Below are 111465 nucleotides of genomic sequence, written 5' to 3' on the forward strand. Positions count from 1 at the left end.
GGGGTCCTCCGCGGACCGGACCCCGTGGCCCAGCCGGTCGGGGGTCAGGTGGTCGAGCGCGTCACGCACGTGCGAGGGTCCCAGGAGCTCACCGGCGTGCGGGACGCTGGCCAGGCCGGCCTTGGCCGCGATGTGGAAGGCCTTGCCGAATTCGGCGGTGTCGCCGCGCCGCTCGTCGTTGGAGAGCCCGAAGCCCACGACGGTGCCGGCGCCATCGCCGGCATACTGCCCGGCCAGGCGCGCCAGGGTCCGGGCGTCGAGCGGGTGGCGGATGCGGCTGGCCGCCACGATCACCCCGACCTGGGCACCCGTGTCTCGGCTGGCCGACTGGGCCTCGTCCAGGACGATCTCGATGGCGGGGGTGATGCCGCCGACGAACGGGGCGTAGGAGGTCGGGTCGACCTGGATCTCCAGCCAGCGCGAGCCCTCGGCGGCGTCGTCCTCCGCGGCCTCCCGCACGATCCGGCGCATGTCCGCCTCGTCCCGCACGCAGGCCCGCGCGGCGTCATAGAGCCGCTGGAAGCGGAACCAGCCCCGCTCGTCGGTCGCCCGCAGCCGTGGTGGCCAGTCCTCGAGCAGGGCGTGCGGCAGCCGGAGCCCGTGCTTGTCGGCCAGCTCTCGGAGCGTCGTGATCCGCATCGACCCGGTGAAGTGCAGGTGCAGGTGCGCCTTGGGCAGCGCCCGGAGGGAGCGGGACATGCAGGACTGTCTATCAGTATGTCGGGGCGCGCCGGTGCAGGAACGTGCCGGTCTGTGCTCCAGACTGGGAGCATGTTCGCCAGGCATCCCGGCCGCAGCGCCGCCCCCGAACCGGAGAGGGCCGAGGTCACCCCGGTCCTGGGGCTGGCGCTGGGTGGCGGTGGCGCCCGTGGGCTGTGCCACATCGGGGTCGTGCGGGTGCTGGAGGAGCTGGGGGTCACTCCTGACGTCGTGAGTGGGACCAGCATGGGAGGTCTGATCGGGGCGTTCATCGCCGCGGGCTACTCCGCGGAGCAGATGGCCGAGATCGCCACGGACCTGCGGTGGAGCAGGCTGATCGACTGGAGCCCACTCTCCGGCCGCCTGGTCAACACCAAGGGTCTGGAGCGGTGGATGGCCGAGCTCCTGCCTCCGACCTTCGAGGAGCTCGAGCTCCCGCTGGTGCTGACCGCCACGGACCTGAACGAGGGCCGCATCTACTACAGCCAGCACGGCGACCTGATCCGGGCGCTGCGCGCGACGACCGCCTACCCCGGCGCGCTCGAGCCGGTGCGGGCGGGCAGCGCGCGCCTGGTGGACGGCGGCCTGCTCAACCAGACCCCGGTGGACGGCGCACTCTTCCTGGGCGCCCATCGGGTGCTGGCCGTCAACGCCACGCCGCTCTCCCGGCTCGACCAGCCGGAGGACGATGCGCGTGCCCCGCGCAAGAGGGTCCGCATCGGGGCCGTCGGCGAGCTGCTGCGGGCGGTCGACGTCATGCAGTCCCAGCTGACCATGGCGCGGCTCTCGTTCTACAAGCCCGACGTGCTGCTCGACCCGCTCATCGCCGGCGTCGAGATCGCGGACTTCCACAAGGCCAAGCTCGCGATCCAGGCCGGTGAGGACGAGGCGCGCAACCACGTCGACGAGCTCAGGACGCTCCTGGGTCCGCGGCGGGCGGCCGAGCCGGAGGAGCGCAGATCAGCTCCCGGTGAGTAGCGCCCGGCGCGAGAGGTCAGGAGCTGCCCGGTCACCCGGTCGTCGCGGAGGGTCGGATCCACACCCACGCCCACGCCCGGGCCGCGCTCGAGGCGGGCGCGCACGCCGTGTGCGTGAGCACCGCGATCACCCATCCCACCTCGCTGACCCGGTGGTTCGTGGAGGCGATGCACTGATGGAGGTCGTGATCCTCGACGACGAGGAGCAGGTCGGCCGCCCAGGAGCGGACGCGGTCGCCGAGCACGTGGCGCGGGACCCTCGGGCGGTCCTCGGCCTGGCCACCGGGTCCAGCCCGCTCCGGGTCTACCGTGAGCTGGCAGCCCGGGTGGGCAGGGGAGAGCTGAGCCTGGCCGGGTGCCGGGCGTTCCTGCTGGATGAGTATGTCGGTCTGCCGGTCGAGCATCCCGAGTCCTACCGGTCGGTCATCCGGCGGGACCTCATCGACCACGTCGACCTCGACCCGGCGAGGGTGCTCGGCCCGGACGGGGGCGCGGACGACCTGGCCGCGGCGGGCGCCGACTTCGAGCGGACGATCGCCGCCGCCGGCGGGGTCGACGTGCAGCTGCTGGGCGTTGGCAGCGACGGTCACATCGCCTTCAACGAGCCGGGCTCGTCACTGGCCTCGCGCACCCGGATCAAGACCCTCACCACGCAGACCCGCCGCGACAACGCCCGCTTCTTCGGCGGGGACGTCGACGCGGTCCCGCGGCACTGCCTCACCCAGGGCATCGGCACCATCCTGCAGGCCGGGCACCTCGTCCTCGTCGCGCTCGGGACCGGCAAGGCCGAGGCCGTCCACCAGCTCGTGGAGGGACCGGTCACCGCACTCTGGCCGGCCTCGGCGCTCCAGCTGCACCCGCACGCCACCGTGCTGGTCGACGAGGCGGCAGCCACCCGACTCCTGCTGCGCGACTACTACCGCGAGACCTACCTCGGCAAGCCCGCCTGGCAGGGGTTTCTGAGGCCCCGCCCCCGCCCCGCCACCTGACCGGACCACGGGGCGACCGGACCACCAGCTGACCGGACCGCCGGGTGACCGGTCGGCGGGCCGCTTCGCTGAGCGATCGGCATACTGACCGAGTGCCCAACCCGGGGCCGGCGCCTGGCCGGTGCACGGGTTCTACCCACGATTCACACGGCCGATGAGTAGTTCCCGGACACGTGCCGGTTTCGTTGGGCTGATGCCGGTGGTTCGGCCCGCCATGGGCCTTGACGTCGGGACATCCCAGCTCTGTACGCCGAGGCCGCGCAGGAGCACCGGTCGGATGGGCTGCCCATGGTGCCGTCAACAGTGGGTCCGTTGAAGCAGTTGATGGGTAGCTGCAAAGCCGAGCCGTTCGTACATCGCTACCCGCTGCTCGGCCGGAGTGGACTGTCACCCGGACAGCCCCGGCGTGTTCCGCCTGGGCGTCGGATCCGCACAGCACGAGTCTCGCAGCCGGACGGCGTCGTGCACCTGGGCCCCGCCGTCTGGTCCCGCGCAGCGAGTCTGCGAACCTTCGCTGCATCTCGACAACCGGTGGCGGTAGGTTGTGTCCCGTGGGGATTATCGAGACACAGGGTCTCACCAAGCGCTACGGGCAGGTGACGGCCCTGGAGGGCCTGGACCTGGTCCTCGACGACGGCGTGACCGGCCTGGTCGGCGCCAACGGTGCCGGCAAGTCCACGCTCATCAAGATCCTGCTCGGACTCCTCGGCGCCACCCAGGGAACGGCACAGGTGCTCGGTCACGACATCCGTGCCGAGGGCGCCAAGATCCGGTCCCTGGTCGGCTACATGCCCGAGCACGACTGCCTCCCACCGGACGTGCGGGCCATCGACTTCGTGGTGCACATGGCCCGGATGTCCGGGCTCCCGCCGACCGCGGCCCGGGAGCGCGCCGCGGACGTCCTGCGCCACGTCGGCCTCGCCGAGGAGCGCTACCGGCTGATGGGCGGCTACTCCACCGGCATGAAGCAGCGGGCCAAGCTGGCGCAGGCCCTGGCCCACGACCCCCGGCTCGTCTTCCTGGACGAGCCAACCAACGGGCTGGATCCCGCGGCGCGCGACGACATGCTCGCGCTGGTCAGCAAGATCGGCCGCGAGTTCGGCATCTCGGTGCTGGTCACCTCCCACCTGCTGGGTGAGCTCGAGCGGGTCAGCGACCACGTCGTCGTGCTGGACGGCGGGCGGCTGCTGCGGTCCTCGGCCACCACCGAGTTCACCTCCGACACCGGGCTGCTGCTCGTCGAGGTGCTGGGCGAGGGGGACGCGCAGACCGCGATGGGGGAGCGGCTCGCCGCCCAGGGCATCGCCTGCCGGCCCCGTGGTCAGCTCATCGAGATCAACGCCCCCGGCCGGGCCGACCTGCACGACCTGGTGCGGGACACCGCCGTCGAGGTCGGGGTGGGCCTGGTCCGGCTCGCGGCCGACCACCGGCGCATCGAGGACGTCTTCCGGGAGGAGGCAGGCCATGGCCCAACCGTCTGAGGGGCGGCCGGGCGGTGTCATCCACGACATCGGTTACCGGCCCTACACCGGCCCCCGGCAGGGCACCGACGCCGCGGCCCGCTCGCTGTTCGTCGCCGGGCTGCTCAACGCCTACGGCATCGGGCGGTCCGGCAAGGCCAAGGGGCTGCCGATGACGCTGCTGGCGATGATGGTCGTCCCCGCCGCGATCATGGTGGCCGTCATGGTCACCCTGGGGCTGACCGAGGGCTTCCTGAACTACGGCACCTATCCGGTCAGCCTCATGCTGGTCATCGTCATCTTCGTCGCGGCCCAGGCGCCCGTGCTCTTCTCCCGCGACCTGCGGTCGGGGGCGATCTCCCTCTACCTCGCGCGCCCGCTCAGCGCCACGGCATACGCCCTGGTGCGGTGGGCCTCGCTGTTCGTGGCGATCCTGGTCTTCATCGGCCTGCCGGTCCTGGTGCTGTATGTCGGGGCGCTCACCGCCGAGGCCGACGTCTCCGAGCACACGGCGGACTTCCTGGCCGCGATGGTCGGCATCGTGCTGCTGTCAGCGGTCCTGGCCACCCTCTCCGGCCTCGTCGCCGCGCACACCCGGCGGCGGGGGCTGGCCGTCGGGGTCACCATCATCGCCCTGCTGGTGAGCACCGGCGTCGTGACGGCCGTGCAGGCCATCACCTCCGAGCAGGGCAACGAGACCGCCGGACGCGTCGTGGGGCTCTTCTCGCCGTTCTCGCTCGTCGACGGTGTGCAGGCCGAGCTCCTGGGCGGGCAGAGCTCCTTCCAGGTCCCGCCCGACACCGTCGGCTGGGGGCTGCTCTACTTGGTGGTCTGCCTGGCGGTCATCGGGGCCGGGCTGTGGCTGCTGGTCCGCTACTACCGGAAGCAGGCGGGCCGATGAGCGTCCTGGAGCTGGCCAACACCTCCCGCTGGTACGGCAACGTCGTCGCGGTCAACGACGTGTCCATGCGCATCGGGCCCGGCGTCACCGGACTCCTGGGCCCCAACGGCGCCGGCAAGACCACGCTCATCGCGATGATGGCCGGGTTCCTGGCCCCCTCGGCCGGGTCGGTGACCCTCGACGGCGACACGGTCTGGGCCAACGTGTCGATCTACCGCTCCATCGGCCTGGTGCCGGAGCGGGAGGCCAGCTTCGGCTACCTCTCCGGCCGTCAGTTCGTCCGGGCCAACGCCGAGCTGCACAAGCTGTCCGCGCCGGGGGAGGCCACGGAGCGCGCGCTGGGCATCGTCGAGATGGCCGAGCCCGCCGGACGGCTGATCAGCACCTACTCCAAGGGCATGCGGCAGCGCATCAAGCTGGCCGCCGCCCTCGTGCACGACCCGTCCGTGCTCCTGCTCGACGAGCCCTTCAACGGGGTCGACCCCCGCCAGCGGATGCACCTGATGGAGCTGCTGACGCGGATGGGGGCGGAGGGCCGCACGGTGCTGTTCAGCTCGCACATCCTGGAGGAGGTCGAGCAGATCGCCCGGCACATCGAGGTCGTCGTGTCCGGCCGGCACGCCGCCTCCGGCGACTTCGGCGCGATCCGGCGGCTGATGACCGACCGGCCCAACGTCTACCTGGTGCGCAGCAGCGACGACCGTCGCCTGGCGACCGTCCTCATGGCGGCCGACAGCGTCTCCGGGGTCCAGCTCGAGCCACGGGGAGGGGTGCAGGTGCAGGTGACCGACTTCGGGGAGTTCGCCGTCGCGCTGCCGCGCCTGGCCAAGGACCACCGGATCAGCCTCCGCGAGGTCACGCCCACCGACGAGTCGCTGGAGTCGGTCTTCGCCTACCTGGTGTCCGCATGAACGGCACGGTCTCCCGGTTGGCCCTCCAGTCCCTGTTCGGCCAGAAGCGGTGGTGGGTGCTGATCGCCCTGCCCCTGCTGCTGATCGGGCTGGCCGTCCTGGTGCGGGTGCTCAGCGGGGGCGAGACCGGGGGCGCCTTCGAGCCCGTCCTGGTCGTGTTCGGTCTGGGCCTAGTGCTCCCCCTGGTGTCCCTGCTGGTCACCACCGGTGTGCTGGGGCCGGAGATCGACGACGGCTCGATCGTCTACCTGCTCTCCAAGCCGATTTCGCGGTATGTCGTGGCGCTGAGCAAGCTGCTCGTCGCCGTCGCGGTGACCGTGCTCCTCGGCGCCGGCTCCATGGTCGTCGCGGGGCTGATCCTCGAACCCTCCGCACCCGGCCAGGCGCTCGCGGTGGGCGTCGGCGCGGCCGTGGCGGGCACGGCATACTGCGGTGCCTTCGTGATGCTCTCGGCGATCAGTCGCCACGCGATGGTCGTCGGACTGATCTACGTCCTGGTCTTCGAGGGGCTGCTCGCCTCGTGGCTCGCGGGGCTGCGCTACGTCAGCGTCTCGGCGTTCGGTCGCCGGATCGCAGGCGCACTGGACGACGCCCTCGAGCCGATCGCCGGCAACCTGCCGCTGGCCTACGCGTGGATCGCGAGCCTCGTGGTGCTCGTGGCGGGGTGCTACGTCGCCGGGCGCAGGCTCTCGCACTTCCAGCTCCGCGGCGAGGAGTGACCCCCCAATTTTCTCAGGGGTTTTGCTGCCCGATCCCGCATTTTCTCAGGGGTTTCGCTGATCCCGGCCACCAGCCGAGCGCGGAGCAGTGGCCGGGACCAGCAGCTCTGGGGTCACTCACCGCGCGGTGTAGCCACCGTCCACGACGAACTCCGCCCCGGTGATGAACCCGGCCTCGTCACCGGCGAGGAAGGCGATCAGGGACGCCACCTCGTCGGGGGTGCCGAGCCGGCCCATCGGCGTGGCCTCGGCCAGCATCGCGCGGTCCGTCTCGCCGAGGATCGGGGTCTCGATGAACCCCGGGTGCACGGAGTTGACCCGCACGCCCTCGGTCGCCCAGCCCAGGGCCGCGCTCTTGGACAGCAGCCGCACCGCGCCCTTGGCCGAGTGGTAGGCCGGGCCGGTGCCGAAGCCGCCGACGATGCCGAACATCGAGGAGACGTTGATCACCGAGCCGCGCCCCGAGGCCTTCAGTGCCTCCGCCGCGGCCCGCATCCCGAGGAAGACGCTGGTCTGGGTGACCGCGACGACCTTGTCCCAGGTCTGCGTCGTGGTGGCCTCGATGGGCTGGTCGTCGCCGATGCCTGCGTTGTTGACCAGGATGTCGAGCCCGCCGTGGTCGGCCAGGGTCTGCTCGACGACGGCGGTCCAGTTCGCCTCGTCGGCCACATCGAGGTGGGAGTATGTCGCCCGCCCACCGGCGGCGGTCACCTCACGGACGACCTCGGTCCCGAGCTCGTCCTGGACGTCGGCCACCACGACTGTGCACCCCTCGCGGGCGAGCTGCAGGACGGTGGCCCTCCCGATCCCGCTGGAGCCCCCCGAGACGATCGCGACCCTGCCCTCGAACCGTGCCATGACTGCCTCCCGTCCTCGTGCCGGACATGCACCGGCTCCGCAGGTGCGGACGTTGACGCCCGCACCACCTCCAGTATCTACTACAAGACGTAGGAGTGGCGAGTTCTCGGGGTATGCCGTTGGTCACGTGGAGCGTGCCGTTGGTCCCGTGGAGCGTGCGGCTGCTCACGTGGAGCGTGCCGTAGCTCACGTGGAGAGGGACTGCGTGGGGTTCAGTCCCTCTGGTGGACACAACCCCACGCAGTTGGTCACGTGCAGCGGGACTGCGTGGGGTTCAGTCCCTCTGGTGGACACAACCCCACGCACAGAGGCACCCTCCCGGCGGGTCCTGGCCCCGACCGTGACGGTCTGATCCCGCCCCCTACCGGGACGGTCTGGTCCTGGCCCGACCGTGACGGGTCGAGCAAGCCCCTATGACCATGCGGGGCAGTTCCGAAACCCCTCTGAAGACGGGGGCCTCAGGCCAGGAGGTCCTGGATCCGCCCGACGCCCTCGGCGAGGTCGTTGTCGCCCAGGGCGTAGGACAGGCGCAGGTAGCCCGACGGCCCGAACGCCTCGCCGGGCACGACCGCCACCTCGACCTCGTCGAGGATCAGCTCGGCCAGCTCGGCGGAGGTCTGCGGGGTGCGGCCCCGGATGGTGCGGCCGAGCACCCCGGCGACGCTCGGGTAGGCGTAGAAGGCGCCCTGCGGCGTCGGGCAGGTCACGCCGTCGATCTCGTTGAGCATCGAGACCATCGTCTGCCGGCGCCGGTCGAAGGCGGTGCGCATCTCGTCGACCGCCTCCAGCGACCCCTGCAGCGCCGCGATCGCGGCCCGCTGGGAGACGTTGGCGACATTCGAGGTCGCGTGCGACTGCAGGTTGGTCGCGGCCTTGACCACGTCCTTCGGGCCGATCATCCAGCCCACGCGCCACCCGGTCATCGCATAGGTCTTGGCGACCCCGTTGAGGACGACGCAGGTCTCGGCCAGCTCGGGGACCGCGACGGGCATCGAGGGCGCGGTGGCGCCGTCATAGAGCAGGTGCTCGTAGATCTCGTCGGTCACCACCCAGAGGCCGTGCTCGAGGGCCCACCGCCCGATGGCCTCGACCTGCTCGGGGGAGTAGACGGCGCCCGTCGGGTTGGAGGGCGAGCAGAACAACAGCACCTTGGTGCGGTCGGTGCGCGCGGCCTCGAGCTGGTCCACGGTCACCAGGTAGCCCTGGTCGTCACCGGCGAAGACGTCGACCGGCACGCCGCCGGCCAGCCGGATCGCCTCCGGGTAGGTCGTCCAGTACGGCGTCGGCAGCAGCACCTCGTCGCCCGGGTCGAGCAGCGTGGCGAAGGTGTTGTAGACCGCCTGCTTGCCGCCGTTGGTGACCAGGACGTTGGCCGGCTCCACGGCATACTGGCTGTCACGCTGCGTCTTGGCGACGATCGCGGCCTTGAGGTCGGGCAACCCGCCGGCCGGGGAGTAGCGGTGGTTGGCCGGGTCCTGCGCCGCGGCCACCGCGGCGGCGACGATGTAGTCGGGCGTGGGGAAGTCCGGCTCCCCGGCGCCGAAGCCGATCACCGGGCGTCCCTGCGCCTTGAGCGCCTTGGCCTTGGCGTCGACGGCCAGGGTGGCGGACTCGGCGATGGAGCCGATGCGGGCGGAGATGCGGGGCGTCTGGGTGCTCTCGGTCACCGTGCCATTGAACCACCGCTGGAGATCCGTCGGATGGCTGGTTAGCACCGGCCCGTCTGATCGCGTAGACTTGCTCCTCGGATGTTGACGCATCCCATGCTGGAGCCTGCCCACCGGGCCCCGGCGCCATCTAGGGCACTAGCTCAATTGGTAGAGCACTGGTCTCCAAAACCAGGGGTTGGGGGTTCGAGTCCCTCGTGCCCTGCGCGACGCGACCGCGCTGGTCGCTGCCGACAACGAAGTGTGAGAAAGGTAGTCCGTGTCTGAGACAAGCGCCCGTGACACCAAGGGTGTCGACCGTGGCCACAGCCAGGCCGGAGCGCCGCCCCGTCCCAGCACCTACGTGGCCCAGGTCATGGCCGAGCTGCGCAAGGTGCACCGGCCGACGCAGCGTGAGCTGATCGTCTACACGATCGTCGTGCTCGTCTTCGTGCTGATCGTGATGGGCTACGTCGTGGGTCTGGACCAGATCTTCACGAGAGTGGTCGACTTCGTCTTCGGCGGCTGACCCACCCGGTCCAGCCCCGTGGTCGCCCGAGACCACCGGCCGCCAGCGCGGCCACCCGCCCGACAGTAGTGAGGAAGTAGTCATGTCCGAGCAGTGGACGAACGCCGAGGACCCCGAGGTCGACGAGACCGCCACGACCCTCGGTGCGCAGGACGGTGCCCAGGAGTATGCCGAGGAGCCGGTCCAGGACGACGCCGCCGGTGAGGCGCCGGTCGAGTCCCAGGAGACCGACGAGGCAGAGGCGCAGGCTCCTGCTGAGGACGCCGCTCCCGACGCGGATGACGCGCCCGCCGACGAAGCCACTGCCGCCGACGACGGGCCCGCCGCCGATGACGCTCCCGCCGAGGACCCGATGGTGGAGTTCCGGAACACGCTGCAGTCCCAGTTCGGTGACTGGTACGTCATCCACTCCTACGCCGGCTACGAGAACCGCGTGAAGGTCAACCTCGAGACCCGCGCCACGAGCCTCAACATGGAGGACTACATCTTCCAGGTCGAGGTCCCGATGGAGGAGGTCACCGAGATCAAGTCCGGTGTCCGCAAGCAGGTCCGCCGCGTGCGGATGCCCGGCTACGTGCTGGTCCGGATGGATCTCACCGACGAGTCGTGGGGCGCCGTCCGGCACACCCCGGGCGTGACCGGCTTCGTCGGCAACGCCCACCAGCCGGTGCCGCTGAGCATCGACGAGGTCATCACCATGCTCGCCCCCGTCTTCGACACCCCCGAGACCGGCGAGGCCGCCGGTGAGGGCACCACCAAGGGTGCCGCTGCCCCGGCCGCGAGGACCTCGCCCGCCGAGGTCGACTTCGAGGTCGGCGAGTCCGTCACCGTCATGGAGGGCCCGTTCGAGACCCTGCCGGCCACGATCTCGGAGATCATCCCCGAGAGCCAGAAGCTCAAGGTGCTGGTCTCCATCTTCGGCCGGGAGACCCCGGTCGAGCTCTCGTTCAACCAGGTCGCCAAGATCTGAACGGACGAGATCTGCACGGACAGGAGCGGACGTCGTCCGCACACTGAACCCGCCGAGGACGCCCGTCCTCGGCACTGCAACCGGGTCATCGCCCGTAGGCGTGGGCCCACAACACGAAAAGGAACAGCATGCCCCCCAAGAAGAAGGTCTCCGGCTTCATCAAGCTGCAGATCCAGGCCGGTGCGGCCACCCCGGCTCCGCCGGTCGGTCCCGCGCTGGGTCAGCACGGCGTCAACATCATGGAGTTCGTCAAGGCCTACAACGCCGCGACGGAGTCCCAGCGTGGCAACGTCATCCCGGTCGAGATCACGGTCTACGAGGACCGCTCGTTCACCTTCATCACCAAGACCCCGCCGGCTGCCGAGCTGATCAAGAAGGCCGCGGGTGTCGCCAAGGGTTCCGGTGAGCCGCACAAGACCAAGGTCGCCAAGCTGACCAAGGACCAGGTGCGCGAGATCGCCGAGACCAAGATGGCCGACCTCAACGCCAACGACATCGACCAGGCCGCCAAGATCATCGCCGGCACCGCCCGGTCCATGGGCATCACCGTCGAGGCCTGAGCCCCGACCCTCACGTGGCAGGACCAGCGCTGGTCCGCAACACCACAACTCCACCCCTTTCCAAGGAGCAGACATGAAGCGCAGCAAGGCCTACACCGCCGCCGCTGAGAAGATCGCGGACGGCAAGTTCTACACCCCCGTCGAGGCCATCGCCCTGGCCAAGGAGACCTCGACCACGAAGTACGACGCGACCGTCGAGGTCGCCCTGCGGCTGGGCGTCGACCCGCGCAAGGCCGACCAGCTGGTCCGCGGCACCGTCAACCTGCCAAACGGCACCGGCAAGACCGCGCGTGTCCTGGTCTTCGCCAACGGTGACAAGGCCGAGGCCGCCCGCGAGGCCGGCGCGGACTACGTCGGCTCGGACGAGCTGCTGGAGAAGGTTGCCGGCGGCTGGCTCGACTTCGACGCGGTCGTCGCCACCCCGGACCTGATGGGCAAGGTCGGTCGACTGGGCAAGGTGCTCGGCCCCCGCGGCCTGATGCCGAACCCGAAGACCGGCACCGTCACCATGGACACCGCCAAGGCCGTGAACGACATCAAGGGCGGCAAGATCGAGTTCCGCGTCGACAAGCACGCCAACCTGCACTTCATCATCGGCAAGACCTCGTTCGACGCCGACAAGCTGGTGCAGAACTACAGCGCCGCCATCGACGAGGTGCTGCGCCTGAAGCCGGCCTCCTCCAAGGGCCGCTACGTCACCAAGGCGACCGTGAGCACCACGATGGGCCCGGGCATCCCGGTCGACCCCGCGCGCGTCGGCAGCGTGGTCGCTGCCACCGAGTGATCTGAGCAGTATGCCGAGGGCCCGGTGAGCGATTCGCTCGCCGGGCCCTCGGTCTGTTTGGTGGTGGGCCCCAGGTAGCGGGCCTCGTGAGGCGGGTGGGTGGTCCGCAGTGGCAGGCCTCGTGTGGTGCGCGGCGTGTTTCCGTCCGCGGGCGCTCTTCCTCCGCAGCTCGTCCGCCGCGCCGCGTGTTTCCGTCCGCGGCCGCTCTTCCTCCGCAGCTCGTCCGCCGCGCCGCGCGCGTCACAACGCTCCGAGCGCACGTGGTGTGTGGACTTTGTGCTGCTGTGTGGGAAAAAGTCCCCTAGGGGGGTCAAAAGCCACACGCAGGCACAAAGTCCACACGCGGGAGGCATTGGCTGGCCACGCGCCCGCGGCGACGACAGGGGGTGTCCCGACTCATCCGGCAGGATGGGGGACATGACGACAGTGGACCACCAGGAGGCCGACCGGGTGCGCGATGCGGTCCAGCAGTATGTCGAGCGCCAACCCGCGCTGGTCCGGGCCACGGAGGGGTTCATCGCGCTGGTCACCTCGGCGCTGGACGACGCGGGCATCAACTATCTGACGGTGACCGGCCGCACCAAGTCGGTGGAGAGCTTCGCCGGCAAGGCCGCCCGCAGGGTCGACGGCCGGCTGCAGTATCCCGACCCGCTCGAGCAGATCACCGACCAGATCGGGTTGCGGGTCATCACCTACGTCCGCGACGACGTCGCCGCCGTCGCCCAGCTGCTGGCGGGCGAGCTGACCGTGCTCGATGACCGCGACATGGGCCAGGAGACCGCTGACCAGGGACGCTGGGGCTATGCCAGCCGGCATCTCGTGGTGGCCGTCGACGCCAGCCGCACGCTGACCCCGGCGCAGGAGGCCCTGCGCACCTTCACGGCCTCGGTGCAGATCCGCACCGTGCTGCAGCACGCGTGGGCGGAGTTCGAGCACGACATCCGCTACAAGGGGACCATCCCGCAAGCCCACGCCCCCGATCTCAACCGACGCTTCACACTGGCGGCGGGGCTGCTGGAGCTGGCTGACCAGGAGTTCTCCGCCATCCGGGACCGGCTGCAGGCAGCCCTGCCCGAGCAGCCCCCCGAGGAGCCGGACGAGGACGACCCGCGGCTCAGCGCCCAGGAGCTCGCCAAGTTCCTGGCCGGGCAGTATCCCGATGCCGGCTGGTCGCGCACGGAGCACTACGCCTGGATCTCCGGGCTGCTGCTGGAGCTCGGCGTCACCTCGCTGGAGGAGCTCAGCCACGTGCTGGGCGGCGTGGACGGCGAGGCCATCACGGCACGGATGGGCTACCGCTACCCGCCCGCGGCGGTGCGCCGCCTCGACGACGCGCTCCTGGCCGTCTTCGGTCCGCAGTACGTGCAGCTCCACGGCAACAGCCATCGCGTGGACCAGCTGGCGGAGCGGCTGAAGAAGCTCGGATGAGGCCGGGTGTGCCGGCCCGGCCTCACCGCAGTGGCACGCTGTCCAACAGGGACCGGTCAGGGCCGATGTAGCGCAGCACCGGCACCTGGTTGGACATCCCACTGACGAGTCGGGCGGCCTCGTCGAACCACCTGAGGTATGTCGTGTGGTCACCCTCGAGGCCCTCCCAGGCCAGTTGCAGGGCATAGGACATCACGCCCCGATCGGTGCCACCGTGCGGCACCCGGACGGGATACGCGTCCTGTCCCTGGCGTGCGGCGGCCAGGCTCAGCCGGAACGGTCCCTCGCGGTTGACGAGGATGTGTCGCTCCGGCTGGGACTGCCCCGCGATAGCGATGCTGTCGGAGCTGCAGGTGTCGGCGAGGGCGACGACCCGAGCATGGGGCGGTAGGCCGGCCCAGATCGCCGCGAACTCGTCGTCGAGGACCGGGCCGTCCGTGGCCGCGAAGACCTCGTCCATCCCGTCCGGCTCGTCGTCGTCCTGGTCCGGGACCTGGAGTCCGTGGCCGACGAGGACCAGCAGGATGTCGGTGCACCCGCCCGCTCGAACCGCCTCCGCGGCGCGGCCTACTGCACGCAGGATCCCGGTCCGAGTGGTCCGCTCGGGGGAGTCGAGCACGGTGAGAACGACCCCGGCGGTGGCCTCGGCCAGGAGCCACTGCTCGTACCACGCGAGGTCCTCGAGCACCCCCGGAGCGGACGCGAAGCGATAGGACCGTCCATGCAGGGTGAACGGTGCAGGGTCGGGCACGCCCACCAGGACCGCCTGGAGGGGCCCCATCTCACCGACCCGTCTCGGTGGCGGTGTCCGGCTCGGCAGGGGTCTGCGTCGGGACGCCGGTCTCCTGCGAGGGTCCGGTCGGTGTCTCGGTGGCCTGGTCGGTGTCCGCGGTTCCCGAGCCCGCCCCGCTGACGAGAGTGGAGGCGAGCAGCAGCGAACCTCCCAGGATCAGTCCACCCACCACCAGGGTCGCCATCATGCCGCGCATCGACTGCATCGCCTTCAGCACCGGCTCGAGCGTGTCCTTGAGCAGGTCGGAGACAGTGCCGCGCACGCCGTCGACCCGGACCGCTGGAGCCTGGCCGGGGAGCCTGAGCCGCCCGCGCGTCTCCAGCGCCGCCAGATAGGCGCCGACGAGGAGCAGGATGATGCCAGTCGTCGCCCCGATGAGCACAACCCTGCTCACCATCCGCTCCGCGAAGGTGCCCATGACCTGCTGGTCGTCCGTCAGGGTGGCGGTGGTGTCCGGGACCGTCACCTCGGAGATCCAGATCAACTGAAACACCGCGACGGTCACGACGGCGATGACCAGCGCGATGAAGCCCCGCTTCGCGAACGCGCTGTCGTACTCGCCCACGGCGATCTCTGCGACGGACTCCGTCGCCTTGTCGGGAGCGGCGGCCTTGGCGCGCTCGCGGACCTCCAGGGTGTTGCTCTGCGCCGTCTCGGTGCCCACGGTCGCCGTCGCCTGATAGGTCGAGAAGACTTCGCCCTCCGCCGTGAGCGTGACGCGATGCTCGCCGTCCTCGACGACCACGGCGTCGTCCGGCGGTTGCCACGTCTCGCCGCCCCGGGTCCACTGCAGGTCCGCGAGCCCTGTGCCGTCCTCGTCCCCGGCCGGAGCAGCCGCGGCGAGCACCAGCGTGATCTGCGTGCCCGGCAGGACTTCAAGCAGGGCGCCGCCCTCCTCCGGCACGTCCTGGGGGCGCAGGTTGCCCGCCTCTGCCGTCAGTGTCAGCGCACCCGCCATGGCTACTCCCTCAGTCGCGCACCGCAGTTGGCTAACGCTAGCGCCCGCCGGACCCCGCGTCCAGAGTCGCTACCCGCATCGCCAACTGTCGGCATACTGGCAGGTCAGCGACGTGCCGCGCGAGGAGCGGTCAGCCGAGCAGCTCGCGGAGGTACTGCGGCAGCATCGCCCACCACGTCGGCCACTCGTGCTCGTACCCCGGGCCCCAGTCGTCGACCCGGTTGGGCACGCCCTTCTCGCCGAGCACCTTGGCCATCGCCCAGGACTCGTCGATGTTCTCCCAGGCACCGGTGCCCGAGGCCAGGATCACGAACCGTTGCCGGAGCAGGTCCAGGCTCGGCCCGTCGAGTCCCGGCAGGAAACGCCGGGGCGTGGCGAAGTAGAGGTCGTCGGTGACGCCGCCGACGAAGCGCTCCACGTCATACGTCCCGGACATGCCGATCGCGGCGCCGAACAGCTGGGGGAAGCGGCAGATCAGCGCCACCGAGTTGAACGCGCCGATCGAGGCGCCCGCGACGACGGCGAGCCGCTGGCCGCTGTCGGTGTGCATCGCCGGGACGATCTCGTGGGCGACGGCCCCGTGGAACTGGTTGAGCAACCAGGTGCGGTACTCCACAGTGCCCGTCGAGCGGGTCATCGCCCGGCCGGCCACGCTGTCGCAGGAGTAGACGGTGATCGCGCCGCTCTCGATCAGGTCGCCCAGCTTGGTGATCAGGTGGTGGCGCTCCACCTCCTCGGCGTCGCCGCCCGCCGTCGGCAGCACCAGGACCGGAGTCCCGGAGTGCCCCCAGCGGACCAGGGTGAACTCTTGCTCCATGCGCGGGGAGACCCACCGCTCGACAGCCTTCATGTCCTAGTGCTACTAGACCGCGCGGCTCCGCGCCACCGCGCCGCGCCCGGGCGTGTGCCCTAGGTTGGTCCCGACGGGAAGGAGTGCGATGCGAGCGCAGATCGATCACGTCATCCTCGCGGGTCCCGACCTCGCCGAGCTGGAGGAGTATGCCGAGGCGCAGCTCGGCGTGCGCGCGCAGCCGGGTGGGGCGCACCCGGGACTGGGCACGCGCAACGCACTGATCGGGCTGGGCGGCCAGTGCTACCTGGAGCTGGTGGCGCCCGACCCGGATCAGCCCGACCCTGCCGGGGGACGGCCGTTCCGGGTCGACGGGCTGAGCGGCCCGACCGTGACGGGCTGGGCGCTGCGCGTCACCGACATCGCCGAGTGGGTGGCGCAGGCGCGCGAGAGCGGGACCGACCCGGGTGACCCGCGGCCGATGAGCCGGGCGCGCCCGGACGGCACCGAGCTGGCCTGGCAGCTGACCCCGCCGGACACCGACCTGGACGGGACGGTCCCGTTCCTCATCGACTGGGGGAGCGCCCCGCACCCGAGCACGGGCCTGCCGGCCGTGAAGCTGGTGTCCATGCGCGCCCGCCACCCGGACGCTGCCCGGCTGAGGAGTGCGCTCGAGTCGCTCCGGGCGCCGCGCGGTCCGATCCAGGTCCGGGTGGGCGACCCGGTGCGTCTGTCGGTGGTGATCGCCACCGACGACGGCGAGATCACGCTGGGCTGAAACGCACTCGCGCTCCGCGGTTCGCGCTGCCTACGCTGGCGTGGTGGAGCTGGCTGCGGCACGTGTCCTCCTCGCCCTCGTGGTGCTGCTCCTCGGTGCGTGCGCGGGGACCGACGCGGAGGTCGTGGCGACAGGTGACGTCGTGCCGGTCGATGACGCCGTGCCCGTTGATGACGCCGTGTCGACCACGGGGGCGGTGCCGGTCGAAGGGCTGACGGCGACCCTCGACCAAGGCCGGATGGACGTGGTGGCGGGCCAGGTGCTGGTGCGGCTCACGAACGGGTCGGCCGCCGCGGTCACCGTCCAGGGCCTGAGCCTGGAGTCCACGGGCTTTGCGCAACCGATGACCTACGACCGGAGCGGCATCGTGGTCGAGCCCGGGCGGGCCGTCGACCTGCGCGTCGCGCTGAGCGAGGTCGTGTGCAGCGGTCTGCCGCTCGAGCACGAGGCGCACCTCGACCTCAAGTTCGGCGACGGCAGGGCCGGGGACGTCGTGCTCCCGGTCGTCGACGAGACCGGGCGGGTCGCCGACCTGCATGCGGCGGAGTGTTTCGCGGCCGAGGCGGGAGAGGTGGCCTCGCTGTCGATCGTCGGGGGGCCGCAGGAGCGCGACCTGGGCGGTGCCCCGGTCGCGGAGCTCACGGTCCGGGTGACGCCGCAGGGTGGGCCGGGCAGTCTCGAGCTCGTCCTGGTGCGCAACACCACCCTCCTGCAGCTCGTCGACCCGGGCACGGGGGAGCGTCAGCCCGACGGATACCCGGTCGGCGTGACGGTCTCGGGCAGCGACCGGGCCAGGGACGTCGTCCTCACCGTGGTGCCGGCCCGGTGCGACGCCCACGCGGTGGCCGAGGACAAGCAGGGCACGCGGTTCCGTTTCGACGTGGTGCTCGACGGCCGGGAGGACACGGTCGGGGTCGCCGCACCGGCCGAGGTCACGGTAGCGGTCTACGACTTCGTCCAGCGAGCGTGCGAGGAGTCGTAGCTCGGTCGGCGGCGGTCGGTCGGCGGCGCGGATTTGTCCGGCCGGGCGCAGGGCCGGTACAGTTGGCCCATACCCAATGACCGCCGGTTGTCGGCGTGCCCGCGAGGGCACTCGACCGAAGGTTCCGCACGATGCGGGCGACCTGCGCAGGTGAACTGAGCTGGACGGCATACTCATGCTGTCACTTCGAGCCCCGGTGCGCCTGCGCCGGGGCTCTTGTCGTCGGACCGGGAGGGTGCCGGCACCACGATGAAGGAGGCCCCATGGCGACTGCTGCGAAGGCTGCTGCCATTGCCGAGTTGACGGATCACTTCCGCAACTCGGGTGCGGCCGTGCTCACCGAGTACCGCGGTCTGACCGTGGCTCAGCTGACCGAGCTGCGCAACTCGATCCGTGAGCACGCGACCTATGCCGTGGTGAAGAACACGCTCACCAAGCTTGCTGCCACCGAGGCCGGAGTCACCGACCTCGAGGAGCACCTGCAGGGCCCCACCGCGATCGCCTTCGTCACCGGTGACCCGGTCGAGGCCGCCAAGGGCCTGCGTGACTTCGCCAAGGCCAACCCTGCCCTGGTGATCAAGGCCGGTGTGCTCGACGGCAAGCCGTTGAGCTCGGAGGAGATCACCAAGCTCGCCGACCTGGAGTCGCGCGAGGTCCTGCTGGCCAAGTTGGCCGGGGCGATGAACGCCTCGCTGACCAACGCCGTCTACCTGTTCGCCGCGCCGCTGTCCCAGACCGCGCGCGTGGTCGAGGCGCTGCGCGCCAAGGTGGAGCAGGAGGGCCCCCAGACTGGCGTCACGGCGGATGCCGACGCCCCGGCTGAGACCGCGGAGGCCGAGCCGGCCGCTGCGGAGGAGGCACCGGTCGAGAGCGCGGAGGCCACGGCCGCTGCGGAGGAGACCACCACCGACGTCGCCGAGGGTGGCGACGACAGCTGAGACCAGCCCCCGGGCTGATTGACGCAATCACTACACACCGCCACTCACGGCACCACTAGGAAGGAACGCCACCATGGCGAAGCTGAGCACCGAGGAGCTCCTGGAGAGCTTCAAGGAGATGACCCTGATCGAGCTCTCCGAGTTCGTGAAGCAGTTCGAGGAGACCTTCAACGTCACCGCTGCGGCCCCCGTTGCCGTTGCCGGTGCTGCGCCGGCCGCTGGCGGCGGCGACGCCGCTGCTGCCGCCGAGGAGCAGAGCGAGTTCGACGTCGTTCTCGAGGCTGCTGGTGACAAGAAGATCCAGGTCATCAAGGAGGTCCGTTCGCTGACCTCCCTGGGCCTGAAGGAGGCCAAGGACCTCGTCGATGGCGCTCCCAAGCCGATCCTGGAGAAGGTCGACAAGGACGCCGCCGAGAAGGCCAAGGAGGCCCTCGAGGGCGCTGGCGCCACCGTCACCCTCAAGTGACACCAGCCGGGTCGATGACCCGGTGACTGCCTGACGGACCGGGCGGGACGACCACTGGTCGTCCCGCCCGTTCTGTTCTCTCCGGTGACCGGGGCGCGCGGGGTGGTGCCTGCGGGGGGTCACGGGGGCGCGCGGGGTGGTGCCTGCGGGGGGTCACCGGCGCGCGCGGGGTGGTGCTGTGGGGGGTCACCGGGCGCGCGGGGTGGTGCTGTGGGGGTCACCGGGCGCGCGGGGTGGTGCCTGCGGGGGGTCACCGGGGCGCGCGGGGTGGTGCTGTGGGGGTCACCGGGGCGCGCGGGGTGGTGCCTGCGGGGGGTCACCGGCGCGCGCGGGGTGGTGCTGTGGGGGTCACCGGGCGCGTGGGGTTGGCGCTCAGCGGAAAAGGTCATGCGGATCTGGTCGCATGCGCCACTTATTGCGTGACCAAAAGTGCAGGTCCATCGGGCGCGCCGCCCAGATCGTCCCCGCGGACGCGGTACTGCGCGCGTGATTGTAGTGGAGGGACGATCTCGCAACACCGTGCGCTCGGTGGTTGGGGGAAGGCCAAGGGTGGGGGAAGGGCCAATTTGGCTGGACACGCCGGTGGTGGGCTTGACGGATCGGCCTCCGCGGGGGCATCCTCTTGGCGATCGTCACGCACCGGCGTGGCCACCGCGAGGGGGCGGTTGGCTCGAGCCGGCCTTTCGTGTATGCTATCTCTTTGCGCTGCCCTGTCCCGTGCCGCACCCACCAACCGAGGTTCCAGAACCGCACTGTTGCGTCTGGTCCAACGTCAGTGTGGTCGTGGGTCCGTGCAGCTGACCCGCTGATCATGTAAGGCCTGTGGAAGGACCCATCCTTGGCTGCCTCGCGCACTGCGAAGACGACTGTGTCCACCGCTCGGACGGCCTCTGGCCGCCTGAGCTTCGCCAAGATCCGGGAGCCGCTGGAGGTCCCCGATCTGTTGGCGCTTCAGACGGAGAGTTTCGACTGGTTGCTCGGAAACGAGGACTGGCAGGCTCGCGTCGCCGAGAGCGGCAAGGACGAAGTGCCCGACCGTTCCGGCCTCGAGGAGATCTTCGAGGAGATCTCGCCCATCGAGGACTTCTCCGGCTCCATGTCCCTCTCGTTCCGGGACCACCGCTTCGAGGAGCAGAAGTACTCCATCGAGGAGTGCAAGGAGCGGGACATGACCTACTCCGCCCCGCTGTTCGTCACCGCGGAGTTCATCAACAACACCACCGGTGAGATCAAGAGCCAGACGGTCTTCATGGGTGACTTCCCGCTGATGACCGACCGGGGCACGTTCATCATCAACGGCACCGAGCGTGTCGTCGTGTCCCAGCTGGTCCGCAGCCCGGGTGTCTACTTCGAGCGCTCGCTCGACAAGACCGCCGACAAGGACATCTTCTCCACCAAGATCATCCCGAGCCGGGGTGCGTGGCTGGAGTTCGAGATCGACAAGCGCGACATGGTCGGCGTCCGCGTCGACCGCAAGCGCAAGCAGTCGGTGACGGTGCTGCTCAAGGCCCTGGGTTGGACCGACGCGCAGATCCGCGAGGAGTTCGGCGCCTACGAGTCCATGATCGCCACCCTGGACAAGGACCACACGGTCGACCAGGACGACGCGCTGCTGGACATCTACCGCAAGCTGCGTCCGGGCGAGCCGCCGACCAAGGAGGCCGCCCAGACCCTGCTGGACAACCTCTACTTCAACCCCAAGCGCTACGACCTGGCCAAGGTCGGTCGCTACAAGATCAACAAGAAGCTCGGTGTCGAGGCCCCGCTGAGCGAGTCGGTCCTGGGCATCGACGACATCGTCGCCACCATCAAGTACCTCGTCGCGCTGCACGCCGGCGAGGAGACGATGGAGGTCGTCCGCAACGGGCAGGCCGAGGAGCTGCGCGTCGAGGTCGACGACATCGACCACTTCGGCAACCGGCGCCTGCGTTCGGTCGGCGAGCTGATCCAGAACCAGGTCCGCACGGGCCTGTCCCGGATGGAGCGCGTCGTCCGTGAGCGGATGACCACCCAGGACGTCGAGGCCATCACGCCGCAGACCCTGATCAACATCCGGCCGGTCGTCGCCTCCATCAAGGAGTTCTTCGGCACCAGCCAGCTGTCGCAGTTCATGGACCAGAACAACCCGCTGTCGGGTCTGACCCACAAGCGCCGCCTGTCGGCACTGGGCCCCGGTGGTCTGTCCCGTGACCGCGCCGGCATGGAGGTCCGCGACGTCCACCCGTCGCACTACGGCCGCATGTGCCCGATCGAGACCCCTGAGGGTCCGAACATCGGTCTGATCGGGTCGTTGGCCTCCTACGGCCGGATCAACCCGTTCGGTTTCGTGGAGACCCCCTACCGCAAGGTCGCGAACGGTCGGGTCACCGACGACGTCGACTACCTGTCCGCGGACGAGGAGGACCACTTCGTCATCGCTCAGGCCAACGCCGAGCTCAACGACGACGGCACCTTCGCCGAGGAGCGGATCCTGGTCCGCACCAAGGGTGGGGAGGCCACCGACGTCCCGGCCAGCGACGTGGACTACATGGATGTCTCCGCGCGCCAGATGGTGTCCGCGGCCACCGCGATGATCCCGTTCCTGGAGCACGACGACGCCAACCGTGCCCTGATGGGCGCCAACATGCAGCGTCAGGCCGTGCCGCTGGTCCAGGCCGAGGCGCCGCTGGTCGGCACCGGCATGGAGCACCGTGCCGCGCTCGACTCCGGTGACGTCGTGCGCGCCACCAAGGCGGGCGTGGTCCAGGAGGTCTCGGCCGACCTGGTCTCCGTCGCCCACGACGACGGCACCTACCACTCCTACAAGGTCGCCAAGTTCACCCGCTCCAACCAGGGCAACTGCTACAACCAGGTGGTCCGGGTCAACGAGGGTGACCGCGTCGAGGCGGGCGACCTCCTCGCCGACGGTCCCGCGACCGACGGCGGCGAGATGGCGCTCGGGCGCAACCTGCTCGTGGCGTTCATGCCGTGGGAGGGTCACAACTACGAGGACGCGATCATCCTGTCCCAGCGTCTGGTGCAGGACGACGTGCTCTCCTCGATCCACATCGAGGAGCACGAGATCGACGCCCGCGACACCAAGCTGGGTCCGGAGGAGATCACCCGGGACATCCCGAACGTCTCCGACGAGGTCCTGGCCGACCTGGACGAGCGCGGCATCATCCGCATCGGTGCCGAGGTCCGCGACGGCGACCTGCTGGTCGGCAAAGTCACGCCCAAGGGTGAGACCGAGCTGACCCCGGAGGAGCGCCTGCTGCGCGCCATCTTCGGCGAGAAGGCCCGTGAGGTCCGCGACACCTCCATGAAGGTCCCGCACGGCGAGACCGGCACGGTCATCGGCGTCAAGGTCTTCGACCGCGAGGAGGGCGACGAGCTGCCCCCCGGTGTCAACCAGCTGGTCCGCGTCTACGTCGCGAACAAGCGCAAGATCACCGACGGTGACAAGCTCGCCGGCCGCCACGGCAACAAGGGCGTCATCTCCAAGATCCTGCCCGTGGAGGACATGCCCTTCCTCGAGGACGGCACGCCGGTCGACGTCGTGCTCAACCCGCTGGGTGTGCCCGGCCGGATGAACGTCGGACAGATCCTGGAGCTGCACCTCGGCTGGGCCGCGGCGCAGGGCTGGGAGATCGCCGAGGGCGCCGAGTGGGCCGCGGGCATCCCCGCGGACGCCCGCTCCGCCGAGCCGCGCACCCGCGTGGCGAGCCCGGTGTTCGACGGTGCGACCGAGCACGAGATCGCCGGCCTGCTGGAGTCGACCCGTCCGTCGGCCTCCGGCGAGCGTCTCATCGGCGAGTCCGGCAAGGCCCGGCTGTTCGACGGCCGCTCCGGCGAGCCCTACCCGCAGCCGGTGTCCGTGGGCTACATGTACATCCTGAAGCTGCACCACCTCGTGGACGACAAGATCCACGCGCGCAGCACCGGGCCGTACTCGATGATCACGCAGCAGCCGCTGGGTGGTAAGGCGCAGTTCGGTGGACAGCGCTTCGGCGAGATGGAGGTCTGGGCCCTGGAGGCCTACGGCGCCGCCTACGCCCTGCAGGAGCTGCTCACCATCAAGTCCGACGACGTCACCGGCCGCGTGAAGGTCTACGAGTCGATCGTCAAGGGCGACAACGTCCCGGAGCCGGGCATCCCCGAGTCCTTCAAGGTGCTCATCAAGGAGATGCAGTCGCTCTGCCTGAACGTCGAGGTCCTGTCCTCCGACGGCACGCAGATCGACCTGCGCGAGTCCGACCAGGAGGTCTTCCGCGCGGCGGAGGAGCTCGGGATCGACCTCTCGCGCCGGGAGCCGAGCTCCGTCGAGGAAGTCTAGGTCGTATGCCGTGGGGCCGGCCGGGTGCACACCCGCCGGCCCCGCGGACCCGGCCACACGTCATACCCAAGTCTTTAACGCTTTTCCACGAGATCACGAGAGAAGGATCCACGTGCTCGACGTCAACTTCTTCGACGAGTTGCGCATCGGCCTGGCTACCGCGGAGGACATCCGCCGGTGGAGCCACGGCGAGGTCAAGAAGCCCGAGACCATCAACTACCGAACCCTGAAGCCGGAGAAGGACGGACTCTTCTGCGAGAAGATCTTCGGCCCCACCCGCGACTGGGAGTGCTACTGCGGCAAGTACAAGCGCGTCCGGTTCAAGGGCATCATCTGCGAGCGCTGCGGCGTCGAGGTGACCCGCGCCGGCGTGCGCCGTGAGCGGATGGGCCACATCGAGCTGGCGGCTCCGGTGACCCACATCTGGTACTTCAAGGGTGTCCCGAGCCGGCTCGGCTACCTGCTGGACCTGGCCCCGAAGGACCTGGAGAAGGTCATCTACTTCGCGGCCTACATGATCACGTCCGTCGATGAGGACGGCCGCCACCAGGCGCTGCCCTCCCTGGAGGCCGAGATCGACTCCGAGCGCAAGGCGCTGGAGAACCGTCGCGACGCAGATGTCAACACCCGCGCCGTCAAGCTCGAGGCCGACCTGGCCGAGCTGGAGGCCGAGGGGGCCAAGGCCGACGCGCGCCGCAAGGTGCGCGACGGTGCCGAGCGCGAGATGAACCAGATCCGCCGTCGTGCGGACCAGCAGATCGAGCGCCTCGAGCAGGTCTGGGACCGGTTCAAGAACCTCAAGGTCCAGGACCTCGAGGGCGACGAGATCCTCTACCGCGAGATGCGCGACCGCTTCGGCATGTACTTCGAGGGCGGCATGGGAGCTGCGGCGCTGCAGAAGCGCCTGCAGAACTTCGACCTGGAGGCCGAGGTCGAGCTGCTGCGTGAGGTCATCGCCACCGGCAAGGGCCAGAAGAAGACCCGCGCCATCAAGCGTCTGAAGGTCGTCACCTCGTTCCTGACCACGGCGAACAACCCCGACGGCATGGTCCTGGACTGCGTCCCGGTCATCCCGCCGGACCTGCGCCCCATGGTGCAGCTGGACGGTGGCCGCTTCGCGACCTCCGACCTGAACGACCTCTACCGTCGCGTGATCAACCGCAACAACCGGCTCAAGCGACTGCTCGACCTGGGTGCTCCGGAGATCATCGTCAACAACGAGAAGCGGATGCTGCAGGAGGCCGTCGACAGCCTGTTCGACAACGGTCGCCGCGGTCGCGCCGTCACCGGCCCGGGCAACCGGCCGCTGAAGTCGCTGTCCGACATGCTCAAGGGCAAGCAGGGCCGCTTCCGGCAGAACCTGCTCGGCAAGCGCGTCGACTACTCCGGCCGTTCGGTCATCGTCGTCGGCCCGCAGCTGAAGCTGCACCAGTGCGGTCTGCCCAAGCAGATGGCCCTGGAGCTGTTCAAGCCGTTCGTGATGAAGCGCCTGGTCGACCTCGACCACGCGCAGAACATCAAGTCCGCCAAGCGGATGGTCGAGCGTGGCCGCTCCGTGGTGTGGGACGTGCTCGAGGAGGTCATCACCGACCACCCCGTGCTGTTGAACCGCGCACCCACGCTGCACCGCCTCGGCATCCAGGCCTTCGAGCCGCAGTTGGTCGAGGGCAAGGCCATCCAGATCCACCCGCTTGTCTGCACCGCCTTCAACGCGGACTTCGACGGTGACCAGATGGCCGTGCACCTGCCGCTGTCCGCGGAGGCGCAGGCCGAGGCCCGGATCCTGATGCTCTCGAGCAACAACATCCTCAAGCCGGCCGACGGTCGCCCGGTGACCATGCCCACGCAGGACATGATCATCGGTCTGTTCCACCTCACCTCCGCGTCCTTCGAGGCCCCGGAGCTCACCGAGGACGGCGCCCCCGTGCGGTCCTTCACCTCGGTGTCCGAGGCGCAGATGGCCTTCGACGCCGGCGAGATCGAGATCGGCACGCTGATCCGGCTGCGGGTGCGCAACACCGCCGCCCCGCTGGGTCACGAGCTGCCCGAGGGCGCCGAGGTCGACGACGAGGGCATTGCCTCGGAGTTCGTCGTGGACACCACGCTGGGCCGCGCCGTCTTCAACGACGCGCTGCCGCCGAACTACCCGTTCGTCAACGACGTGGTCGACAAGAAGCGTCTCTCGGCGATCGTCAACGACCTGGCCGAGCGCTACACCAAGGTGCAGGTCGCGGCGTCCCTGGACTCGCTGAAGGACACCGGCTTCTACTGGGCGACCCGCTCGGGCACCACCGTGGCCATCTCCGACGTGATGACCCCGGTGCGCAAGACCGAGATCCTGGATGTCTACGACACCAAGGCGGCCAAGGTCCAGACGCAGTACGAGCGCGGTCTGATCACCGACGACGAGCGCCGTCAGGAGCTCATCGAGATCTGGACCCAGGCGACCAACGAGGTGGCCAAGGAGCTCGAGACCACCATGCCCAAGGACAACACCATCTACCGGATGGTGACCTCGGGTGCTCGTGGTAACTGGTTCCAGCTGCGTCAGATCGCCGGCATGCGCGGCCTGATGGCCAACCCCAAGGGTGAGATCATCCCGCGCCCGATCAAGTCCAACTTCCGTGAGGGTCTGTCGGTGCTGGAGTTCTTCATCTCCACGCACGGTGCCCGCAAGGGCCTGGCCGACACCGCGCTGCGGACCGCCGACTCGGGTTACCTGACCCGTCGTCTGGTGGACGTCAGCCAGGACGTGATCATCCGCGAGGAGGACTGTGGCACCGACCGCGGCTTCCTGATGCCGATCGCCGTGGAGACCCCCAGCGGGGACCTGCGCGAGCACGACGACGTGGAGACCGCCGTCTACGCCCGCACCCTGGCCCAGGACGTCGTCCACGAGGGCGAGACCCTGGCCGAGGCCGGCATCGACCTGGGCGACGTCGTCATCGACGCGCTCGTCGCGGCCGGTGTCAAGGAGGTCAAGGTCCGCTCGGTGCTCACCTGTGAGTCCCTGGTCGGCACCTGCGCCAAGTGCTACGGCCGCTCGCTGGCCACCGGCAAGCTGGTCGACATCGGTGAGGCCGTCGGCATCATCGCGGCCCAATCCATCGGTGAGCCCGGCACCCAGCTGACGATGCGCACCTTCCACACCGGTGGTGTGGCCGGTGACGACATCACCCAGGGTCTGCCGCGTGTCGTCGAGCTGTTCGAGGCCCGCACGCCGAAGGCGGTCGCCCCGATCGCCGAGGCCACCGGTCGCGTCCAGGTCGAGGACACCGACAAGTCCCGCCGGATCCTGCTGGTCCCGGACGACGGCTCGGACGAGCACGCCTACCCGGTCAGCAAGCGTCAGCGCCTGCTGGTCGCCGACGGCGAGCACGTCGAGGTCGGCCGTCAGCTGGTCCAGGGTGCGATCGACCCGAAGCAGGTCCTGCGCATCCTCGGCCCGCGTGCTGCCCAGCAGCACCTGGTCGACGAGGTGCAGGCGGTCTACCGCCAGCAGGGCGTGTCGATCCACGACAAGCACATCGAGGTCATCGTGCGGCAGATGCTGCGCCGGATCACGATCATCGAGGCCGGCGACGCCAACCTGCTCCCGGGTGAGCTGGTCGAGCGTGGCCGCTTCGAGACCGAGAACCGTCGCGTCGTGTCCGAGTCCGGCAAGCCGGCCTCGGGTCGTCCGGAGTTGATGGGCATCACGAAGGCCTCGCTGGCCACCGACTCGTGGCTGTCCGCGGCCTCCTTCCAGGAGACCACCCGGGTCCTCACGGAGGCGGCCATGCAGGCCAAGTCCGACCCGCTGCTGGGCCTGAAGGAGAACGTCATCCTCGGCAAGCTGATCCCGGCCGGCACCGGTCTGCCGCGCTACCGCAACCTCACCGTGGAGCCCACGGAGGAGGCCAAGGCAGCCGCCTACGCCGTGCCGGACTACGACCAGTTCGAGTACCCCGCCTTCGGGCCGGGCTCCGGCGAGGCCGTCCGCCTGGACGACCTGTCGGTGGGCGACGACCGCTACTGATCCGCTGATCCACCGCCGAGGGGCGAGTATGCCGTACGGAACCGTGCGTCATACTCGCCCCTCGGTCGTTGGTCCCGGCTGGTCGGCCTCGTGGCAGACTCACCTGCCGTGAGCAGCGCAGAGCGGTCCGAGGGCGTCGACCGAGCCGTCCAGGGTGCCGTCGCCGCGGTGCGGGCGGCGCTGCCCCTGACCACCGCTCGTTGCACGCTGCGGGAGGTGGGTGCGGGCGACGCCCGTGCGCTCCACGCCTATCGCAGCGACCCGCAGGTGATCCGCTTCCTGGGTCACCCGCCGCTCGACGTCGACGGGGTGGGGGAGCTGCTGACACGGTGGCGGAACGACCCCACCGGCGTGAGCGTGGTGGCCGAGCTGCACGGACCGGAGTCGGCGCTGCCCGGCGACACCACCACGCGGCTCGTCGGGGACGTCCGGGTGCGGTTCCGCACCGCATCGGCGATGGCGCCGGCGACCACGGACGCGGTCGAGGCGGCTGTCGGCTATGCCTTCCACCCGGAGTTCCACGGCCAGGGGCTGGCGACCGAGTGTGTCCGGGCCGTGCTCAGGGCCGTCCTCGGTGCCGGCGCCCGCCGCGTCACGGCCCGAGTCTTCGCGCCCGCGACGCCCTCCTCACGGCTCCTGGCCAGGCTCGGCTTCTCCCGCGACGGAGTGGACCGCGCGGCCGTCCTGGCCCCGGATGGGGCACACTGGTGGGACGACGAGCTCTGGAGCCTGCTGCCGGAGGACGGGAGTATGCCGTAGGTCACGGGCGTGGGCGCCCGCCTGAATTTGGTGCATACCACGCACGCCGGTAGTCTTGAGGCTTGTGTGCGTAGGCCTCGCCTGCGCGCGTGTCGCCGGGCTAGGTCCTGGTGGCAGCCACCTCTCGCCGGGCAGCCCCGCTTGAGTCCACCCATCACCATCTCGCATGGCGGTGCCGTGGCCTCTGGGGGAAGTGCAGGGGAGAGCACCGGTCCGACACACCCGAGCTCGGGGGCGGCGGGCCGGCACACCAAGGAGCGTGAACCGTCAGTGATGACGGCCAGCGCAGACAACATCGACTGACGGAGAATCAGTGCCCACAATCAACCAGCTCGTCCGCAAGGGGCGCCAGGACAAGGTCAAGAAGACCAACAGTCCCGCCCTCAAGGGCAACCCGCAGCGCCGCGGCGTCTGCACCCGTGTCTACACCACCACCCCCAAGAAGCCGAACTCCGCCCTGCGCAAGGTCGCTCGCGTGAAGCTGACCAGCGGCGTCGAGGTCACGGCCTACATCCCGGGCGTGGGTCACAACCTGCAGGAGCACTCGATCGTGCTCGTCCGTGGTGGCCGCGTGAAGGACCTCCCCGGTGTTCGCTACAAGATCGTCCGCGGCTCGCTCGACACCCAGGGTGTCAAGGGCCGCAACCAGGCTCGTTCCCGGTACGGCGCGAAGAAGGAGAAGAAGTAATGCCTCGTAAGGGCCCCGCTCCCAAGCGTCCGCTGATCTCCGACCCCGTCTACGGGTCGACCCTGGTCACCCAGCTTGTCAACAAGATCCTCGTGGACGGCAAGAAGTCCGTCGCCGAGACCATCGTCTACGGGGCGATGGAGGGTGTCCGCGCCAAGACCGGCACCGACCCGGTGGCCACGCTCAAGCGTGCCCTGGACAACGTCCGTCCCGCGCTGGAGGTCAAGAGCCGCCGCGTCGGTGGTGCGACCTACCAGGTGCCGATCGAGGTCAAGCCCGGCCGGTCCACCACGCTGGCCCTGCGCTGGCTCGTCGGCTACGCGCGGCAGCGTCGTGAGAAGACGATGACCGAGCGTCTGATGAACGAGATCCTGGACGCCAGCAACGGTCTGGGTGCCGCGGTGAAGCGCCGTGAGGACACGCACAAGATGGCCGAGGCCAACAAGGCCTTCGCCCACTACCGCTGGTGACGCTGGTCTGACGACCGCGACCACCCGACATACGCAACGAGCTAGAGAAGAGAGACTGTGGCACTCGACGTTCTGACGGACCTGACGATGGTCCGCAACATCGGCATCATGGCGCACATCGATGCCGGCAAGACGACGACCACCGAGCGGATCCTGTTCTACACCGGCGTCAAGCACAAGATGGGCGAGACCCACGACGGTGCCTCGACGACCGACTGGATGGAGCAGGAGAAGGAGCGGGGGATCACCATCACCTCCGCCGCGGTGACCAGTTACTGGAAGGGTCACCAGATCAACCTGATCGACACTCCCGGTCACGTTGACTTCACCGTCGAGGTCGAGCGCAACCTGCGCGTGCTCGACGGGGCCGTGGCGGTCTTCGACGGCAAGGAGGGTGTCGAGCCCCAGTCCGAGACCGTGTGGCGCCAGGCCGACAAGTACGGCGTCCCGCGCATGTGCTTCATCAACAAGATGGACAAGATGGGCGCGGACTTCTACTTCTCGGTGCAGACCATGGTGGACCGCCTCGGCGCGACGCCGTTGGTCATGCAGCTGCCGATCGGTGCCGAGTCCGACTTCGAGGGCGTCATCGACCTGGTCCGGATGAAGGCCCTGGTCTGGCGCGGCGAGACCGCACTGGGTGAGGACTACGAGGTCGAGGACATCCCGGCCGCGCTGCAGGACAAGGCGCAGGAGTACCGCGAGCTGCTGGTCGAGAAGGTCGCCGAGGCCGACGAGGAGCTGCTCGAGAAGTACCTGGGTGGCGAGGAGCTGACCGAGGACGAAATCAAGGCCGGTGTGCGCAAGCTGACCCTGGCCAGCGAGGTGAACCCCGTCTTCTGCGGCACCGCGTTCAAGAACAAGGGCGTGCAGCCCCTGCTCGACGCGGTCATCGACTACCTGCCGAGCCCGATGGACGTCCCGCCGACCGAGGGCCACAAGCCCGGCGACGAGGAGACCGTCATCTACCGCAAGCCGGCCTCCTCGGAGCCGTTCGCTGCGCTGGCCTTCAAGATCGCCACGCACCCGTTCTTCGGGACGCTGACCTACATCCGGGTCTACTCCGGTGAGATCAGCGGTGGCCAGCAGGTCATGAACGCCACCAAGGGCAAGAAGGAGCGGCTGGGCAAGCTGTTCCAGATGCACGCCAACAAGGAGAACCCGGTCGATAAGGCCTCCGCGGGTCACATCTACGCCGTCATCGGACTCAAGGACACCACGACCGGTGACACCCTGAGCGACATGAACGAGCAGATCATCCTGGAGTCGATGACCTTCCCGGAGCCGGTCATCCATGTGGCGATCGAGCCCAAGACCAAGGGTGACCAGGAGAAGCTCGGCACCGCGATCCAGAAGCTGGCGCAGGAGGACCCCACCTTCACCGTGCGTCTGGACGAGGAGACCGGCCAGACCGTCATCGGCGGCATGGGCGAGCTCCACCTCGACATCCTGGTCGACCGCATGAAGCGGGAGTTCAAGGTCGAGGCCAACGTCGGTGCGCCCCAGGTGGCCTACCGCGAGACCATCCGTCGCTCCGTGGAGAAGTACGACTACACCCACAAGAAGCAGACCGGTGGTTCCGGCCAGTTCGCGAAGGTGCAGCTCACCTTCGAGCCGCTGGACACGACCGAGGGCGAGCTCTACACCTTCGAGAACTCGGTCACCGGTGGGCGCATCCCGCGGGAGTACATCCCCAGCGTCGACCAGGGCATTCAGGAGGCCATGCAGCTCGGCGTCCTCGCCGGCTACCCGCTCGTCGGGATCAAGGCGACCCTGCTCGACGGTGCCTACCACGACGTCGACTCCTCGGAGATGGCGTTCAAGATCGCCGGCTCCATGGTGCTCAAGGAGGCCGTCCGTCGGGCGGACCCGGTCCTGCTCGAGCCCGTGATGGCCGTCGAGGTCCGCACCCCCGAGGACTACATGGGTGACGTGATCGGCGACCTGAACTCCCGACGTGGCCAGATCCAGGCCATGGAGGACATCAGTGGCGCCAAGGTTGTCAAGGCAGTGGTCCCGCTGTCCGAGATGTTCGGGTACGTTGGTGATCTTCGGTCCAAGACCCAGGGCCGTGCTAACTACACGATGCAGTTCGACTCCTACGCAGAGGTTCCCCGGAACGTCGCGGAGGAGATCATCAAGAAAATCCGTGGTGAGTGAGCAGTAGACTCCCCACCGGAGTTTCGACCACCACAACTTGCAAGATGTCGCCACCACGACAAAGGAAACAGTGGCGATGACACATCCGAGTCCTGAGGAGGACCCAAGTGGCTAAGGCCAAGTTCGAGCGGACCAAGCCGCACGTCAACATCGGCACCATCGGGCACATCGACCACGGCAAGACGACGCTGACGGCTGCCATCTCCAAGGTCCTGCATGACAAGTACCCGGACCTCAACGAGGCGTCCGCCTTCGACACGATCGACAAGGCGCCCGAGGAGAAGCAGCGCGGCATCACGATCTCGATCTCGCACATCGAGTACCAGACGGAGAAGCGTCACTACGCTCACGTCGACTGCCCGGGTCACGCTGACTACGTCAAGAACATGATCACCGGTGCGGCCCAGATGGACGGCGCGATCCTGGTCGTGGCGGCCACCGACGGCCCGATGCCGCAGACCAAGGAGCACGTCCTCCTGGCCCGCCAGGTCGGCGTTCCCTACATCGTCGTGGCGCTCAACAAGTCCGACATGGTCGACGACGAGGAGATCATGGAGCTCGTCGAGATGGAGGTCCGCGAGCTGCTGTCCTCCTACGAGTTCCCGGGCGACGACCTGCCGGTCGTGCAGGTCTCCGCGCTGAAGGCGCTGGAGGGTGACGCCGAGTGGGGCGACAAGCTCATGGAGCTCATGAACGCGGTCGACGAGTCGATCCCGGAGCCGGAGCGCGACGTCGACAAGCCCTTCCTGATGCCGGTTGAGGACGTCTTCACGATCACCGGTCGTGGCACCGTCGTCACCGGTCGTATCGAGCGCGGCATCCTCAACGTCAACGAGGAGATCGAGATCGTCGGTATCCACGAGGGCCCGCCCGCCAAGACCACCGTCACCGGCATCGAGATGTTCCGCAAGCTGCTCGACGAGGGCCGTGCGGGTGAGAACGTCGGCCTGCTGCTGCGTGGCACCAAGCGCGAGGAGGTCGAGCGCGGTCAGGTCATCTGCAAGCCGGGTTCGATCACCCCGCACACCGAGTTCGAGGGCAACGTCTACATCCTGTCCAAGGACGAGGGTGGCCGTCACACGCCGTTCTACGACAACTACCGTCCGCAGTTCTACTTCCGGACCACGGACGTCACCGGTGTCGTGCACCTGCCTGAGGGCACCGAGATGGTCATGCCCGGCGACAACACCGAGATGCGCGTCGAGCTGATCCAGCCGATCGCCATGGAGGACGGCCTGAAGTTCGCCATCCGCGAGGGTGGTCGCACTGTCGGCGCCGGCCGGGTCACCAAGATCATCAAGTGACCCTGACGCACTGAGCTCCACAGAGGGCCCGCAACCTGTCACAGGTTGCGGGCCCTTCTGCGTCCCCCCAATTTTCGTAGTGGTTTTGTTGGCCGTGCCCGCATTTTCGTAGTGGTTTTGTCGTTCCTACCCGCACCCTTGTGGTGCTGTTGCCCCAGACCACTGTCCGAGGGAACTCCGCCCACCAGGCAGATCCCCGGTCAACGTCCTCTGTCTCCCGAACCGGTCGCCGCGTCTCGTGCGCGCCAAGTGCAGCGGCTCTTGACGCCAGGGCCGTGCTCCGCGTCAAGAGTCGGTGCAGTCGCGGCGCGGAGGGGCGGGTGGATGCGGCCATCGCCTACAAAACCCCTGCAAAAAGGCGTGGAGCGGCAGCAAAACCTCCCTCAAAATTGGGGGAGGTCGGGGTCCGCGCCTCCGGGGTTGCAGCGGCTCTGGACCAGCTCCGGGGTGTCCACCACCGGCCGCCAGGGCTCCAGGTGCCAGACGTCCTTCGTGGGGGCGAACAGGATGTGACAGGTCAGCTGGTCGGCCATGCCCGGGGTCTGTGCGTCCGGCTCCAGGGCGACCACCTCGGCCCAGGCGGTGTCGTCGACCCCCGCGAGGCCGCAGCGCCGCAGCAGGGCGCTGGGCGTGACCTCGAGCGACGGCCGGCCGTCGACGTCGATCCAGACCACCCCGTCGATCAGGGTGCTGCCGCTGGTGCAGGGGGCCGGTGTCCCGCTGGTGGTCGCAGCGTCGTCGCCGGGGAGTGCGGTCCTCGTGCTCGTCCCGGCCTCGTCGGGAGCCGTTGACTCCATCGGGGCGAGGTCGTCCTCGTGACCGGAGGTCGGTGCCGCACCCACCGGACCGTTGGCGGCGGGGGAGGAACAGGCGGCGGTGAGTGCCGTCATACTGCCGATGAGGAGGATCGCGACCCTGGTCGGGACGGGGTTGGGTGGCACCTGATCGACCCTATGCCCGGCGGGGCAATTCGCAGCACCGGGGAGGATCGGGGTAGCGTCGGGGGGCGGCGCCTGCCGAGGCGCCGGATGACCGAGTGAAGGAGAGCTATGGCGGAGCTAGATGGCTCGATGAGTGGTGAGTGGCGTTTTGACCCCGAGCACACCCGGGTGGGCTTCTCGGCCAAGCACGCGATGATCACCACGGTGCGAGGGGCCTTCAACGACGTCGAGGGCATCATCCAGCTCGACACAGACAACCTCAGCAACTCCACAGTGACGGTCCGGCTGCAGGCGGCCAGCGTCGACACGCGCAACGAGAAGCGCGATGCGCACCTGCGTAGCCCGGACTTCTTCGACATCGAGACCTACCCCGAGATCGTCTTCACGAGCACCACGATCGACGAGGTGGAGGAGAACAACTTCATGGTGGTCGGGGACCTGACCATCCGCGACACCACCAAGCAGGTCGCGATCCCGATCGTGCTGCTGGGCGTGAGCCGTGACCCGATGGGCAACCTCCGCGCCGGCTTCGAGGCCACGCGTCGGCTCAACCGGCGTGACTACGGCCTGGAGTGGAACCTGCCCCTGGACACCGGCGGCGTGCTGGTCTCCGAGAAGGTCACGCTCGAGTTCGAGATCTCGGCCATCAAGACCGAGGGCGAGGCCCAGGAGGGCTGAACGACCGGGCGCCGCGTGCTGCACAGCACCCCGTGGCGTCCGCAACATCGTGGGACCCCAGCCCAATGCGGGCCGGGGTCCCACGTCTCGATTTGGGCTGTGCCGCCCAGACGTGGCACACTAGACAGGTTGCTTGACGCACGGTGCTGACCCATGTCGGTCCCGTCAGCCACCCAGCACGCTCGAAGTGCGCCCCAATGTCGGGGTGTGAGGGCGGGCGGAGGCAGCTCAAGCCCCGGTCAGGCCGGGCTCCGAACACTCATCACCAGCAGACTTCGGTCTTCTGGTGCCTGGCGGCAGGGCGACACGCCCGACCGCGGGGGTCGGAGGTCACCTGAGCGGCCGAAAGCCAGTAGTACGACGAGAGAGAGTCAGACAAGCGATGGCGGGACAGAAGATCCGCATCCGGCTGAAGTCCTATGACCACGAGGTCATCGACAGCTCGGCGCGCAAGATTGTCGACACGGTCACCCGTGCCGGCGCGACCGTGGTGGGCCCGGTGCCGTTGCCGACGGAGAAGAACGTGTTCTGCGTCATCCGGTCGCCCCACAAGTACAAGGACAGCCGCGAGCACTTTGAGATGCGTACGCACAAGCGTCTGATCGACATCGTCGACCCGACGCCGAAGGCCGTCGACTCGCTCATGCGACTCGACCTGCCGGCTGACGTCAACATCGAGATCAAGCTGTAAGGGCACCACCATGACTGCTACTACCGAACGCGCCGTCAAGGGCGTCCTCGGCGAGAAGCTCGGCATGACCCAGGTCTGGGACGCCGACAACCGCCTGGTGCCCGTGACCGTGATCAAGGCCGGCCCGTGCGTCGTCACCCAGGTGCGCAACGCCGAGTCCGACGGCTACAACGCGATCCAGATCGCCTTCGGTGCGATCGACCCGCGCAAGGTCAACCAGCCCACCAAGGGCCACTTCGAGAAGGCCGGGGTCACCCCGCGCCGCTACGTCGCCGAGCTGCGCACGAGCGACGCCGCCGACTACGAGGTCGGCCAGGAGTTCACCGTCGAGACGTTCGAGAGCGGCCAGACCGTGGACGTCACCGGCAAGACCAAGGGCAAGGGTTTCGCCGGCGTCATGAAGCGGCACGGGTTCGCCGGTGTCAGCTCCTCGCACGGTGCGCACCGCAACCACCGCAAGCCCGGTTCCATCGGCGGGGCGTCGACCCCGGGTCGCGTCTTCCGCGGCCAGCGCATGGCCGGCCGCATGGGTGGCGAGCGCCAGACCACCCAGAACCTCACCATCCACGCCGTGGACGCCGACAAGGGCCTGCTGCTCATCAAGGGTGCCGTTCCGGGCCCGCGCGGCAGCGTCGTCCTCGTCCGCACCGCAGCCAAGGGGGCCTGACGCGATGACGACCATCACCATCACCAAGCCGACCGGCGGCGACGCCGGCACCGTGGAGCTGCCCGCCGAGATCTTCGACGTGCAGACCAACGTGCCGCTGATCCACCAGGTCGTCGTGGCCCAGCTGGCCGCGGCCCGCCAGGGCACCCACGCCACCAAGACCCGCGGCGAGGTCCGCGGCGGTGGCCGCAAGCCCTACCGCCAGAAGGGCACCGGCCGCGCCCGCCAGGGCTCGACCCGCGCGCCGCAGTTCGCCGGCGGTGGCGTCGTGCACGGCCCGCAGCCGCGTGACTACAGCCAGCGGACCCCGAAGAAGATGAAGGCCGCCGCCCTGCGCGGTGCCCTCTCCGACCGGGCCCGCCACGGCCGGATCCACTGCCTCACCGCGGTCGTCGAGGGGGACACCCCCTCCACCAAGACCGCCTGGGCGGCGCTGAGCGGCCTCACCGAGCGCCCGAACGTGCTCGTGGTCGTGGACCGCGCCGACGAGATCGGTCTGAAGAGCCTGCGCAACCTCGCCGAGGTGCACGTCCTGTTCGTCGACCAGCTCAACACGTATGACGTGCTGTGCGCTGACGATGTCGTGTTCACCCAGGCGGCGCTCACCTCCTTCATCGAGGGCCGCAAGGTCGCCGGTGCCGCCGAGGTCGAGGTCGCGGAGGAGGCTCCGGTCGCCGAGGCCGCCGAGGTCGAGGTCGCGGAGGAGGCTCCGGTGGCAGAGGCCGCCGAGGTCGAGGCTGACGACGCCGAGGTCGCGACGCTGGTCGACGGTGGCTTCGGCTCCGACTCGGCCGCCCCGACCGAGGACGGCGCGGCCCCCGAGGGCTTCACCGTCAAGGGCAACAAGGACTCGATGAAGTACCACGTCGAGGGCTCCCGCTGGTACGACCAGACGGAGGCCGAGGTGTGGTTCCGCACCGCCGAGGCTGCAGAGGCCGCTGGCTTCGAGCCGGCGGGCGGCGCTGCCGCCCAGTCCGCCGACACCGGCCTCGCGCTGGGCACCGATGAGGAGGGCACCAAGTGAGCACCGCACTCGAGGCCAACAAGGACCCGCGCGAGATCCTGATCTCCCCGGTCGTCTCGGAGAAGGCCTACACGCTGCTGGACCAGGGCAAGTACACCTTCGTGGTGGACCCCCGGGCCAACAAGTCCGAGATCAAGCGGGCCGTGGAGTCGATCTTCGACGTCAAGGTCGAGTCGGTCCACACGCTGAACCGCGTGGGCAAGACCCGCCGCACCCGGTTCGGCCTGGGCAAGCGCAAGGACACCAAGCGGGCGATCGTCACGCTTCGCGAAGGCACCATCGACATCTTCGGCACGCTCTGAGCCGGTAGTCGAGACGAGAACCGAGGATTTCTTAAACCATGGCTATTCGTAAGTACAAGCCGACAACGCCGGGCCGTCGCGGCTCCAGCGTCGCCGACTTCGTCGAGGTGACTCGCTCCACGCCGGAGAAGTCACTGGTCCGTCCGCTGACCAAGTCCGGTGGACGCAACAACTCCGGCCGCATCACCACCCGCCACATCGGTGGTGGCCACAAGCGTGCCTACCGCGTGATCGACTTCCGTCGCCACGACAAGGACGGCGTGCCCGCCAAGGTGGCGCACATCGAGTACGACCCGAACCGCACCGCGCGTATCGCGCTGCTGCACTACGCGGACGGCGAGAAGCGCTACATCATCGCGCCGAACAAGCTCCGCCAGGGCGACGCGATCGAGCAGGGGCCCTCGGCCGACATCAAGCCGGGCAACAACCTGCCGCTGCGCAACATCCCGGTCGGTACCGTCATCCACGCCATCGAGCTCAAGCCGGGTGGCGGCGCGAAGATCGCCCGCTCCGCCGGCACCCGCGTGCAGCTCGTCGCCAAGGACGGCCCCTACGCCCAGCTGCGTATGCCGTCCGGTGAGATCCGCAACGTGGACGCCCGCTGCCGCGCCACCGTCGGCGAGGTCGGCAACGCCGAGCAGAGCAACATCAACTGGGGCAAGGCCGGCCGCATGCGGTGGAAGGGCAAGCGCCCCTCCGTCCGTGGTGTCGTGATGAACCCCGTCGACCACCCGCACGGTGGTGGAGAGGGCAAGACCTCCGGTGGTCGTCACCCGGTCAGCCCGTGGGGTCAGCCTGAGGGCCGCACCCGTCGTCCGAACAAGCCCAGCGACAAGCTCATCGTTCGTCGCCGCCGCACCGGCAAGAAGCGCTGAGTAGGGAGCAAGCGAACACATGCCTCGTAGTCTGAAGAAGGGCCCCTTCGTTGACGACCACCTCGTCAAGAAGGTCGAAGCCCAGAACGAAGTCGGCACCAAGAACGTCATCAAGACCTGGTCCCGCCGGTCGATGATCACCCCCGACATGCTCGGCCACACCCTGGCCGTGCACGACGGCCGCAAGCACATCCCGGTCTTCGTGACCGAGTCGATGGTCGGCCACAAGTTGGGTGAGTTCGCTCCGACCCGGACCTTCAAGGGTCACGAGAAGGACGACAAGAAGGGTCGCCGTCGATGACCAACCACACCACTGAGGAAACCACCATGGAAGCCAGGGCACAGGCGCGGTTCGTCCGCGTCACCCCGCAGAAGGCTCGCCGTGTCGTGGACATGATCCGCGGCAAGTCGGCCGACGAGGCCATCGCGGTCCTGCGGTTCGCGCCGCAGGGCGCGAGCGAGCCAGTGCTGAAGGTGCTGAACAGCGCCATCGCCAACGCCCGCTACGCCGCCGAGCAGACGGCCCAGCCGTTCGACGAGCACCAGCTCGTCGTGACCGCGGCCTTCGTCGACGAGGGCCCGACCATGAAGCGGTTCCGTCCGCGCGCCCAGGGCCGCGCCAGCCGCATCCTCAAGCGCACCAGCCACATCACCGTGCTGGTGGGCGAGAAGCAGGGAGGTGCCCGCTAATGGGGCAGAAGATCAACCCCAACGGCTACCGCCTGGGGATCACCACGGACCACCGCAGCCGCTGGTTCGCCGACTCGACCAAGCCGGGTCAGCGCTACCGCGACTACGTCAAGGAGGATGTGGCGATCCGCAACCTCATGTCGACCGGTATGGACCGGGCCGGCATCAGCAAGGTCGAGATCGAGCGGACCCGCGACCGGGTGCGGGTGGACATCCACACCGCCCGTCCGGGCATCGTCATCGGCCGCCGCGGCGCCGAGGCCGACCGCATCCGCGGTGAGCTCGAGAAGCTCACCGGCAAGCAGGTCCAGCTGAACATCCTCGAGGTCAAGAACCCCGAGGTCGACGCTCAGCTCGTGGCCCAGGGGATCGCCGAGCAGCTCGCTGCCCGCGTCACCTTCCGTCGCGCGATGCGCAAGGGCATGCAGTCCGCCCTGCGCGCCGGTGCCAAGGGCATCCGGATCCAGTGCTCCGGTCGTCTCGGCGGCGCCGAGATGTCCCGCTCGGAGTTCTACCGCGAGGGCCGCGTCCCGCTGCACACGCTGCGCGCGAACATCGACTACGGCTTCTACGAGGCCCGCACGACGTTCGGTCGCATCGGCGTCAAGGTGTGGATCTACAAGGGCGACATGACGGCCAAGGAGCTCGCCCGCGAGCAGGCCGCCGCCCCGTCCCGTGGCCCGGGTCGCCCGCGCCGCGACGACCGTCCGGGTCGTGGCCCGCGTCGCGGTGACCGCCGCGACAACGCCGCCACCGAGTCCGGTGCGGCCGAGGCGCCCGCCGAGGCTCCGGCCGCCGAGACCCCGGCTAGTTCTGAGGGAGAGCAGTCCTGATGTTGATTCCACGTCGAGTCAAGCACCGTAAGCAGCACCACCCCGGTCGGAGTGGCGCTGCCAAGGGCGGCACCGCGATCGCTTTCGGTGACTACGGCATCCAGGCCCTGGAGCCCGCCTACGTCACGAACCGTCAGATCGAGTCCGCTCGTATCGCGATGACCCGCTTCATCAAGCGTGGCGGAAAGGTCTGGATCAACATCTACCCGGACCGTCCGCTGACCAAGAAGCCCGCTGAGACCCGCATGGGTTCGGGTAAGGGCTCGCCGGAGTGGTGGGTCGCCAACGTCAAGCCGGGTCGCGTCATGTTCGAGCTGTCCGGTGTCGAGGAGGACGTCGCCCGCGAGGCGATGCGCCTGGCAATGCACAAGCTGCCGATGAAGTGCCGCTTCATCGCACGTGAGGGTGGTGACATCTGATGGCGGTCGGAAGCAAGGACCTGACCCCGGAGCAGCTGCGCGGCCTGGAGGCCGGCGCGCTCGCCGACGCACTGGCGACGGCCAAGCGAGAGCTGTTCAACCTGCGGTTCCAGTCGGCCACGGGCCAGCTGGAGAGCCACGGTCGCCTGCGTGCGGTCCGCAAGGACATCGCCCGCATCTACACCGAGATGAACGAGCGCAAGCTCGGCATCGGCCGTGAGCCCGAGGCTGCCGCCGAGGAGACCACGACCGAGGAGACCACGAAGGAGAAGGTGGGCTGACGATGAGCGAAACCATCGAGAACCCCGACGCCGGCACCGCCGCGCGCAACGACCGCAAGACCCGTCAGGGCTACGTGGTCAGCGACAAGATGGACAAGACCGTCGTCGTCTCGGTCGAGGACCGGGTCAAGCACGCCCTCTACGGCAAGGTCATGCGCAAGAACAGCAAGGTGAAGGCGCACGACGAGGAGAACGCTGCCGGCATCGGTGACCGCGTCCTCATCATGGAGACCCGTCCGCTGTCCGCGACCAAGCGGTGGCGCGTCGTGGAGATCCTCGAGAAGGCCAAGTAAGAACCATTCATCCACAACGTTCGGCAAGGCTCACCCGGAACTCCGGGGGGAGAACCGGCTCGACGACAGGAGTTCGACAGTGATCCAGCAGGAGTCGCGACTGCGTGTCGCGGACAACACCGGTGCGAAGGAGATCCTCTGCATCCGCGTGCTCGGTGGTTCCGGCCGCCGCTACGCGGGCGTCGGGGACACCATCGTGGCCGCGGTCAAGGACGCCATCCCCGGTGGAAACGTGAAGAAGGGTGACGTCGTCAAGGCCGTCATCGTTCGCACCAAGAAGGAGCGTCGTCGTCCGGACGGCTCCTACATCAAGTTCGACGAGAACGCCGCCGTGATCCTCAAGGCCGACGGCGACCCTCGTGGCACCCGCATCTTCGGCCCGGTCGGCCGTGAGCTGCGCGACAAGCGGTACATGAAGATCGTGTCGCTGGCACCGGAGGTGATCTGAGGATGGCGAGGATTCGCATCAAGAAGAACGACCTGGTGCAGGTCATCAGCGGCCGCACCCAGGCCAAGGGTGGGGACCGTGGCAAGCAGGGACGTGTCATTGCCGTGTACCCCGAGACCAACCGGGTGCTCGTCGAGGGCATCAACCGCGTCACCAAGCACACCAAGGCTGGTGACAACCAGGGTGTGAACACCGGCGGCATCCAGGTCGTCGAGGCCCCGATCCACGTGAGCAACGTGGCCGTCGTGGACCCCGAGACCAAGAAGCCGACCCGGATCCGCACCCGCGTCGAGAGCGTCGAGCGCGACGGCCGGACCAAGCAGCAGCGCACCCGCGTGTCCGTGCGCTCGGGTAAGGACCTGTGATGACGACCGAGACCACCACCGCCGAGCGGACCGCGCCGCGCCTGAAGCAGCGCTACGCCGACGAGATCAAGCCGGCCCTGCTCACCGAGTTCGGCTACGGCAACCCGATGCAGGTCCCCGGGATCGTCAAGATCACGGTGAACATGGGCGTCGGCGAGGCGGCCCGCGACAGCAAGCTCATCGAGGGCGCCATCAAGGACCTGGCCACGATCACCGGTCAGAAGCCGGCCGTGACCCGGGCCCGCAAGTCCATCGCCCAGTTCAAGCTGCGTGAGGGGATGCCGATCGGCGCCCACGTCACGCTGCGCGGCGACCGCATGTGGGAGTTCCTGGACCGCCTGCTGTCCCTGGCGCTGCCCCGGATCCGCGACTTCCGTGGGCTGTCCCCGAAGCAGTTCGATGGTCGGGGCAACTACACCTTCGGTCTGACCGAGCAGTCGATGTTCCACGAGATCGACCAGGACAAGATCGACCGCGTGCGTGGCATGGACATCACCGTGGTGACCACCGCCACCAACGACGACGAGGGCCGCGCCCTGCTGCGCGCGCTCGGCTTCCCGTTCAAGGAGAACTGACCCGTGGCGAAGACTGCACTTGTCAACAAGGCCAACCGCAAGCCGAAGTTCAAGGTCCGGGGCTACACCCGGTGCCAGCGCTGCGGCCGTCCCCACTCGGTGTACCGCAAGTTCGGCCTGTGCCGGATCTGCCTGCGCGAGATGGCGCACGCGGGCGAGCTGCCCGGCGTCACCAAGTCCAGCTGGTAATCCCGCACCACACTCATCCACGCACTGCTACATCGCAGGTCGGCCGCCCCTCCGGGGCGTGCTGAAACCGCGGTGAGGAAGGGCACGAAGCCCAATGACAATGACCGACCCGATCGCGGACATGCTGACCCGCATCCGGAACGCCAACTCGGCGCACAAGGACCAGGTGAGCATGCCGTTCTCCAAGCTCAAGTCGCACATCGCGGAGATCCTGCAGGCCGAGGGCTACATCGGCGGCTGGTCCGTCGAGGACGCCGAGGTGGGCAAGACCCTGCTGATCGACCTCAAGTACGGCCCCAACCGTGAGCGCTCCATCGCCGGCGTGCGCCGGGTGTCCAAGCCCGGTCTTCGCGTCTACGCCAAGTCCACCGGGATGCCCCGCGTCCTCGGTGGCCTCGGTGTGGCCATCATTTCCACCTCCTCCGGCCTGTTGACCGACAGGCAGGCGGCCCAGAAGGGTGTAGGTGGGGAAGTCCTCGCCTACGTCTGGTGAGAACGGAGGAATAAGACATGTCTCGTATTGGACGACTTCCGGTCACCGTGCCCTCTGGCGTCGAGGTGACCGTCGACGGCAACAACGTCACGGTGAAGGGCCCCAAGGGTCAGCTGGCCCACACGATCGCCGAGCCGATCACGGTGGCGACCGGTGAGGACGGCGCCCTCGAGGTGTCCCGCCCGAACGACGAGCGGGAGTCCCGTGCGCTGCACGGCCTCACGCGCTCCCTCATCGCCAACATGGTCGAGGGCGTCACCAACGGCTACACCAAGAAGCTGGAGATCCACGGCACCGGTTACCGCGTGGTGGCCAAGGGCTCGGACCTCGAGTTCGCCCTGGGCTACTCCCACCCGATCCTGGTGAAGGCCCCCGAGGGCATCACCTTCCAGGTCGAGAACCCCACCCGGTTCGCCGTGTCGGGCATCGACAAGCAGCAGGTCGGCGAGGTGGCTGCAAACATCCGCAAGCTGCGCAAGCCCGACCCCTACAAGGGCAAGGGTGTGCGCTACGAGGGCGAGCACATCCGCCGCAAGGTCGGAAAGGCTGGTAAGTAAGCCATGGCAATGATCGTCAAGCGCTCCAGCAGCAAGCACGCTGCGCGCATCCGCCGGCACACGCGTCTTCGCAAGAAGGTCGTGGGCACCGCCGAGCGTCCCCGCCTGGTCGTGAACCGCTCCTCGCGCCACGTCTTCGTCCAGCTGGTCGACGACGACACGAGCAAGACGCTCGCGTCCGCGTCCACCATGGAGGCCGACCTGCGTGCGATGGAGGGCGACAAGACCGCCAAGGCCAAGCGGGTCGGCGAGCTGCTCGCCGAGCGCGCCAAGGCCGCCGGGGTCGAGGCCGTCGTGTTCGACCGCGGCGGCAACCGCTACGCCGGTCGCGTCGCCGCGATCGCGGACGGTGCACGAGAGGGCGGTCTGTCCCTGTGACCGCGACTAACCTGAACGAGAAGAGGACCGTCTGATGGCTGACAACCAGCGCCGTGGGACCGGTGCCACCAGCGGCACCGACAACACCTCCGACCGTCGCGGACGCGGCGGCCGGGACAACCGAGACCGTGACAACCGTCGCGGCGGGCGTGACGACGAGCGCAACCAGTACATGGAGCGCGTCGTCACGATCAACCGAGTGGCCAAGGTCGTCAAGGGTGGCCGCCGCTTCAGCTTCACCGCGCTCGTCGTGGTGGGTGACGGCGACGGCACCGTGGGCGTCGGCTACGGCAAGGCCAAGGAGGTGCCCGCGGCGATCGCCAAGGGTGTCGAGGAGGCCAAGAAGAACTTCTTCCGCGTCCCCCGCATCGCCGGCACCATCCCGCACCCCGTGCAGGGTGAGACCGCCGCGGGCGTCGTGATGCTGCGTCCGGCCAGCCCGGGTACCGGTGTCATCGCCGGTGGTCCGGTGCGTGCGGTCTTGGAGTGCGCGGGCATCCACGACGTGCTCAGCAAGTCGCTGGGTTCGGACAACTCGATCAACGTCGTGCACGCCGCAGTGCAGGCGCTGAAGGAGCTCGAGCCGCCGGAGGCTGTCGCCGCTCGTCGCGGCCTGCCCCTGGAGCACGTCGCCCCGGCAGCGATGCTGAAGGCGCGCGCAGAGGCAGGTGCCTGATGGCTTCGCTGAAGGTGACCCAGATCAAGTCCGAGATCGGTGGCAAGCACATGCACCGCGAGACCCTGCGTTCGCTGGGCCTCAAGCGCATCGGCCACACGGTCGTCAAGGAGGACCGCCCGGAGTTCCGCGGCATGGTCCGCACGGTCGCCCACCTGGTGACCGTCGAGGAGGTTGACTGACGATGGCTGAGACCGTCGACAACGGTGCCGACCGCACCGCCGCACTGAAGGTGCACCACCTGCGACCCGCCCCGGGCGCCAAGACCGCCAAGACCCGCGTGGGTCGTGGTGAGGCATCCAAGGGCAAGACCGCTGGTCGTGGCACCAAGGGCACCAAGGCGCGCTACCAGGTGCCCGAGTCCTTCGAGGGCGGGCAGACGCCGCTGCACATGCGGCTGCCCAAGCTGCGTGGCTTCAAGAACCGGTTCAAGACCACCTACCAGGTCGTGAACCTCGACAAGCTGGCCGAGCTCTACCCGCAGGGTGGCGCCGTGTCCGTCGAGGACCTCGCGTCCAAGGGCGCTGTCCGCAAGGGCCAGCCCGTCAAGGTGTTGGGCACCGGCGAGATCGACGTGGCCGTCCAGGTCACCGGCGTCCGCTTCTCCGGCACCGCCAAGGAGAAGATCGAGGCCGCCGGCGGATCGGTCACCGAGGCCTGACATGCGTCGGCGGCACCAGGGCCTCGTGCCACGTGTCCGCCGGTCGCGTGCCCTGACCCGCATGCCCTGACGAAGCCCCGGAGTGCCACCAGGCACCCGGGGCTTCGTTCGCTCCGCCCCCGGGTGTTATCGTCACCCGGATCACTGCTTGAGCCCGCCGCTGCGGGACCATGGGAGGAAAATCCTCGTGCTTTCCGCGTTCGTGCGCGCCTTCAAGACGCCTGATCTTCGCAAGAAGATCCTCTTCACCCTCGGCATCCTGGCGATCTTCCGCCTGGGCAGCCACATCCCGGCCCCGGGGATCGACTACGGCCTGGTCCAGCGCTGCCAGGACATGGCGCAGTCGACCAACGCCGCCCTCGGGATGATCAACCTGTTCAGCGGTGGCGCACTGCTGCAGCTGTCGATCTTCGCCCTCGGTGTGATGCCCTACATCACCGCGGCGATCATCGTCCAGCTGCTGACCGTGGTCATCCCGCGGTTCGAGGCCCTCAAGAAGGAGGGGCAGGCCGGTCAGACGAAGATGACGCAGTACACCCGCTACCTGACCATCGGCCTGGCGGTGCTGCAGTCCTCCACGCTGATCACGTTCGCACGCAACCCCTCCACCCTCTTCGGCGGGACCTGCTCGACGGTCATGCCGGATGAGTCGATCCCGGTCATCGTGCTCATGGTGCTGACCATGACCGCCGGCACCGGCCTGATCATGTGGCTCGGCGAGCAGATCACCGAGCGCGGCGTCGGCAACGGCATGTCGCTGCTCATCTTCGTGGCGATCGCCGCGGGCTTCCCGAACTCCCTGACCGTGGTGCAGCAGCGCTCGTGGACCACCCTGGCCCTGGTGCTGGTCCTGGGCCTGATCATCATGACGCTGGTCGTCTTCGTCGAGCAGTGCCAGCGCCGGGTCCCGGTGCAGTACGCCAAGCGGATGATCGGGCGCCGGCAGTATGGCGGGACCTCCACCTACATCCCGCTCAAGCTGAACATGGCGAACGTCATCCCCATCATCTTCGCCAGCTCGATCCTGATGCTGCCGACGATGATCGGGCAGTTCAACACCCCGTCGGACGGCAGCGCGCCCCCGGACTGGGTCAACTGGGTCAACCGGCACCTCGGCATGGGCGTCCCCGGCCAGGACACCTCCTGGCTCTACATGACCATCTACACCGCGATGATCATCTTCTTCGCGTTCTTCTACACCAGCGTCACGTTCAACCCCGACGATGTCGCAGACAACATGAAGAAGTACGGCGGGTTCATCCCGGGCATCCGCGCGGGTCGCCCCACCGCGGAGTACCTCGCCTACGTGCTCAACCGGATCACGACCCCGGGCGCCATCTACCTGGCGGTGCTCTCGCTCATCCCGCTGATCGCGTTCAACGTGCTCGGGACCAGTCAGGACTTCCCCTTCGGCGGAGCATCCATCATCATCATCGTGGGTGTCGGACTGCAGACCGTCAAGCAGATCGAGTCCCAGCTCCAGCAGCACGACTACGAAGGGTTCCTCCGCTGATGCGCATGATCATTCTCGGCCCCCCGGGCGCGGGCAAGGGCACGCAGGCCGCCATGATCGCCGACAACCGAGGCATTCCCGCGATCTCCACCGGTGACATCTTCCGGGCCAACATCAAGAACGAGACCGAGCTCGGGCTGCAGGTCAAGGAGATCCTCGCCAGCGGCGGCTATGTCACCGACGAGACCACCAACGCCATCGTCCGGGACAGGCTCACCCAGCCCGACGCCGCGACCGGCTTCCTGCTGGACGGCTACCCGCGCACGCTCGGCCAGGTCGAGGCGCTCGATGAGATGCTCGCCGACCAGGGTGCAGGACTGGACGTCGTGCTGGAGCTCGTCGTGCAGACCGAGGAGGTCGTGCAGCGTCTGCTGGACCGGGCCCAGGGCCAGGGCCGCGCCGACGACACCGAGGACGTCATCCGGGCGCGGATGGAGAAGTATGCCGAGGAGACCGCTCCGCTGGCCGAGGTGTACAGCACCCGCGGGTTGCTCCGCCAGGTCGACGGCATGGGAACCGTCGAGGAGGTCTCCGCACGGATCCAGGAGGCCCTGGACACCCGCACCAACGGCGTCAACGGCACCCACCTGTAGAGCATGTCCTTCCTGCGGCGACCCAAGATCGAGGCCAAGACCACCGAGCAGATCCTGCTCATGCGGGAGGCCGGTCTGGTTGTCGGGCGCACCCTGGAGCTCATGCGCGGCCACGCGGTCGCCGGCGTCACCACCGGCCAGCTGGATGCCCTGGCCGAGGAGCACATCCGCAGCCTGGACGCCGTGCCCTCCTTCAAGGGCTACCACGGCTTCCCCGGCTCCCTCTGCGTGAGCGTCAACGAGGAGGTCGTGCACGGCATACCGGGGGAGCGGGTGCTGCGCGAGGGTGACCTCGTGTCCATCGACTGCGGCGCGATCTACCAGGGCTGGCACGGAGACGCCGCGATCTCCCTGATCGTCGGTGGCCCCGAGGCCGGACGCCCCGAGGACGTCGCTCTCGTCGAGGACACCGAGGCCGCCATGTGGGCCGGCATCGCCGCCCTGCAGGTCGGTGGTCGGCTGTTCGCGGTCGGCGACGCGGTGGAGGGCAGTGCCGAGGCCGCCCTGGAGCGCCGTCGGGCCGCCGGCCAGGAGCTGACCTACGGCATCCTCGAGGACTACGTCGGGCACGGCATCGGCACGCAGATGCACATGGACCCCAACGTCCCCAACTACTCGGTCTCCTCCAAGGGCCCGACCGTGCCGTCCGGGGCGACCCTGGCCATCGAGCCGATGATCACGCTCGGCACCATCGAGACCACCACCCTCGACGACGACTGGACGGTCATCACCAACGACCGCTCCCGCGCCGCCCACTGGGAGAACACCGTCGCCGTCACCGACGCCGGCCTGTGGGTGCTCACCGCAGTCGATGGTGGTGCGGCCGGAGTGGCCGCCGCCGGGGGTGCCTCCGGGCACGAGCACTGGCAGAGCCGCGCCGCCGCGGGGTAGCCGGCGCACGGCATACTGCCGCTAGCGATTAGTGCTCAGGCGGCCCCTTGGCGTAGACTTGACCCTCGGTCCCCGTCTGGACTCCTTCAGGGATGCCCGGGCACGGACCACGCAGTGCAATCAACCCTTGTGACCGCGACGGAACCAGGGTCGACCCTTGTCGATCCGGGCGCCGCCACGGTTGCTCAGAAATGTGGAGGACATGGCGAAGAAGGAAGGCGTCATTGAGATCGAGGGCACCGTTGTGGAGGCCCTCCCTAACGCGAACTTCCGGGTCGAGCTGACCAACGGTCACGTTGTGCTGGCTCACATCTCCGGCAAGATGCGTCAGCACTACATCCGGATCCTCCCCGAGGACCGGGTTGTCGTGGAGCTCAGCCCGTACGACCTGACCCGCGGACGCATCGTCTTCCGTTACCGCTGACCGGAGCGGGCCCCGGCCCGCACCAGCCAGCATCCACCCACCAGATCCGAAAGACGGCACCAAGAACATGAAGGTTCAGCCGAGCGTCAAGAAGATCTGCGACAAGTGCAAGGTGATCCGCCGCAACGGCCGGGTCATGGTGATCTGCGAGAACCTGCGCCACAAGCAGCGCCAGGGCTGATCACGCCGGGCAGCACCACCGCCCAGCACGAGTCGCGGCTCGACCACGACGACAACTGAAAGCAGTACGCAGCACCCGACCCCCGATATGCGGGACGTCACCCCCGGCGTGGAGGCCGGGGACCGCGGGCCCGTGCTCCTAGGAGCCAGAGCCCACCACAGAGGATGCGGACCGGTGTTGCCCCACGACCTCCACACGAACCCAGGAGAACCGCCACATGGCACGTCTCATCGGTGTCGACCTGCCGCGCGAGAAGCGCGTCGAGGTCGCTCTCACCTACATCTTCGGCGTGGGCCGCACCCGCGCCGACCAGACGCTGGCCGCGACGGGCGTCGACCCGTCCACCCGCGTCAAGGACCTGACGGACGAGCAGCTGGTCCAGCTGCGTGACCACCTCGAGGGCAGCTACCGCCTCGAGGGTGACCTGCGTCGTGAAGTCGCAGCCGACATTCGCCGCAAGGTCGAGATCGGCAGCTACCAGGGCCTGCGGCACCGCCGCGGTCTGCCGGTGCACGGACAGCGCACCAAGACCAACGCCCGCACTCGCAAGGGTCCCAAGCGGACCGTCGCCGGCAAGAAGAAGGCCACCAAGTAGTCACGGTCGGGGGCTCCGCCCCCAACTGCCCCCCGAACGCTCGCTGCGCTCGCGGGCGCGCACGGACCACACACTTGTTCATTCGTCAGGAGATTTGAATGCCCCCCAAGAGCCGTAGTACGGCTGGCGCGCGCAAGGTGCGCCGCAAGGAGAAGAAGAACGTCGCCTACGGGCAGGCTCACATCAAGAGCACGTTCAGCAACACCATCATCTCGATCACCGACCCCACCGGTGCCGTGATCTCGTGGGCCTCGTCCGGCCAGGTCGGATTCAAGGGCTCGCGCAAGTCCACCCCGTATGCCGCGCAGATGGCCGCCGAGGCCGCCGCCCGTCGTGCGATGGACCACGGCATGCGCAAGGTCGACGTCTTCGTCAAGGGCCCGGGCTCGGGTCGCGAGACCGCGATCCGCTCGCTCACCGCTGCCGGCCTCGAGGTCGGTGCCATCTCCGATGTCACCCCCCAGGCCCACAACGGTGTGCGTCCGCCCAAGAAGCGTCGAGTCTGAGAACCGGAAGGGAAGGTAAGGAAAGAACATGGCCCGTTACACCGGACCCATCACCAAGAAGTCCCGCCGGCTCAAGGTCGACCTCGTCGGCGGCGACAAGAACTTCGACCTGCGTCCGTTCCCCCCGGGGCAGCACGGCCGTCGCCGCAGCCAGGAGAAGGAGTACCTGACCCAGCTGCAGGAGAAGCAGAAGGCCCGCTTCACCTACGGCGTGATGGAGAAGCAGTTCCGCCGCTACTACGCCGAGGCGGCCCGCCGCCCCGGCCGCACCGGCTCCAACCTGCTGACCATCCTCGAGTCCCGCCTGGACAACGTGATCTACCGCGCCGGCCTGGCCCGGACCCGTCGTGCCGCCCGCCAGCTGGTCACGCACGGTCACTTCGAGGTCAACGGCCAGCGCGTGGACGTCCCGTCCTACCGCGTGGAGCAGTACGACATCATCACGGTCCGCAAGCAGTCCGTCGAGAAGTTCCCGATCGAGCTGGCCCGCCAGACCTTCGGTGACCGCCCGATCCCGGCCTGGATGAAGGTCGTCCCGGGCTCGCTGCAGATCCTGATCCACCAGCTGCCGACCCGTGAGCAGATCGACACGATCCTCACCGAGCAGCTCATCGTCGAGTTGTACTCGAAGAACTAACACCCTGGGGGCTCCGCCCCCAGACCCCCTCGGGACTGCTGGGAGCTCGCTCCGCTCGCACGATCGATGTTCCGCGGAAACCAAAGCTCGCAAGCTCGCTGGTTTCCTCGGGCTCGCTCCGCGAGCGGAGCGCTCCTGGCAGCCTGAGTCCCTCGGCACACAGACAGAGGTATGCCGAGCGCCGGCTTGACCGGCACCTCACCGGGCGTCAAATAGCGGTCGCCCGTGGAAAGGAAAAACCGTGCTCATTGCACAGCGCCCCACCCTGTCCGAGGAGGTCGTCTCCGAGTCCCGGTCGCGGTTCGCGATCGAGCCGCTGGAGCCTGGCTTCGGTTACACCCTCGGCAACTCCCTGCGCCGGACCCTGCTGTCCAGCATCCCCGGCGCCTCGATCACCAGCATCCGCGTCGACGGCGTGCTGCACGAGTTCTCCACCATCCCGGGGGTGAAGGAGGACCTCACCGAGATCATCCTGAACCTGAAGACCCTGGTCGTCTCCAGCGAGCACGACGAGCCGGTCATCATGTACCTGCGCAAGCAGGGGGCGGGCCCGGTCACCGCCGCGGACATCGCGCCGCCGGCCGGTGTCGAGGTGCACAACCCCGACCTGCACATCGCGACGCTGAACGACAGCGGCAAGATCGAGATGGAGCTGACCGTCGAGCGCGGTCGCGGCTATGTCTCCGCGCAGCAGAACAAGTCCGGTGACCAGGAGATCGGCCGCATCCCGGTCGACTCGATCTACTCCCCGGTGCTCGCCGTGACCTACAAGGTCGAGGCGACCCGTGTCGAGCAGCGCACCGACTTCGACCGCCTCGTGCTGGACGTCGAGACCAAGAACTCGATGGCCCCGCGCGACGCGATGGCCTCCGCCGGCAAGACCCTGGTCGAGCTGTTCGGTCTGGCTCGTGAGCTGAACGTCGAGGCCGAGGGCATCGAGATCGGCCCGTCGCCGACCGACGCCGCGCTGGCCTCCGACCTGGCCCTGCCGATCGAGGACCTGGACCTGACCGTCCGGTCCTACAACTGCCTGAAGCGCGAGGGCGTCCACACCGTGGGCGAGCTCGTCAGCCGCAGCGAGGCCGACCTGCTGGACATCCGCAACTTCGGTGCGAAGTCCATCGACGAGGTCAAGGAGAAGCTGGCCGAGATGAACCTGGCCCTCAAGGACAGCCCTCCCGGGTTCGACCCGGCCCAGGCCGACCTGTCCGAGGACCTGGATGACGAGGGCGACGCCAGTTTCGCCGAGGACGAGCAGTACTGATTCCGTTAGAGGAGACCTGAGTTATGCCTACCCCCAGTAAGGGCCCGCGCCTCGGCGGCGGTCCGGCGCACGAGCGCCTGATCCTGTCCAACCTCGCCACCGCCCTCTTCGAGCACGACCGCATCACCACCACCGAGGCCAAGGCCAAGCGGCTGCGTCCGTTCGCCGAGCGCCTGGTGACCTTCGCCAAGCGCGGTGACCTGCACAACCGTCGCCGCGTGCTGGCCATCGTCCGCGACAAGGGCGTGGTGCACCGTCTGTTCACCGAGATCGCGCCGGACATGTCCGAGCGCCAGGGCGGATACACCCGCATCACCAAGATCGCGCCGCGCAAGGGCGACAACGCCCCCATGGCCGTGATCGAGCTGGTCCGCGAGCCGGTCGCCAAGAAGGCCGTCGTCACGCAGGCCGAGGGCGCCACCAAGCGTGCGGCCAAGGACAAGAAGGCTGCCGAGGAGGCCGCGATCACCGACACCGAGCTGGCTGCCGAGGAGCCCACCACCACCGACGCCGCCGAGGTCGACCAGGCCCAGGCTGAGGTGGAGGCCGCTGAGAACGCAGAGGTCACCCCTGCCGCCCCCGCCGAGACCGCTGAGGTCAACGACGAGAGCACCGAGGACACTACCGAGGCTGCCAACACGGTCAAGGACGACGCCTGATCACACCCGTCCCGTGACTGCTCAAGCGGTCCCGTGACCACCGAGCGCCCGCCTCCCCTCCGGGAGGCGGGCGCTCCCCGTTGTGCTGCCACTTGTCCGCTGCACGACACGCGGGCTCGGCCGGGTGTGGGCAGGGCAGGTAGGTTCTGGGGGTGCGCATCCGGATCGACCTGGCCTACGACGGCACCGACTTCTCGGGGTGGGCGGTGCAGCCCGGGCTGCGCACGGTCAAGGGTGTGCTGTCCGCCGGCCTCGGCACGATCCTGCGCACCGACCCGGTCCAGCTGACCGTCGGTGGCCGCACCGACGCGGGGGTGCACGCGCGAGGCTCGGTCGCCCACGCCGACATCGACCCGGACGCCTGGGAAAGGCTCCCCGGCCGGTCCGACCGTCCGCCGCACGAGGCTGCAGTGACCCGACTGGCTGGTGTGCTACCCCCCGACATCGTGGTGCGGGCCGTCACTCCCGTGCCCGACGCCTTCGACGCCCGGTTCTCGGCACTGCGGCGCCGCTACACATACCGGATCTGCGACCGTCCCACGACCCTCGACCCGCTGCGGCGTCGCGACACCGTGCTCCACAAGAAGCCGCTCGACGCCACGTCCATGGACGAGGCCGCCCGAGCCCTGACCGGGCTGCACGACTTCGCCGCCTTCTGCAGGCGCCGCGAGGGTGCGACCACGGTGCGCACCCTCCTGGGTTACTCCTGGGAGAGGGGAGCGGACGGCATACTGATCGGCACTGTCGTCGCCGATGCCTTCTGCCACAGCATGGTCCGCTCGCTCGTCGGGTCCGTGGTCCCGGTCGGGGAGGGGCAGTATGCCGTGGGCTGGCCCCGCGAGATCCTCACCGCCGGCGTGCGGGACCCGCGGGTGACCGTGATGCCGGCCCACGGGTTGTGCCTGGAGGAGATCGTCTACCCGGCGGACGAGGAGCTGGCGGGCCGCGCCGAGCAGGCCAGGGCGACCCGCACGCTGCCCTGAATCTCCGTCGCCGCCTGCTCCCGTGGTGGTTAGGGTTGGAGCAGCACACGAGGAGGGGAGCGCGCAGGTGTGGAGGGCGTGGAGGCGGGAGCGGCAGCTGGCCAAGGTCAAACCCGGTGACGGGAGTGCGCTGAAGCCGCATCGGCTGTGGCACATCCCGACCCGCTCGGTCTTCCGGATCGAGCTGCCGGACGAGGACGGGGTCGAGCACGAGTACTCCGTCGACGTGGACTACTTCGACTGGGACGACACGACCCGCTTCTACCGTGATGGCCGGGAGCAGTTTGTCGCCGAGTCACCCGCCGCCTTCCCGGTGCCCGGAGGGGTGGTCGAGGTGGCGACGGGGACGTTCGGGGTCACCCGGATGCACCACGTCCCCGATGGTGGCGGCGGTGAGCAGGTGCTGCGGCCGGTCCGGAACAGCGGGGAGTACTGGCGGGCGGTCGCGGGTCACCGCTATCCGCGGCTGAGCCGGTGGGTCGGACGGGTCGCGATCGCGGTCCTGGCGGTCGGCCTGGTGTTCTTCGTGCCGCAGCTGCTCGAGCTGGTCACCAGCTGGGACGTGGTGGCCGAGCGGGTCGGCACCTTCACCTCCCCGTTCTCGCTGCCTGGTTGGCTCAGCACGACCCTGTTCGTCGCCGGCATCGCGGCCTCGCTCGAGCGCGCGCTCAGTCTGCGCAACCACTGGCTCCTCGACCTGGACACGTGGCTGCTGGGTTGAGGGGCGGTGCGCCCGGGGCAGGAGTCCGACACGGTGGCAGAGTAGAGAGATGGACGACCAGGAGATCCGGGCGACGCTGAGCGCCAAGGAGGCCGACCTGCTGGAGCAGATGGCCCGCCTGACCCGGCCGGAGCAGGACCAGGGCGCGATCAGTTTCGGCAAACGCGTCGGGGACGGCACGGCGATGGCCGTTGACCGGCTCACCGCGGTGGGGGCGCACGACAACCTTCAGGGCATCCTCGACCAGGTGCGGCGTGCGCAAGCCAAACTCGAGGAAGGCACCTACGGGCGGTGTGACGAGTGCGGCGAGGAGATCCTCGAGGGGCGGCTCGAGGTGCGGCCGTGGTCGACGCACTGCCTTGCGCACAGCTGAGCGCGACCTGGGGTGACGGGCAGGCTCACTCCTCGTTGGGGTCCTTCTCGGCGTCCTCGTGCGTCGGGTGCTCGGTGCCCGGCTCGTGGTCCGGCGGGCCGTAGAGGGCATAGAGCTGCAGCGGCTCGTCGCCGGTGTTGACGACGTTGTGCCAGGTGCCGGCGGGCACCAGGATCACGTCGTCGTCCTCCACGTCCCGGGTGAACGGCAGGTCGTCCTCGGCTGGCCCCATCTCGGTGCGGCCCTTGCCCTTCTCGACGCGCAGGAACTGGTCGTTCTTCTCGTGCACCTCCAGCCCGACGTCGTCCCCGACCGGGATGCTCATCACGGTGAGCTGCAGGTGTTTGCCGGTCCACAGAGTCTTGCGGAACTCGTCGTTGTCCAGGGTCTCCTGCTCGATGTCGACGACATACGGGTCCCCGCCGTGGTCCGTCGCAGTGGTGTAGTCCTTCTCTGCCATGACACAGCCTCCTCGTGGTCCGGTGCCGGGTTCCGGCGCCTTTCGACATTAGGGAGGAAGCCTCATCGCGGCGAGCCGAAACGACGGGTCGGCGCAGGGGCCGCTCAGGGCCGCCGACGACCTCAGCCGGCCTCCAGGCGAGCGCGGATGTCCTCCATCCGGCCGATCTCGGCCCGCTGCTCGGCCGACATCTCGTCACCGATCTCCATCGCGCGAAGGTCGCTCGCCCCCAGGCCGTGCTCATCGAGCATGACCAGGGCCCCGGCGTGGTGGGCGGTCATCAGCTCCAGGAACATCAGGTCGGCCTCCCGGCCGGCTGCAGCACCCAACTCCTGCAGCTGCTCGGGAGATGCCATGCCAGGCATGGTGTGCGTCGAGCCGTTCCCCTGCGTGGCAGCATGTCCGTCGCCATGACCCGTGTCGTGGCCGTCTCCGTGCCCGTCGCCGTGGCCAGCGTGCTCCTCGAGCACCACCGCACCCAGGGCCTCCAGATCGACACCGGCTTCGGCCGCCACAGCCGGCACCGGGTCTCCGTTCTGCGTCAACCAGGTGGCCATAATCTCGATCTCCAGGCCCTGGGCGTCCCGGATGCGGGCCGCGATGACCTGCACCTCGGCATCCTGCAGATCTCCCTCCACCAGGTCGACCATCTCGAGGGCCTGCGCGTGGTGATGGATCATCTCCTGCATGAAGGTCGTGTCCGCGACCGAGGCGGTGGGCGTCTCCACACTGATGTCGCCCGTGACCTGGGCGTTGTCCTCGCCGGGCTTGCCGGGCTGGAGGATGCGGGTTGTCGAGGTCGCCTCGTCGGCGGTCGGTCCCTCATCGGGTGTTGGCTCCCCGCCGGAGCATCCGGCGAGGACAACCACCAGCACGAGGGCGCAGGAGGCCCAACCACGTCGAGTCATGGGCTGTAGCCAATCACGCCGATCGTAAAATTTTGGTCTGGTGTGCTTATGGGTTTTTCCTGATGCCTGTCGGCACGGACGTCCCCTCCCTAGTGTGGCGAAATCACACCACCACTGGTCGACATCGGGGCGGCCTGCTCACCCAGGAAAGGGATCACGATGTTCACCAAAGGACTCACCAGGGGGCTCCAGGCCACGGTGCTGGCCGCCGCGCTCCTCGCGGTGCCCGCCGTCGCCGCGGTCGCCGCGGACTCGGGGACCGACCTTGAGGTCGACGAGATCGCCACCAGCGACAATGTCGAGCACCTCGCCAACATCGCACCGCAGGGAGCCTTCGCGGACTCCTACGGCACCGACATGGCCTTCCAGGGTGACCTGGCCTACGTGGGCAACTACAACGGCTTCACGGTCTACGACATCTCCGAGCCGGAGTCCCCGGAGACCGTGAGCCAGGTGCTCTGCCCGGGCGGGCAGGCCGACCTGAGCATCCACGGCGACCTGCTCTTCCTTTCCGTGGACGCCTCGCGCTCCGACGACTCCTGCCAGAGCGAGTCGCTGAGCGCGAGCGAGAAGGACGCCTGGGAGGGCATGCGGATCTTCGACGTGAGCGACCCCGCCAACCCGGAGTACGTCGCGGCCGTCGAGACCAACTGTGGGTCTCACACCCACACGATGATCCCGTCGAAGAACGGCAAGAACGTCTACCTCTACGTCAGCAGCTACGGGCCCCGCGCCACCTACCCGGACTGCCAGCCACCGCACGACCTGATCTCGATCATCGACGTGCCGGTCAACTCTCCGGAGGACGCGGCGGTCGTGGCGACCCCCAACCTCTTCGCCGACGACGACGGTGGCTATGCCAACACCAGCGGCTGCCACGACATCACGGCCTACCCGAAGCGCAACATCGCGGCCGGCGCCTGCATGGGTGACGGCATCCTGCTGGACATCGCCCAGCCCCTGAAGCCCAAGGTGATCGAGCGGGTCCGGGACACCGAGAACTTCGCCTTCTGGCACTCCGCCACGTTCAACCAGCAGGCCAAGAAGGTCGTCTTCACCGACGAGCTGGGCGGCGGTGGCGCGGCCACCTGCAACGAGGCGGTCGGGCCGAACCGCGGCGCCAACGCGATTTACGACCTGCGCGGACGGTCCCTGATCTTCCAGTCGTACTACAAGATCGACCGGCACCAGTTCAACACCGAGAACTGCGTGGCGCACAACGGCTCACTGATCCCGGTCAACGGCAAGGACCTGATGGTTCAGGCGTGGTACCAGGGCGGCGCCTCCGTGTGGGACTTCACCGACTCGAGCAACCCGCACGAGATCGGCTTCTTCGAGCGCGGTCCGATCTCCGACGAGAACCTGATCCTGGGCGGGTCCTGGTCGGCGTACTACTACAACGGCTACATCTACTCCTCGGACATCACCAAGGGCTTCGACGTGCTGCGCATCGACGACCCCCGGACTGACCCGGGAGCCAGGGTCGTCCTGGACGAGCTGAACCCGCAGACCCAGCCCAACTACCGCGGGTGAGCGGCTAGCCGTCGCCGCACGGCAAACGGTTTGAGATGGCCCACGGCCCCACGGACAATGGGGCCGTGGGTCATCTTGAGGTCAACGGAGTCAGCTACGCCCTCCCCGACGGGCGGCCCCTGCTGAACGACGTGTCGCTCCGGGTGGGGGAGGGCGCCAAGGTGGCCCTCGTCGGCCCCAACGGCACCGGCAAGACCACCTTGCTGCGACTCCTCGCCGGTGACCTCGTGGCCAGGTCCGGGTCGGTGTCCCGCAGCGGCGGGCTGGGGGTGATGAGCCAGTTCATCGGCACGATGGGGCGCAGCAGCACCGACGAGCCCCCGACCGTCCGAGACCTCCTGGTCTCGGTGTCGCCGCCCGAGGTCCGCAAGGCCGCGCAGGCCCTGGACCGGGCGGAGTATGCCGTGATGACCGTGGACGATGAGCCGGCCCAGATGGCCTATGCCCAGGCCCTGGTCGACTGGGCGGACGTCGGTGGCTACGACTCCGAGACGTTGTGGGACGTGTGCACGGTCAGCGCACTGGGAGTCCCGTTCGAGCAGGCCCAGTGGCGGACGACCGACACCTTGTCCGGTGGTGAGCAGAAGCGGCTGGCGCTGGAGGCGCTGCTGCGCGGCCCCGACGAGGTGCTGCTGCTGGACGAGCCGGACAACTACCTGGACGTCCCCGGCAAGCAGTGGCTGGAGGGGGAGCTGCGCGAGTCGCCCAAGACGGTCCTCTTCGTCAGCCACGACCGCGAGCTGCTCTCCAACGCGGCCACCCGGGTCGCGACCCTCGAGCCGGGGTCCGCCGGTGCCTCACTGTGGGTGCATCCGGGCAGTTTCGCCACGTGGCACGACGCACGGGTGGAGCGCAACGCCCGCCTGGAGGAGCAGCGCAGGCGTTGGGACGAGGAGCACACCAAGCTGCGCGAGCTGATGCTCATGTACAAGCAGAAGGCGTCCTACAACGCCGATATGGCCAGCCAGTACCAGGCGGCGAAGACCCGGCTGCGCCGCTTCGAGGAGGCCGGTCCGCCCGAGGCGGTGGCCATCGCCCAGCACGTCACCATGCGCCTGCAGGGCGGCCGGACCGCCAAGCGGGCCGTCATCTGTGAGGGTCTGGAGCTCACCGGGCTCATGCACCCCTTCGACCTGGAGGTCTGGTACGGCGAGCGCGTCGCCGTGCTCGGCAGCAACGGCTCCGGCAAGTCCCACTTCCTGCGACTTCTCGCCGCGGGCGGCTCCGACCCGGAGGTCGAGCACCGCCCCGTCGGAGACGTGGCACCAGACCCCGTGGCGCACACCGGTGTCGCCCGGCTCGGCTCGCGCGTGCGACCCGGCTGGTTCGTGCAGACGCACGACCACCCAGCCCTGGTGGGTCGCACGCTGCTCGAGATCCTGCACCGCGGCGACGAGCACCGGCGTGGACGGCCGCGCGACGAGGCGGCCCGCGTGCTCGACCGCTACGAGCTGGCGCGGTCGGGGGAGCAGACCTTCGACTCCCTCTCCGGAGGCCAGCAGGCACGCTTCCAGATCCTGCTCCTTGAGCTGTCCGGCGCCACGCTGCTGCTGCTCGACGAGCCGACCGACAACCTCGACCTGCACTCGGCGGAGGCCCTGGAGATCGGCCTGGAGGCCTTCGACGGCACGGTGCTCGCGGTCACCCATGACCGCTGGTTCACCCGCGGCTTCGACCGCTTCCTGGTCTTCGGCGCGGACGGCCAGGTCCGGGAGACGACCGAGCCGGTCTGGGACGAGGGACGGGTGGTGCGCGAGCGCTGAGCACCGGTTCGCGCCGTCGTAGCTCTCGGGACGGGCATCAACTCCTCGTCGCGACTATGTCCTGCGCTGCCAGGGTCAGAACCCTGCGGGTGCAGGACACAGCAGCTGATTCACCGACTCACGGCATACTGCCCGCATGAAACGCCGCACCGCCCTGGTCGCCACCGGCGCGCTCGCCGCACTGGTCGTGGCCGGGATCGTCCTGCCGCCGGTGCTCGGCGGTGACCGGACCACGGCGGGGAACGACCCCGTGGCGACCAGCGCTCAAGGGGAGGGCGGGGCGGCGACAGTCGCGGATGCGGTCCCCGATCACATCGAGGCCCTCGCGCTCGACGCGCTCCGCGGCCCGCTGACCCGGGAGCAGTTCTACTTCGTCCTCCCCGACCGGTTCGCCAACGGCGACCCGACCAACGACACGGCGGGGCTCGACGGCGACCGCCTCGTGCACGGTTTCGACCCCACCGACACCGGCTTCTACCACGGCGGTGACCTGGCCGGGCTGACCGAGCGGCTGGACTACCTCGAGGGGCTGGGCACCACGGCGATCTGGCTCACCCCGGTGATGACCAACCAGTGGGTTCAGGGCGAGGTGGGGCAGGAGAGCGCGGCCTACCACGGCTACTGGATCACCGACTTCACCACCGTCGACCCGCACCTGGGCACTGAGGAGGACCTCGCCGCGCTGGTCGAGGCGGCGCACGAGCGCGACATGCTGGTCTTCCTCGACATCATCACCAACCACACCGCCGACGTCATCGACTACGAGGAGGGGGAGCACTCCTACCGGCCGATGGGCGAGGACCCCTACACCCCGGTCGTCGCGCCGGAGGACCAGGACCTCAAGGTGCCCGCCTGGCTCAACGACCCCGCGCGCTACCACAACCGCGGCAACAGCACGTTCGAGGGCGAGTCCTCCCTCCTCGGCGACTTCTTCGGGCTGGACGACCTGGCCACGGAGCAGCCGGAGGTGGTCGAGGGGATGATCGACATCTACACCTCCTGGATCGACACCGGCGTCGACGGCTTCCGGATCGACACCACCAAGCACGTCAACCTGGAGTTCTGGACGGAGTTCGGGCCCGCGATGCTGGAGCACGCCGCGGCGCAGGGCAATGACGACTTCTTCATGTTCGGCGAGGTCTACGACGCCAACCCGATCGTCATGAGCACCTACTCCACGGCCGGCCGGCTCCCCGCGACCCTGGACTTCGGCTTCCAGGCCCGCGCCACGGCATACTCCCGGGGCGAGTCCGCCGCCGCCCTGGCGAGCCTCTTCGCCGGCGACGACTGGTACACCGACGCCGACTCCAACGCCTACGCCCTGCCGACCTTCCTGGGCAACCACGACATGGGCCGCTTCTCCCGCTTCCTCGGCGGGCCCGCCATAGTCCACGGCGACCTGCCCGAGCGGGTCGCCTTCGGGCACACCCTGATGTTCCTGACCCGCGGCCAACCGGTCGTCTACTACGGCGACGAGCAGGGGCTGATCGGGCGGGGTGGTGACAAGGACGCCCGCCAGGACCTCTTCGCGACCCAGGTCGAGCAGTATGCCGAGGAGGACGTGGTCTTCGACGACCCCGGGGCGCGGGACCGGTATGACACCGAGGCCCCGCTCTACCGGCACATCGCCGAGCTGTCCGCGCTCCGCGAGGCGCACCCGGCGCTCGCGGACGGCGCGCAGATCCCGCGGTTCGCGGCCGACGGCCCGGGCGTCTTCGCCGTCAGTCGGCTGCTTCCGCAGGACGGCATCGAGTATGTCGTCGCCCTCAACAACGACGTCGAGCCGGCTGTCGCGAGCTTTGCGACCTATGCGGCGGACGCCGAGTTCGAGCCGGTCTACGGCACGGAGGAGGGCATCACCTCCGACGCCGCGGGCCAGGTCACGGTGCAGGTGCCCCCGCTGTCCGCCGTGGTCTACCGCAGCGTCGAGTCGGTCGCGCAGCCGTCGTCGCTGCGGGTCGCGATGGGCACCGCGGGCGAGCTAACCGGTCGCGCGGAGATCTCCGCCTCCGTCGCCGAGGCCGAAGCCGAAGCCGAAGCCGGGGGCAGTATGCCGTTCGCCCAGGTCACCTTCGCCGTCCGGCCCGTGGGGAGCGAGGCTGAGTGGCAGGTGCTCGGCACCGACGATGCTCCGCCATTCCGGGTCTACGCCGACGCCGCGGCGCTGCCCGAGGGCGAGGTCGAGCTCATCGCCGTGGCCAAGCCGCTGGCGGGGGAGGTGGCCTTCGCGACCTCCACCGCGACGGTGGTGCCGCCGGCCGCCCCACCGGCCGCGGGGGAGCCGGCGCAGGTCACCCTGCCCGGGTCCTTCAACGCCGCGCTGGGCTGCCCGGCCGACTGGGACCCCTCGTGTGCCCAGGCGGCGATGGCGTATGACGAGGCGTCCGGCACGTGGACCGCGACCCTCGACTTGCCGGCCGGTGAGTACCAGTTCAAGGTCGCGGTCGGTGGGAGCTGGGAGGAGAACTACGGAGCCGGTGGAGCCCGCGACGGTGCCAACATCGCGCTCCCCCATGACGGGGGCATGGTCCTGTTCACCTACGACAGCCGGACGCACGAGGTGACGGCTGAAGGCGTTTAGCCCACACCCATCCAGGTGACCACCAGCAGCATGGCTGGCATGGCCAGGAACGTCGTGGCGAACACGCTGTCCCGCGCGAGGTTCTCCCCACGACGGTAGGCCACGGCCAGGATGAAGACGTTCTGGGCGGTCGGCAGCGAGGCCATCACGACGGCACCGAGCACCTCGGCCGTGGAGAGCCCGAGGACGGGACCGGCGACCAGCCACGTGACTGCGGGCATGACCCCGAGCTTGAGCAGCACCATGGCGCCCAGCTCGGCGAGGTTGTTGCGGCCCCGGGGCACGGGCGAGAGCCGCAACGAGATGCCGAAGGCCAGCAGCATGCCGGGGATCGCGAGGCCGGCGATGAGGTCGATCGGTGCCCGCACCATCTCGGGCAGCTGGATCCCGGAGACGGCCACGACGAGGCCGAGCAGACTGCCGATGGTCAGCGGGTTGGTGAACGGTGAGAGCAGCAGCCGACGCCTCGACACCCTGCCCTGTCCGGTGGCGTCGAGTGCCGCCAGCCACATCGGCTGCAGGAAGAGCAGCTGCATGAGCAGGATGGGGGCCGCCCACGAGGCGTTCCCCAGGACATAGACCGCGATCGGCACCCCGAGGTTGTTGGAGTTGACATAGCTGACGGCCATCCCGCCCATCACCGCGTGGGACAGCGGCCGGCGCAGCACCACGCGGGCATAGAGCAGGTAGAGCCCGGCGGTCACCAGCACCCCGGCGACCGTGGCGATCAGGAACCCGGAGAAGAGGACGCTGACGTCGGCGTCCGCGACGACCAGGAAGAGTAGCGACGGGGAGCCGACCCAGAAGGTGAGGCGCGCCAGCATCTGCTGTCCCTCGCGGCCGAACAGGCCGGTGTGCGCGATGAGCCAACCGACCGCGATGACGACCGCGATCAGCCAGAACCCCTGCAGGACAGCCACCACGCTGAGCCATTATCCGCGCCCGCCCGACCGCCCGGCGCTATGTCCTGCACCTACGGGCCGTGGACCCTGGCAGTGCAGGACAGAAGCGCGGATGAGCCGGAGAAGAATCCGCGGAGCTGGACTGTGGTGCGCGCGGCCGGAGATGACCGTGCTGACCACACGCGTTACGGTGCAAGGGAGGGGCCCGCTGCCCGCGGAGCCCACCCGAGACGAGGAGCCTCCCATGCCCAACCCTGTTGTCAGCAAGGCCAGCACCACCTGGAACGGTGACCTGTTCACCGGCAAGGGCAGCACGTCGCTGGACAGCTCCGGTGCCGCCACCTTCCCGGTCGAGTGGAACGCCCGCGCCGAGGGGTCGGACACCACGACCACCCCCGAGGAGCTGCTCGCCGCGGCGCACGCCACCTGCTTCTCCATGGCGTTCTCCAACGAGCTGAAGAAGAACGACACGCCGCCCACGGAGGTGCGCACCACCGCGGAGGTCACGTTCGTGGCGGGCACCGGCATCACCGGCATCGCGCTGACGATGACCGCGACCGTCGAGGGCATCGACGACGCGACCTTCCAGAAGATCGCCGAAGGCGCCCGGGAGAACTGCCCCGTGAGCCAGGCGCTGAAGGCCGTCGACATCACCCTGGACGCTACGCTCGCCTGACCGAACCACTGCCCAGGGCGCCGCGGCGGACGGGGGACACCGACGCCGGGACGCTGACGGTGCCGGCCCGCACCGTCGCCGTCTTCATGGAGGGCTGAGCAGGCCATGGCCCGGCAGCGTCGCCAGAACCACGGCCCCTCGGCCTCCCCGGCCCCGGTGGCGATGCCCATCACGACGAACCGTCCGCCTCTCCCGGAGCACCGACAGGCCGAGCTCCACGGTCTCCGGGCGGCCGAGCCGCGCCACGACTGACAAGCCTGGTTGCGGCCGCCCCGCAGCTCGGGTCAAGGGGTCGGGTCGACGGGCAGCGCGCAGGTGTAGACCGACACGCGCTTGGCCTGCGGGTTGCCCTGACCCAGCCGGCGGTAGCGCTCCAGCACCTCGACGAGCTCCTCGCGCAGCGCCGTCATCTGCTCCGCGGACACCAGGACCAGGTGGTCCTCGAGGCCGAGGACGGACTGCCACGGAGTCGGCCAGTCGGCCCGCGAGCCCAGCCAGGCGCCAGCCCGGTCGGTGAAGTGCTCCAGGTAGTCACGGGCCAGCCAGTCCGCCGCCGCCAGGTCGTCGGGGTCGTCCGGGTCAGCATCGAGTATGCCGGCACTCGCCTCGGGCGTGCCGGTCGCCACCGCGCGCCAGACCCGGCGGCGGCCGGTGCCCTCTGCGGTGTCCTCGATCAGACCCACCTCGGCCAGCTGGCGCAGGTGGTAGCTCGTGGCTCCGGTGTTGGTCTCGAGGGCGGCGGCCAGCTCGGTGGCCGTCGCGGCCCCGTGCACCCGCAGCTCGGCGAGCAGCCGGCTGCGGAGCGGGTGGGCCAGCACCCGCAGTGCGGTGCGGCCGGAGGACGAGGTGCGTTCCGACATACTGCCAGTATGCACACTCTCTGTGCACACTTCTTATGGATGAGCCGTCTCCGGGAGGGCGAAACATCCGCTGACCTGCGGGTTCGTCGGATTTGAAGCGATCGGCGACGGTCCCGTAAACTTGAGGACTGTTGCCGATCCACGATCAGGTGGGTGCGGCTCAAGCCATTCCCACGAACACGAGGGTTACACGTGCGTACCTACACACCCAAGGCCAGCGAGATCACCCGCGCCTGGCACGTTATCGACGCCACGGACGTCGTGCTGGGCCGCCTCGCGTCCCAGGCCGCGATCCTGCTCCGCGGCAAGCACAAGGCCACCTACGCGCCCCACGTTGACACCGGTGACTTCGTCATCATCATCAACGCCGAGAAGGTCGCGCTGACCGGCTCCAAGCTGGAGCAGAAGAAGGCCTACCGCCACTCCGGCTACCCCGGTGGCCTGCGGGCGGTCGGCTACGAGCAGCTGCTCGAGCAGCACCCGACCCGCGCGGTCGAGAAGGCCATCCGCGGCATGATCCCCAAGAACTCGCTGGGCCGCCAGCAGCTGTCCAAGCTCAAGGTCTACGCCGGCGACACGCACCCGCACGCCGCGCAGAAGCCGGTCCCGTTCGAAATCTCGCAGGTTGCGCAGTAAGGAAACCGTGACAGACATGACTGTGAACAACACCGAGACCGAGGTCGACGAGGTCGAGCTGACCGAGTACACCTCCGAGTCCGAGGGCCCCGTCGGCGAGGCCGCCGCTGCCCGTCGTCCCTCCGCGTCGGCCCCCGGCGCCGGCACCGGCCGCCGCAAGCAGGCCGTCGCCCGCGTCCGCATCGTGCCCGGCACCGGCGAGTGGAAGATCAACGGCAAGAGCCTTGAGGACTACTTCCCCAACAAGGTCCACCAGCAGATCGTCAACGAGCCGCTGACCGTGCTCGAGCTCGACGGCGCCTACGACGTGCTCGTGCGCGTCCACGGCGGTGGCCCCTCCGGCCAGGCCGGCGCCGTCCGCCTGGGCGTTGCCCGCTCGCTCAACGGCGTGGACGCCGAGCTGAACCGCCCGGCCCTGAAGAAGGCCGGCCTGCTCACCCGGGACGCCCGCGTCCCCGAGCGCAAGAAGGCTGGTCTGAAGAAGGCCCGCAAGGCGCCGCAGTACAGCAAGCGCTGATCCGGCTCGCTGGATCGCAGCGACCGACTCGAGGGCCCCGACCGGCACGTTCTGGTCGGGGCCCTCGCCGTGGCCTAGTCTGTGTCGGCGGGTGCAGACAGGTCAGTGCCCAGGAACTCACCTGGCATGCGCCAGTGTGCGCGGGGCCCAGGTGCCCAGGATTTTGCGAAGGAGTAGGACGTGGCGCGACTTTTCGGCACCGATGGAGTGCGCGGACTGGCGAACAAGGACGTGACCGCCGAGCTGGCACTGCAGCTGTCGGTCGCGGTGGCCCACGAGCTCGGCTCCAGCGGCACCAGCTACGGCGGTCGTCGCGCGGCGGCGGTCGTCGGCCGTGACCCCCGGGCGTCCGGTGAGTTCCTGAGTGCGGCGGTCATGGCGGGCTTCGCCTCCGCCGGTGTCGACGTGCTCGACGCGGGCGTCCTCCCGACGCCGGCCATCGCCTACCTCACCGCTCGGATGAACGCCGAGATGGGGGCGGTCCTGTCCGCCTCGCACAACGCCATGCCGGACAACGGCATCAAGTTCTTCGCCGAGGGTGGCCACAAGCTGGCCGACGCCATCGAGGACGCCATCACCGAGCGCCTCAACAACGACTGGGAGCGACCGACGGGCGTGGGCGTCGGGCGGATCCGACCGTTCCCGCAGGGGGCCGACTTCTACATGGAGCACCTGCTGGACTCGGTGCCCGGCCGGCTGGACGGACTGCACGTGGTCATCGACGCGGCGCACGGTGCCGCCAGCCACGTGGGGCCGGAGGTCTTCCGCCGGGCCGGGGCGACGGTCGACACGATCGGGGGCGACCCGGACGGGCTCAACATCAACGACGGCTACGGCTCGACCCACATGGGGCTGCTCCAGCAGGCGGTCGTGGACCGCGGCGCGGACCTCGGATTCGCCTTCGACGGCGACGCGGACCGCTGCCTGGCGGTCGACGCCGACGGCAACAGCATCGACGGTGACCAGATCATGGCGGTGCTGGCCGTCGACATGAGGGAGCGCGGCACCCTAGCCAACAACACCCTGGTCGCCACCGTGATGAGCAACCTGGGGCTGCTGCAGGCGATGGACCGCGAGGGCATCGAGGTCGTGCAGACGGCCGTCGGGGACCGCTACGTCCTGGAGGCCATGCGCGCGCAGGGTCACACCCTGGGCGGTGAGCAGTCCGGTCACGTCATCATGCTGGACCACGGCACGACGGGCGACGGCGTGCTGACCGCGCTGGCGATCGCCCGCCGGGTCCGCGCAGCCGGTCGTCCACTCTCGGAGCTGGCCGCTGTGATGACCCGCCTCCCGCAGGTGCTGGTCAACGTCAAGGGCGTCGACAAGAGCAAGGTCGACGGCGACGAGGTCGTCCAGGCCGACGTCGCGGCGGTGTCCGCGGAGCTCGACGGCTCCGGCCGGGTGCTGCTGCGCAAGTCCGGCACGGAGCCGCTGGTCCGGGTGATGGTCGAGGCCGACACCGCGGAGCGGGCTCAGCAGTATGCCGATCGGCTGGCTGCCGTCGTCCAGTCGCGTCTGGCGCTCTGACGCGTGAGCAACTCCCTCGTCCTGGAGCGGCTACTGCCCTCCGCCGTCCGGCCCCGCGCACTCCGGGGGTGGGTCTCCTGGCTGACCGCGCTCCTGGCCGCGGTCGCCGTGCTGGCCGGTGGCGCCCAGGGGGCAACCGCCGCCCTGGACGGCACCGAGGACGACCTCGGGGCGCGCTCGCTCAAGGAGGACTCGTGGAGCGACCCGGCCCTGGAGCCCGAGGACATCACGCGGTTCGGGCCGGTCCATCCGATGACCCCGCCGATGGACGAGCTCCATCGTGACCCGAGCTACTACGACGACGGGTGCCATGTGGGTCGCGCGGGCACCACGGTGCGCCCCGGGTGCACCTACGGCGTGACCGACAGCGAGATCACGGTGGCGGTGCTCGGCAGTTCCAAGATCGGCCAGCTCTTTCCCGCGCTGGAGGAGATCGCCCTGCGCGAGGGCTGGTCCCTGAGGATGTACACCAAGCAGGCCTGTGCCTTCGTGAAGGATGCTCCGCCCGCCCCGGGCTACCCCGAGTGCGACCTCTACAACGACGCGGTGCGCACGCACCTGGAGGCCGACCCGCCGGACCTGGTCCTGACCAGCGGCATGCGCACTGACGTGGCCCAGGGCTACCTGAGCGCCTGGAGGTTCCTGGAGGACCTCGGGGTCGAGCAGATCGTGGCGCTGTGGGACACCCCGGTGCCCGACGGCAACCCCAACACCTGCATCGCCGACGCCCTCCAGAACGACGGCGACCTCACGGAGTGCGCCATGCCGCTGGAGGACCGCCGTAGCGGCAACCCGTCGCTGCGGATGGCCGCGTCGTGGGTGGACTCGGCGACCTTCGTCAACCTGCGCGACTGGGTGTGTCCGGTGTCGGAGCTCAGCCCCCAGTGCCCGGCCGTGGTCGGTCGCGCCCAGATCTATGCCTCGGGCTCGCACATGTCTCAGGGCTACGCGCCCACCCTCACCGATCCGATCCACCAGCGGTTGTACGAGGCCGGCATGGCGCAGTACCGCCCGTCGGTCGACCGCGTGTCCGGTTCGGACCGCTACGAGACGGCCGCCCTCCTCTCCCGGGACGTGGAGCCGGGGGGCCGGGTGTTCGTGGTCAGCGGACACGACTATCCCGACGCGCTCGCGGCCGCGGCCAAGGCCGGGCACACCGGTGGTGCCGTGCTGCTCACACAGCCCACCGCCCTGCCCATCGCCACCCGGGAGGCCCTGATCCGGCTGGAGCCCTCAGAGATCATCGTGGCCGGCGGGCCCAACGCGGTCAGCGAAGGCGTCCTGGACCAGCTCCGCACCCTGGGGCCGCACGTCCAGCGGGTCGCGGGGACGGACCGTTACCAGACGGCCGCGGAGATCTCCCGGCTGGCGCCGGTGACCTCGGGCGGTGTCGTCTACGTCGCGACGGGCGCGGGCTTCGCGGACGCCCTCGCCGCAGCGGCCCAGGCCGGACAGCGGGACGCTCCGATCCTGCTGGTGCGACCAGACTCGATCCCGGTGTTCACCACGGATGCCCTGGAGGAGCTGAGTCCCCGCACGATCATCGTGGCCGGGGGACCGGGCGCTGTCTCCGACGACGTGGTCGCCGGGCTGGAGTACTTTGCCTGGGACGAGGTCGTGCGCCGTGGCGGCGCAGACCGCTACGAGACCGCGGCCGCGTTGGCCGAGGACACGGCGCCGGGGACGGTGCTGCACGTCGGGGTCGGGAGCAACTTCGCCGACTCCCTGGCCGCAGCGCCCCTCTCCGCGGCGGCGGAGGGTGCCGTGCTCCTGGTCCCCTCCGACCGCGTGCCCGGCACCACGGCCCAGGCGATCGAGACGCTCGCCCCCGCGAGCATCGTCCTCACCGGTGGCACGTCCGCGGTGAGCGAGGAGACCAAGCGAGCGCTCATCAGGCTCGTCCCCCCGGCTGAGCCGCCGCCCACCGTGCCGATGAGGTCAGCCCTCTCGCTCGGCCACACACTCCGCTGACCCGAACGCGCTCACGGCGTGCACATCAGCCCGACGCTGACCTCGTTCGGCCTCGAGGTGCGCCCGGTCGGAGCAGGGAGTCAGACCAGGTGCTCGAGCAGGCCGGTGTCCACGTTGTAGAGGAAGCCGCCGACCTTGGCGCGTGCGCCGATGAGCGGGTGGCTGGTCACGCGGTGGACGTCCTCCACGAGGGCGGCGCGCTGGTCGGGGACCACGTGGAAGTGCTGCCACCAGGCGTCCATCCCGGAGAGCTCGGTGATCTTGTCGCGGAACTCGTTCTCGGACATCTTGGACATGGCGCACCGGGTGTGCGGGACGATCATGATCCGCTCGACGTTGAGCAGGTGCACCCCCAGCACGAGAGCCTCCAGCGCGGCGTCGGTGACCCGGCCGCCGGGGTTGCGGAAGATCTTGGCGTCGCCGTGCGTCAGACCCACCATCGCCAGCGGCTCGATGCGTGAGTCCATGCAGGTGACGATGGCCACACCCGCTCGGGCGATGCCGTCGAAACCGCCGAGCCCGAAGGCCTGACCGTAGGCCTGGTTGTGCTCCAGCAGGTCCGCGAAGTCGTCCGGGGAGGGGCCCATCACTGCCTCGCCCCCTGCAGACCCGGCCGCAGCGGGATCGACATCGCCAGCGGTTTGCTCACCGCAGCGAAGAAGTCGTTGCCCTTGTCGTCGACCACGATGAAGGCCGGGAAGTCCTCGACCTCGATCTTCCACACGGCTTCCATGCCCAGCTCCTCGTACTCGATGACTTCGACGGACTTGATGCAGTCCTGCGCCAGGCGGGCGGCCGGGCCACCGATGGACCCGAGGTAGAACCCGCCGTGCGTGGCGCAGGAGTCGGTGACCTGCTGGCTCCGGTTGCCCTTGGCGAGCATCACCTTGGACCCGCCGGCGGCCTGGAACTGCTCAACATAGCTGTCCATCCGGCCGGCGGTCGTGGGCCCGAACGAACCCGACGGCATACCCTCCGGCGTCTTCGCCGGCCCGGCGTAGTAGACGGGGTGGTTGCGCAGGTAGTCCGGCATCTCCTCGCCCGCGTCGAGCCGCTCCTTGATCTTGGCGTGCACGAGGTCGCGGGCGACGACGAGGGGCCCGTTGAGCGACACCCGGGTCTTCACGGGGTGCCTGCTCAGCTCGGCCAGGATCGCCTCCATCGGCTGGTTGAGGTCGATCGGGATGGACGACTGCTTGCCGGTGCCCGAGACACCGTGGGTCTCGGCATCGAGCTCGGCGTCCACCTCCTCGGGCAGGAAACGGGCCGGGTCGGTCTCCAGCTGCTCGATGAAGATGCCCTCGGGGGTGATCTTGCCCAGCGCCTGGCGGTCCGCGGAGCAGGACACCGCGATGGCGACCGGCAGGCTGGCCCCGTGCCGGGGGAGCCGGATGACGCGCACGTCGTGGCAGAAGTACTTGCCGCCGAACTGGGCGCCGATGCCGAAGTTGCGGGTCAGTTCGTGGATCTGCTCCTCCAGCTCAGGATCTCGTATGCCGTGCGCCGCCAGTGATCCTTCGGTCGGCAGCCCGTCCAGGTAGCGGGCCGAGGCGTACTTGGCGGCCTTCAGGGTGAACTCGGCGGAGGTGCCACCCAGGACGACCGCCAGGTGGTAGGGCGGACAGGCGGCGGTGCCCAGGCTCCGCAGCTTCTCGTCGAGGAACTCCATCAGGCGCTCCGGGTTCAACAACGCCTTGGTCTCCTGGTAGAGGAAGGTCTTGTTGGCCGAGCCGCCGCCCTTGGCCATGAAGAGGAACTTGTAGGACAGCTCGTGACCGGGGGTCGTGTCGGCGTAGAGCTCGATCTGCGCGGGCAGGTTGGAGCCGGTGTTCTTCTCCTCCCAGGTGGTGATCGGGGCCATCTGCGAGTAGCGCAGGTTCAGCGTCGTGTACGCGTCGAAGACCCCGCGCGAGATCGCCTCCTCGTCGGAGACCGGCCCGTCCGGGCCCGGAGCGGTCAGCACCCGCTGGCCGCGCTTGCCCATCACGATGGCGGTGCCGGTGTCCTGGCACATCGGCAGGATCCCCCCGGCCGCGATGTTGGCGTTCTTGAGCAGGTCCAGCGCCACGAACTTGTCGTTGTTGCTCGCCTCGGGGTCGTCCAGGATGTTCCGCAGCTGCTGCAGGTGCCCGGGACGCAGGTAGTGGGCGATGTCGTGCATCGCGGTGTCGGTCAGCAGGCGCAGCGCCTCCGGGTCGACCTCCAGGAACTGTCGTCCGCCGGGGCCCTCCACGACGCGGACCCCGTCGGTGGTCAGCAGACGGTATGCCGTCTGGTCGGGGGAGGTGGGTAGGAGGTCGGAGTAGCGGAACTCGGGCATGGCTGAAGCCTAAACCGTGCAGACACAGCGTCCGCGGGGTGGCGCAGGTCACACATTCCGTGTTCTATGGGAGCGGTACACGGTGTACTCCGGGTCACATCCGGGTGAACGAACGTGGTTGCCCGACACGGACGGTCACCTGGGGCGACCCGGACCACGAGCTGACGAAGGAGCCAGATGTGAGCAGACACAGATCACCCTCCAGGGTGGCCGTGGCACTCTGCGCCGCGACGGTGCTGGTCGGACTGACGGCCTGCGGCGGCGGCGAGGACAGCACGCACCTGACCTGGTACATCAACCCCGACGGTGGTGGATCGAACCCGGAGGGTGGAGGCCAGGCCCAGATCGCCGCCCAGTGCACGGAGCAGGCGGGCGGCGCCTATTCCATCGAGGTCCAGCTGTTGCCCAACAGTGCGAGCGACCAGCGCCAGCAGCTGCTCCGCAGACTGGCCGGCAGTGACGCGAGCGTCGACCTGATGAGCCTGGACCCGCCGTTCATCCCGGAGTTCGCCCAGGCCGGCTTCCTGGCACCGGTGCCGGAGGACATGGTCGAGACCTTCACCGAGGACCGGGTCGAGTCATCGGTCACCGCCTCGACGTGGAACGAGGAACTGGTGGCCGTCCCGTTCTGGGCGAACACCCAGCTGCTCTGGTATCGCAAGAGTGTGGCGGAGGCGGCCGGTCTGGATGTCGAGGGCGGCAACGTGACCTGGCAGCAGCTCGTCGAGGCGGCGGAGGCGCAGGACGTGACGATCGGCGTCCAGGCCAACAGGTACGAGGGATACACCGTGTGGATCAACGCCCTGATCGCCGGAGCCGGCGGAGAGATCCTGGTCAACCCCGGCCCGGACCTGGATGACATCGAGCTGGGCCTGGACAGCGAGGCCGGTCGGGCGGCGGCGGACATCGTCCGTTCGGTCGCTGACGCCGGGGTCGGCGGTCCGTCGATGGGCACCGCCGACGAGACGGTGGCCCTGAACCTCTTCCAGGACCCCGACACCAGCGGGTTCCTGGTGAACTGGCCCTACGTGTGGGCCGCCTTCCCCGCCAACGGTGTCGAGTTCATCGACGACATCGGCTGGGCGATGTATCCAGCGACCAGCGACGAGGGCGACCCCGCGCCACCCTACGGCGGCATCTCCATCGGGGTCGGTGCCTTCACCGAGGACCCCGACCTGGCCTACCAAGCCGCTGAGTGCATCACCAACCACGAGCACCAGGTGCTCTACATGACCGGCACCGGCAACCCGGCCTCGCGTGCCGCTGTGTTCGACGAGGCCGAGGTCGTCGAGCAGTTCCCGATGGCCGACGTGATCCGCGACTCGCTCGAGCAGGCCGTGCCGCGACCGCAGACCCAGTTCTACGGCGACCTGTCGACCGCCATCCAACGTGTGTGGAGCCCACCGGACGGCGTGACCGAGGACACGCCCGCCGAGTCCGCCACACTGATCATGCAGGTTCTGAGGGGAGAGGCATTGCTGTGAGCACCGTCACCGACACACCCCAGACACGCAGGCGGGACCAGCACCGACCCAAGCTCTCGGACCGTGCCCGGGCCGAGCGCAAGCTCGGGTGGAAGCTCGCCGGTCCGGCTTTCGTCATCATGCTGGCGGTCACCGCCTACCCCATCCTCCAGGCGGTCTGGCTGTCGTTCTTCCGCTACCGGTTGACCGACCCGGACGCTCGCGAGTTCATCTTCCTGAGCAACTACTCGGTGATCTTCACCGACTCGCTCTTCTACCAGGCGCTGTGGAACACCGTGTTCATCACGGTGGTGACCGTGGCCGTCGAGCTGGTGCTGGGCTTCGCGATCGCCATGCTGATGCACCGGATCGTGCTGCCCCGCAGGACCCTGCGCACGATCGTGCTCATCCCCTACTCCATCATCACGGTGGTCTCCGCGTTCGCGTGGCTCTACAGCTTCCGGACCGACACGGGCTACGTCAACGGCTGGTTGAACACCCTGACCTTCGGCGCGTGGGACGCGACGTTCGACTGGTTCGGCAGCTGGCTGCCGGCCATGGGCGTGATCATGATCTCGGAGATCTGGAAGACCACGCCCTTCATGTCGCTGCTGCTGCTGGCCGGCCTCGCCCAGATCGACAGCGCGATGGAGGAGGCTGCCAAGGTGGACGGCGCCACGTTCTGGCAGCGGCTGTTCCGGGTGATCCTGCCCAACATGAAGGCGGCCATCATGGTGGCGGTCCTGTTCCGCACCCTGGACGCCTTCCGCATCTTCGACAACGTCTTCGTCATGACACGAGGAGCCAACAACACAGAGACACTGTCCACGCTGGCCTATAAACAGACCATCGACCGGGTCGAGATAGGGATGGGGTCGGCGTTGTCCGTGGTCCTCTTCCTGCTCGTCTTCGCGATCGCCCTGATCTTCATCAGAGGCTTCAAGGTCGACCTGGCCGGATCGAAGTAGAAGGAGGCTGACATGGACGCCACACCGAAGCAGAAGTGGAGCTTGGCCGCTGTCTCGATCCCGGTCATGCTCTGGACCCTCATCCCGCTGTTCTGGATCTTCTCCCTCGCGGTGAAGCCGCAGTCGATCCAGGCGGACAACAAGTACTTCCCCCGCGAGTTCTCCTGGGAGAACTTCCAGCTCATCACGACGGGGACCGCCAGCAACCTGTTCAACCCGGCGCTGGTGAACTCCATCGTGGTCTGCCTGATCGCCACCGTGATCAGCGTCGTGCTCGCCACGTTCTGCGCCTACGCCATCGCCCGGCTGAACTTCCCGGGCAAGAAGCTGATCCTGCTGGTCTCCCTGGCGGTGTCGTTCTTCCCCGTGATCTCGCTGGTCACGCCACTGTTCGACCTGTGGCGCAACATCGGGCTGTTCGACACCATCCCCGGCCTGGTCATCCCCTACCTGTCACTCACCCTGCCCCTGTCGATCTGGGTGCTGTCCGCCTTCTTCCAGCAGATCCCGTGGGAGATGGAGCAGGCCGCGCAGGTCGACGGAGCCACCAGCTGGCAGGCGTTCCGCAGGGTGATCGTGCCGCTGGCGGCCCCCGGGGTCTTCACCACCGCGCTGATCACCTTCTTCACCGCGTGGAACGACTTCGTCTTCGCGATCTCGTTGACCTCGGAGAACGCCCGCACCGTCCCGGCGGCGCTGGCCTTCTTCACCGGTGCCAGCCAGTTCGAGCAACCCACCGGAGCCATCTCCGCGGCTGCTGTCATCGTCACCATCCCCGTCGTGATCCTGGTCCTCATCTTCCAGAAGCGCATCGTGGCCGGGCTGACCTCCGGCGCCGTCAAGGGCTGAGGCCCGCTCAACCCAAGGAGAACCTCAATGGCACAGATTCAGCTCAACGAGATCGGCAAGACCTACGCCGACGGCTACGAGGCGGTCAAGGCGGTCAGCATGGACATCGCGGACGGCGAGTTCATGATCCTGGTCGGCCCCTCGGGCTGCGGCAAGTCCACCCTGCTGCGGATGGTCGTCGGGCTGGAGGACATCACCTCCGGCGACCTGTCGATCGACGGCAAGCGGGTCAACGAGCTCGCGCCCCGCGACCGCAACCTGTCGATGGTCTTCCAGAACTACGCGCTCTACCCGCACCTGACCGTCTACGAGAACATCGCGTTCCCGCTGCGCCTGACCAAGGGCGCGATCAGTGATGACGAGATCAAGCGGCGAGTCTCCGAGGCGGCCGACCTGCTCGAGCTCAACGACCACCTCGAGCGCAAGCCGGCCAACCTCTCAGGTGGCCAGCGCCAGCGGGTCGCGATGGGCCGGGCCATCGTGCGGGACGCGGACGCGTTCCTGTTCGACGAGCCGCTGTCCAACCTGGACGCCAAGCTGCGCGGTCAGATGCGCACGGAGATCGCCAGGATGCAGCGGCGCCTGGGCGTCACCACCATCTACGTGACGCACGACCAGACCGAGGCGATGACGCTGGGCGACCGGGTCACCGTGCTCAAGAAGGGTGTCGTGCAGCAGATCGCCTCACCGCGCGAGCTCTACGAGCAGCCGGTCAACCTCTTCGTGGCCGGGTTCATCGGCTCCCCACCGATGAACTTCCTGCCCGCGCGGGTGCAGGGCAACAGCCTGCAGCTGCCGTTCTGCGAGGTCAGCTTCGGCGAGGAGTTCGCCGGCAAGGTCGCCGGCAAGGAGCTGGTGATCGTCGGCCTGCGGCCGGAGTTCGTCAAGGACTCCGCGATCCAGGAGCCCACGGCCAACGCGATCCACTTCGAGGCGGACGTGGACGTCACCGAGTGGCTGGGCAACGAGCTCTACGCCTACGTGCCGTTCGAGGCGGACGCCTCGGTGCAGGCAAAGCTCGACGAGCTGGACCGTGACCTCGACGGCGAGGGCATGCGCACCCAGATGGTGGTCAACCTCGAGTCGCGCTCCCGCGTCCGGGAGGGTGAGCGGGCGAAGTTCTTCTTCGACCCGATGCTGATGCACGTCTTCGACCCGGAGACCGGGGAGAACCTCACCCGCGACGAGGACGCGGCGCAGCGGATCGCGAGCGAGAGCGAGGAGGACCGCAAGCGCGCCCTCGAGCGCGCCAAGCGGCAGGAGGCCGAGGCCAGCGCCTGACTCAGGCAGACAGGTCGGAGCGGGTCGGTGCTGCGGCACCGGCCCGCTCGATCGTCCAGTGGGCACAGGCCGCCGCGCGCTCCACGGCAGGCAGTATGTCGCGCAGCCCGGCGGTCCGCAGGCGCCCCCGGGCACCAGGGTCGCCCAGGTAGCCGGCGTCGAGCAGCCCGGAGAGCAACCCGGCCATGAAGGAGTCACCGGCGCCGACCGTGTCGACGACCTGGGCTGGTGCCGCGGTCAGGAGATGCTGGTCGCCCGTCGCGGGCAGGTGCAGCAGGGCCCCCTCCGAGCCCCTGGTGACGACCACGACCGCGGGACCCAGCCGGCCCCAGAGGTGGGCGACCTGCTCGACCGTCGCCCCGGCATACAGCCACCCGATGTCCTCGTCGCTGGCCTTGACCGCGTCGGCCCGGCCGATGAGCTCCTCGACGCGGGCGCGGACGTCGTGTGGCTCGCCCATGATGCTGGGCCGCAGGTTGGGGTCGTAGCTCACGGTGGTCGCTGCCCGTGCCCTCTGCAGCGTCTCCAGGACGCGGCTGGCCCCGGGCTCCAGGGTGGCCGCGATGGATCCCGTGTGCACGTGAGCGGTCCCCGCGAGGTCCACGGCTGGGATGTCCCAGGCGAGATCGAAGTCGTAGGTCGCGCCGCCCTCGGCGTCCAGGCGCGCGGTGGCGGTGGACGTGCGCGGCGCCACCGCCCCCGGGACGAGCCGGAGACCGGCGGCGGTGAGGTGCTCGGCGACGCGGGTGCCCCGGGCGTCGGGCCCGAGGTGGGTGAGGAAGTCGACCGGGTGCCCCAGACGGGCCAGACCCATGGCGACATTGGCAGGGGACCCCCCGACATACTCCCGCTGACCCTCGGCGCCGCCGACGATGTCGATGAGCGCCTCACCGATGACGAGGGTGCGCCCGGCGCGCCCAGTTGTGGGTGGCATGGGCTCAGCCTGACGCCCCGCGCCCGACGAGGTTGGCCACCTTGTCGAGCCGGTGGTGTGCCTGGACCTCGCGGATGGTGCCGGACTTGGAACGCATCACCAGGGACTGGGTGACCGCCGACCCCGCGCCGGCGTAGCGGACGCCGCGCAACAGCTCACCGTTGGTGATGCCGGTCGCCACGAAGAAGCAGTTGTCGCCGGTGACCAGGTCGTCGGTGGCCAGGACCGCGTCCAGGTCGTGACCGGCGTCGAGAGCACGTTGTCGCTCGTCGTCGTCCTTGGGCCAGAGCTTGCCCTGGATCACCCCGCCGATGGCCTTGACGGCGCAGGCCGTGATGATGCCCTCTGGGGTGCCGCCGATGCCCAGCAGCATGTCGATGCCGGAGGTCTCGCGGGCGGCCGCGATGCCGCCGGCGACGTCGCCGTCGGTGATGAACTTCAGCCGCGCGCCGGCCTCCCGCACCTCCTGCGCGAGCTGGTCGTGGCGGGGGCGGTCGAGCATCACGACGGTGACGTCCTCGACGCCGCGCTTCTTGGCCTTGGCGACCCTCCGGACGTTCTCCTTGACCGGCAGCCGGATGTCCACCACGTCGCCGGCCTCGGGACCGACCACCAGCTTGTCCATGTAGAACACTGCGCTCGGGTCATACATCGTCCCCTTCTCCGAGACCGCCATAACCGCGATGGCGTTGTCCATGCCCTTGGCGGTCAGCGTCGTCCCGTCGATCGGGTCCACGGCGACGTCGACCTTGGGCCCGGTCCCGTCGCCGACCCTCTCGCCGTTGAACAGCATCGGGGCCTCGTCCTTCTCGCCCTCGCCGATGACGACGATGCCGTCCATCGCGACCCCCGAGATGACCTTGCGCATCGCCGCGACGGCCGCGCCGTCGGCGCGGTTCTTGTCACCCATGCCCACCCAGCGCGCGGCAGCCAGGGCCGCGGCCTCGGTCACGCGCACGAGCTCCAGCGCCAGGTTGCGGTCCGGGAGCACGGACTGGTGAGAAGTGCTGCGGGCGTCCTCGGTGGGCATGGTGGCTCCTTGGGGGCAGGCGTCATTGCTGGCTCGACACTACCCGTCCGGCACGAGATGGGACCATAGGAGCATGAGCAGCCCGACCGAGACCCAGCCGACACCTCCCCAGCAGGAGAACAAGGCTGTCAACCGGCTGCGCAACTACTCGGTCAAGAACATGATCTACTCCCTGCTCGCCGTCTTCGCCCTGGCCTTCGCCTGGTGGGCGCTGATGCCCAACCCGGACAAGCTGGAGCGTCGGCCGGTCGAGGTGGCGCCGGTGGCGACCTACGCGGCCACCGAGTCCGAGTTCCCGGTGTGGACCCCCGAGGACCTAGGGGAGGAGTGGACGGCCAACTTCGCCACTCTCGAGACCTACGCCGGGGCGCTCTCCTGGCGCGTCGGGCTGGTCACGCCCGGCGAGGAGTATGTCGAGATCTCCCAGTCAGCCGACGCCACCGACGAGTGGATGGGGGTTCTGACCGAGAAGGCCGGCGAGCAGGTCGGCACCCGGACGATCACCGGCCCCGACGGAGTGCAGGAGTGGGATGCCTACGAGGGGGAGGAGCGTGCCGTCGTGCTCGAGCCGGCCGAGGGGCGCGAGGCCACGACGGTGGTGCGCGGGACGGCCGACTGGGACGAGATCGAGGAGTTCATCGGCCTGCTCGAAGTCGCCGGCTAACAATTTTTGGGGAGGTTCTGTAGGCGCCCCACGCATTCTTGGGGAGGTTTTGTACGCGCCCCTCACCCAGTTTCGTTCAGGCTCGCGGCCTCGCTCAGAGGTCGAGCGGCAGCCGAGGGGTCTCCGGCCACGGGTCCGTGGCCAGGCGGGCGTAGGTGTGCACGTCGATCCGGACGCCGTCGACCAGGAACTTCTCCCGCTCGATGCCCTCGTGGATGAAGCCCGCGGCACGGGCCACACCACCGGAGGCGGGGTTGTTCGCGCGGTGTCCCAGCTCGAGACGGTGCAGGAACATGTCGGTCAGGGCATGGTCGGCCAGCGTCACGGCGGCCCGTGACATCCATCCCTTGCCGCGGTGCTCGCGGTGCATCCAGTACCAGAACCAGCCGGTCTCGTTCTCCTGGTCGATCGAGCTGACGACGACCGCTCCGATCATCTGACCGCCGAGGTCGATGGCCAGGGCCAGCCGCTCACCGCGGCCCCCCATAAAGCTGACCCAGTTCTCCGCCTCCTCAAGGGTGCGGATGGTGCCCTGACGGCGCATGTCGTCGTCGTCGAAGGCGTCCAGGACCGCCGGGGCGTCACGCTCCTCGATGATGCGCAGCCGGGGGAGGTCTGCCACGACCTGCAACCTGCGTGACCGCGCGTCAGGCATCGTCACTGTCGTCCGTGCCGTCGTCCTCCGCGTCGCGCCCGGTGCCTGCGGCGCCGCGGTCGAGCTGCTCCTGCGCCTGGTCGAGCTTGTCCTTGCAGTGGGCCGCCAGAGCCTCCCCGCGCTCCCACAGCTCCATGGACTCCTCCAGCGCGGCGCCGCCGCCCTCGATCCGCGCGACGATCGCCACGAGCTCATCGCGGGCCTCCTCATAGCTGAGGTCGGCGACGGGGAGAGGTCCTGCGCTGCGCTCGGTGCTCATGGACCGACTCTAACCGCGCAGCAGGTCGGACCGGCCGAAGAGCTCGGCGGTCGCCCGTGCCGTGGGCTCGCCCACGTCCGGGTCGGCCCCGTGCTCCAGCAGCGCCGCGACGACCGCCGGCTCGCCCTTGAAGACGGCACCGGCCAGCGGCGACTGGCCACGGTCGTTGAGCCGGTCGACGTCGGCCCCGCGGCGGCCCAGCTCGCGCACCAGCTCGGCGTGCCCGTGGTAGGCCGCCAGCATCACCAGGGTGTTGCCCGACGGGTCGGTGAGATCGACCGGTGCCCCCGCCTCCAGATAGGCGGCCAGCTGCTGCGTGCGACCCTCCCGGGCCAGGTCGAACAACTGGTGGGCGAGGTCGACGACAGCCTGGTCGTCGGCTGCGTCTCCAGACAAACCTCCGGCTGTGCCGAGGCTCGGCTCCGTGCTGGACTCGTCGTGCTCGGTCATCGTCCGGTCCTCTCCGGGGTGCGGTCGTCCTCCAGCGTAGGGGCCGCGACCGGCCGGACCCCGAAGTCGCCCCGGGCGACCGTGACCCGCAGGAGCTCGTCGGCCTCCACCTCGGCGATGTCGCGCACGATGGCCCCGTCGCTGTGCCGCACCACGGCATACCCCCGCTCCAGGGTGTGCTGCGGTGAGACGGCCCGCAGGTGGCGGGTCAGCCCGGCGACGCGGTCGGACTCCCGGGAGACCAGCGTGCTCACCCGCTGGCGCCCGCGCTCGAGGGTCGTCTCGATGTCGCGGCGGTAGGTGGTGATGATCGCCTGCCGGTCGGCCATGACTGGCCGGCTCATCGTCGCTTCCAGCCGTCGTCGCTGCTCGGTGATCCGGCGCTGCAGCGCCTGGCGCCCGCGCCCGCGGGTGGCGGCCAGTCCGCTCAGCTCCTCCTGCTGGTCGGGGACGATCCGGCTGGCCGCGTGGGTCGGCGTGGAGGCCCGGTAGTCCGCGACGTAGTCCAGCAGTGGGGTGTCGGTCTCGTGACCGATGGCGCTGACGACCGGGGTGCGCGTCGCGGACACCGCGCGCACCAGCGCCTCGTTGCTGAACGGCAGGAGGTCCTCGAAGGACCCGCCCCCGCGAGCGATGACGATCACCTCGACCTCCGGCATACTGTCCAGCTCGGCCAGAGCCTCGCAGACCCCGGCGACGGTCGAGGGGCCCTGGACCGCCACCTGGCGGATCTCGAACCGGGCGGCCGGCCACCGGCGGCGGACGTTCATGACCACGTCCCGCTCGGCCGCCGTGTTGCGTCCGCACACCAGGCCGATGCGCCGCGGCAGGAACGGCAGCGGCTGCTTGCGGCGCGGCTCGAACAGGCCCTCGGAGCGCAGCAACGACTTGAGGTGCTCCAGCCGGGCTAGCAGCTCACCGACTCCGACGTGGCGGATCTGCCGGGCCTCCAGTTGCAGCGTGCCCCGCTTGGCCCAGAAGGCCGGCTTGGCGTGGATCACGACCCGCGCCCCGGCCTCCGGGGGTGCCGCGAGGGCGTCCAGCGCCGGCACCGGGATGGACACCGACAGCGACATGTCCACGTCCGGGTCGCGCAGGGTGAGGTAGGCGTAGGACATGCCGGCCCGCCGGTTGAGCTGGACGATCTGCCCCTCGACCCACAGCGGTGACATCTTGTCGACGTAGTCGGAGATCTTCATCGACAGGACCCGCACCGGCCACGGCGACTCCGCCGTCGTCTCGCGGGCCGTGGCGGGCACGGAGCGGGGGGCGGGCGGCTGGCTCACGTGGGACACGATAGGCGCCGGCCCGGACAGGGCCGGGGAACCCCGACCCTGGAGGCAGTATGCCGATGGGCACGGTTGGGTGGCCGAGGCGCCGGTTCACCAACGGTTGCGTGCCTCCTCGGCCCAGCCCTCCAGCCCGACCAGGTCGACCCTGGTGCCGTCGTCGGCCACCGCCCACCCAGAGAAGCGTCCGAAGCACTGGTGCGTCTCACCGGCGATGACCAGCAGGTCCGTCACGGCCACGCGCTCGTGGAAGGGCGTGAACCGCACCCCGACCCGCTCGCCCTCGATCCGCCACGGGGCCAGCCAGTCGCTCCGGTCGTAGTGCCAGACCAGCTCCTCGTGGATCTTGTGCAGCCGCCCGTCGACGAACAGCCCGTTCTCGGTCTGGCCGGTGCCGACAGTCCACCTCCCGCCCAGCTGGATCGCCAGATCACCGTCGGGGCGGGAGCCCGCGGCCCAGTTCCAGGTCATCGAGTAGCGCCACCGGCCACGCCCGTGGTCGAGCACCGCGAACGACTCGCCGGCACGGACCGGGTGCTCCGTCCCGTCGAGCACCAGCGTGCCGCTGACGGGTCGCCCGAGGTCCTTGAGGGTGTACTGGAACTGTCGCCCGGTCCACGGCACGAGGACGCCCAGCGCCTCGTGACCCGCGTGCTGGCCGACGGTCAGCTGCAGCTCGACGCCCCCGGCCGACGCCTCGACGCGGACCTCGTCGCCCTGGTCGATGGTGATCGTCAGGTCCTTCGCCCGTGCCTCCACCCGGCCGCGACCGCTGCGTGGGGGCAGGACGGCGCCGCGGGCCAGCGGCACCACGGCCTCCGGAGCCCACTCCCGACCGCTGTCCCGGTCCAGGACGTAGAGGCTGTGCACCGCGGCGTAGTCCATGGAGGAGACCACCACCCCGATGATGTGCGTCGGGGTCACCACGCCCCAGTACTCCCACCTCTTGGTGCGCCCCCACCCGGAGATGGTGTCAGTATGCCGTGGCGCGCGTGACCAGCCCACGGCCCGTGGGTTGAGCCGCCCGGTGGGCAGGGCGATGTCGACCGGCTCGGTGATCTCCCGGGCCGTCCCGGGCAGGCTCCCCGTGCCGGCCGCGGTCACAGCGAGCTCAGCTCCCGGGTCAGGTCGTCCAGGCCGAGGGCACCGAGGGACAGCGCCTTCATGTGCCAGGCCTTGAGGTCGAACTCCTCCCCGCGGGCCTCGTGGGCGGCGCGGGCGCCCTCACGCCCGGCCAGCCACGCGCGCTCGCCGAGCTTGTAGCTGATCGCCTGCCCCGGCCAGCCGAGGTAACGGATGATCTCGGAGTCGATGAACTCCTGGGGACGCCCCGAGTGCGCCGCGAAGAACTGGTTGGCCAGCTCGGGCGTCCAGGTCTCGCCGGGGGCGATGGGGGAGTCGTCCGGGATCGGCAGCTGCAGGTGCATGCCGAGGTCGATGACGACCCGGATCGCGCGCATGATCTGGCAGTCCAGGTAGCCCATGCGGGCCTCGGTGTCCAGGTAGCCCAGCTCGTCCATGAGCCGCTCGGCGTAGAGCGCCCAGCCCTCCGTCGCGCCGCTGGAGGAGCCGAGGGAGGTCTGGTAGATCGACAGCTGCGGGGCGACGTGGACCCACTGGGCGAGCTGCAGGTGGTGGCCGGGCACGCCCTCGTGGTACCAGGTGCTCACCAGGTCGTACATGGGGAAGCTCGTCCGACCCATGGTCGGGAGCCAGGTGCGGCCCGGGCGGGAGAAGTCGATGGAGGGCCGGCTGTAGTACGGGGCGGCCGCGCTGCCGGCCGGGGCGATCATCGCCTCCACCTTCTTGATCGGCTCGGCGATGTCGAAGTGGGTGCCGTCCAGGTCCGTGATGGCCTGGTCCATCATCTGCTGCAGAGTCTGGCGGACCTCCTCGACGCCGTGCACGATCTCGCCGTGCTCGTCCAGGTGGCGCATAGCCTCGACGGGGGTGGAGCCGGGCAGGATCTCCTCGGCCAGCTCGACCATCTGGGCGTGGATGCGCTGGTACTCCGCCCAGCCCCACGCGTAGGCCTCCTCCAGGTCGAGGTCGGCGCCCATCCAACGACGGGCGTTGAGCCGGTAGCGCTCCGCGCCGACCGCGTCGGGCGTGCCCTGCGTGGCAGGCAGGTAGGTGTCCTGCAGGTAGTCGCGCAGCTCGACGGTGCCGGCGGCCGCGGTCTCGGCCGCCGCGACCAGCTCTCCCTGCAGCGTCGACGGGCCAGCCGAGACGAAGTCCTGCCACCACTGGGTGTCGTTCCACTCGGTGAGCTGGTCGATCAGGGTCCGCACCTGCAGGGGAGCGGCGAGGAGCTCCTGGCGGATGCCCTCCTCGAGCGTCTGCGTCCAGGCCCGGTAGGCCTCCGGGACCCGGGCCATGCGCCGGGCGATCGCGGCCCAGTCCTCCTCGGTGGTCGAGGGCATCATCGAGAAGAGTTGGCGGACGGCCTGGGGTGGGCCGAAGATGTTGCGCACCTCGCGCAGGTGCTCACCGGCAGCGTGGGCCTCGAGCTGGACGCCGAGCCGGTCCCGCAGCAGGGTGGCGCACCGGCGCTCCAGGTCGTCCCACCCGTGCGGTCCGGCCGCCTGCTCCAACGAGTCGAGTTCGGCCAGCACGGAGGAGGCCAGGTCCGCCTTGGCCTGATAGCCCGCCGGAGACAGGTCCGGCACCCGGTCCTCGTGCGGGTTCAGGCCCAGTCCGGTGGCGACCGACGGGTCGAGCTCGGCCAGGTCGTGCACGAAGCGGTCGGCCAGCTGGCGGGGGGTGGACGGACGGTCGGGTGCGTGGTTCGGCATACCCACATCCTCACCCATGGGGACCCGCCTCCCGACCGGGCGCGGCGTTGCGGTCTGAAGGGCGAGGGCTTCAGGGTCGCTCGCGTCAACGCCGAGACGATGGAGTGGGACCAGGCGTCCCTCCCTCAGGCTCCTTCTGATAATGAACTTCTGTGGGCCTGAAGTGACATATGTGACGAATGTGACAATTCCCGGCGGGTCTACGCCATTGTTCTGCGGTAAAAGGCCATGGTGATCTCCATGGCAAGTCAGCTGGTGACCGAGGAAGAACTTCGACGCATCTGTCTGGACGCTGCCTCGCGAGGGGAAGGCGTCGGCTACATCATCAACGACTACCTCTATCTCAACTTCCTGCACGAGCAGCAGGAGGCCGACCGGGCGGCCAGTCACCGCAGTGAGGACGATCCCGGGGAGTGGTGGACCGAGTCCGGGGCACCCCGCGCAGAGGGGCGCCACAGGGCGGCAGGCTAACTTTCGCGCATCTCGCCTACCATGGACGCGTGACTGCCCTACCCACTGACCAGGTGTCCAAGCGTGTCCTGCTGGCCGCGCCGCGCGGCTACTGCGCCGGTGTCGACCGGGCCGTTGTGACCGTCGAGAAGGCGCTGGACCTCTACGGACCGCCGATCTATGTGCGCAAGCAGATCGTCCACAACAAGCATGTCGTGCGCACCCTGGAGAAGCGGGGTGCCATCTTCGTGGACCAGACCGACGAGGTGCCCGAGGGCGAGACGGTGATCTTCTCCGCCCACGGAGTCTCACCCGCGGTCCACCGCGAGGCCGCGGCCCTCCAGCTGAAGACCATCGACGCGACCTGCCCCCTGGTGACCAAGGTGCACCGTGAGGCGGTGCGCTTCGCCAGTGACGACAACACCATCCTGCTGATCGGGCACGAGGGGCATGAGGAGGTCGAGGGCACCGCGGGGGAGGCCCCGGACCACATCGTGCTGGTGCAGAGCCCGGACGAGGTGGATGACGTCGAGGTGCCCGACCCCGACAAGGTCGTCTGGCTGTCGCAGACGACACTCTCGGTCGACGAGACGATGGAGACCGTCCGGCGCCTGCGCGAGAAGTTCCCCAAGCTGCAGGACCCGCCCAGCGACGACATCTGTTACGCGACCCAGAACCGCCAGGTCGCCGTGAAGCAGATGGCCGCCGAGTGCGACCTGATGATCGTGGTCGGCTCGCAGAACTCCTCCAACTCGGTCCGGCTGGTCGAGGTCGCGCTCGAGCACGGAGCCCGCGACGGGCACCTGGTGGACTACGCCGACGAGATCGACGAGGCCTGGCTGGACGGGGTCCAGACCGTCGGCGTCACCAGTGGCGCGAGCGTGCCCGAGCTGCTGGTGCGGGACGTGCTGCAGTGGCTCGCGGACCGCGGCTTCGAGGACGTCAAGCCGATCACCGCGGCCGAGGAGTCCCTGCTGTTCGCCCTGCCCAACGAGATCCGCCGGGACCTCAAGGCCCGCGACGGTGTCGAGGCCGCCAAGATCCGGCACGACGCCGGCTCGCTCCACTAGAGCCCAAGAAGCACTGGGGTTTCGCGCTCTCCCTGAGACTGAGATCCGCCACCTATTGACCCCTGCACTCTCGTGGCGGGGTCCCCCGCTCCGTATCCCAGAACCGCCCTGATGCACATCCGGCAGCTTGCTGAGATAGTCGTTGCGGAGGTGCTCGCGTGCGCGTGATAAACGAATGCCGCGTGGTTGTCCAGCCAGTCAGGGCACGTTTGACCTGCTCGGCGGACCTTTCTATGTTCGAAGTCAAACCCCTCATGGAGATAAGGACTTCCCAATGACAACTTTGACCCGTGCCGGCCGCCGCGCCGGCGCCCTCGTCGCCCTCGTCGCGGGATCTCTCGCCCTCACCGCCTGCGGTGGCGATGACCAGAACGGTAGCGATGGCCAGAAGCTCCTCACCGAGGGTGAGCTCGTCGTGGCGATGAGCGGTGAGTTCCAGCCCTTCAGCCACTTCGAGGGCGATCAGCTGACCGGCTTCGACTTCGACATCGCCGTCGCGATCGCCGAGGAGATGGACCTGGAGCTGCAGACCCAGACGGGAGCCTTCGACAGCCTCATCCAGGGCCTGAAGTCTGACCGTTATGACGTCCTGATCGCCTCGATGACTCCCACCGAGGAGCGCGACGAGCAGGTGGACTTCACCGACCCCTACTACCTCTCCGGCGCCACCGTCTTCGTCACCAACGACAGCGACTGCACCGACCCGACACAGATGGACAGCCCGGCGATCGGCGTCGCCTCCGGCACGACCTACGAGACGTTCCTCAACGACCAGGACTGGGTCGGGGAGATCCGCACCTTCACCTCCGACATCACCGCACTGGAGGACACGGAGGTCGGCCGGCTCGACGCCGCGATGACCGACCGCCTCGTCGGGCTCTTCCAGATCAACCAGGCCGACCGGGACCTGCGCGTCTGCGGTGAGCCGCTCTACACCGAGGAGCCGGCCTTCGCCGTGCGGGAGGGCAACACCGAGCTGGTGGACGAGCTGAACACCGCGCTGGCGAGCATCATCGAGGACGGCACCTACGCCGAGATCTCGGAGAAGTGGTTCGGTCAGAACATCCTGGAGTCCGACGTCGAGGCCCCGGCCGACGACGCCGAGCAGACCAGCTGACTAAGTCATTGCCATGACCTTCTTCGACAACTTCGTCGAGTACGCCCCCCTCTTCATCGAGGCCAGCTGGGTGACGTTGCGCCTGACAGCCGTGGCCCTGGTCATCGCGATGGTGCTGGGCGGGGTGATCGCCTGGATGGTGATGAGCAGGTTCGGTCCCCTGCGGTGGCTCGCCACGGCATACATCGGGGTCATCCGGGGCACGCCGTTGATCGCCCAGATCTTCGTGCTCTACTTCGGCATCTCCGAGATCGTGAAGATGCCGGCGTTCTGGGCCGGCGCCCTGGCGCTGGCCGCGCACAACTCGGCCTACATCGCGGAGATCTTCCGCTCCGGCTTCCAGGCGGTGCCCAGGGGGCTGGTCGAGGCCTCCCGCTCGCTGGGCATGAGCAAGCGCAAGACCCTGCGCCGGGTGCAGGCACCCCTGGCGCTGCGCACCACGCTGCCGGTGCTGGGCAACCAGTACATCATCGCGGTGAAGGACTCCTCGCTGGTCTCCTTCATCGGCATGACCGAGCTGTTCCAGACCTCGCGCAATCTGCAGGCACAGAACTATGAGCCGCTCCAGATGTATCTGATGGTCTCGGTCTACTACCTGGCCATCGTGCTGGCGCTGACCTTCGTGGTGAACCGGCTCGAGCACTCGCTCAGCAAGCACCGCAGGCCGGTCGAGGGTTCCTCCGGAGGCAGCGACGGGGGTGGCCTCCGGCTGCCCGTCTGGGGTAGGAATCGGAAGGCGGAGGGTCGAGCATGACGGACGCACATCGTGGCCAGCCCCTGGTCAGCATGCGCAACATCGTGAAGACGTTCGGTGACAACGTGGTGCTCGACGGCGTGGACCTGGACGTCTATCCCGGCGAGGTGGTCGTGCTCATCGGTCCCTCGGGTGCCGGCAAGAGCACGCTGCTGCGCTGCATCAACGGGCTCGAGCGGATCTCCTCGGGCACCATCGAGGTGGACGGTCAGCAGCTGAGCTATCAGGAGTCGGCCATGAACCGGATCCGCTCCCGGATCGGCATGGTCTTCCAAGCCTTCAACCTGTTCCCGCACATGACGGTCGCGCAGAACATCATGATGGCCCAGCAGGACGTCCTGGGCCGCTCGGCCAGCGAGGCACGTCAGCGCGCCGAGGAACTGCTCGGCCGGGTCGGGCTGGAGGAGAAGGCCGATGCCTATCCGGACAGCCTCTCCGGTGGACAGCAGCAGCGCGTGGCCATCGCCCGCGCCCTGGCGATGGACCCGGCGGTCATGCTCTTCGACGAGCCCACCTCTGCCCTGGACCCGGAGCTAGTGGGTGAGGTGCTGCACGTCATGCGCGAGCTGGCCGACGCGGGCATGACGATGGTCGTGGTCACCCATGAGATGCGCTTCGCGCGCCGGGCGGCGGACCGTGTGGTGCTCATGGCCGACCGACAGATCGTCGAGGAGGGCACTCCCGAGCAGGTGCTGGACAACCCGACCAGCGATCGGGGTCAGGCCTTCCTCCGCCAGCTCTCGGAGGACTAGGCCGAGTCGGCATCCCGGCCCGGAAGCTCCCGGTGGACGGGGCCCGGGCCGGCGGCCAGGTCCGGGTCGATCGGGTCCCGGACCCCGGCGACCTCGGTCATCTCCTCGACGATCAGCTCGGGTGCGGTCAGGGGACGCACCGACGCGCGCACGGGCTCGAGGCCGGGATGGGCCGACTCGGCGATGCCGACCTCCTGCAGACTCCGGCTGGTCACCATGACCCGCGACTCCAGGGTGCCGACCATGCTGTTGTAGCTCTCGACGGAGCGGCGCAGTGCCGCCCCCATCGTGGTGACGTGCCGACCCAGGGTCCCGAGACGCTGGTGGAGCTCGGTGCCCAGGCGGACCAGGTCCCGTGCGTGCTCGGTGAGGGTGTCCTGCTGCCAGGCGAAGGCGAGCGCGCGCAGCAGCGCGAGGAGCGTGGCCGGTGAGGCGAGCACGACCTTCCGGGACTGGGCGTGGTCGTAGAGATCCGGTGCCGCCTGGAGCGCCGCGGCCAGGACCGCGTCGCTGGGGACGAAGCAGACCACGAGCTCCGGGGTGGTGCGGAACGCGCTCCAGTAGGCCTTGGCGGCCAGCGCGTCGACGTGACCGCGCAGCGCCCGGGCGTGCTGGCGGAGCAGGCCCGTGCGCTCGCCGGCGCTGATGCCATCGGCCTGGGCCTGCAGGAACGCCCCGAGCGGGGCCTTGCTGTCCAGGACCAGCACCTTGTCGCCGGGAAGTCGCACGACGACATCCGGTCGCACGGTCACGTCGTGCTGACTGACCGAGCTCACCTGCTCCTCGAAGTCGCAGCGGGCCAGCATCCCGGAGTGCTCCAGGATGCGCCGCAGCTGGGCCTCGCCCCAGGTGCCGCGCACCCCGGAGGAGTTGAGCGCGCCGGACAGGCTCGCCGTCTGGTCCCTCAGCTCGGCGGTCTGCCGCGCCACCTCGCCGAGCCGTTCGCCGACCGAGCCGAACTGCTCCACCCGGTCACGCTCGAGCTCGCGCACCTGGCTCTCGACCCGACCCAGCGCCAGGCGGAGCGGCGCCAGCTCGGCCGCGGTCTGCCGGTCGTCCTCGTCCAGCGCCTCCCGCGCCGCGAGACGCTCCGCGAGCAGATCGCGCTCGGCGCTGGTGCGCGCGAGCGCGGCCGTGTGGGACCCGCGGGCCAGGAGCCAACCGGTCACGGCCCCCAGCGCGAGGGCGACGAGGGTGAGCACGAGCGTGGTGGTGTCCATGCCGACACCGTCTCAGAACCCACCGACAGAGGCCCCGGACCACCCGCGATCCTGGCGGAGGCACCCGAAGGCCCCTGACGGCATACTGCCGCGCAGGGGCCTGGGTGCTGCGGAGGTGACGGGCCAGCTGACCCGACCACCGGTCACTGCCAGGTGACCGGCTCCTCCAGGTAGGAGTTCTCGCCGAAGCCACCGTCGATCTCGCGGACGCCGGTCCACACGGCACCGGTGACCTCCTGTCCCTCGGGCGCCAGTGACACGTTGCAGGTGGTCGCGGTCGCGCCGGTGACGAAGTCGTCGAAGTACTCGTTGGGGCACTCGGCGATCCCGGTGCTGATGACGATCAGGCCCTGCGCCGGGGTGCCGTCGTCGAGGATGCCGTCGAAGCCGGGCTCCAGGTTGGTGACGCCCTCGTCCCCCTCGGCAAAGAGCACCTCGTGCTCGGACATGATGAAGTATGGCGTCAGGCCGGCGTAGTCGTCGGCGTCCTGGAACTGGTCGAAGAACGAGGCGTCACCCTTGACGATCTCGGTCACCCTGGACTCGACGTAGCCGAAGGCGTAGAACTCCTCGCCCTCCTCGCGCTGCTGCGTGTGCAGGACGGCCGGCTCGCCGAACGCGAGCTCGGTGCCGGGGGCGGCCGTCTCGAAGTCTCCCGCGGCACCAGCAGCGGCAGGGGTCTCGGTCTCGACGGCGGCGTCGGCCGGAGTCTCGGTCTCCTCCGCCTCGTCGACGACCGCGGGCTCCGTCTCGGTGGCCACGTCGTCTGCGGGAGCCCCGGTCTCGCTGCTGTCGTCCGCCGTCTCCTGGGTCTCCTCGACCGTCTCCTCGGCCGACGTCTCCTCCGCCGGCTCCTCCTCCCCGCCGCATGCCGTCAGGACCAGGGCGGCGGCCGCGGCCGCGCTCACCAGGCCGAGGCTCCTTCGGGTGGTGCGGTTGGTGGTGCGTGTCATTTCTGTGCTCCTCTGTGTCTCCCCCGGCGGCCAGGGGGCTCGTGAACCGCCATGGAACCGACGGCAACGTGAGGGGATCGGTTCCCTCCCGCCTGGAACTTGAGCAAATCTTGACCGGGAGGCCGGGGGCCGGGAGCGGTGGTGCGCGGCCGGTAGACTCCTGATCCCGTGGCACTCACTATCGGAATCGTCGGCCTGCCCAACGTCGGCAAGTCAACCCTCTTCAACGCACTGACCAAGAACACGGTCCTCGCGGCGAACTATCCCTTCGCGACCATCGAGCCCAACGTCGGTGTCGTCCCGCTGGCGGATCAGCGCCTGACGCGGCTCGCCGAGATCTTCGGCAGCGCCCGGATCCTCCCGGCGCCGGTCAGCTTCGTGGACATCGCCGGCATCGTCCGGGGAGCCTCGGAGGGGGAGGGGCTGGGCAACAAGTTCCTGGCCAACATCCGTGAGGCCGACGCGATCTGCCAGGTGGTGCGGGCCTTCGTGGACGACGACGTGGTGCACGTCGACGGCAAGGTCAGCCCCAAGGACGACATCGAGACCATCAACACCGAGCTGGTCCTGGCCGACCTGCAGACCCTCGAGTCCGCGATCCCGCGGATCGAGAAGGAGGTCAAGGGCAAGAAGACGGACAAGGCGGTGCTCGACACCGCCCTCGCGGCCCGGACGGTCCTCGAGCGCGGTGACACCCTCTTCGCCAAGGGCATCGAGGGCGGCGTCGACATGGACCTGGCCAAGAGCCTCGGTCTGCTGACGACCAAGCCGTTCCTGTATGTCTTCAACCTCGACGAGGACGGGCTCACCGACACCGGGCTCCACGACGAGCTCGCTTCCCTCGTCGCGCCCGCCGAGGCGATCTATCTCAACGCCAAGCTGGAGGCCGACCTGGCCGAGCTCGACGACGAGGAGGCCGCCGAGCTGCTCGAGTCGGTGGGGGTCACCGAGCCGGGCATGGTGCAGCTGGCCCGGGTGGGCTTCCAGAACCTCGGCCTGCAGACCTACCTGACCGCGGGCCCCAAGGAGGCCAGGGCCTGGACGATCCGCAAGGGATGGACCGCGCCCCAGGCCGCCGGTGTGATCCACACCGACTTCCAGCGCGGCTTCATCAAGGCCGAGATCGTCTCCTTCGACGACCTGGACGCTACCGGCTCGATGGCCGACGCCCGCGCCGCGGGCAAGGTGCGCATGGAGGGCAAGGACTACGTGATGGCTGACGGCGATGTGGTGGAGTTCCGCTTCAACGTTTAACTGCCGTTTAGCTGAGGCCTGACGCGGAGACGTCGCGGGCAGCCATGGCTCAGAAGGTGTAGTCGCCTGACCGCTCGACCTTCGGGCGGTGACCGAACATCGACTGATACGTCTCGATGAGATCGTTCACGGTGACGTTCTCGCCCGCCGCAAGTTGCGCCAGGCGCGGCACGAGCCACCGGGCCTCGCAGGCGTCGAACTCCTCGGCGAACGTCTCGTTGAGCTCGCCATCGAGGATCACCTGCGTGACAGGGATCTGCCCGCCGACGTTGACGATGTGATGCCCCATCGAGAAGTTGAGCAGCGTCGTCCTGCCGCGAGGGTGGATGCTGATCGTCACCGGGTGCGGCCAGCCCGTGGCACCTTTGGGTGAGTGGCCGAGCACAAGGAAGTTCAGCTGCCCGCGGCTTGTGTCGGCCATGGAACCTCTTTCGTCGTGGTGCGTAGCTCGAAGGGCCGAGCGCTCATGCCTATCTGTGACGCAACGTGGTGGAGCTCCGCTTCATCGTGTGATCGAGGCTACCCTCGGATGGGCCGCGACGATTGACTGGGGGGCCTCCTCCGGGGCTGATCTTCCGTGCCGCAAGGCCCTCCGCGTGGAGCAGTCGGGTCTCATCGCGTAGGCGGCGGGTGGGAGCGGGCGCCCTGCTGGAAAGCATGAGTTCATCCGATACACTAGACCTCACACAAACGCGTACAACCGTCAGATCCAGCGTCCGTCCCGAATCCTCGGGAGGGGCGCTTTTTCGTGTTCACAGAGAGACTTTATGAGCGACCACCACAAGTTCGGGACCCATCTTCCCCCGTTCGGCACGAGAGTCCCTGGCCTTCGTGGTCGTCATCTCGCTGATCTCGGTGAACATCATCCCCGTGGTCATCTCGGGCCTGACCATCGGCTTCACGCTCGACATGTGGCGGGGGGTGCTCAAGGTGCTGCCGCTGCTGTGGGTCGTCGTCCTGGCGGTCGTGATGCTGACGCGCAAGCCCGCGATGTGGCTCACCGGCCTCGTCGTCCGCAAGGGCGACAGCTTCCGCGCCCACATCTTCGCGGACACCCTGTGCAGCGTCACGCTGATCTCCGTGATCCTGACCATCGTCGGGGCCTGGATCGGGACCTGGAGCCTGACCACAGAGCCTCTGCGGAACTTCTTCCACATCTGGCCGAGCAACTTCATGATCGCCCTCGTGGTCGAGGCCCTCCTCGCACAGCCCGTCGCCCGGTTGGTCATGCGTGGCCACCACCGCCGCGTCGACCTCCGGAGCGGCGCGGCAGCCCAAGCGGCGTAAACGGGCGTGGTCACCGGCAGGTCAGTCTCGACTCTCGCGCCGATGTGACCGCGACCGTCTGGCCGGACCAGACCCTGGTGACTCTGGCCGTTGGCCTCAACCCGCACGTGTCCATCCGATACTCCGATCTGTCTGCGGCACTCTGGTCAGCGTGGTCTGTGGGCCAGCGCCTGGGCGGGTCGCGGCTGGGGTCGCGCGATGCTCACCGCTGTCGGCGCCGGTTGTGGCGTGCGCCTCCGTCTTCTACTACACTCTGTAGCATTTACTACATCGTGTAGTGAAAAATTCCGGACAGATGGGAGGAACAGGACGTGCGGGTGGTCATCGGCGCACCGAGCAACGGTGTGATCCTCAAGGACGCGATCAAGGGGTTCCTGGAGCAGAACGAGCGTGTGACCGAGGTCGTCGACCTCTCGACGCCGGACATCACCTACCCAGACGTCTCGTTCCAGGCGGCGCAGCGGGTCGTGGCCGGCGACGCCGACCGGGCGGTGCTCGTCTGCGGCACCGGGGTGGGGACCGCCATCGCCGCGAGCAAGGTCAGGGGAGCTCGGGCCGCGACAGCCCACGACCTGATCACCGTGCGCGGAGCCGTGGAGAACTACGACGCACAGATCCTGTGCCTGGGGCAGAACGTCATCGCCCCCGCCTATGCGCAGGCGCTCGTGGACCTGTGGCTGGACCTGCGCCACGACCCGGGCGGCTCCTACGGTCCGAAGGTGCGTGAGATCGATGAGTTCGAGGGGCGCGGCTGACGGCATCGCGCTGACCGGTGACGCGGGGGAGAACGATGAGTGAGGCGGGCACGATCCTCACGCCATCACAGATGGCCAGGGCCGCCGAGGACGCCGCCTTCGGCAAGGCCACCAGCAACCAGCTCAAGTCGTTCCTGCTGGCCCTCACCGCGGGCGGGTACATCGCCCTCGGCTTCGTCTTCTTCACCACCAGCCAGGTGGGGGCCGCAGCCCTGCCGTTCGGTGTCGCCAGGGTCCTGGGCGGTATGGTCTTCGCCACCGGACTGGCGCTCGTCGTGCTCACCGGGGCGGAGCTGTTCACCTCCTCCACGCTGACCCTCACGGCCCGCGCCAGCGGACGCATCACCACCTGGCAGCTGCTGCGCAACTGGGTCGTGGTCTTCATCGGCAACTTCATCGGTGCCCTGACCATCGTGGCCCTGATCTACCTCGGCAAGGTCTGGGAGCAGGCGGACGGCGGCTGGGGCCAGGTGGTCCTGGACGTCTCGCTCAAGAAGGTCCACCACGACTTCCTCACCGCCTTCGTCCTGGGCATCCTGTGCAACCTCATGGTGTGCCTGGCCATCTGGGCCGCCTACAGCGGCAGGACCACCGTGGACAAGGTGGTCGCCGTGACGATGCCGATCGCGCTCTTTGTGGCCAGCGGCTTCGAGCACTCGGTCGCCAACATGTTCATGGTGCCGCTGGGCATCCTCCTGCACTCCAACGCCGGGCAGGAGTTCTGGACCACCTCGGGTCTGGACCACACGGCATACGGCGATCTGACCTGGAGCAACTTCCTGGTGGACAACCTGCTCCCGGTGACCCTGGGCAATATCGTCGGCGGCGGCGTGATGATCGGCGTCCTCTACTGGACCATCTTCCACTTCCTCGACCGACCTGGGAAGGTCATGCCCATGGCCACCGTGGGCACCGACCTCGTGACCACGGAAGGCGACTCGAAGTGATGCTGAAAGAAACTCTCCCACTCGCGCGGCACCGCGTGTTCCTCACAAAGGAGTAAGGCAATGGACGGCGACTTTCCGTTGTGGTTACGTGCACAGCACCTCCTCAACTTCGTCCTGATCGGCATGCTCATCCGGTCGGGGATCGAGATCCTCTCGTCCCTGCCCCGCCTGTGGTGGCGCAAGGACTGCGCGCCGGGCACCGAGTGGTTGAAGTTCACCAGGCGTGAGCTCCCCAAGGAGGAGGGCGTTTACACCTCCCTCATGGACGAGAAGTCCGTCCACCCGGTCCTCTCCCTCCCCGGGCGGGAGAACATCGGGCTGGGTCGACACTGGCACGGTCTGTCGGTGATGTTCTGGGTGCTCAACGGCATCATCTACATCATCCTGCTGTTCGCCACCGGTCTGTGGCGGCGCATCGTGCCGACCTCCTGGGACGTGGTCCCCGAGGCCTGGGACTCGCTCCTGATGTACCTGAGCCTGGAGGTCCCGGACATCAGCCACTTCGAGCCGTACGACGCGCTCCAGATGCTGGGCTACACCTTCGTGATCTTCATCCTGGCGCCCCTCCAGATGCTGACGGGCGTCGCGATGTCGCCGGCGATCCGGTCCCGCTTCCCGTGGTACGTCAAGATGTGGGGCGGCCACCAGGGTGCCCGCTCGCTGCACTTCATCGGCCTGGTCATCTTCACCGGCTTCATCGTGATGCACGTGTCGCTGGTGTTCCTGGTCCACCGGGACCGCAACATCGTCAATATGGTGTTCGGGGGTGGCGAGGTCACCACCGCCCGCGCCGCCCAGGCCATGGTGATCATGGTGGCGGTCATCGTCGCTGTCATCGTGTTCTGGATCGCCCTGTCCTACTGGTCGCTGGCCGACCGGGTCCGGGCACAGGGGTTCACCGCCGGCTTCACCGAGATCGGCCGCAAGATCTTCCTGAACCACCTGCGCCCGCTCGGCGCCAGGAAGAAGGCCTACACCGACAAGGACATCTCCGAGTTCCACTGGACCAACGGACTCCCGCCCACGGAGGAGGAGTCGAAGCTCTGGGTCGAGGCCAGGGACAACGACTGGGAGGGGCTGACCATCACGGTCCGCGACGACATCAACGACGTCGAGAAGACGCTGACCGTCGAGGATCTGAAGAACCTGCCGCGGCACTCCTACATCGCGACCCACACCTGCATGCAGGGCTGGTCGGCCACGTCCCGCTGGACCGGGGTGCGACTCACCGACCTGATGGACGTGCTCGGGCCGCGACCCGAGGGTGCGCGTTACCTGCTGGCGGAGTCCTACGGGTTGGCGCAGAAGATGTACGACAACCGCCCGCGCGAGCCCTTCTACGCCGCCATCGACCTGGACACCATGGCCGAGGAGGAGTCGATCCTGGCCTACGAGCGCAACGACCACCCCGTCGATGACCACCTCGGTGCCCCCGCGCGCCTGCGTGTGGAGTCCAACCACGGCTACAAACACGTGAAGTGGGTCTCGCGGGTGATGTGGATCCGCGACTACGCCGACTACGGTGATGGTCGAGGCGGGACACGGGAGGACTCGGCCCTGCAGGCGTTCAACGGAAGGATCTGATGCCGGTGGCGAGGATCGTGTCGACCTGCTTCCTCGTCGAGGGCATCGCTGACGACCGGGACGTGAAGGCGGCGATGCAGCCACTCTTCGACATCTTCGCCAGCAACGGTCTGGGCCAGGCGACCTTCGAGATCGTGCCCGGTGAGCCGACGCGCCTGTGGGTCAAGCACAAGGACAGTGTCGAGCCCAGCCGGGAGCTGATCGACCGGGCGCTGGCCAGGGCCGGTGACTACCGGGTGATCGACGAGTAGTCGCGGGACAGGTGCTCCTGGGCCTCGAGCGTGCGGAGCACCCCGCGCACGATCAGCGCCTGGGCGGCGATGTAGGTCAGCATGACCCAGAAGCCCTGCTGCGGCAGGGACCACCAGGGCGCGAAGGCGTTGAGCGCGATCAGCCCGTCGGAGACGAGGAAGAGCGCGCCCCCGATCCACACCGAGCGGTTGACCCCCGTCGCCAGCACGGCCATCGACCCGAGCAGCAGCCCATAGATGAGCACCGGCACCAGCAGCACCCCCGCGTGTGGCGCGCAGGCCACGACGAGTGCGGCCACGGCCACGACATACGGCACCAGCAGCACGCGACGCCGAGCCAGCAGACTGTCGGGGCGCCACGGCCAGAAGGCCACGATGTAGACGACCTGGGCGATGAGGAAGAAGCCGACCATGAGCAGGAAGGCCGGGTCGCCGTCAGCCAGGCGCGGTGCGGTGTCGCCCAGCCAGGAGAAGCCGAGGGCCAGCAGCGTGAGCCGCACCAGCCTGCTGCGGGGTCGGTCCGTGGCGGTGAGCAGCGCGGCCGCGAGCAGGGGCATCAGGAGCACCTGCGTCACCGCGGCGAGCCCGTCCAGCCCCAGCAGCTGCGCCGTCAGATGCACGGCCGCGACGCACCCGAACAGGCCAGCGGTGATCTGCACAGGACGTCTGGGGGGCATGCGCGCATCCTAGGGGCTCGGGTGCCCCGTGCGGTTGCGGCCGCGCGGGCACTGCACTGCACTGGGACGATGCTCCGTATCGGTTTCCACGCCTCGCACGAGCAGATCTCGCCCCGACGGCTGCTCGCAGACGTGCGGCACGCGGAACAGGCCGGCTTCGCCATGGCCATGTGCTCGGACCACGTGGCGCCGTGGAGCGAGCGGCAGGGGCACTCCGGCAACACCTGGCCCTGGCTGGGGGCGGCGCTGGCCACGACGGGGTTCCGGATCGGCACCCTGGCGATCCCGGGTCCCCGCTACCACCCTGCCGTGCTGGCGCACCAGTACGCCACCCTGGCGCAGATGTTCCCCGGCCGGGTCTGGGCCGCCCTGGGCAGTGGCGAGGCGCTGAACGAGCACATCACAGGGGCTCCGTGGCCGCCCAAGGCGCAGCGCGTGGAGCACCTGGAGGCCTCGGCCGACGTCATCCGCCGACTGCTGGCCGGGGAGGAGGTCAGCAGGGAGGGCCCCGTCACCGTGGACCGTGCCCAGCTGTGGGACCGGCCCGAGCAACCGCCGCCCCTCCTGGCCGCCGCGATCTCCTCCGAGTCGGCCCGTCGTGCCGCGGCCTGGGCCGACGGACTGGTCACCGTCGTCCAGCCCGTCGAGACCCTGCGCGAGGTCGTGTCCGCCTACCGGGACGCCGGCGGCCGCGGCCCCCTCGCCCTGCAGCTGCACCTCTCGTGGGCCCCGACCCTGCGTCAGGCGGAACAGCTGGCCATCGACCAGTGGCGCACCAACGTCTTCCCGGCCGACGTCGCGGCCGACACGGAGACCACGCAGGAGTTCGATGCGCTGGCCGAGACGACGGACCCCGCGGCGGTGCACGAGAGCGTGCGGATCTCGGAGGACCTGGGGCGGCACCGCGAGTGGATCGCGGAGTATGCCGGGCTCGGGTTCGACGAGATCTACCTGCACCACGTGGGTCAGGACCAGAGGCCGTTCCTGGACGTCTTCGGCGACCAGGTGCTGCCGGCGCTCGTCGAGAGCACGGAGGAGACCCGATGAGGATCACCCGGACCAGCGACCTGTGGTGGAAGAGCGCCATCGTCTACTGTCTCGACGTCGAGACCTACTTCGACGCGGACGGGGACGGCATCGGCGACCTCGCCGGGCTGGCCCAGCGGATCGACTACCTGGCCCGGCTCGGGGTGAACTGCCTGTGGCTGATGCCCTTCTTCCCCACGCCCGACCGGGACGACGGCTACGACGTCATGGACTTCTACGGCGTGGACACCCGGCTGGGCAACCACGGGCAGCTGGTCGAGGTGATCCGCACCGCGCACGACCGCGGCATCCGGGTCATCACCGACCTGGTCATCAACCACACCTCCGACCGGCACCCGTGGTTCCGCGCCGCGCGGCGCAGCACCGACAACCCGTTCCGGGACTACTACGTCTGGCGGGACACCGAGCCGCCGGACACCTCCGACAAGGTGATCTTCCCCGACCAGGAGGACTCGATCTGGACGCGGGAGGAGAAGACCGGCGAGTGGTATCTGCACCACTTCTACCGCCACCAGCCGGACCTCAACACCGCCAACCCGGCCGTCCGGGAGGAGATCCTGCGGGTGATCGGCTTCTGGCTGGAGCTCGGCGTCGACGGGTTCCGCGTCGACGCCGTGCCGTTCTTCATCCAGGACCTCGAGCGCGGCGCCGGCGACCTGCCCAGCGACCCCCACGACCTGCTGCGTGAGATCCGCGCCTTCCTCACCCGTCGCAAGGGGACCGCCGTCCTGCTCGGCGAGGTCAACCTGCCCTACGAGCAGCAGCTCGACTACTTCGGTGGCGACCGCGGCGACCAGCTCCAGATGCAGTTCGACTTCGTCGGCATGCAGGCCACCTACCTCGCCCTCGCGCGCGGCGACGCCACGCCGCTGGCCGAGGCGTTGCAGCGGCGTCCGTCGCTGCACCAGACCTGTCAGTGGGCCAACTTCTTGCGCAACCACGACGAGCTCACCCTCGACAAGCTCACGGACGCGGAGCGCCAGGAGGTCTTCGCCGCCTTCGGTCCCGAGGAGTCCATGCAGCTCTACGGCCGCGGCCTCAAGCGCCGGCTCCCGCCGATGCTCGACGGTGACCCTCGGCGTCTCCGCCTGGCCTACAGCCTGATGTTCTCGCTACCGGGCACGCCGACGATCTACTACGGCGAGGAGATCGGCATGGGCGAGGACCTGGCCGCGGAGGGACGCATGGCGGTGCGCACCCCCATGCAGTGGAGCCCCGGCGACAACGGCGGCTTCTCCTCGGCGCCCCGGCGCCGCCTCATCCAGCGTCCGACGCCGGACGGCTACGCCCCTGAGCACGTCAACGTCACCGACCAGGTCCGTGACCCCGACTCGTTCTGGACCTTCATGCGCTCGCTCATCGCGGCCCGCCGGGAGTGTCCGGAACTCGGCTGGGGAGAGTTCACGCTCCTGGCCCAGCCGCACGGCCAGGTGCTGGCTCACTGCTGCCGCGGCGCGGAGACCGCGGTCGTCGCGGTGCACAACGTCGCGGCCGACCCAGTGTCGCTCGAGCTCGACCTGCGCGACATCGGGGAGCACGCGATCGACCTGCTGGCCCACGAGTCCGTGGACCTTGCCGACGGCCGCCTCACGCTCAGTCTCGAGGGGTTCGGTCACCGCTGGCTGCGGGTGGGCCCGCCCGAACTGGTCGCCGTCCCCTGATCACCGGGTGGGAGCCAGCGACAGGCCAGGTCAGAAGTCGATGCGGACCACGGCCCGGCGAAGGGTCGGCCTGGTCACCTCCCGGAAGCCCGCCTCCAGGTAGGTGCCGATGGTGCCGACGTGGAGCTCCTCGTCGATGGCCGCCTTCGTCGTCATCGGATAGGCCTCCAACGCCGCCGCGCCGCGCGCCCGGGCGAAGTCGACCGCCTCGCGGATGAGCTCGGTGGCCAGACCCTGCTTGCGGAAGTGCGCCCGGGCGAACACGCAGGTGATGGCCCAGACCGAGGTGTCCTCGCGGTCCTCCTCGCGCCCGGCCCACGGCACCTGGCTGTGCCGCAGCCCGGGGAACTCCGGCCGGGGTTGGACGGCGCACCAGCCGACCGGCTCGCCGTCGAGGTAGGCGACCAGCCCGCTGGTGGTGGGGGCATCCGGGTCGCCACACTCGGTCTGCTCACGGAGGCGGGATGCTCGCTCCTCGACCGGCTGCTCGGCGAAGTTCTCCCGCGGCAGCAACTTGTAGCGCTGGCACTGGCACCGGGCCGCCTGCCCGCGCGTCCCGAACACCGTCTGCAGGTCATTGCAGCTGGCCTCGTTGGCGGGTCGAACAGTCAGTGTCGACGCCTCGGTCACGCAGACGACTCTACTGTCCACGGGCGGCCTCGAGCCATGCATCGTGTCCACAGGGCGAGGCACGCGCCTGGGGCCAACGCCCTCCACCGAGCGTAGTCTCCTGTAGCCACGGAGGGTCTGGATCGGTCAGAATCGAAGTGTGTATGTGTCCGGTGAGGTGATCACGATCGCGATCAGTGCGGTCGGGCTGCTCTGTGCCCTGGCCGGAGGCTTCGCCTGGACGATTCAACGCATGGATCGCGCCGTGAGGGAGGTCCGCGAGGAGCTGAAGGCATCTCATGCCGGGCTCGCGGCGGAGATCAGCGGTGTGCGCCAGGAGCTCGGTGAGGTCAAGGTTGGTGTGGCCCGGCTGGAGGGACGCCTCGAACGGCGTCTGATCCTCCCTGGCTAACGGAGACAGCGGCCACACCGTGCTGGCGATCCCGGTGCCGCCGCTGGATCCCTTCGTGCGGGAGCGCACGGCGCACTATGACAGCGACTATCTGGCCGCGGACCCGGAGTTCGGGCAGGCCCACGTCACCGTGCTCGGTCCGTGGCTGCGCCACCCGACACCGGCGGACCTGGCCGGCATCGACGAGATCGCGGCCACCACGAGCGCCTTCGACTACAGCCTGGAGCAGGTCGGCGTCTTTCCCAACGGCATCATCCACCTGCTGCCCGAGCCCGCCGGTCCCTTCTCGGCCCTCACCCACCGGGTGTGGGCCCGGTTCCCGGACCACCCGCCATACTCCGGGCAGTTCCCGGACGCGACCCCGCACCTGACCCTGGACGCGGTGGCGCCGGACGTCGACGAGGCCAGGGTCCGGGAGATGCTCGGCGAGCTGGTCCCGGCCCGCTGCCGTGCCGACCGCGTGCAGCTGCAGTGGTGGCAGGCTGGGCACTGCCACGTTCAGCACACCTGGCGCCTGCGTGAGGAGGGATGAGCAGATGAGGGTCCTGGTCACCGGTGGGGTCCGCTCCGGCAAGTCCCACCACGCGGAGACGCTGCTCTCCGGGCAGCCGTCGGTCACCTACGTCGCGCCCGGGCCGACGGAGGCCGAGGAGCCGGATCCGGACTGGGCGCGCAGGCTGGAGGCCCACCGCCTGCGGCGTCCGGCCCACTGGGTCACGCTCGAGACGACCGACCTGGCCGAGGCACTGGTCGGGGCGCAGGACGCCGTGCTCATCGACTGCCTCGGCACCTGGCTGACCCGGACCATCGACCGGCGGCACCTGTGGGAGGCCCCCGCCGAGGAGGTCACCGCTGTGGTGCGGGAGCACACGACTGCGCTGGTCGGGGCCCTGGACCGGCCGGCGCCCGTGGTGCTGGTCACCAACGAGGTGGGGCTGGGGGTGGTGCCGGCCCACCGGTCGGGGCGGCTCTTCCGCGACCTGCTGGGCGAAGTGAACCGGTCCGTCGCGACCGCCTGCGACGAGGTGCATCTCGTGGTCGCCGGCCGCGTGCTGGTGCTCTGAGTCGGGCCTCAGCGGGTCAGACGAGGCCGACCGAGCTGACGGCGAGCAGCAGGACCGTCAGCGACACCTCGACGCAGGCGCCGAGGACGTCCCCGGTCACGCCGCCCAGCCGACGGACCGCCACCGCGAGGCAGCTGGCCAGGGCGAGCGCAGCCAGCACCGGCGCGAGCAGGCCGCCGAGGTCGAACCCCGGGAGCAGCGCTGCGGCCCACACCAGGCCTGCGGCGAGCAACCACACCACGACCGCCGGGACGCGAGGGACCGAGCCGGCCACCGTGGCGCCGAGACCCTCGGGGCGGGCCGCGGGGACCCCCCGGGTGCAGGCCAGCGGCAGCGCGGCACGCGAGGCGATGACGACCGCCGCGGCGAGCCACGGTCCGTGCTCCTGCCCCACCAGGGCGGCCAGCCCCACGGACTGGAGGCCGATCACCACGACGAGTGCCACCACCCCGGCAGGGCCGGCGGTGCCGGAGCGCATCACGGCCAGCGAGCGCTCCCGGTCGGTCGAGGCGGTGAGGCCGTCGACCGTGTCGGACAGGCCGTCCAGGTGCAGCATCCGGGAGACCCAGGCGAGCAGCGCCACGCCCAGCAGCCCCGCGACGAGCGGCGCGAGAGCCTTCTCCTGGCCCAACCAGACCAAAAGCGCGACCCCCGCGGCGGCCGGGACCGCCGTGAGTGGCGCGCTGAGCATGGCCGTCGCGGCGGTGCGGCGGTCGATCACCCCAGGCGGCCGCACCGGGACGCGGGTCAGTGTCCCCATGGCCAGCCGCCACCCGTCGCGCAGGCTCACCCGAGGTCCTCCAGGAGCGCCACGTCGCGCAGCAGAGCCACGGCGCCGTGCATGAGCGGCACGGCCGCCACCGCGCCGGAGCCCTCGCCGAGGCGCATCCCGAGGTCCAGCAGCGGGGAGAGCCCGAGGGCCTCGAGCGCGAGCGCCTGACCCGGCTCGGGAGAACGGTGCCCCGCCGCGAACCAGGCCGCCGCCCCCGGAGCCAGCCGCTCGGCATACAACCCGCAGGCCACTCCCATCAGTCCGTCCAGCAGGAGCGGGACCCCGGCGCGGGCCGCGGTCACCTGGAACGCCGTCGTGGCCACGAGGTCGGCGCTGCCCAAGGCACGCAGCGTCTCGGCGGGGTCGGCGGCACGCGTCCCGAGGCGGGCCAGGGCCTCCTCGATGACTGCCGTCTTGCGCCGCAGCCCCGGGTCGTTGACGCCGGTGCCGCGCCCGACGACCAGCCCGGCCGGGAGGCCCAGTGCGGCGGCCACGAGCGCGGCGGCCGGGGTCGTGTTGCCGATCCCCATGTCGCCGGTGAGCAGCAGGTCGGCGCCGGCGGCGAGCTCTTCCTGGGCGACGGTCTCGCCGGCCCGCCACGCGTCGGCATACTCCCGCTCGGTCAGGGCGTCCGCCTCGTGGATCGGTGCGCTGCCCCGGTGGACCTTGTGGCGCTGCAGCTCCGCGCGCTCGTCCGCCGCGAGGTCGGTGAACTCGTCGGCACAGCCGAGGTCGAGGACCCGGACGTGCACGCCCTGGGTCCGGGCCAGGGCGTTGACCCCGGCCCGGCCGGCCAGAAAGGTGCGGACCATGGCGCCGGTGATCTCCTGCGGGAAGGCGGAGACGCCGTGCCCGGCGACGCCGTGGTCGCCCGCGAAGATGACTAGCCGCACGGTGGCCAGGGGCGCCGGCGGCACCACGTCCTGGACCGCACTGAGCCAGACCGCGGTCTCGCCGAGCCGACCCAGCGCCCCGGGGGGTGTCGCCAGCGCGGCGAGCCGCCGGGCGGCCTGCTCCCGGGCAGCGGCCGAGGGGACGGGGACGGCGTTGATGACGGCTCCTCAGGACAGGGGGGCGGGGCCGTCCCAGAGTACGGCTCGGGGCGCCGCTTCGGCGGCCAGGCTCAGGACACCGGCCTCAGGCCGTCGGGCTCAGGACACCGGCCGCCATCCGGCGGGCGGGTCCTCGCCGACCCGGCCGTCAACCGCCTCCCGCAGCAGGTCCGCGTGACCGGTGTGACGTCCATACTCCTCGATGAGGTCACAGACCAGCCGGCGCAGGCTCGCGTGGTGGCCGCGGCCGTCGTCGATCACGGCTGGCTGGTCCAGCCCGCCGTCCTCGATCGCGTCCCGGAGCCGCTGCCTGGCGCGGACGACCTTGCTGTCGTAGAGGGCGTACAGACTGGCCGGGGAGTCCTCGGCCGCCGTCGTGAACTCCCAGTCCGGGTCCAGCTCGAAGACCGCCGGGTCCCAGGGGCCGCCGGGCGACTCGCCGGCGAACTTGAGGAAGAAGGTGTGGTCCTCCACGAGCGCCAGGTGCTTGAGGAGGCCGCCCAGGGTCAGGGTGGAGGCGCCGACGCGGGCGGTGAGGCCGGCGTGGTCCAGGCCGTCGGCCTTCCAGCGGAAGGTGTGCCGCAGGCGCTCCAGCATGCCGAGCAGGTGCTCGATCTCGCTTCCTGCCAGCGGCGGCTCCCACGGTGTGGCCTCGGACTCTGACACCGGCTGGGTGGTCTGTTCGGTCATGGTGTGCCTCCTTCGGGTCGACCCGTGGCCCGGGTCATGCGTCGACCGTAGAATCGATCCCGGACGAACCACGGGAGGGATAGGAGCCCCATGCGATCCGAGGTCAGCCCCACCGCTCGTGCGCTGCTGGCCCTGGAGCTGATCCAGACCCGGCCCGGCATCACCGCCGACCAGCTGGCCGAGCGGCTGGGCGTCACGTCCCGCGCCGCGCGCCGTTACGTCGAGATCCTGCGCGAGGCAGAGATCCCGATCGTCTCCACGAGCGGTCCGTTCGGTGGGTACCGGCCGGGCCGGGGGATCCGCCTGCCCCCGCTGACCTTCAGCCAGGGCGAGGCGCTCGCGCTGGTGATGGCCGTCCTTGACGGTCACCACGACGCCGCCGACCCCGCGGACACGGCCGGGTCGGCGCTGGGCAAGATCCTGCGGGCCCTGCCCGAGGCGGTGGCGGCCCAGGCGGGCGCGGTGCGCCGCACGGCGGCGTCGGCACCAGACCGCAGCGCCGCGCGGCCCGACCCTGCCACCACGGCCGCGCTGGTGTCGGCGTGCGCCGAGCAGCGGGTGACCGAGATCGACTACCGCTCGGAGTCCGGCAACGAGTGGACCTCGCGGGTCGAGCCGTGGGCGGTCGTCGTGCGCCACGGCCGCTGGTACCTGCTCTGCCGCGCGGTCGACCGGGACGCCGTGCGGACCTACCGCGTGGACCGGATCGTCACGGCCACGCCGGGCAACGACACCTTCGACCCCCCGCCCGACCTCGACCCGGTGGCCGAGCTCGAGGCGCACCTCGGCACCGGCTGGGAGTTCCCCACCGAGGTGCTCATCCAGGCCCCGCTCGACCAGTGCCGCCGGGCGCTGCCCGGGCCGGCCGGGCAGCTCACCGCGGTGGACGAGCAGACCACTCGCCTGGTCGGCAGCACCAGCAACCCCTACTCGTATGCCGAGTGGCTGGCCCGGCTGACCGTGCCGTTCCACGTCGTGGAGGGGCCGGAGCTGCGGACGGTGGTGCGGGAGCTGGGTGAGCGCATGGTCGCGGCGACCGACGGCTGACCGGAGAAGAATCTCGGTTGCTCCGCGTCCCCGGGGGCACCCGAGGATGGAGTGATGACCTCCTTCATCTCGCACACGACGATCGACTGCACCGACGCCTATGCGCTTTCCACGTGGTGGAAGGACGTGCTCGGCTACACCGACGTGCCGGACGACCCCAATGAGCCGGGCCACGAGGAGTGCATGATCCTGGACCCCGGAAGCGGCCACCGGCTGCTCTTCATCGAGGTGCCCGACCCCACCCCGGGCAAGAACAAGGTCCACTTCGACCTGCGCCCGAGCGACCTGACCCAGCAGGAGGAGGTGGACCGCCTGCTGGAGCACGGCGCCGTGGTGTCGACCGACCATCGCGGGATCTACGGCGAGGGCTCCGGCTGGGTGACGCTGGCCGACCCGGAGGGCAACCTGTTCTGCGTGCTGCGCTCGCCGGCTGAGTTGGCCGGCGCACCGCGCCCGCCGGCTGACGCCTAGCGGCTGCGGCGCCGGTTGCGTGGGTGGTCGCGGGCGACCCGCTCGTTGCCGCGGCGGTAGTTGCCGGTGACCCGAGCCATGAGCAGCTGCTCGTCGCCGGACGCGACGTCCTCGAGGAAGTCCGCGGCCCGCCGTCCGCGCAGCGTCGTCGCGTGCTGCCCGTGGTGCCGGATGCGGACCTCCCCACCGGGGCTCACGGCATACTCGAAACCCTCTGGCTGACGTCCCATGCACGCAGCGTGACGGATCCCGGGCCAGGTGTGCCACCCCTTTGCTGGTGCGCCATACTGGACCCAGCGGACCCGGCACAACGGAGGTGGCTCGATGTCCAAGGGACGTGTCGTCGTGGGTGTGGACGTGCCGGAGACGAGCGGAGACGCCGTCCGGTGGGCCGCCCGGACCGCGCAGCTGCACGGGGTGCCGCTCAGCCTGGTGCACGCCGTCGAGGGGGTTGCCGGGCTGCCCGGTGGAGTGGTGGGGGTCGAGGACAGCACGACCCGTGAGCTCCTGCGGGCGACCACCGACGCGCCCTCGCCGCTGGACCAGGTGGTCGAGGAGGTGCGCGCGGAGTTCCCCGACCTGGAGATCGAACCGGTCGAGATCGTGGGGGACAACGTCAAGTCGCTGCTGGCGCATCAGGAGGACGCGCTGCTCGTCGTGGGCACCGGACGCCGTGGCGGCCTCTCCGAGTTCGTCCTGGGGTCCACCTCGCTCGGGGTGGCCATGCACGCGACCAGTCCGGTGGCCGTGGTGCCCCCGGGCAGCGGGGGACAGGACGTCCGGGGCGTGATCACGGTCGCGGTCGATGGGAGCGCCGACAGTGCGGTGGCCGCCCGCATCGCGTGCTACGAGGCGCGTGCCCGCGGAGCCAAGGTCGTCGCGGTGAACACCTGGGGGCTGGAGGTGGTCGACGGCTTCGTGGTCACCGAGTCCGACCAGGAGCAGTTCGCCGCGATCCAGCAGCGCCAGACGGACCTGGTCGAACGGGCTGTGGCCGGCGCCCGCAGGGACTACCCCGAGGTCGAGCTGGACGTCGCGGTCGTGAACGGCCGCGTGGTCCACACCCTGGTGGACCGGGCGGCCCAGTCCGACCTGCTGGTGATGGGCAGCCGCGGCCTCGGCGGCTTCTCCGGCAAGCTGCTCGGCTCGGTGAGCCAGCGGGTGCTGCGCGGCTCGACCTGCCCCGTGGTCATCGCGAAGTCCTGACACCAGTTCTTGGGGAAGTTCTGTACGCCCCGCGCGCATTCTTGTCGTGGTTCTGTACGGCGCCGACGCATGTCGTAGTCGTTTCGGGCGTGCCAAGTCCCTCACTCTGCGCGACGCGTTGCGCTGACGTCTCGTGGTGGGGCTAGATTGCCGCCATGAAGCCCACTGTGCTTGTGATCCAGCACGAGGACAAGTGTCCTCCAGGCTGGTTCGCCGACTGGCTCGCCGCAGCCGGGTTGGACCTGGACGTGCTCGAGGCGCACCGGGGACGGGCAATCCCCGCAGCCCTGACGGACCATGCCGGCCTGCTGGTGCTTGGCGGCGAGATGGGGGCGAACGACGACGCGACGACGCGGTGGCTGGCGCCGACCCGGGCCCTGATCGCCACGGTCGCGGCCGGGGGCGATCCGTTCCTGGGGATCTGTCTCGGGCACCAGCTGGCGACCGTCGCGCTGGGTGGCACCGTGGCGCGCAACCCGCACGGTCACGGCACCGGCCTGACCCCTTACGGTCCCACGTCCGAGGCGGCGGACGACCCCCTGTTCGCGGCGTTGACGCCGGGAGTGCCGGCCGTGCAGTGGAACAACGACATCGCGATCGAACTGCCCCCACAGGCGACCGTGCTGGCTCGATCACCCGACGGGACCGTGCAGGCCGCCCGGTTCGGGACCCGCGCATGGGGTGTGCAGTTCCACCCGGAAGCCTCTCCGGCGATCTTCCGAAGCTGGACCACGGACAAGCCCTCAGCCCGTGAGGCCCGCGCCGACGGCATCGATGTGTTCGCCGCCGCGGACGCTGTCGAGGCCCACGCGGCCGGGCTGCGCCGTGCCTGGGAGCCCCTGGCGAGGCGGTGGGGCCGCATCGTCCGCGACGCCTGGAACGGTTAGGCCAGGGCGGCGGCCTGGGGCGGCGTACAGAACGCCGACAAGAGTGCGTGGGGCCTACATAACCACTACAAAAATGCGTGGGGGGCCTACAAAACCACTACAAAAATGCGTGGGGGGCCTACAAAACCACTACAAGAATTGGGTCACTCGGCCTCGGTGACGGAGGCGGGGCCGAACAGGCCGTCGTTGCGGTCCGACGCCGTATCCGTGGGGTCGGTCAGCTCGATCGAGACCTCGTGCGGCTGCAGCTCGCCGCTGGCGATCTGCTCCGCCCAGTGGCAGGCCACCCGTTGGGTCGGGGGGACACCGTCGATCTGCACGACGCGCAGCTCTGGTCGCTCCGTGTCACAGCGGGTCGCCTGCCGCCACGGGCACCGGGTGTGGAACCGGCAGCCCGAGGGCGGGTTGGCCGGGCTGGGCAGGTCACCGGCCAGCAGGATCTGCTCGCGGGTGTCCTCGACCTGTGGGTCCGGCACGGGCACCGCCGACATGAGGGCACGGGTGTAGGGGTGCAGGGGGCGCGAGTAGAGGTCGTCCGCGGCCGCCTCCTCGACGAGCGCCCCGAGGTACATCACCCCGACCCGGTCGCTGATGTGCCGGACGACCGCCAGGTCGTGGGCGATCACCAGGTAGGTGAGGTCGAACTCCTCCTGCAGGTCCTCGAGCAGATTGATGACCTGCGCCTGGACCGAGACGTCCAGGGCGCTGACCGGCTCGTCGGCCACGATCAGCGTGGGGTTGACCGAGAGGGCCCGGGCGATGCCGACCCGCTGGCGCTGCCCGCCGGAGAACTCGTGGGGGTACTTGTTGAGCGCCGCACGGGGGAGACCGACCGCCTGCAGCAGCTCGGCCAGGCGCTCGGTCGCGCCGCCGTCCTTGACCAGGTTGTGGGCGCGCATTCCCTCCAGCAGCAGCTGCTCCACGGTCTGTCGGGGGTCGAGGCTGCCCAGCGGGTCCTGGAAGACCATCTGCATGTGCTGGCGCTGCTTGCGAAGCGCCTCGCCCTTGAGGGTGGCGAGGTCGACACCGTCGAAGTCGACCTCACCCTCGGTGAGCTCCTCGAGCTGCAGCAGGGCGCGTCCGAAGGTCGACTTGCCGCAGCCGGACTCGCCCACCAGGCCGTAGGTCTCGCCCCGGCGGATCTGCAGGTCCATGCCGTCGACGGCATAGACGTAGCCGACGGTCTTGTCGAAGATCACGCCGCGCTTGATCGGGAAGTGCACCTTGACTCCGCGAGCGTCAACGAGGACCTCGCGCTCGGCCGTGGCGGTGGCTGTCGCGGCAGTGGCGGTCACGCCGGTGGACTCAGAGCCCGCCGTCGCGTCGGGCTCGCCCGGTGTCTCGGGGGTGGTGTTCTCGCTCATCAGCTTGCCTCCGTCTCGGCCGGCCCGTCGGGGCGGACCAGGACCGACCCGTCCGCGGGCAGCGGGTTGTGGCAGCGCAGCAGTCGTTGGCCGCCGACCTCGGTGTCCGGCACCAGCTCCGGGGTCTGCTCACGACAGACGGCGATCTCGCTGGAACACCGTGGGGCGAACGCGCAGCCGCCCTCCCAGGGGATGTTGTCAGCGACCGAGCCACGCACGGGGGTGAGTCGTCGCCCACGGGGGTCGTCCAGGCGGGGGATCGAGGCGAGCAGCCCGCCGGTGTAGGGGTGCCGCGGTGTCTCGAACAGCGGATGGCGAGCCGACCGCTCGACGATGCGCCCGGCATACAGCACGTTGACCTCGTCACAGAGGCCGGCGACGACCCCGAGGTCGTGGGTGATCATGATGAGGGCGGTGCCGGACTCCTCGACCAGCTCTCGCAGCAGCGCCAGGATCTGGGCCTGGATCGTGACGTCGAGCGCCGTCGTCGGCTCGTCAGCGATCAGCAGCCGCGGCTCGCAGGCCAGGGCCATCGCGATCAGCGCCCGCTGGCGCATGCCGCCGGACAGCTGGTGGGGATAGTCGGTGAGCCGACGGGTGGGGTCGGGGATCCCGACCTTGTCGAGCAGCTCGGTGGCGCGGGCCTTGGCGGCCGCACCCTTCATGCCCTTGTGCCGCTGGAGCACCTCCGTGACCTGGAGGCCGAGGGGGACGACCGGGTTCAGCGAGCTCAGCGGGTCCTGGAAGATCATCGCCAGCTCGGCGCCCCGGCGGTCCCGCATCTGCGCATCGGAGATGGTGAGCAGGTCCTCCCCGGCGAACCGGACCGAGCCCGTGACGGTGTTGCCACGGTGGGGGAGCAGCCGCATGATCGCCAGCGAGGTCACCGACTTGCCGCAGCCGGACTCGCCGACCAGACCGACGGTCTGACCGGGTGCCACGCCGAAGGAGACGCCGTCGACGGCGGTGAACTGCTTCTTGCCCTTCCCGCCGAACGTGACCCGGAGGTCGTCCACCTCCAGAAGCGGTGCAGTGCTGGATGTCGTCACCGTCATCACCTCCGTGACTTGGGGTCGAGGGCCTCGCGCAACGACTCACCCATCAGGGTGAAGCCGAGGGCAACGACGATGATGCACAGGGCCGGGTAGACGGCGATGTGCGGGTAGGTGTTGAAGAACACCTGCGCCTTGCCCAGCATCTGGCCCCACTCCGGGATGGCGTCGTTGGGGTTGCCCAGGCCCAGGAAGGACAGGGCCGCGGCGTCGATGATGGAGACCGCCAGGACCAGGGTCCCCTGCACGATGACCGGGCCGATGGAGTTGGGCAGCATGTGCCGGAAGACGATGGCGGGGCGACGCACGCCCAGGGCCCGGGCGGCCAGCACGTGGTCGCTGTGCCGCTGGGCCATCATCGACCCGCGCAGCAGGCGGGCGAAGATCGGGACCTGGATGATCGCGATGGCCAGGATCACCGTCCACTGGCTCGGCGAGGCGAACAGTGCCGCGATGGAGAAGGCCATCAGCAGGCTGGGGATGGACAGCATCACGTCGACCACGCGCATGACCGCCGTGTCGGCGGCGCCACCGATGCCGCCGGCGATGGTGCCCAGGATCATGCCGCCGAGCAGACCGCCCAGGGTGGCCAGCACACCGACGATCAGGGTCTGGCGGGAACCGGCGATCAGCCGCGAGAGCAGGTCACGCCCCGCGTTGTCGCCACCCAGGGGGAACCCCGGTTGGGGCTCGGGGATCGGGGTCGCTGGTGTCACCTGGTCGATCAGGAGTCGGGCGCTGGGGTCGTGCGGAGTGATCCACGGCGCGATGATCGCGATGATCACGAACACGGTGGTGATGCCCAGCCCCACGAGGAAGACCGGGTCCCGGCGCAGCCGGCGCCAGGCGCTGCGCCACAGGCTGACGCCCTCCTCCTCGGACAGGGCTCCGGCCTCGGCGAGGGAGTCGATGCGCGCCTTCTTGCGTGCCCCGAGGCCGTGCCTGGTGGAAGTCCTCTGGCCCGCACGCTCGGTGTCGGTGAGGTTGGGTTCGCTCATGGCTGGCTCCTCACGTGGTCCGGACGCGCGGGTCGATCACCGCGTAGGCGATGTCCACGAGGAGGTTGACGATGATGTAGATCAGGGCGGCCATCATGATGAGCACCTGCAGCACCGGGTAGTCACGCAGCTCGAAGCCGATCGCCAGGGCCTGCCCGATGCCCTGGAAGACGAAGACCTTCTCGGTGAGCACGGCGCCGGCGAGCAGCGCACCGATCTGCAGGCCGACGATGGTCACGACCGGGATGAGGGCGTTGCGCATGACGTGTCGCACCCGGATGGTCCTGGAGTGCAGCCCCTTGGCGCGGGCGGTGCGCACGTAGTCCTCGTCCATCACGTCGATCACCGCGGCACGGGTGATCCGGAAGATGATGGCGAAGGGGATGGAGGCCAGGGCGATCGTGGGCAGGATCAGGTGTTTGAAGGCGTCCCAGGCAGCGTCCCACTCACGCGTGATGAGGCCGTCCAGGACGTACATGTTGGTGATGTGGGTGGCGTTGATGCCTACGGTCTGCCGGCCGGAGGGCGGCAGCCAGCCCAGT

The 111465-nt window shown here is 69.4% G+C and carries 124 protein-coding genes, 1 tRNA gene and 1 pseudogene (2 of these 126 cut by a window edge); 92 read left to right on the forward strand and 34 right to left on the reverse strand.

Going from position 1 to position 111465, the window contains the following annotated elements; translation table 11 throughout:
- Positions 1-699: the 5' portion of an adenosine deaminase gene (locus MWU75_RS02050; RefSeq protein ID WP_247087890.1), read on the reverse strand. Its footprint begins 330 nt before the window's first position; 699 of the gene's 1029 nt are visible here — the first part of the coding sequence; it begins with the start codon at positions 697-699; the stop codon falls past the left edge of the window.
- A 72-nt stretch (positions 700-771) separates the two neighbouring features.
- On the opposite strand from MWU75_RS02050, the gene MWU75_RS02055 reads away from it, so the two are divergent.
- The 7 genes and pseudogenes from MWU75_RS02055 (at position 772) to MWU75_RS02085 (ending at position 6656) form a co-directional block, all read left to right on the forward strand.
- Positions 772-1677: a patatin-like phospholipase family protein gene (locus tag MWU75_RS02055; RefSeq protein ID WP_247087891.1), complete on the forward strand. Its 906-nt coding sequence runs from the start codon at positions 772-774 to the stop codon at positions 1675-1677.
- Positions 1678-1712: 35 nt separating this feature from the next.
- Positions 1713-1853 (forward strand): annotated as a pseudogene (locus MWU75_RS02060) (N-acetylmannosamine-6-phosphate 2-epimerase); the annotation flags it as partial.
- Positions 1853-2665: a glucosamine-6-phosphate deaminase gene (nagB, locus tag MWU75_RS02065; RefSeq protein ID WP_247087892.1), complete on the forward strand. Its 813-nt coding sequence runs from the start codon at positions 1853-1855 to the stop codon at positions 2663-2665. The pseudogene MWU75_RS02060 and the gene nagB, both read left to right, overlap by 1 nt.
- A 551-nt stretch (positions 2666-3216) precedes the next feature.
- Positions 3217-4146 carry an ABC transporter ATP-binding protein gene (locus MWU75_RS02070; RefSeq protein ID WP_247087893.1) on the forward strand — a complete coding sequence of 310 codons (930 nt, stop codon included), beginning with the start codon at positions 3217-3219 and terminating at the stop codon, positions 4144-4146.
- Complete coding sequence (locus MWU75_RS02075) at positions 4130-5026, forward strand: hypothetical protein (protein ID WP_247087894.1); 897 nt, start codon at positions 4130-4132, stop codon at positions 5024-5026. The genes MWU75_RS02070 and MWU75_RS02075 overlap by 17 nt, the downstream gene beginning before the upstream one ends.
- The gene (locus tag MWU75_RS02080) at positions 5023-5937 is read left to right on the forward strand and encodes an ABC transporter ATP-binding protein (protein ID WP_247087895.1); all 915 of its coding nucleotides are present in this window, start codon (positions 5023-5025) and stop codon (positions 5935-5937) included. Before MWU75_RS02075 ends, MWU75_RS02080 begins: the two co-directional genes overlap by 4 nt.
- Positions 5934-6656, forward strand: a complete 723-nt coding sequence (locus MWU75_RS02085) for an ABC transporter permease subunit (protein ID WP_247087896.1) — start codon at positions 5934-5936, stop codon at positions 6654-6656. The genes MWU75_RS02080 and MWU75_RS02085 overlap by 4 nt, the downstream gene beginning before the upstream one ends.
- Before the next feature lie 117 nt (positions 6657-6773).
- On the opposite strand, the gene MWU75_RS02090 is transcribed toward MWU75_RS02085, so the two are convergent.
- A complete protein-coding gene (locus MWU75_RS02090) occupies positions 6774-7514 on the reverse strand; it encodes a glucose 1-dehydrogenase (protein ID WP_247087897.1) in 741 nt (246 codons plus the stop codon).
- A 458-nt stretch (positions 7515-7972) separates the two neighbouring features.
- Positions 7973-9181, reverse strand: coding sequence for a pyridoxal phosphate-dependent aminotransferase (locus MWU75_RS02095; RefSeq protein WP_247087898.1), 1209 nt, complete (start codon positions 9179-9181; stop codon positions 7973-7975).
- Positions 9182-9313: 132 nt separating this feature from the next.
- Here MWU75_RS02095 and MWU75_RS02100 point away from each other — a divergent pair.
- The 6 genes from MWU75_RS02100 (at position 9314) to MWU75_RS02125 (ending at position 13431) form a co-directional block, all read left to right on the forward strand.
- Positions 9314-9386, forward strand: a tRNA-Trp gene (locus MWU75_RS02100).
- Between the two features lie 54 nt (positions 9387-9440).
- A complete protein-coding gene (gene secE / locus MWU75_RS20170) occupies positions 9441-9689 on the forward strand; it encodes a preprotein translocase subunit SecE (RefSeq protein ID WP_247087899.1) in 249 nt (82 codons plus the stop codon).
- An 82-nt stretch (positions 9690-9771) separates the two neighbouring features.
- The gene (nusG, locus tag MWU75_RS02110; RefSeq protein WP_247087900.1) at positions 9772-10659 is read left to right on the forward strand and encodes a transcription termination/antitermination protein NusG; all 888 of its coding nucleotides are present in this window, start codon (positions 9772-9774) and stop codon (positions 10657-10659) included.
- 128 nt (positions 10660-10787) lie between these two features.
- Positions 10788-11219, forward strand: coding sequence for a 50S ribosomal protein L11 (rplK, locus tag MWU75_RS02115; RefSeq protein WP_247087901.1), 432 nt, complete (start codon positions 10788-10790; stop codon positions 11217-11219).
- 73 nt (positions 11220-11292) lie between these two features.
- Positions 11293-12003, forward strand: a complete 711-nt coding sequence (rplA, locus tag MWU75_RS02120) for a 50S ribosomal protein L1 (protein WP_247087902.1) — start codon at positions 11293-11295, stop codon at positions 12001-12003.
- 417 nt (positions 12004-12420) lie between these two features.
- Entirely contained in the window at positions 12421-13431 is a 1011-nt protein-coding gene (locus MWU75_RS02125; RefSeq protein WP_281496640.1) for a GTP pyrophosphokinase, read from the forward strand.
- Between the two features lie 22 nt (positions 13432-13453).
- Here MWU75_RS02125 and MWU75_RS02130 read toward each other — a convergent pair whose 3' ends face one another.
- The 3 genes from MWU75_RS02130 to MWU75_RS02140 form a co-directional block, all read right to left on the reverse strand.
- Positions 13454-14212 (reverse strand): caspase family protein, encoded by a 759-nt coding sequence (locus MWU75_RS02130; RefSeq protein ID WP_247087903.1) that lies wholly within the window; start codon positions 14210-14212, stop codon positions 13454-13456.
- 1 nt (position 14213) lies between these two features.
- Positions 14214-15182, reverse strand: coding sequence for a hypothetical protein (locus MWU75_RS02135; protein WP_247087904.1), 969 nt, complete (start codon positions 15180-15182; stop codon positions 14214-14216).
- Between the two features lie 130 nt (positions 15183-15312).
- The gene (locus tag MWU75_RS02140) at positions 15313-16032 is read right to left on the reverse strand and encodes a hypothetical protein (protein WP_247087905.1); all 720 of its coding nucleotides are present in this window, start codon (positions 16030-16032) and stop codon (positions 15313-15315) included.
- A gap of 88 nt (positions 16033-16120) precedes the next feature.
- On the opposite strand from MWU75_RS02140, the gene MWU75_RS02145 reads away from it, so the two are divergent.
- The 11 genes from MWU75_RS02145 (at position 16121) to tuf (ending at position 32850) form a co-directional block, all read left to right on the forward strand.
- Complete coding sequence (locus tag MWU75_RS02145) at positions 16121-16750, forward strand: VOC family protein (protein WP_247087906.1); 630 nt, start codon at positions 16121-16123, stop codon at positions 16748-16750.
- A gap of 43 nt (positions 16751-16793) precedes the next feature.
- Complete coding sequence (locus MWU75_RS02150; RefSeq protein ID WP_247087907.1) at positions 16794-17732, forward strand: hypothetical protein; 939 nt, start codon at positions 16794-16796, stop codon at positions 17730-17732.
- A 263-nt stretch (positions 17733-17995) separates the two neighbouring features.
- Positions 17996-18670 carry a 50S ribosomal protein L10 gene (gene rplJ / locus MWU75_RS02155; protein ID WP_247087908.1) on the forward strand — a complete coding sequence of 225 codons (675 nt, stop codon included), beginning with the start codon at positions 17996-17998 and terminating at the stop codon, positions 18668-18670.
- A gap of 73 nt (positions 18671-18743) precedes the next feature.
- Complete coding sequence (gene rplL / locus MWU75_RS02160; protein ID WP_247087909.1) at positions 18744-19136, forward strand: 50S ribosomal protein L7/L12; 393 nt, start codon at positions 18744-18746, stop codon at positions 19134-19136.
- Between the two features lie 838 nt (positions 19137-19974).
- Positions 19975-23451 (forward strand): DNA-directed RNA polymerase subunit beta, encoded by a 3477-nt coding sequence (rpoB, locus tag MWU75_RS02165; protein ID WP_247087910.1) that lies wholly within the window; start codon positions 19975-19977, stop codon positions 23449-23451.
- A 112-nt stretch (positions 23452-23563) separates the two neighbouring features.
- The gene (locus tag MWU75_RS02170) at positions 23564-27469 is read left to right on the forward strand and encodes a DNA-directed RNA polymerase subunit beta' (protein WP_247087911.1); all 3906 of its coding nucleotides are present in this window, start codon (positions 23564-23566) and stop codon (positions 27467-27469) included.
- 108 nt (positions 27470-27577) lie between these two features.
- Positions 27578-28228 (forward strand): GNAT family protein, encoded by a 651-nt coding sequence (locus MWU75_RS02175; protein ID WP_247087912.1) that lies wholly within the window; start codon positions 27578-27580, stop codon positions 28226-28228.
- 313 nt (positions 28229-28541) lie between these two features.
- On the forward strand, positions 28542-28916 hold the full coding sequence (gene rpsL, locus MWU75_RS02180) for a 30S ribosomal protein S12 (RefSeq protein WP_247087913.1): 375 nt from the start codon (positions 28542-28544) through the stop codon (positions 28914-28916).
- Positions 28916-29386: a 30S ribosomal protein S7 gene (gene rpsG / locus MWU75_RS02185; protein ID WP_247087914.1), complete on the forward strand. Its 471-nt coding sequence runs from the start codon at positions 28916-28918 to the stop codon at positions 29384-29386. Before rpsL ends, rpsG begins: the two co-directional genes overlap by 1 nt.
- 57 nt (positions 29387-29443) lie before the next feature.
- Positions 29444-31546, forward strand: coding sequence for an elongation factor G (gene fusA, locus MWU75_RS02190; protein WP_247087915.1), 2103 nt, complete (start codon positions 29444-29446; stop codon positions 31544-31546).
- A gap of 107 nt (positions 31547-31653) precedes the next feature.
- Positions 31654-32850, forward strand: coding sequence for an elongation factor Tu (gene tuf, locus MWU75_RS02195; RefSeq protein ID WP_247087916.1), 1197 nt, complete (start codon positions 31654-31656; stop codon positions 32848-32850).
- Positions 32851-33233: 383 nt separating this feature from the next.
- On the opposite strand, the gene MWU75_RS02200 is transcribed toward tuf, so the two are convergent.
- The gene (locus MWU75_RS02200) at positions 33234-33791 is read right to left on the reverse strand and encodes a DUF2599 domain-containing protein (protein WP_247087917.1); all 558 of its coding nucleotides are present in this window, start codon (positions 33789-33791) and stop codon (positions 33234-33236) included.
- Between the two features lie 108 nt (positions 33792-33899).
- Between MWU75_RS02200 and MWU75_RS02205 the strand changes: the two genes are divergently transcribed.
- The 35 genes from MWU75_RS02205 (at position 33900) to MWU75_RS02375 (ending at position 54226) form a co-directional block, all read left to right on the forward strand.
- Positions 33900-34469, forward strand: a complete 570-nt coding sequence (locus MWU75_RS02205) for a YceI family protein (protein WP_247087918.1) — start codon at positions 33900-33902, stop codon at positions 34467-34469.
- 382 nt (positions 34470-34851) lie between these two features.
- Positions 34852-35160, forward strand: a complete 309-nt coding sequence (rpsJ, locus tag MWU75_RS02210; protein WP_006946210.1) for a 30S ribosomal protein S10 — start codon at positions 34852-34854, stop codon at positions 35158-35160.
- A gap of 10 nt (positions 35161-35170) precedes the next feature.
- The gene (gene rplC / locus MWU75_RS02215) at positions 35171-35827 is read left to right on the forward strand and encodes a 50S ribosomal protein L3 (protein ID WP_247087919.1); all 657 of its coding nucleotides are present in this window, start codon (positions 35171-35173) and stop codon (positions 35825-35827) included.
- 4 nt (positions 35828-35831) lie between these two features.
- Complete coding sequence (gene rplD, locus MWU75_RS02220; protein WP_247087920.1) at positions 35832-36851, forward strand: 50S ribosomal protein L4; 1020 nt, start codon at positions 35832-35834, stop codon at positions 36849-36851.
- A complete protein-coding gene (gene rplW / locus MWU75_RS02225) occupies positions 36848-37153 on the forward strand; it encodes a 50S ribosomal protein L23 (RefSeq protein WP_247087921.1) in 306 nt (101 codons plus the stop codon). The genes rplD and rplW overlap by 4 nt, the downstream gene beginning before the upstream one ends.
- A 38-nt stretch (positions 37154-37191) precedes the next feature.
- On the forward strand, positions 37192-38028 hold the full coding sequence (gene rplB / locus MWU75_RS02230; protein WP_247087922.1) for a 50S ribosomal protein L2: 837 nt from the start codon (positions 37192-37194) through the stop codon (positions 38026-38028).
- 19 nt (positions 38029-38047) lie between these two features.
- Positions 38048-38329, forward strand: a complete 282-nt coding sequence (gene rpsS / locus MWU75_RS02235; RefSeq protein ID WP_247087923.1) for a 30S ribosomal protein S19 — start codon at positions 38048-38050, stop codon at positions 38327-38329.
- Positions 38330-38355: 26 nt separating this feature from the next.
- A complete protein-coding gene (rplV, locus tag MWU75_RS02240; RefSeq protein WP_247087924.1) occupies positions 38356-38718 on the forward strand; it encodes a 50S ribosomal protein L22 in 363 nt (120 codons plus the stop codon).
- The gene (gene rpsC, locus MWU75_RS02245) at positions 38718-39551 is read left to right on the forward strand and encodes a 30S ribosomal protein S3 (RefSeq protein WP_247087925.1); all 834 of its coding nucleotides are present in this window, start codon (positions 38718-38720) and stop codon (positions 39549-39551) included. Before rplV ends, rpsC begins: the two co-directional genes overlap by 1 nt.
- Entirely contained in the window at positions 39551-39970 is a 420-nt protein-coding gene (gene rplP, locus MWU75_RS02250; protein ID WP_247087926.1) for a 50S ribosomal protein L16, read from the forward strand. The genes rpsC and rplP overlap by 1 nt, the downstream gene beginning before the upstream one ends.
- On the forward strand, positions 39970-40251 hold the full coding sequence (gene rpmC / locus MWU75_RS02255) for a 50S ribosomal protein L29 (protein ID WP_247087927.1): 282 nt from the start codon (positions 39970-39972) through the stop codon (positions 40249-40251). Before rplP ends, rpmC begins: the two co-directional genes overlap by 1 nt.
- A 2-nt stretch (positions 40252-40253) precedes the next feature.
- Positions 40254-40544 carry a 30S ribosomal protein S17 gene (gene rpsQ, locus MWU75_RS02260; protein WP_247087928.1) on the forward strand — a complete coding sequence of 97 codons (291 nt, stop codon included), beginning with the start codon at positions 40254-40256 and terminating at the stop codon, positions 40542-40544.
- Positions 40545-40623: 79 nt separating this feature from the next.
- Positions 40624-40992 (forward strand): 50S ribosomal protein L14, encoded by a 369-nt coding sequence (gene rplN / locus MWU75_RS02265; RefSeq protein ID WP_247087929.1) that lies wholly within the window; start codon positions 40624-40626, stop codon positions 40990-40992.
- Positions 40993-40994: 2 nt separating this feature from the next.
- Entirely contained in the window at positions 40995-41357 is a 363-nt protein-coding gene (gene rplX, locus MWU75_RS02270) for a 50S ribosomal protein L24 (RefSeq protein ID WP_247087930.1), read from the forward strand.
- Entirely contained in the window at positions 41357-41932 is a 576-nt protein-coding gene (gene rplE, locus MWU75_RS02275; protein WP_247087931.1) for a 50S ribosomal protein L5, read from the forward strand. The genes rplX and rplE overlap by 1 nt, the downstream gene beginning before the upstream one ends.
- A 3-nt stretch (positions 41933-41935) precedes the next feature.
- Positions 41936-42121, forward strand: a complete 186-nt coding sequence (locus tag MWU75_RS02280; protein WP_143782484.1) for a type Z 30S ribosomal protein S14 — start codon at positions 41936-41938, stop codon at positions 42119-42121.
- A 94-nt stretch (positions 42122-42215) separates the two neighbouring features.
- Positions 42216-42614 carry a 30S ribosomal protein S8 gene (gene rpsH, locus MWU75_RS02285; RefSeq protein WP_143782485.1) on the forward strand — a complete coding sequence of 133 codons (399 nt, stop codon included), beginning with the start codon at positions 42216-42218 and terminating at the stop codon, positions 42612-42614.
- A 17-nt stretch (positions 42615-42631) separates the two neighbouring features.
- Positions 42632-43171: a 50S ribosomal protein L6 gene (gene rplF, locus MWU75_RS02290; protein ID WP_247087932.1), complete on the forward strand. Its 540-nt coding sequence runs from the start codon at positions 42632-42634 to the stop codon at positions 43169-43171.
- 3 nt (positions 43172-43174) lie between these two features.
- Positions 43175-43549 (forward strand): 50S ribosomal protein L18, encoded by a 375-nt coding sequence (gene rplR / locus MWU75_RS02295; RefSeq protein ID WP_281496641.1) that lies wholly within the window; start codon positions 43175-43177, stop codon positions 43547-43549.
- 34 nt (positions 43550-43583) lie between these two features.
- Positions 43584-44225 carry a 30S ribosomal protein S5 gene (rpsE, locus tag MWU75_RS02300; RefSeq protein ID WP_281496642.1) on the forward strand — a complete coding sequence of 214 codons (642 nt, stop codon included), beginning with the start codon at positions 43584-43586 and terminating at the stop codon, positions 44223-44225.
- A complete protein-coding gene (rpmD, locus tag MWU75_RS02305; RefSeq protein ID WP_247087933.1) occupies positions 44225-44407 on the forward strand; it encodes a 50S ribosomal protein L30 in 183 nt (60 codons plus the stop codon). The genes rpsE and rpmD overlap by 1 nt, the downstream gene beginning before the upstream one ends.
- A 2-nt stretch (positions 44408-44409) precedes the next feature.
- Positions 44410-44886 carry a 50S ribosomal protein L15 gene (gene rplO / locus MWU75_RS02310; protein WP_247087934.1) on the forward strand — a complete coding sequence of 159 codons (477 nt, stop codon included), beginning with the start codon at positions 44410-44412 and terminating at the stop codon, positions 44884-44886.
- A gap of 187 nt (positions 44887-45073) precedes the next feature.
- Positions 45074-46399 (forward strand): preprotein translocase subunit SecY, encoded by a 1326-nt coding sequence (gene secY / locus MWU75_RS02315; RefSeq protein ID WP_247087935.1) that lies wholly within the window; start codon positions 45074-45076, stop codon positions 46397-46399.
- Positions 46399-46992: an adenylate kinase gene (locus MWU75_RS02320; protein ID WP_247087936.1), complete on the forward strand. Its 594-nt coding sequence runs from the start codon at positions 46399-46401 to the stop codon at positions 46990-46992. Before secY ends, MWU75_RS02320 begins: the two co-directional genes overlap by 1 nt.
- Positions 46993-46995: 3 nt before the next feature.
- Entirely contained in the window at positions 46996-47883 is an 888-nt protein-coding gene (gene map / locus MWU75_RS02325; protein WP_247087937.1) for a type I methionyl aminopeptidase, read from the forward strand.
- A 202-nt stretch (positions 47884-48085) separates the two neighbouring features.
- Complete coding sequence (gene infA / locus MWU75_RS02330; protein WP_247087938.1) at positions 48086-48307, forward strand: translation initiation factor IF-1; 222 nt, start codon at positions 48086-48088, stop codon at positions 48305-48307.
- 67 nt (positions 48308-48374) lie between these two features.
- A complete protein-coding gene (gene rpmJ, locus MWU75_RS02335; protein WP_006592630.1) occupies positions 48375-48488 on the forward strand; it encodes a 50S ribosomal protein L36 in 114 nt (37 codons plus the stop codon).
- Positions 48489-48705: 217 nt separating this feature from the next.
- On the forward strand, positions 48706-49083 hold the full coding sequence (gene rpsM, locus MWU75_RS02340) for a 30S ribosomal protein S13 (RefSeq protein WP_247087939.1): 378 nt from the start codon (positions 48706-48708) through the stop codon (positions 49081-49083).
- 98 nt (positions 49084-49181) lie between these two features.
- A complete protein-coding gene (gene rpsK / locus MWU75_RS02345) occupies positions 49182-49589 on the forward strand; it encodes a 30S ribosomal protein S11 (RefSeq protein ID WP_247087940.1) in 408 nt (135 codons plus the stop codon).
- Positions 49590-49617: 28 nt separating this feature from the next.
- The gene (rpsD, locus tag MWU75_RS02350; protein ID WP_247087941.1) at positions 49618-50226 is read left to right on the forward strand and encodes a 30S ribosomal protein S4; all 609 of its coding nucleotides are present in this window, start codon (positions 49618-49620) and stop codon (positions 50224-50226) included.
- Positions 50227-50467: 241 nt separating this feature from the next.
- Positions 50468-51490: a DNA-directed RNA polymerase subunit alpha gene (locus MWU75_RS02355; protein ID WP_247087942.1), complete on the forward strand. Its 1023-nt coding sequence runs from the start codon at positions 50468-50470 to the stop codon at positions 51488-51490.
- A 23-nt stretch (positions 51491-51513) separates the two neighbouring features.
- Complete coding sequence (gene rplQ / locus MWU75_RS02360; RefSeq protein ID WP_247087943.1) at positions 51514-52149, forward strand: 50S ribosomal protein L17; 636 nt, start codon at positions 51514-51516, stop codon at positions 52147-52149.
- A gap of 152 nt (positions 52150-52301) precedes the next feature.
- The gene (gene truA, locus MWU75_RS02365) at positions 52302-53132 is read left to right on the forward strand and encodes a tRNA pseudouridine(38-40) synthase TruA (RefSeq protein WP_247087944.1); all 831 of its coding nucleotides are present in this window, start codon (positions 52302-52304) and stop codon (positions 53130-53132) included.
- Between the two features lie 67 nt (positions 53133-53199).
- Positions 53200-53853, forward strand: coding sequence for a hypothetical protein (locus MWU75_RS02370; RefSeq protein WP_247087945.1), 654 nt, complete (start codon positions 53200-53202; stop codon positions 53851-53853).
- 49 nt (positions 53854-53902) lie between these two features.
- Positions 53903-54226 (forward strand): TraR/DksA C4-type zinc finger protein, encoded by a 324-nt coding sequence (locus MWU75_RS02375; RefSeq protein ID WP_247087947.1) that lies wholly within the window; start codon positions 53903-53905, stop codon positions 54224-54226.
- Between the two features lie 25 nt (positions 54227-54251).
- On the opposite strand, the gene MWU75_RS02380 is transcribed toward MWU75_RS02375, so the two are convergent.
- Together MWU75_RS02380 and MWU75_RS02385 are read right to left on the reverse strand one after the other, a co-directional pair.
- Positions 54252-54686, reverse strand: a complete 435-nt coding sequence (locus tag MWU75_RS02380) for a cupin domain-containing protein (RefSeq protein WP_247087948.1) — start codon at positions 54684-54686, stop codon at positions 54252-54254.
- A gap of 122 nt (positions 54687-54808) precedes the next feature.
- Positions 54809-55594 (reverse strand): DUF305 domain-containing protein, encoded by a 786-nt coding sequence (locus MWU75_RS02385; protein WP_247087950.1) that lies wholly within the window; start codon positions 55592-55594, stop codon positions 54809-54811.
- Between the two features lie 159 nt (positions 55595-55753).
- Here MWU75_RS02385 and MWU75_RS02390 point away from each other — a divergent pair, with 159 nt between their 5' ends.
- From MWU75_RS02390 to MWU75_RS02400, 3 genes are all read left to right on the forward strand, one after another.
- Complete coding sequence (locus tag MWU75_RS02390; protein WP_247087951.1) at positions 55754-57127, forward strand: hypothetical protein; 1374 nt, start codon at positions 55754-55756, stop codon at positions 57125-57127.
- A gap of 65 nt (positions 57128-57192) precedes the next feature.
- A complete protein-coding gene (locus MWU75_RS02395) occupies positions 57193-58890 on the forward strand; it encodes an ATP-binding cassette domain-containing protein (protein ID WP_247087952.1) in 1698 nt (565 codons plus the stop codon).
- A gap of 136 nt (positions 58891-59026) precedes the next feature.
- Positions 59027-61471 carry an alpha-amylase family glycosyl hydrolase gene (locus tag MWU75_RS02400; protein WP_247087953.1) on the forward strand — a complete coding sequence of 815 codons (2445 nt, stop codon included), beginning with the start codon at positions 59027-59029 and terminating at the stop codon, positions 61469-61471.
- Here MWU75_RS02400 and MWU75_RS02405 read toward each other — a convergent pair.
- Positions 61468-62391, reverse strand: a complete 924-nt coding sequence (locus MWU75_RS02405) for an AEC family transporter (RefSeq protein ID WP_247087954.1) — start codon at positions 62389-62391, stop codon at positions 61468-61470. The genes MWU75_RS02400 and MWU75_RS02405 overlap by 4 nt on opposite strands.
- A gap of 226 nt (positions 62392-62617) precedes the next feature.
- Between MWU75_RS02405 and MWU75_RS02410 the strand changes: the two genes are divergently transcribed.
- Positions 62618-63049: an OsmC family peroxiredoxin gene (locus MWU75_RS02410; protein ID WP_247087955.1), complete on the forward strand. Its 432-nt coding sequence runs from the start codon at positions 62618-62620 to the stop codon at positions 63047-63049.
- Between the two features lie 284 nt (positions 63050-63333).
- Here the strand turns inward: MWU75_RS02410 and MWU75_RS02415 are convergent, their stop codons facing one another.
- A complete protein-coding gene (locus MWU75_RS02415; RefSeq protein WP_247087956.1) occupies positions 63334-63909 on the reverse strand; it encodes a helix-turn-helix domain-containing protein in 576 nt (191 codons plus the stop codon).
- A 192-nt stretch (positions 63910-64101) separates the two neighbouring features.
- On the opposite strand from MWU75_RS02415, the gene rplM reads away from it, so the two are divergent.
- From rplM to MWU75_RS02435, 4 genes are all read left to right on the forward strand, one after another.
- Complete coding sequence (rplM, locus tag MWU75_RS02420) at positions 64102-64545, forward strand: 50S ribosomal protein L13 (RefSeq protein ID WP_247087957.1); 444 nt, start codon at positions 64102-64104, stop codon at positions 64543-64545.
- Positions 64546-64552: 7 nt separating this feature from the next.
- Positions 64553-65062 carry a 30S ribosomal protein S9 gene (gene rpsI / locus MWU75_RS02425; protein WP_247087958.1) on the forward strand — a complete coding sequence of 170 codons (510 nt, stop codon included), beginning with the start codon at positions 64553-64555 and terminating at the stop codon, positions 65060-65062.
- Between the two features lie 180 nt (positions 65063-65242).
- Positions 65243-66592, forward strand: coding sequence for a phosphoglucosamine mutase (glmM, locus tag MWU75_RS02430; protein WP_247087959.1), 1350 nt, complete (start codon positions 65243-65245; stop codon positions 66590-66592).
- A gap of 3 nt (positions 66593-66595) precedes the next feature.
- A complete protein-coding gene (locus MWU75_RS02435) occupies positions 66596-68563 on the forward strand; it encodes a cell wall-binding repeat-containing protein (RefSeq protein ID WP_247087960.1) in 1968 nt (655 codons plus the stop codon).
- A gap of 80 nt (positions 68564-68643) precedes the next feature.
- Here the strand turns inward: MWU75_RS02435 and MWU75_RS02440 are convergent, their stop codons facing one another.
- Complete coding sequence (locus tag MWU75_RS02440; protein ID WP_247087961.1) at positions 68644-69150, reverse strand: carbonic anhydrase; 507 nt, start codon at positions 69148-69150, stop codon at positions 68644-68646.
- Positions 69150-70883: a fumarate hydratase gene (locus MWU75_RS02445; RefSeq protein ID WP_247087962.1), complete on the reverse strand. Its 1734-nt coding sequence runs from the start codon at positions 70881-70883 to the stop codon at positions 69150-69152. The genes MWU75_RS02440 and MWU75_RS02445 overlap by 1 nt, the downstream gene beginning before the upstream one ends.
- Before the next feature lie 206 nt (positions 70884-71089).
- Between MWU75_RS02445 and MWU75_RS02450 the strand changes: the two genes are divergently transcribed.
- The 4 genes from MWU75_RS02450 to ugpC are packed head-to-tail and all read left to right on the forward strand — an operon-like array spanning position 71090 to position 75444.
- The gene (locus MWU75_RS02450) at positions 71090-72367 is read left to right on the forward strand and encodes an extracellular solute-binding protein (RefSeq protein ID WP_247087963.1); all 1278 of its coding nucleotides are present in this window, start codon (positions 71090-71092) and stop codon (positions 72365-72367) included.
- Entirely contained in the window at positions 72364-73314 is a 951-nt protein-coding gene (locus tag MWU75_RS02455; RefSeq protein WP_247087964.1) for a sugar ABC transporter permease, read from the forward strand. Before MWU75_RS02450 ends, MWU75_RS02455 begins: the two co-directional genes overlap by 4 nt.
- 12 nt (positions 73315-73326) lie before the next feature.
- Positions 73327-74163 (forward strand): carbohydrate ABC transporter permease, encoded by an 837-nt coding sequence (locus tag MWU75_RS02460; RefSeq protein WP_247087965.1) that lies wholly within the window; start codon positions 73327-73329, stop codon positions 74161-74163.
- A gap of 27 nt (positions 74164-74190) precedes the next feature.
- Positions 74191-75444: a sn-glycerol-3-phosphate ABC transporter ATP-binding protein UgpC gene (ugpC, locus tag MWU75_RS02465; RefSeq protein WP_247087966.1), complete on the forward strand. Its 1254-nt coding sequence runs from the start codon at positions 74191-74193 to the stop codon at positions 75442-75444.
- A gap of 1 nt (position 75445) precedes the next feature.
- Here the strand turns inward: ugpC and MWU75_RS02470 are convergent, their stop codons facing one another.
- Both MWU75_RS02470 and glpX read right to left on the reverse strand, forming a co-directional pair.
- The gene (locus tag MWU75_RS02470; RefSeq protein ID WP_247087967.1) at positions 75446-76378 is read right to left on the reverse strand and encodes a carbohydrate kinase; all 933 of its coding nucleotides are present in this window, start codon (positions 76376-76378) and stop codon (positions 75446-75448) included.
- A 4-nt stretch (positions 76379-76382) separates the two neighbouring features.
- Positions 76383-77408 carry a class II fructose-bisphosphatase gene (gene glpX, locus MWU75_RS02475; RefSeq protein ID WP_247087968.1) on the reverse strand — a complete coding sequence of 342 codons (1026 nt, stop codon included), beginning with the start codon at positions 77406-77408 and terminating at the stop codon, positions 76383-76385.
- 73 nt (positions 77409-77481) lie between these two features.
- Here glpX and MWU75_RS02480 point away from each other — a divergent pair, with 73 nt between their 5' ends.
- The gene (locus MWU75_RS02480) at positions 77482-78072 is read left to right on the forward strand and encodes a DUF4245 domain-containing protein (protein ID WP_247087969.1); all 591 of its coding nucleotides are present in this window, start codon (positions 77482-77484) and stop codon (positions 78070-78072) included.
- A gap of 94 nt (positions 78073-78166) precedes the next feature.
- Here MWU75_RS02480 and MWU75_RS02485 read toward each other — a convergent pair whose 3' ends face one another.
- The 6 genes from MWU75_RS02485 to MWU75_RS02510 all read right to left on the reverse strand — a co-directional run bounded on the left by MWU75_RS02485 (position 78167) and on the right by MWU75_RS02510 (position 83520).
- Complete coding sequence (locus MWU75_RS02485) at positions 78167-78694, reverse strand: GNAT family protein (RefSeq protein WP_247087970.1); 528 nt, start codon at positions 78692-78694, stop codon at positions 78167-78169.
- 25 nt (positions 78695-78719) lie between these two features.
- Positions 78720-78986: an exodeoxyribonuclease VII small subunit gene (locus tag MWU75_RS02490; RefSeq protein ID WP_247087971.1), complete on the reverse strand. Its 267-nt coding sequence runs from the start codon at positions 78984-78986 to the stop codon at positions 78720-78722.
- A 9-nt stretch (positions 78987-78995) separates the two neighbouring features.
- On the reverse strand, positions 78996-79436 hold the full coding sequence (locus MWU75_RS02495; protein ID WP_247087972.1) for an ankyrin repeat domain-containing protein: 441 nt from the start codon (positions 79434-79436) through the stop codon (positions 78996-78998).
- Entirely contained in the window at positions 79433-80722 is a 1290-nt protein-coding gene (xseA, locus tag MWU75_RS02500; protein WP_247087973.1) for an exodeoxyribonuclease VII large subunit, read from the reverse strand. Before xseA ends, MWU75_RS02495 begins: the two co-directional genes overlap by 4 nt.
- Positions 80723-80818: 96 nt before the next feature.
- Positions 80819-81829 carry a DUF2804 domain-containing protein gene (locus tag MWU75_RS02505; protein ID WP_247087974.1) on the reverse strand — a complete coding sequence of 337 codons (1011 nt, stop codon included), beginning with the start codon at positions 81827-81829 and terminating at the stop codon, positions 80819-80821.
- Complete coding sequence (locus MWU75_RS02510; protein WP_247087975.1) at positions 81826-83520, reverse strand: DUF885 domain-containing protein; 1695 nt, start codon at positions 83518-83520, stop codon at positions 81826-81828. Before MWU75_RS02510 ends, MWU75_RS02505 begins: the two co-directional genes overlap by 4 nt.
- A 240-nt stretch (positions 83521-83760) precedes the next feature.
- Here MWU75_RS02510 and MWU75_RS02515 point away from each other — a divergent pair, with 240 nt between their 5' ends.
- From MWU75_RS02515 to MWU75_RS02535, 5 genes are all read left to right on the forward strand, one after another.
- Positions 83761-83991: a hypothetical protein gene (locus MWU75_RS02515; protein ID WP_247087976.1), complete on the forward strand. Its 231-nt coding sequence runs from the start codon at positions 83761-83763 to the stop codon at positions 83989-83991.
- 29 nt (positions 83992-84020) lie between these two features.
- Positions 84021-85040, forward strand: coding sequence for a 4-hydroxy-3-methylbut-2-enyl diphosphate reductase (locus MWU75_RS02520; protein WP_247087977.1), 1020 nt, complete (start codon positions 84021-84023; stop codon positions 85038-85040).
- 274 nt (positions 85041-85314) lie between these two features.
- The gene (locus tag MWU75_RS02525) at positions 85315-86157 is read left to right on the forward strand and encodes a transporter substrate-binding domain-containing protein (protein WP_247087978.1); all 843 of its coding nucleotides are present in this window, start codon (positions 85315-85317) and stop codon (positions 86155-86157) included.
- A 13-nt stretch (positions 86158-86170) separates the two neighbouring features.
- A complete protein-coding gene (locus tag MWU75_RS02530) occupies positions 86171-86911 on the forward strand; it encodes an amino acid ABC transporter permease (protein WP_247087979.1) in 741 nt (246 codons plus the stop codon).
- Positions 86908-87663, forward strand: coding sequence for an amino acid ABC transporter ATP-binding protein (locus tag MWU75_RS02535; RefSeq protein ID WP_247087980.1), 756 nt, complete (start codon positions 86908-86910; stop codon positions 87661-87663). Before MWU75_RS02530 ends, MWU75_RS02535 begins: the two co-directional genes overlap by 4 nt.
- On the opposite strand, the gene MWU75_RS02540 is transcribed toward MWU75_RS02535, so the two are convergent.
- Positions 87660-88883, reverse strand: a complete 1224-nt coding sequence (locus MWU75_RS02540) for a DNA recombination protein RmuC (RefSeq protein ID WP_247087981.1) — start codon at positions 88881-88883, stop codon at positions 87660-87662. The genes MWU75_RS02535 and MWU75_RS02540 overlap by 4 nt on opposite strands.
- A 143-nt stretch (positions 88884-89026) precedes the next feature.
- Positions 89027-89836: a hypothetical protein gene (locus MWU75_RS02545; protein ID WP_247087982.1), complete on the reverse strand. Its 810-nt coding sequence runs from the start codon at positions 89834-89836 to the stop codon at positions 89027-89029.
- A 168-nt stretch (positions 89837-90004) separates the two neighbouring features.
- Between MWU75_RS02545 and ychF the strand changes: the two genes are divergently transcribed.
- Positions 90005-91090: a redox-regulated ATPase YchF gene (ychF, locus tag MWU75_RS02550; RefSeq protein WP_247087983.1), complete on the forward strand. Its 1086-nt coding sequence runs from the start codon at positions 90005-90007 to the stop codon at positions 91088-91090.
- Positions 91091-91139: 49 nt separating this feature from the next.
- Here ychF and MWU75_RS02555 read toward each other — a convergent pair whose 3' ends face one another.
- A complete protein-coding gene (locus MWU75_RS02555; protein ID WP_247087984.1) occupies positions 91140-91511 on the reverse strand; it encodes a hypothetical protein in 372 nt (123 codons plus the stop codon).
- 410 nt (positions 91512-91921) lie between these two features.
- Between MWU75_RS02555 and MWU75_RS02560 the strand changes: the two genes are divergently transcribed.
- The 5 genes from MWU75_RS02560 (at position 91922) to MWU75_RS02580 (ending at position 95914) form a co-directional block, all read left to right on the forward strand.
- A complete protein-coding gene (locus tag MWU75_RS02560; protein WP_247087985.1) occupies positions 91922-92377 on the forward strand; it encodes a hypothetical protein in 456 nt (151 codons plus the stop codon).
- Positions 92378-92688: 311 nt separating this feature from the next.
- Positions 92689-93132 (forward strand): RpiB/LacA/LacB family sugar-phosphate isomerase, encoded by a 444-nt coding sequence (locus MWU75_RS02565; protein WP_247087986.1) that lies wholly within the window; start codon positions 92689-92691, stop codon positions 93130-93132.
- Positions 93133-93167: 35 nt separating this feature from the next.
- Positions 93168-94079 carry a formate transporter FocA gene (gene focA, locus MWU75_RS02570; protein ID WP_247087987.1) on the forward strand — a complete coding sequence of 304 codons (912 nt, stop codon included), beginning with the start codon at positions 93168-93170 and terminating at the stop codon, positions 94077-94079.
- Between the two features lie 60 nt (positions 94080-94139).
- Entirely contained in the window at positions 94140-95663 is a 1524-nt protein-coding gene (locus MWU75_RS02575) for a molybdopterin-dependent oxidoreductase (protein ID WP_247087988.1), read from the forward strand.
- A 5-nt stretch (positions 95664-95668) separates the two neighbouring features.
- Positions 95669-95914 carry a hypothetical protein gene (locus MWU75_RS02580; RefSeq protein ID WP_247087989.1) on the forward strand — a complete coding sequence of 82 codons (246 nt, stop codon included), beginning with the start codon at positions 95669-95671 and terminating at the stop codon, positions 95912-95914.
- Here MWU75_RS02580 and MWU75_RS02585 read toward each other — a convergent pair.
- Positions 95893-96591, reverse strand: coding sequence for a lysoplasmalogenase (locus MWU75_RS02585; RefSeq protein WP_247087990.1), 699 nt, complete (start codon positions 96589-96591; stop codon positions 95893-95895). The genes MWU75_RS02580 and MWU75_RS02585 overlap by 22 nt on opposite strands.
- Positions 96592-96660: 69 nt before the next feature.
- On the opposite strand from MWU75_RS02585, the gene MWU75_RS02590 reads away from it, so the two are divergent.
- Together MWU75_RS02590 and MWU75_RS02595 are read left to right on the forward strand one after the other, a co-directional pair.
- Entirely contained in the window at positions 96661-97638 is a 978-nt protein-coding gene (locus MWU75_RS02590) for a TIGR03885 family FMN-dependent LLM class oxidoreductase (RefSeq protein WP_247087991.1), read from the forward strand.
- Positions 97635-99299 (forward strand): alpha-amylase family protein, encoded by a 1665-nt coding sequence (locus tag MWU75_RS02595; protein WP_247087992.1) that lies wholly within the window; start codon positions 97635-97637, stop codon positions 99297-99299. The genes MWU75_RS02590 and MWU75_RS02595 overlap by 4 nt, the downstream gene beginning before the upstream one ends.
- Positions 99300-99329: 30 nt before the next feature.
- Here MWU75_RS02595 and MWU75_RS02600 read toward each other — a convergent pair whose 3' ends face one another.
- Positions 99330-99929, reverse strand: coding sequence for a GNAT family N-acetyltransferase (locus MWU75_RS02600; RefSeq protein ID WP_247087993.1), 600 nt, complete (start codon positions 99927-99929; stop codon positions 99330-99332).
- Between the two features lie 139 nt (positions 99930-100068).
- Between MWU75_RS02600 and MWU75_RS02605 the strand changes: the two genes are divergently transcribed.
- Genes MWU75_RS02605 through MWU75_RS02615 form a run of 3 tightly spaced genes read left to right on the forward strand, consistent with a single transcriptional unit; the run spans position 100069 to position 101384 of the window.
- Positions 100069-100320 carry a hypothetical protein gene (locus MWU75_RS02605; RefSeq protein ID WP_247087994.1) on the forward strand — a complete coding sequence of 84 codons (252 nt, stop codon included), beginning with the start codon at positions 100069-100071 and terminating at the stop codon, positions 100318-100320.
- 19 nt (positions 100321-100339) lie between these two features.
- Positions 100340-100852 carry a 2'-5' RNA ligase family protein gene (locus MWU75_RS02610; protein ID WP_247087995.1) on the forward strand — a complete coding sequence of 171 codons (513 nt, stop codon included), beginning with the start codon at positions 100340-100342 and terminating at the stop codon, positions 100850-100852.
- Positions 100853-100856: 4 nt separating this feature from the next.
- Entirely contained in the window at positions 100857-101384 is a 528-nt protein-coding gene (locus MWU75_RS02615) for a bifunctional adenosylcobinamide kinase/adenosylcobinamide-phosphate guanylyltransferase (protein ID WP_247087996.1), read from the forward strand.
- Positions 101385-101400: 16 nt separating this feature from the next.
- Here the strand turns inward: MWU75_RS02615 and MWU75_RS02620 are convergent, their stop codons facing one another.
- The 3 genes from MWU75_RS02620 to MWU75_RS02630 form a co-directional block, all read right to left on the reverse strand.
- Positions 101401-102174: an adenosylcobinamide-GDP ribazoletransferase gene (locus MWU75_RS02620; RefSeq protein ID WP_247087997.1), complete on the reverse strand. Its 774-nt coding sequence runs from the start codon at positions 102172-102174 to the stop codon at positions 101401-101403.
- Positions 102171-103208 (reverse strand): nicotinate-nucleotide--dimethylbenzimidazole phosphoribosyltransferase, encoded by a 1038-nt coding sequence (gene cobT, locus MWU75_RS02625; protein WP_247088123.1) that lies wholly within the window; start codon positions 103206-103208, stop codon positions 102171-102173. Before cobT ends, MWU75_RS02620 begins: the two co-directional genes overlap by 4 nt.
- Before the next feature lie 99 nt (positions 103209-103307).
- Positions 103308-103898, reverse strand: a complete 591-nt coding sequence (locus MWU75_RS02630) for a DUF664 domain-containing protein (RefSeq protein ID WP_247087998.1) — start codon at positions 103896-103898, stop codon at positions 103308-103310.
- 90 nt (positions 103899-103988) lie between these two features.
- On the opposite strand from MWU75_RS02630, the gene MWU75_RS02635 reads away from it, so the two are divergent.
- Both MWU75_RS02635 and MWU75_RS02640 read left to right on the forward strand, forming a co-directional pair.
- On the forward strand, positions 103989-104945 hold the full coding sequence (locus MWU75_RS02635) for a WYL domain-containing protein (protein ID WP_247087999.1): 957 nt from the start codon (positions 103989-103991) through the stop codon (positions 104943-104945).
- A gap of 54 nt (positions 104946-104999) precedes the next feature.
- Positions 105000-105416, forward strand: a complete 417-nt coding sequence (locus MWU75_RS02640) for a VOC family protein (protein WP_247088000.1) — start codon at positions 105000-105002, stop codon at positions 105414-105416.
- Here the strand turns inward: MWU75_RS02640 and MWU75_RS02645 are convergent.
- On the reverse strand, positions 105413-105646 hold the full coding sequence (locus tag MWU75_RS02645) for a hypothetical protein (RefSeq protein ID WP_247088001.1): 234 nt from the start codon (positions 105644-105646) through the stop codon (positions 105413-105415). The two genes, MWU75_RS02640 and MWU75_RS02645, sit on opposite strands and share 4 nt — an antisense overlap.
- A gap of 94 nt (positions 105647-105740) precedes the next feature.
- Here MWU75_RS02645 and MWU75_RS02650 point away from each other — a divergent pair, with 94 nt between their 5' ends.
- Together MWU75_RS02650 and MWU75_RS02655 are read left to right on the forward strand one after the other, a co-directional pair.
- Positions 105741-106622 (forward strand): universal stress protein, encoded by an 882-nt coding sequence (locus MWU75_RS02650; RefSeq protein ID WP_247088002.1) that lies wholly within the window; start codon positions 105741-105743, stop codon positions 106620-106622.
- 155 nt (positions 106623-106777) lie between these two features.
- A complete protein-coding gene (locus MWU75_RS02655; RefSeq protein ID WP_247088003.1) occupies positions 106778-107509 on the forward strand; it encodes a type 1 glutamine amidotransferase in 732 nt (243 codons plus the stop codon).
- Between the two features lie 143 nt (positions 107510-107652).
- On the opposite strand, the gene MWU75_RS02660 is transcribed toward MWU75_RS02655, so the two are convergent.
- The 4 genes in view from MWU75_RS02660 to MWU75_RS02675 are tightly spaced (at most 10 nt apart) and all read right to left on the reverse strand, a layout consistent with a single transcriptional unit that may run on beyond the window.
- Complete coding sequence (locus MWU75_RS02660) at positions 107653-108873, reverse strand: ABC transporter ATP-binding protein (protein ID WP_247088004.1); 1221 nt, start codon at positions 108871-108873, stop codon at positions 107653-107655.
- On the reverse strand, positions 108873-109928 hold the full coding sequence (locus tag MWU75_RS02665; protein WP_247088005.1) for an ABC transporter ATP-binding protein: 1056 nt from the start codon (positions 109926-109928) through the stop codon (positions 108873-108875). The genes MWU75_RS02660 and MWU75_RS02665 overlap by 1 nt, the downstream gene beginning before the upstream one ends.
- Complete coding sequence (locus MWU75_RS02670; RefSeq protein WP_247088006.1) at positions 109928-110923, reverse strand: ABC transporter permease; 996 nt, start codon at positions 110921-110923, stop codon at positions 109928-109930. The genes MWU75_RS02665 and MWU75_RS02670 overlap by 1 nt, the downstream gene beginning before the upstream one ends.
- Before the next feature lie 10 nt (positions 110924-110933).
- Positions 110934-111465, reverse strand: partial view of an ABC transporter permease gene (locus MWU75_RS02675; protein WP_247088007.1) — the 3' portion only. The gene runs 479 nt beyond the window's last position; only the last 532 of its 1011 coding nucleotides appear in the window; its start codon lies beyond the right edge, outside the window; the stop codon is at positions 110934-110936.

It is taken from the genome of Ornithinimicrobium sp. F0845 (assembly GCF_023015765.1).
In the GTDB taxonomy this organism is placed as follows: Bacteria; Actinomycetota; Actinomycetes; order Actinomycetales; family Dermatophilaceae; genus Ornithinicoccus.

Bases quoted from the DNA above. Each gene is read 5' to 3' on its own strand.
- MWU75_RS02640 (WP_247088000.1), top strand. From the start codon at position 105,000: ATGACCTCCTTCATCTCGCACACGACGATCGACTGCACCGACGCCTAT.
- rpmC (WP_247087927.1), top strand. From the start codon at position 39,970: ATGGCGGTCGGAAGCAAGGACCTGACCCCGGAGCAGCTGCGCGGCCTG.
- MWU75_RS02545 (WP_247087982.1), bottom strand. From the start codon at position 89,836: ATGACACGCACCACCAACCGCACCACCCGAAGGAGCCTCGGCCTGGTG.
- MWU75_RS02660 (WP_247088004.1), bottom strand. From the start codon at position 108,873: ATGAGCGAGAACACCACCCCCGAGACACCGGGCGAGCCCGACGCGACG.
- rplK (WP_247087901.1), top strand. From the start codon at position 10,788: ATGCCCCCCAAGAAGAAGGTCTCCGGCTTCATCAAGCTGCAGATCCAG.
- rplO (WP_247087934.1), top strand. From the start codon at position 44,410: ATGGCTGAGACCGTCGACAACGGTGCCGACCGCACCGCCGCACTGAAG.
- MWU75_RS02650 (WP_247088002.1), top strand. From the start codon at position 105,741: ATGTCCAAGGGACGTGTCGTCGTGGGTGTGGACGTGCCGGAGACGAGC.
- rpsH (WP_143782485.1), top strand. From the start codon at position 42,216: ATGACAATGACCGACCCGATCGCGGACATGCTGACCCGCATCCGGAAC.
- MWU75_RS02635 (WP_247087999.1), top strand. From the start codon at position 103,989: ATGCGATCCGAGGTCAGCCCCACCGCTCGTGCGCTGCTGGCCCTGGAG.
- rpsS (WP_247087923.1), top strand. From the start codon at position 38,048: ATGCCTCGTAGTCTGAAGAAGGGCCCCTTCGTTGACGACCACCTCGTC.
- focA (WP_247087987.1), top strand. From the start codon at position 93,168: ATGAGTGAGGCGGGCACGATCCTCACGCCATCACAGATGGCCAGGGCC.
- MWU75_RS02510 (WP_247087975.1), bottom strand. From the start codon at position 83,520: ATGCCGAACCACGCACCCGACCGTCCGTCCACCCCCCGCCAGCTGGCC.
- MWU75_RS02410 (WP_247087955.1), top strand. From the start codon at position 62,618: ATGCCCAACCCTGTTGTCAGCAAGGCCAGCACCACCTGGAACGGTGAC.
- MWU75_RS02655 (WP_247088003.1), top strand. From the start codon at position 106,778: ATGAAGCCCACTGTGCTTGTGATCCAGCACGAGGACAAGTGTCCTCCA.
- MWU75_RS02495 (WP_247087972.1), bottom strand. From the start codon at position 79,436: ATGACCGAGCACGACGAGTCCAGCACGGAGCCGAGCCTCGGCACAGCC.
- infA (WP_247087938.1), top strand. From the start codon at position 48,086: ATGGCGAAGAAGGAAGGCGTCATTGAGATCGAGGGCACCGTTGTGGAG.
- MWU75_RS02470 (WP_247087967.1), bottom strand. From the start codon at position 76,378: ATGCCACCCACAACTGGGCGCGCCGGGCGCACCCTCGTCATCGGTGAG.
- MWU75_RS02125 (WP_281496640.1), top strand. From the start codon at position 12,421: ATGACGACAGTGGACCACCAGGAGGCCGACCGGGTGCGCGATGCGGTC.
- rplF (WP_247087932.1), top strand. From the start codon at position 42,632: ATGTCTCGTATTGGACGACTTCCGGTCACCGTGCCCTCTGGCGTCGAG.
- MWU75_RS02590 (WP_247087991.1), top strand. From the start codon at position 96,661: ATGCTCCGTATCGGTTTCCACGCCTCGCACGAGCAGATCTCGCCCCGA.
- MWU75_RS02540 (WP_247087981.1), bottom strand. From the start codon at position 88,883: ATGGACACCACCACGCTCGTGCTCACCCTCGTCGCCCTCGCGCTGGGG.
- MWU75_RS02320 (WP_247087936.1), top strand. From the start codon at position 46,399: ATGCGCATGATCATTCTCGGCCCCCCGGGCGCGGGCAAGGGCACGCAG.
- MWU75_RS02555 (WP_247087984.1), bottom strand. From the start codon at position 91,511: ATGGCCGACACAAGCCGCGGGCAGCTGAACTTCCTTGTGCTCGGCCAC.
- MWU75_RS02585 (WP_247087990.1), bottom strand. From the start codon at position 96,591: ATGCCCCCCAGACGTCCTGTGCAGATCACCGCTGGCCTGTTCGGGTGC.
- rplX (WP_247087930.1), top strand. From the start codon at position 40,995: ATGGCGAGGATTCGCATCAAGAAGAACGACCTGGTGCAGGTCATCAGC.
- rpsQ (WP_247087928.1), top strand. From the start codon at position 40,254: ATGAGCGAAACCATCGAGAACCCCGACGCCGGCACCGCCGCGCGCAAC.
- MWU75_RS02130 (WP_247087903.1), bottom strand. From the start codon at position 14,212: ATGGGGCCCCTCCAGGCGGTCCTGGTGGGCGTGCCCGACCCTGCACCG.
- MWU75_RS02515 (WP_247087976.1), top strand. From the start codon at position 83,761: ATGGCAAGTCAGCTGGTGACCGAGGAAGAACTTCGACGCATCTGTCTG.
- MWU75_RS02460 (WP_247087965.1), top strand. From the start codon at position 73,327: ATGGACGCCACACCGAAGCAGAAGTGGAGCTTGGCCGCTGTCTCGATC.
- MWU75_RS02630 (WP_247087998.1), bottom strand. From the start codon at position 103,898: ATGACCGAACAGACCACCCAGCCGGTGTCAGAGTCCGAGGCCACACCG.
- MWU75_RS02665 (WP_247088005.1), bottom strand. From the start codon at position 109,928: ATGACGGTGACGACATCCAGCACTGCACCGCTTCTGGAGGTGGACGAC.
- ugpC (WP_247087966.1), top strand. From the start codon at position 74,191: ATGGCACAGATTCAGCTCAACGAGATCGGCAAGACCTACGCCGACGGC.
- MWU75_RS02135 (WP_247087904.1), bottom strand. From the start codon at position 15,182: ATGGCGGGTGCGCTGACACTGACGGCAGAGGCGGGCAACCTGCGCCCC.
- rpsJ (WP_006946210.1), top strand. From the start codon at position 34,852: ATGGCGGGACAGAAGATCCGCATCCGGCTGAAGTCCTATGACCACGAG.
- rplL (WP_247087909.1), top strand. From the start codon at position 18,744: ATGGCGAAGCTGAGCACCGAGGAGCTCCTGGAGAGCTTCAAGGAGATG.
- MWU75_RS02055 (WP_247087891.1), top strand. From the start codon at position 772: ATGTTCGCCAGGCATCCCGGCCGCAGCGCCGCCCCCGAACCGGAGAGG.
- rpmJ (WP_006592630.1), top strand. From the start codon at position 48,375: ATGAAGGTTCAGCCGAGCGTCAAGAAGATCTGCGACAAGTGCAAGGTG.
- MWU75_RS02615 (WP_247087996.1), top strand. From the start codon at position 100,857: ATGAGGGTCCTGGTCACCGGTGGGGTCCGCTCCGGCAAGTCCCACCAC.
- MWU75_RS02645 (WP_247088001.1), bottom strand. From the start codon at position 105,646: ATGGGACGTCAGCCAGAGGGTTTCGAGTATGCCGTGAGCCCCGGTGGG.
- rpsK (WP_247087940.1), top strand. From the start codon at position 49,182: ATGCCCCCCAAGAGCCGTAGTACGGCTGGCGCGCGCAAGGTGCGCCGC.
- MWU75_RS02480 (WP_247087969.1), top strand. From the start codon at position 77,482: ATGAGCAGCCCGACCGAGACCCAGCCGACACCTCCCCAGCAGGAGAAC.
- MWU75_RS02445 (WP_247087962.1), bottom strand. From the start codon at position 70,883: ATGCCCGAGTTCCGCTACTCCGACCTCCTACCCACCTCCCCCGACCAG.
- rpsE (WP_281496642.1), top strand. From the start codon at position 43,584: ATGGCTGACAACCAGCGCCGTGGGACCGGTGCCACCAGCGGCACCGAC.
- rpsC (WP_247087925.1), top strand. From the start codon at position 38,718: ATGGGGCAGAAGATCAACCCCAACGGCTACCGCCTGGGGATCACCACG.
- MWU75_RS02090 (WP_247087897.1), bottom strand. From the start codon at position 7,514: ATGGCACGGTTCGAGGGCAGGGTCGCGATCGTCTCGGGGGGCTCCAGC.
- MWU75_RS02530 (WP_247087979.1), top strand. From the start codon at position 86,171: ATGACCTTCTTCGACAACTTCGTCGAGTACGCCCCCCTCTTCATCGAG.
- map (WP_247087937.1), top strand. From the start codon at position 46,996: ATGTCCTTCCTGCGGCGACCCAAGATCGAGGCCAAGACCACCGAGCAG.
- MWU75_RS02380 (WP_247087948.1), bottom strand. From the start codon at position 54,686: ATGGCAGAGAAGGACTACACCACTGCGACGGACCACGGCGGGGACCCG.
- rpsM (WP_247087939.1), top strand. From the start codon at position 48,706: ATGGCACGTCTCATCGGTGTCGACCTGCCGCGCGAGAAGCGCGTCGAG.
- MWU75_RS02385 (WP_247087950.1), bottom strand. From the start codon at position 55,594: ATGACTCGACGTGGTTGGGCCTCCTGCGCCCTCGTGCTGGTGGTTGTC.
- MWU75_RS02075 (WP_247087894.1), top strand. From the start codon at position 4,130: ATGGCCCAACCGTCTGAGGGGCGGCCGGGCGGTGTCATCCACGACATC.
- MWU75_RS02085 (WP_247087896.1), top strand. From the start codon at position 5,934: ATGAACGGCACGGTCTCCCGGTTGGCCCTCCAGTCCCTGTTCGGCCAG.
- MWU75_RS02595 (WP_247087992.1), top strand. From the start codon at position 97,635: ATGAGGATCACCCGGACCAGCGACCTGTGGTGGAAGAGCGCCATCGTC.
- MWU75_RS02575 (WP_247087988.1), top strand. From the start codon at position 94,140: ATGGACGGCGACTTTCCGTTGTGGTTACGTGCACAGCACCTCCTCAAC.
- rplJ (WP_247087908.1), top strand. From the start codon at position 17,996: ATGGCGACTGCTGCGAAGGCTGCTGCCATTGCCGAGTTGACGGATCAC.
- rplA (WP_247087902.1), top strand. From the start codon at position 11,293: ATGAAGCGCAGCAAGGCCTACACCGCCGCCGCTGAGAAGATCGCGGAC.
- MWU75_RS02525 (WP_247087978.1), top strand. From the start codon at position 85,315: ATGACAACTTTGACCCGTGCCGGCCGCCGCGCCGGCGCCCTCGTCGCC.
- MWU75_RS02080 (WP_247087895.1), top strand. From the start codon at position 5,023: ATGAGCGTCCTGGAGCTGGCCAACACCTCCCGCTGGTACGGCAACGTC.
- MWU75_RS02400 (WP_247087953.1), top strand. From the start codon at position 59,027: ATGAAACGCCGCACCGCCCTGGTCGCCACCGGCGCGCTCGCCGCACTG.
- MWU75_RS02390 (WP_247087951.1), top strand. From the start codon at position 55,754: ATGTTCACCAAAGGACTCACCAGGGGGCTCCAGGCCACGGTGCTGGCC.
- MWU75_RS02415 (WP_247087956.1), bottom strand. From the start codon at position 63,909: ATGTCGGAACGCACCTCGTCCTCCGGCCGCACCGCACTGCGGGTGCTG.
- MWU75_RS02440 (WP_247087961.1), bottom strand. From the start codon at position 69,150: ATGGGCCCCTCCCCGGACGACTTCGCGGACCTGCTGGAGCACAACCAG.
- rplE (WP_247087931.1), top strand. From the start codon at position 41,357: ATGACGACCGAGACCACCACCGCCGAGCGGACCGCGCCGCGCCTGAAG.
- rpsG (WP_247087914.1), top strand. From the start codon at position 28,916: ATGCCTCGTAAGGGCCCCGCTCCCAAGCGTCCGCTGATCTCCGACCCC.
- rpmD (WP_247087933.1), top strand. From the start codon at position 44,225: ATGGCTTCGCTGAAGGTGACCCAGATCAAGTCCGAGATCGGTGGCAAG.
- MWU75_RS02375 (WP_247087947.1), top strand. From the start codon at position 53,903: ATGGACGACCAGGAGATCCGGGCGACGCTGAGCGCCAAGGAGGCCGAC.
- rplV (WP_247087924.1), top strand. From the start codon at position 38,356: ATGGAAGCCAGGGCACAGGCGCGGTTCGTCCGCGTCACCCCGCAGAAG.
- rplB (WP_247087922.1), top strand. From the start codon at position 37,192: ATGGCTATTCGTAAGTACAAGCCGACAACGCCGGGCCGTCGCGGCTCC.
- rplQ (WP_247087943.1), top strand. From the start codon at position 51,514: ATGCCTACCCCCAGTAAGGGCCCGCGCCTCGGCGGCGGTCCGGCGCAC.
- MWU75_RS02205 (WP_247087918.1), top strand. From the start codon at position 33,900: ATGGCGGAGCTAGATGGCTCGATGAGTGGTGAGTGGCGTTTTGACCCC.
- glpX (WP_247087968.1), bottom strand. From the start codon at position 77,408: ATGCCCACCGAGGACGCCCGCAGCACTTCTCACCAGTCCGTGCTCCCG.
- MWU75_RS02490 (WP_247087971.1), bottom strand. From the start codon at position 78,986: ATGAGCACCGAGCGCAGCGCAGGACCTCTCCCCGTCGCCGACCTCAGC.
- MWU75_RS02145 (WP_247087906.1), top strand. From the start codon at position 16,121: ATGCGAGCGCAGATCGATCACGTCATCCTCGCGGGTCCCGACCTCGCC.
- rplD (WP_247087920.1), top strand. From the start codon at position 35,832: ATGACGACCATCACCATCACCAAGCCGACCGGCGGCGACGCCGGCACC.
- MWU75_RS02535 (WP_247087980.1), top strand. From the start codon at position 86,908: ATGACGGACGCACATCGTGGCCAGCCCCTGGTCAGCATGCGCAACATC.
- nagB (WP_247087892.1), top strand. From the start codon at position 1,853: ATGGAGGTCGTGATCCTCGACGACGAGGAGCAGGTCGGCCGCCCAGGA.
- rplR (WP_281496641.1), top strand. From the start codon at position 43,175: ATGGCAATGATCGTCAAGCGCTCCAGCAGCAAGCACGCTGCGCGCATC.
- rpsD (WP_247087941.1), top strand. From the start codon at position 49,618: ATGGCCCGTTACACCGGACCCATCACCAAGAAGTCCCGCCGGCTCAAG.
- rplP (WP_247087926.1), top strand. From the start codon at position 39,551: ATGTTGATTCCACGTCGAGTCAAGCACCGTAAGCAGCACCACCCCGGT.
- rplC (WP_247087919.1), top strand. From the start codon at position 35,171: ATGACTGCTACTACCGAACGCGCCGTCAAGGGCGTCCTCGGCGAGAAG.
- nusG (WP_247087900.1), top strand. From the start codon at position 9,772: ATGTCCGAGCAGTGGACGAACGCCGAGGACCCCGAGGTCGACGAGACC.
- MWU75_RS02670 (WP_247088006.1), bottom strand. From the start codon at position 110,923: ATGAGCGAACCCAACCTCACCGACACCGAGCGTGCGGGCCAGAGGACT.
- MWU75_RS02140 (WP_247087905.1), bottom strand. From the start codon at position 16,032: ATGAAGGCTGTCGAGCGGTGGGTCTCCCCGCGCATGGAGCAAGAGTTC.